At 68.9% G+C, this 80,897-nt stretch carries 71 protein-coding genes and 3 tRNA genes; 23 read left to right on the top strand and 51 right to left on the bottom strand.

Annotated features, from left to right (window positions below; translation table 11 throughout):
• Positions 1–68: 68 nt before the first annotated feature.
• The 11 genes from EJP67_RS32170 to trpE all read right to left on the bottom strand — a co-directional run bounded on the left by EJP67_RS32170 (position 69) and on the right by trpE (position 7,473).
• Positions 69–143 (bottom strand) — tRNA-Thr (locus EJP67_RS32170).
• 39 nt (positions 144–182) lie between these two features.
• Positions 183–256, bottom strand: a tRNA-Gly gene (locus EJP67_RS32165).
• A 64-nt stretch (positions 257–320) separates the two neighbouring features.
• Positions 321–406: transfer RNA gene (locus tag EJP67_RS32160), tRNA-Tyr, on the bottom strand.
• A 109-nt stretch (positions 407–515) separates the two neighbouring features.
• Positions 516–1,223: a uracil-DNA glycosylase gene (locus tag EJP67_RS32155; protein ID WP_126025767.1), complete on the bottom strand. Its 708-nt coding sequence runs from the start codon at positions 1,221–1,223 to the stop codon at positions 516–518.
• Positions 1,220–2,020: an indole-3-glycerol phosphate synthase TrpC gene (trpC, locus tag EJP67_RS32150; protein WP_126025766.1), complete on the bottom strand. Its 801-nt coding sequence runs from the start codon at positions 2,018–2,020 to the stop codon at positions 1,220–1,222. The genes EJP67_RS32155 and trpC overlap by 4 nt, the downstream gene beginning before the upstream one ends.
• Before the next feature lie 29 nt (positions 2,021–2,049).
• Positions 2,050–3,072: an anthranilate phosphoribosyltransferase gene (gene trpD, locus EJP67_RS32145; protein ID WP_126025765.1), complete on the bottom strand. Its 1,023-nt coding sequence runs from the start codon at positions 3,070–3,072 to the stop codon at positions 2,050–2,052.
• A 21-nt stretch (positions 3,073–3,093) separates the two neighbouring features.
• Entirely contained in the window at positions 3,094–3,759 is a 666-nt protein-coding gene (locus EJP67_RS32140; RefSeq protein WP_126025764.1) for a LysE family translocator, read from the bottom strand.
• Positions 3,760–3,775: 16 nt separating this feature from the next.
• Positions 3,776–4,840 carry a low-specificity L-threonine aldolase gene (gene ltaE, locus EJP67_RS32135; protein WP_126025763.1) on the bottom strand — a complete coding sequence of 355 codons (1,065 nt, stop codon included), beginning with the start codon at positions 4,838–4,840 and terminating at the stop codon, positions 3,776–3,778.
• Positions 4,841–4,848: 8 nt separating this feature from the next.
• Positions 4,849–5,433, bottom strand: coding sequence for an aminodeoxychorismate/anthranilate synthase component II (locus EJP67_RS32130; protein WP_093208994.1), 585 nt, complete (start codon positions 5,431–5,433; stop codon positions 4,849–4,851).
• A gap of 88 nt (positions 5,434–5,521) precedes the next feature.
• Positions 5,522–5,974: a GxxExxY protein gene (locus tag EJP67_RS32125; RefSeq protein ID WP_126025762.1), complete on the bottom strand. Its 453-nt coding sequence runs from the start codon at positions 5,972–5,974 to the stop codon at positions 5,522–5,524.
• A complete protein-coding gene (gene trpE, locus EJP67_RS32120; RefSeq protein WP_126025761.1) occupies positions 5,971–7,473 on the bottom strand; it encodes an anthranilate synthase component I in 1,503 nt (500 codons plus the stop codon). Before trpE ends, EJP67_RS32125 begins: the two co-directional genes overlap by 4 nt.
• Before the next feature lie 349 nt (positions 7,474–7,822).
• Here trpE and EJP67_RS32115 point away from each other — a divergent pair, with 349 nt between their 5' ends.
• Positions 7,823–8,425, top strand: a complete 603-nt coding sequence (locus tag EJP67_RS32115) for a chalcone isomerase family protein (RefSeq protein WP_126025760.1) — start codon at positions 7,823–7,825, stop codon at positions 8,423–8,425.
• Positions 8,426–8,434: 9 nt separating this feature from the next.
• Here the strand turns inward: EJP67_RS32115 and EJP67_RS32110 are convergent, their stop codons facing one another.
• The 3 genes from EJP67_RS32110 to EJP67_RS32100 form a co-directional block, all read right to left on the bottom strand.
• Complete coding sequence (locus EJP67_RS32110) at positions 8,435–9,088, bottom strand: HAD family hydrolase (protein ID WP_240650850.1); 654 nt, start codon at positions 9,086–9,088, stop codon at positions 8,435–8,437.
• A gap of 190 nt (positions 9,089–9,278) precedes the next feature.
• On the bottom strand, positions 9,279–10,799 hold the full coding sequence (locus EJP67_RS32105; protein ID WP_126025758.1) for a tripartite tricarboxylate transporter permease: 1,521 nt from the start codon (positions 10,797–10,799) through the stop codon (positions 9,279–9,281).
• Positions 10,800–10,813: 14 nt separating this feature from the next.
• Positions 10,814–11,302, bottom strand: a complete 489-nt coding sequence (locus EJP67_RS32100; protein WP_126025757.1) for a tripartite tricarboxylate transporter TctB family protein — start codon at positions 11,300–11,302, stop codon at positions 10,814–10,816.
• Between the two features lie 239 nt (positions 11,303–11,541).
• Here EJP67_RS32100 and EJP67_RS32095 point away from each other — a divergent pair, with 239 nt between their 5' ends.
• The 11 genes from EJP67_RS32095 (at position 11,542) to EJP67_RS32050 (ending at position 19,910) form a co-directional block, all read left to right on the top strand.
• Positions 11,542–11,958 carry a MarR family winged helix-turn-helix transcriptional regulator gene (locus tag EJP67_RS32095; RefSeq protein WP_126025756.1) on the top strand — a complete coding sequence of 139 codons (417 nt, stop codon included), beginning with the start codon at positions 11,542–11,544 and terminating at the stop codon, positions 11,956–11,958.
• Between the two features lie 172 nt (positions 11,959–12,130).
• A complete protein-coding gene (locus EJP67_RS32090) occupies positions 12,131–12,676 on the top strand; it encodes an Rrf2 family transcriptional regulator (RefSeq protein WP_126025755.1) in 546 nt (181 codons plus the stop codon).
• A gap of 28 nt (positions 12,677–12,704) precedes the next feature.
• Positions 12,705–13,049 (top strand): hypothetical protein, encoded by a 345-nt coding sequence (locus tag EJP67_RS32085; RefSeq protein WP_126025754.1) that lies wholly within the window; start codon positions 12,705–12,707, stop codon positions 13,047–13,049.
• 171 nt (positions 13,050–13,220) lie between these two features.
• Positions 13,221–13,376 carry a hypothetical protein gene (locus tag EJP67_RS33780; RefSeq protein WP_165909767.1) on the top strand — a complete coding sequence of 52 codons (156 nt, stop codon included), beginning with the start codon at positions 13,221–13,223 and terminating at the stop codon, positions 13,374–13,376.
• Positions 13,373–13,822: a hypothetical protein gene (locus EJP67_RS32080; RefSeq protein WP_126025753.1), complete on the top strand. Its 450-nt coding sequence runs from the start codon at positions 13,373–13,375 to the stop codon at positions 13,820–13,822. The genes EJP67_RS33780 and EJP67_RS32080 overlap by 4 nt, the downstream gene beginning before the upstream one ends.
• Positions 13,823–13,921: 99 nt before the next feature.
• Entirely contained in the window at positions 13,922–14,662 is a 741-nt protein-coding gene (locus EJP67_RS32075) for an SGNH/GDSL hydrolase family protein (RefSeq protein ID WP_165909766.1), read from the top strand.
• Positions 14,663–14,826: 164 nt separating this feature from the next.
• Positions 14,827–15,447, top strand: coding sequence for a histidine kinase (locus EJP67_RS32070; protein ID WP_126025751.1), 621 nt, complete (start codon positions 14,827–14,829; stop codon positions 15,445–15,447).
• Complete coding sequence (locus tag EJP67_RS32065; RefSeq protein ID WP_126025750.1) at positions 15,447–15,713, top strand: hypothetical protein; 267 nt, start codon at positions 15,447–15,449, stop codon at positions 15,711–15,713. Before EJP67_RS32070 ends, EJP67_RS32065 begins: the two co-directional genes overlap by 1 nt.
• A 60-nt stretch (positions 15,714–15,773) precedes the next feature.
• The gene (locus EJP67_RS32060; RefSeq protein WP_126025774.1) at positions 15,774–16,277 is read left to right on the top strand and encodes a sigma-70 family RNA polymerase sigma factor; all 504 of its coding nucleotides are present in this window, start codon (positions 15,774–15,776) and stop codon (positions 16,275–16,277) included.
• 160 nt (positions 16,278–16,437) lie between these two features.
• A complete protein-coding gene (locus EJP67_RS32055; protein WP_126025749.1) occupies positions 16,438–17,487 on the top strand; it encodes a FecR family protein in 1,050 nt (349 codons plus the stop codon).
• A 107-nt stretch (positions 17,488–17,594) separates the two neighbouring features.
• A complete protein-coding gene (locus tag EJP67_RS32050) occupies positions 17,595–19,910 on the top strand; it encodes a TonB-dependent siderophore receptor (RefSeq protein WP_126025748.1) in 2,316 nt (771 codons plus the stop codon).
• Positions 19,911–19,967: 57 nt separating this feature from the next.
• Here EJP67_RS32050 and EJP67_RS32045 read toward each other — a convergent pair whose 3' ends face one another.
• The gene (locus tag EJP67_RS32045; RefSeq protein WP_126025747.1) at positions 19,968–20,669 is read right to left on the bottom strand and encodes a response regulator transcription factor; all 702 of its coding nucleotides are present in this window, start codon (positions 20,667–20,669) and stop codon (positions 19,968–19,970) included.
• Positions 20,670–20,912: 243 nt separating this feature from the next.
• Here EJP67_RS32045 and EJP67_RS32040 point away from each other — a divergent pair, with 243 nt between their 5' ends.
• Together EJP67_RS32040 and EJP67_RS32035 are read left to right on the top strand one after the other, a co-directional pair.
• Positions 20,913–22,247 carry a DotU family type IV/VI secretion system protein gene (locus EJP67_RS32040; RefSeq protein ID WP_126025746.1) on the top strand — a complete coding sequence of 445 codons (1,335 nt, stop codon included), beginning with the start codon at positions 20,913–20,915 and terminating at the stop codon, positions 22,245–22,247.
• Positions 22,244–23,344 (top strand): type VI secretion system protein, encoded by a 1,101-nt coding sequence (locus EJP67_RS32035; RefSeq protein WP_126025745.1) that lies wholly within the window; start codon positions 22,244–22,246, stop codon positions 23,342–23,344. The genes EJP67_RS32040 and EJP67_RS32035 overlap by 4 nt, the downstream gene beginning before the upstream one ends.
• A 15-nt stretch (positions 23,345–23,359) precedes the next feature.
• Here EJP67_RS32035 and tssJ read toward each other — a convergent pair whose 3' ends face one another.
• A complete protein-coding gene (gene tssJ, locus EJP67_RS32030) occupies positions 23,360–23,872 on the bottom strand; it encodes a type VI secretion system lipoprotein TssJ (protein ID WP_126025744.1) in 513 nt (170 codons plus the stop codon).
• A gap of 71 nt (positions 23,873–23,943) precedes the next feature.
• Here tssJ and tssA point away from each other — a divergent pair, with 71 nt between their 5' ends.
• The 5 genes from tssA (at position 23,944) to EJP67_RS32005 (ending at position 28,395) form a co-directional block, all read left to right on the top strand.
• Positions 23,944–24,987: a type VI secretion system protein TssA gene (tssA, locus tag EJP67_RS32025; RefSeq protein ID WP_126025743.1), complete on the top strand. Its 1,044-nt coding sequence runs from the start codon at positions 23,944–23,946 to the stop codon at positions 24,985–24,987.
• A 54-nt stretch (positions 24,988–25,041) separates the two neighbouring features.
• Positions 25,042–25,557 carry a type VI secretion system contractile sheath small subunit gene (gene tssB / locus EJP67_RS32020; RefSeq protein ID WP_108142618.1) on the top strand — a complete coding sequence of 172 codons (516 nt, stop codon included), beginning with the start codon at positions 25,042–25,044 and terminating at the stop codon, positions 25,555–25,557.
• 37 nt (positions 25,558–25,594) lie between these two features.
• Complete coding sequence (gene tssC / locus EJP67_RS32015; protein WP_126025742.1) at positions 25,595–27,088, top strand: type VI secretion system contractile sheath large subunit; 1,494 nt, start codon at positions 25,595–25,597, stop codon at positions 27,086–27,088.
• 206 nt (positions 27,089–27,294) lie between these two features.
• Positions 27,295–27,774 (top strand): Hcp family type VI secretion system effector, encoded by a 480-nt coding sequence (locus EJP67_RS32010; RefSeq protein WP_126025741.1) that lies wholly within the window; start codon positions 27,295–27,297, stop codon positions 27,772–27,774.
• 81 nt (positions 27,775–27,855) lie between these two features.
• Positions 27,856–28,395 carry a peptidoglycan-binding domain-containing protein gene (locus EJP67_RS32005; protein WP_126025740.1) on the top strand — a complete coding sequence of 180 codons (540 nt, stop codon included), beginning with the start codon at positions 27,856–27,858 and terminating at the stop codon, positions 28,393–28,395.
• Positions 28,396–28,489: 94 nt separating this feature from the next.
• Here the strand turns inward: EJP67_RS32005 and EJP67_RS32000 are convergent, their stop codons facing one another.
• From EJP67_RS32000 to phnD, 32 genes are all read right to left on the bottom strand, one after another.
• Positions 28,490–29,284 carry a PP2C family protein-serine/threonine phosphatase gene (locus EJP67_RS32000; RefSeq protein WP_126025739.1) on the bottom strand — a complete coding sequence of 265 codons (795 nt, stop codon included), beginning with the start codon at positions 29,282–29,284 and terminating at the stop codon, positions 28,490–28,492.
• Positions 29,285–29,363: 79 nt separating this feature from the next.
• Complete coding sequence (gene tagH, locus EJP67_RS31995; protein ID WP_126025738.1) at positions 29,364–31,028, bottom strand: type VI secretion system-associated FHA domain protein TagH; 1,665 nt, start codon at positions 31,026–31,028, stop codon at positions 29,364–29,366.
• Between the two features lie 89 nt (positions 31,029–31,117).
• Positions 31,118–31,285, bottom strand: a complete 168-nt coding sequence (locus EJP67_RS33775) for a hypothetical protein (protein ID WP_165909765.1) — start codon at positions 31,283–31,285, stop codon at positions 31,118–31,120.
• A 6-nt stretch (positions 31,286–31,291) separates the two neighbouring features.
• Positions 31,292–32,587: a TIGR02270 family protein gene (locus tag EJP67_RS31990; protein WP_165909764.1), complete on the bottom strand. Its 1,296-nt coding sequence runs from the start codon at positions 32,585–32,587 to the stop codon at positions 31,292–31,294.
• A 10-nt stretch (positions 32,588–32,597) separates the two neighbouring features.
• Positions 32,598–33,485 (bottom strand): hypothetical protein, encoded by an 888-nt coding sequence (locus EJP67_RS31985; RefSeq protein WP_240650849.1) that lies wholly within the window; start codon positions 33,483–33,485, stop codon positions 32,598–32,600.
• A gap of 13 nt (positions 33,486–33,498) precedes the next feature.
• On the bottom strand, positions 33,499–34,647 hold the full coding sequence (locus tag EJP67_RS31980) for a PAAR-like domain-containing protein (RefSeq protein WP_126025736.1): 1,149 nt from the start codon (positions 34,645–34,647) through the stop codon (positions 33,499–33,501).
• Between the two features lie 10 nt (positions 34,648–34,657).
• Positions 34,658–35,710: a hypothetical protein gene (locus EJP67_RS31975; protein ID WP_126025735.1), complete on the bottom strand. Its 1,053-nt coding sequence runs from the start codon at positions 35,708–35,710 to the stop codon at positions 34,658–34,660.
• A complete protein-coding gene (locus EJP67_RS31970; RefSeq protein ID WP_126025734.1) occupies positions 35,707–36,834 on the bottom strand; it encodes a DUF2169 family type VI secretion system accessory protein in 1,128 nt (375 codons plus the stop codon). Before EJP67_RS31970 ends, EJP67_RS31975 begins: the two co-directional genes overlap by 4 nt.
• Before the next feature lie 15 nt (positions 36,835–36,849).
• A complete protein-coding gene (locus EJP67_RS31965) occupies positions 36,850–37,344 on the bottom strand; it encodes a DUF6484 domain-containing protein (protein WP_126025733.1) in 495 nt (164 codons plus the stop codon).
• A gap of 30 nt (positions 37,345–37,374) precedes the next feature.
• Complete coding sequence (locus EJP67_RS31960) at positions 37,375–39,753, bottom strand: type VI secretion system Vgr family protein (RefSeq protein WP_126025732.1); 2,379 nt, start codon at positions 39,751–39,753, stop codon at positions 37,375–37,377.
• Between the two features lie 69 nt (positions 39,754–39,822).
• Positions 39,823–40,218 carry a DUF4150 domain-containing protein gene (locus EJP67_RS31955; RefSeq protein WP_126025731.1) on the bottom strand — a complete coding sequence of 132 codons (396 nt, stop codon included), beginning with the start codon at positions 40,216–40,218 and terminating at the stop codon, positions 39,823–39,825.
• Positions 40,219–40,239: 21 nt separating this feature from the next.
• Entirely contained in the window at positions 40,240–40,884 is a 645-nt protein-coding gene (locus tag EJP67_RS31950; protein WP_126025730.1) for a DUF3540 domain-containing protein, read from the bottom strand.
• A gap of 28 nt (positions 40,885–40,912) precedes the next feature.
• A complete protein-coding gene (locus EJP67_RS31945; protein ID WP_126025729.1) occupies positions 40,913–41,971 on the bottom strand; it encodes a pentapeptide repeat-containing protein in 1,059 nt (352 codons plus the stop codon).
• Complete coding sequence (locus EJP67_RS31940; protein ID WP_126025728.1) at positions 41,968–44,559, bottom strand: DUF2169 family type VI secretion system accessory protein; 2,592 nt, start codon at positions 44,557–44,559, stop codon at positions 41,968–41,970. The genes EJP67_RS31945 and EJP67_RS31940 overlap by 4 nt, the downstream gene beginning before the upstream one ends.
• An 18-nt stretch (positions 44,560–44,577) precedes the next feature.
• Positions 44,578–47,613, bottom strand: coding sequence for a type VI secretion system Vgr family protein (locus tag EJP67_RS34175; protein ID WP_206169589.1), 3,036 nt, complete (start codon positions 47,611–47,613; stop codon positions 44,578–44,580).
• A gap of 151 nt (positions 47,614–47,764) precedes the next feature.
• Entirely contained in the window at positions 47,765–50,479 is a 2,715-nt protein-coding gene (gene tssH, locus EJP67_RS31930; RefSeq protein ID WP_126025727.1) for a type VI secretion system ATPase TssH, read from the bottom strand.
• Positions 50,476–51,594, bottom strand: coding sequence for a type VI secretion system baseplate subunit TssG (gene tssG / locus EJP67_RS31925; protein ID WP_240650848.1), 1,119 nt, complete (start codon positions 51,592–51,594; stop codon positions 50,476–50,478). The genes tssH and tssG overlap by 4 nt, the downstream gene beginning before the upstream one ends.
• The gene (gene tssF, locus EJP67_RS31920; protein ID WP_126025726.1) at positions 51,591–53,483 is read right to left on the bottom strand and encodes a type VI secretion system baseplate subunit TssF; all 1,893 of its coding nucleotides are present in this window, start codon (positions 53,481–53,483) and stop codon (positions 51,591–51,593) included. Before tssF ends, tssG begins: the two co-directional genes overlap by 4 nt.
• Before the next feature lie 7 nt (positions 53,484–53,490).
• Complete coding sequence (gene tssE / locus EJP67_RS31915) at positions 53,491–54,006, bottom strand: type VI secretion system baseplate subunit TssE (RefSeq protein WP_126025725.1); 516 nt, start codon at positions 54,004–54,006, stop codon at positions 53,491–53,493.
• Complete coding sequence (locus tag EJP67_RS31910; protein WP_126025724.1) at positions 53,999–54,814, bottom strand: type VI secretion system accessory protein TagJ; 816 nt, start codon at positions 54,812–54,814, stop codon at positions 53,999–54,001. The genes tssE and EJP67_RS31910 overlap by 8 nt, the downstream gene beginning before the upstream one ends.
• 37 nt (positions 54,815–54,851) lie before the next feature.
• Complete coding sequence (locus EJP67_RS31905) at positions 54,852–55,409, bottom strand: type VI secretion system tube protein Hcp (RefSeq protein WP_126025723.1); 558 nt, start codon at positions 55,407–55,409, stop codon at positions 54,852–54,854.
• A 60-nt stretch (positions 55,410–55,469) separates the two neighbouring features.
• Entirely contained in the window at positions 55,470–57,461 is a 1,992-nt protein-coding gene (locus tag EJP67_RS31900) for a caspase family protein (protein WP_240650847.1), read from the bottom strand.
• Between the two features lie 137 nt (positions 57,462–57,598).
• A complete protein-coding gene (locus tag EJP67_RS31895) occupies positions 57,599–58,777 on the bottom strand; it encodes a hypothetical protein (protein ID WP_126025721.1) in 1,179 nt (392 codons plus the stop codon).
• Positions 58,778–58,804: 27 nt separating this feature from the next.
• A complete protein-coding gene (locus EJP67_RS31890) occupies positions 58,805–59,554 on the bottom strand; it encodes a hypothetical protein (RefSeq protein ID WP_126025720.1) in 750 nt (249 codons plus the stop codon).
• A gap of 166 nt (positions 59,555–59,720) precedes the next feature.
• Complete coding sequence (gene mltA, locus EJP67_RS31885) at positions 59,721–61,349, bottom strand: murein transglycosylase A (protein WP_206169588.1); 1,629 nt, start codon at positions 61,347–61,349, stop codon at positions 59,721–59,723.
• Between the two features lie 54 nt (positions 61,350–61,403).
• Positions 61,404–63,335: a serine/threonine-protein kinase gene (locus tag EJP67_RS31880; RefSeq protein ID WP_126025719.1), complete on the bottom strand. Its 1,932-nt coding sequence runs from the start codon at positions 63,333–63,335 to the stop codon at positions 61,404–61,406.
• Between the two features lie 685 nt (positions 63,336–64,020).
• On the bottom strand, positions 64,021–64,665 hold the full coding sequence (gene tagF, locus EJP67_RS31870; RefSeq protein ID WP_126025718.1) for a type VI secretion system-associated protein TagF: 645 nt from the start codon (positions 64,663–64,665) through the stop codon (positions 64,021–64,023).
• Positions 64,662–68,264 carry a type VI secretion system membrane subunit TssM gene (tssM, locus tag EJP67_RS31865; RefSeq protein ID WP_126025717.1) on the bottom strand — a complete coding sequence of 1,201 codons (3,603 nt, stop codon included), beginning with the start codon at positions 68,262–68,264 and terminating at the stop codon, positions 64,662–64,664. The genes tagF and tssM overlap by 4 nt, the downstream gene beginning before the upstream one ends.
• Positions 68,261–69,616, bottom strand: a complete 1,356-nt coding sequence (locus tag EJP67_RS31860) for a DotU family type VI secretion system protein (protein ID WP_126025716.1) — start codon at positions 69,614–69,616, stop codon at positions 68,261–68,263. The genes tssM and EJP67_RS31860 overlap by 4 nt, the downstream gene beginning before the upstream one ends.
• Before the next feature lie 31 nt (positions 69,617–69,647).
• Positions 69,648–70,979: a type VI secretion system baseplate subunit TssK gene (gene tssK / locus EJP67_RS31855; protein WP_126025715.1), complete on the bottom strand. Its 1,332-nt coding sequence runs from the start codon at positions 70,977–70,979 to the stop codon at positions 69,648–69,650.
• Positions 70,980–71,142: 163 nt separating this feature from the next.
• Positions 71,143–72,198 (bottom strand): phosphate/phosphite/phosphonate ABC transporter substrate-binding protein, encoded by a 1,056-nt coding sequence (locus EJP67_RS31850; RefSeq protein ID WP_126025714.1) that lies wholly within the window; start codon positions 72,196–72,198, stop codon positions 71,143–71,145.
• Positions 72,195–73,232, bottom strand: a complete 1,038-nt coding sequence (gene phnD, locus EJP67_RS31845; RefSeq protein WP_126025770.1) for a phosphate/phosphite/phosphonate ABC transporter substrate-binding protein — start codon at positions 73,230–73,232, stop codon at positions 72,195–72,197. The genes EJP67_RS31850 and phnD overlap by 4 nt, the downstream gene beginning before the upstream one ends.
• A 161-nt stretch (positions 73,233–73,393) precedes the next feature.
• Between phnD and EJP67_RS31840 the strand changes: the two genes are divergently transcribed.
• The 3 genes from EJP67_RS31840 (at position 73,394) to EJP67_RS31830 (ending at position 78,525) form a co-directional block, all read left to right on the top strand.
• Positions 73,394–75,283 carry an ATP-binding response regulator gene (locus EJP67_RS31840; RefSeq protein WP_126025713.1) on the top strand — a complete coding sequence of 630 codons (1,890 nt, stop codon included), beginning with the start codon at positions 73,394–73,396 and terminating at the stop codon, positions 75,281–75,283.
• Positions 75,284–75,469: 186 nt separating this feature from the next.
• Positions 75,470–76,525, top strand: coding sequence for an ABC transporter substrate binding protein (locus EJP67_RS31835; RefSeq protein WP_240650846.1), 1,056 nt, complete (start codon positions 75,470–75,472; stop codon positions 76,523–76,525).
• A complete protein-coding gene (locus EJP67_RS31830) occupies positions 76,522–78,525 on the top strand; it encodes an ATP-binding response regulator (RefSeq protein WP_126025712.1) in 2,004 nt (667 codons plus the stop codon). The genes EJP67_RS31835 and EJP67_RS31830 overlap by 4 nt, the downstream gene beginning before the upstream one ends.
• Before the next feature lie 13 nt (positions 78,526–78,538).
• Here the strand turns inward: EJP67_RS31830 and EJP67_RS31825 are convergent, their stop codons facing one another.
• Positions 78,539–79,513 carry a GlxA family transcriptional regulator gene (locus tag EJP67_RS31825; protein ID WP_126025711.1) on the bottom strand — a complete coding sequence of 325 codons (975 nt, stop codon included), beginning with the start codon at positions 79,511–79,513 and terminating at the stop codon, positions 78,539–78,541.
• Positions 79,514–79,613: 100 nt separating this feature from the next.
• On the opposite strand from EJP67_RS31825, the gene EJP67_RS31820 reads away from it, so the two are divergent.
• Positions 79,614–80,252, top strand: coding sequence for a cysteine hydrolase family protein (locus tag EJP67_RS31820; RefSeq protein WP_126025710.1), 639 nt, complete (start codon positions 79,614–79,616; stop codon positions 80,250–80,252).
• 39 nt (positions 80,253–80,291) lie between these two features.
• On the opposite strand, the gene EJP67_RS31815 is transcribed toward EJP67_RS31820, so the two are convergent.
• Together EJP67_RS31815 and EJP67_RS31810 are read right to left on the bottom strand one after the other, a co-directional pair.
• The gene (locus EJP67_RS31815) at positions 80,292–80,507 is read right to left on the bottom strand and encodes a hypothetical protein (RefSeq protein ID WP_126025709.1); all 216 of its coding nucleotides are present in this window, start codon (positions 80,505–80,507) and stop codon (positions 80,292–80,294) included.
• Positions 80,508–80,518: 11 nt separating this feature from the next.
• The coding region (locus EJP67_RS31810; protein ID WP_240650845.1) for a T6SS immunity protein Tli4 family protein at positions 80,519–80,897 on the bottom strand (379 nt) is incomplete at its 5' end.

The following is an 80,897-nucleotide window of genomic DNA, read 5'->3' as shown; positions in this document are numbered from 1 at the left end:
GACTCCGAAAAAAACGTTTCCAACGTATGCAGATGGGTTGCAATGCAGCTTTTGCAACCCCCAAAAACTGGTGCCCTTTGCGGGAATCGGACCCGCGACCTCTCCCTTACCAAGGGAGTGCTCTACCACTGAGCCAAAAGGGCTTTATCTAACCATTCGCTTCCGGCGCCGAACCGGGTCTCTGGAGCGGGAGACGGGAATCGAACCCGCGTCATCAGCTTGGAAGGCTGGGGTTCTACCATTGAACTACTCCCGCATCAGGAGCACTCGAGGCACCCAAAGCGCGAAATCCAAACGCTCTTAGAAACCAAATTCATCGCTGGTGGAGAGGGCTGGATTCGAACCAGCGTACTCGTAAGAGGGCAGATTTACAGTCTGCTGCCATTAACCACTCGGCCACCTCTCCGGCGAACCTCGAAATATAGCACGGTTTTGTGACTACCCGGAAACCCATGCATCAACAAAGATGCAGGAAAACCGCTCGAGGCGTTAGCCCACGATTATCGCCTAAGTTTTCACCCCTCCGACCGCTGCGCCTCCCGCCAGGCGCGCGCTTCGCCGAAATGACCGCAGCCGATGAACGGCACGGGCGGCCGTTGAGCCGAAAGAGGCGACGGATGATTCGACATCAGCACCTTATGGCGCCTAACGTCAATCAACGCCCGCTTACTCTGAGCATGAGAGCCCCACAGCATAAAAACAACAGGTTTGGCGCCGTTTGAAACATGCTGAATGACGGCATCCGTCAGCACCTCCCAGCCACGCCCGGAATGGCTGGCTGGCTGGGCCTCCTCGACCGTCAGGCAGGTGTTCAGCAGCAGCACGCCATGGGTGGCCCACTTCACCAGGCTGCCGCCCGGATTCGGAAATGGCGGCGGCGCAGTCCCCAGGTCGCGCTGCAATTCCTTGAAGATGTTGCGCAGCGACGGCGGCAGCGCCACGCCGGGCGCCACGGAAAACGCAAGCCCCTCGGCCTGGCCGCGCCCGTGATACGGATCCTGCCCCAGGATCACCACGCGCACGTCTTCCGGCGGCGTGAGTTCCAGCGCCCTCAGCGGCTGCGGCGGAAAGATCACGGCGCCGGCGTCAAGCCGCTCGCGCAGGAAGTCTTGCAGCTTCTGCCCCACGGCACTGCCGAAGAACTCGTCGACCAGCGGCTGCCAGCCCGGGGCCACCGGCCAGTCGGCCGGATTGCTGCTCGACAGCTGATCGGGCCGGCTCATTTGAACAATGCAGCGAGGGCCTCGCCGGGTTCCTTGGCGCGCATGAAAGCCTCGCCGACCAGGAAGGCGTTGACGCCGGCCGCGCGCAAGGTGGCCACGTCCTCGCGCGTGCCGATGCCCGACTCAGTCACCGGCAGGCGATCGGCGGGCAGCTTCGGCAGCAGATCGATGGTCGCCTGTATCGACACCTCGAAGTTGCGCAGATTGCGGTTGTTGATCCCGATCAGCGCCGTCTTCAGCCCGAGCGCGCGGTCCAGCTCGGCCGCGTCGTGCACCTCCACCAACACCGCCATGCCCAGCCCGCGCGCGATGGCTTCGTAGTCCTTCATCTGCGCGTCGTCGAGGCAGGCGGCAATCAGCAGGATCGCGTCGGCGCCTATCGCGCGCGACTCGTACACCTGGTACGCATCGACGATGAAATCCTTGCGCAGCACCGGCAGCTCGCACGAGGCGCGCGCCTGCTTGAGATAGTCCACGCCGCCCTGGAAGAACTGCTTGTCGGTCAGCACCGAGAGGCAGGCCGCGCTGATCTCGCCATCGCCCTCGGCGTAGCTTTGCGCGATGTCGGCCGGAACGAAGTCCGCGCGCAGCACACCCTTGCTCGGGCTGGCCTTCTTGACTTCGGCGATCACCGCAGCCTGGCCTGCCGCGATCTTGGCTCGCAGCGCGCCTTCGAAGTCGCGCGTCAGCACGCGGCTCTCGGCGTCGAAGCGCACGGCTTCGAGCGGCGTGCGCTTCAGTGCCGCGGCTACTTCCTGGCGCTTGACGGCAACGATCTTGTCGAGGATGTCGGACATGACTTCTGGGTTTCCTGTTCTCTTGAAGCTCAGACGGTCGAGGAGGCCTTGACCAGCTCCGCCAGCTTGGCCTTCGCCGCGCCCGAGGCGATGGCGGCGCGCGAGCGCTCCACGCCCGCCTGCACCGAGTCGACCACGTTCGCCGCGTAAAGCGCCGCCCCTGCGTTAAGCAGCACGATGTCTAGCGCCGGGCCGGCCTGATTGTCGAGCACGGCCAGCAGCATCGCCTTCGACTGTTCAGGCGTTTCCACGCGCAGCGCGCGGTTGCTCGACATCTGGAAGCCGAAATCCTCGGGATGCAGCTCGTATTCGCGGATCTCGCCATCCTTCAGCTCGCCCACCATGGTCGCCGCGCCGAGCGAGATCTCGTCCATGCCGTCGCGCCCGTAGACCACCACCGCATGTTCGGCACCGAGCCGCTGCAGCGCACGCACCTGGATGCCCACGAGGTCGGGGTGGAACACGCCCATCAGGATGTTCGGAGCGCCGGCCGGGTTGGTCAGCGGCCCGAGGATATTGAAGATGGTCTTGATGCCCAGCTCCTTGCGAACCGGCGCGACGTTCTTCATCGCCGGATGATGGTTCGGCGCGAACATGAAGCCGATGCCGCACTCCTCGATGGAGCGCGCGATCTGCTCGGGCTTGAGGTTGATGTTCACCCCCAGCGACTCCAGCACGTCGGCGCTGCCCGACTTGCTCGACACGCTGCGCCCGCCGTGCTTGCTCACCTTGGCGCCCGCGGCGGCGGCCACGAACATCGAGCAGGTCGAGATGTTGAAGGTGTGCGAGCCGTCGCCGCCCGTGCCCACGATGTCCACGAGGTTCGTCGTGTCCTTCACCGGCACCTTGGTCGACACCTCGCGCATCACCTGCGCGGCGGCGGTGATCTCGCCGATGGTTTCCTTCTTCACGCGCAGGCCGGTGATCAGCGCCGCCATCATCACGGGCGAGCACTCGCCGCTCATGATGAGGCGCACGATGTGCAGCATCTCGTCGTGGAAGACCTCGCGGTGCTCGATGGTGCGCTGCAGCGCTTCCTGGGGGGTGATCATGGAAAGTCTCCTCGAAAAGAATCAGCGGCCGACGCGAACGGCGGCGGGCGCGTCGGTGAACGCGAGCTTGAGGCCGAAGCCGATGAACAGCACGCCGGCGGCGCGGTCGAGCCAGTGCATGCCCTTGCGCACAGCGCTGCGGCGCGCCATCCAGCCCGCCGCCAGCGCCCATCCCACGTTGACGGGAATGGCGTTGAGATTGAACAGCACGCCCAGCAGCACGAAGGCCAGCGCCGTGTTGCCGGTGCCCGGCGCAATGAACTGCGGCACGAAGGCCAGGAAGAACAGCGCGACCTTCGGGTTGAGCACGTTGGTCCAGAAGCCGCCCACGAAGATCGCCTTGAGGCTGCGCTCCCCGCTCACCGCCGCGGCGGCAGCGTCGAGATCGGCGGGCGGCGTGGCGCGCGACATCAGCATGCGCACGCCAAGGTACAGCAGGTAGGCCGCGCCGATGTACTTGAGCACGGTGAAGGCCCCGGCGGAAGTCGCCATCAGCGTGCCCACACCGATGGCGGCAGCGAAGATGTGCACGAAGCACCCTGTCGTGATGCCCAGCCCGGCCACGATGCCGGCGCGCGCGCCCGAACGCAGCGAATTCGTGACCACGTACAGCACGTCGGGCCCCGGCGTGAGGTTCAGCAGCCAGCCGGCGGCGATGAATGCGAGCAGATGCGGAAGATCGGGCATCGCGTTCTCGCCGTTTTCAGGATTTGGCGAAGAAGGCGCGGATCGCGGCAACGGCCCGGTCCACGCCGGCGGCGTCGACATCGAGGTGCGTCACGAAGCGCAGCCGGTAGAGGCCCGTCGCAAGAATGCCCTGCGAATTGAGGCTCGCCAGCAGCTCCGAAGAGCGCGCCTGCGCAGCACCGGTGAGATCGACGAACACGATGTTCGTGTGCGGCGCCTCCACCTTCAGCCCCTCGATGCCTTCGAGCCCCTGCGCCAGGCGCTGTGCCAGCGCGTGGTCGTCAGCAAGGCGGTCGACATGGTGGTCGAGCGCATGCGACGCCGCCGCGGCCAGCAGGCCGGCCTGCCGCATGCCGCCGCCAGCCATCTTTCGGATGCGGTGTGCGCGGGCGATGAACTCGCGCGAACCAACCAGCGCCGAGCCGATCGGCGCACCAAGCCCCTTGCTGAAGCACACCGACACGCTGTCGAAGCACTGCGCGATGCGGCGGGCTTCGGCGCGGATGTCGCCGCGCTTGTTCAGCGCGGCCTGCGCGGTCGCGGCGTTGAAGAGCCGCGCACCGTCCAGGTGTCGCTGCAGTCCCTTGCTCTTCGCGAGATCGGTCGCCGCCTGCACGTATTCGAATGGCAGCAGCTTGCCGCCCAGCGTGTTCTCCAGCGCTAGCAGCCGCGTGCGAGCGAAGTGCGCGTCGTCGGGCTTGATGGCCGCCTCGATCTGCGCGAGCGGCAGCGTGCCGTCAGGCGCGTGGTCGAGCGGTTGCGGCTGCACGCTGCCGAACACCGCCGCTCCGCCGCCTTCCCAGCGGTAGCAATGCGCCTGCTGGCCGACGATGTACTCGTCGCCGCGGCCGCAGTGCGACAGGATCGCGCACAGATTGCTCTGCGTGCCGGTGGGCACGAACAGCGCCGCCTCGAAACCCAGCATGGCCGCGATCTTTTCCTGCAGCGCGTTCACGCTCGGATCGGTACCGAAGACGTCGTCGCCCAAGGGCGCCGCCATCATGGCCTCGCGCATCGCGGGCGTGGGTTGGGTGACGGTGTCGCTGCGAAGGTCGACGAAGGAAGTGCGATCGGTGGTCATGGTGGTGGTCAATCCAGAAAGTTCTTGAGCATGGCGTGACCGTGCTCCGTCAAGATCGATTCCGGATGGAACTGCACGCCCTCGATGCGCACATCGTGCGCGAAGCCGGTGTGACGCACGCCCATGATCTCGCCGTCGTCGGTCCAGGCGGTGACAGCCAGCGCCTTCGGGCAGCTCTCGCGCTCGATGGAAAGCGAGTGGTAGCGGTTGACGACGAACCTCTGGGGCAGCCCCGCGAACACGCCTTCCTGCGTGGTCGTGATCTCGCTGGTCTTGCCGTGCATGAGCTGCTGCGCGCGCACGATCTTGCCGCCGAAGGCCGCGCCGATGGCCTGGTGCCCCAGGCACACCCCCAGGATGGGCAGCTTGCCCGCGAAGGCCTCGATGGCCGCCACCGACACGCCCGCCTCCGCCGGCGAGCAAGGCCCCGGCGACACCACCAGCCGCGTCACGCCCGAAGCGATCAGCTCGCCGATCTGCTCGACCGTGATCTCGTCGTTGCGATGCACCTGCACGTCCGCACCCAGTTCGCCGAAGTACTGGACGATGTTGTAGGTGAAGCTGTCGTAGTTGTCGATCATCAGGAGCTTCATTTTTCGAGGCCCTCCGAATCCGGACTTCCGAACGCAGAAGTCGCGAAGGTTTCGCAGAAATCGCAGAAGGAATTCAAAAAGAAGGTCTTCATAGCTTGTTCACCACCCGATGGATTCCCTTGACGACGGGGAAGGTATGGAAGTTGATCAGCAGGCCCAGCTTCATGCCGGAGACGCGCAGATACGACAGCAACTGCGCACGATGCGCCTCGCTGACGGCATCCATGGCCTTGAGTTCGAGCAGCACGCTGCCCTCGATCACGAAGTCTGCGCGGTATGCGATGCCCAGCGGGCGCCCCTTGTAGACCGCCTCGATCGGGACTTCGCGTTCGAACGCCAACTCGCGCTCATGCAGCTCGATCGCCATCGCAGCCGCATGGGCGCTTTCCAGAAGTCCCGTGCCAAGCACACGTTGAACTTCGACCGCCGCGCCGATGACATCGTGCGAACAGTCATTTTCAAAACCTGGCGGTTCCTTCTGCGACCTCTGCGAAACCTTCGCGCCCTCTGCGTTCGGCTGCCCGTATCCCACGCCACTCATTCCAACCCCTCCTCGACCAGTTCCGCCGCCCGCAGCAGCGCCCGAGCCTTGGCCTCGGTTTCCTTCCACTCCAGCTCGGGCACCGAGTCGGCCACCACGCCGGCCGCGGCCTGCACGTGCAGCATCTGGTCCTTCACGATGCCGGTGCGGATCGCGATGGCCACGTCCATGTCGCCTGCGTAGCTGATGTAGCCGCAAGCGCCGCCGTACAGGCCGCGCTTGGTGGGCTCCAGTTCGTCGATGAGCTCCATCGCATGCACCTTCGGCGCGCCGGTCAGCGTGCCGGCCGGGAAGGTGGCCTTGAGCACGTCGATGGCGGTCATGCCGTCCTTCAGCGTGCCTTCGACGTTGCTCACGATGTGCATCACGTGGCTGTAGCGCTCCACCGCGAAGGCTTCCGTCACTTTCACGCTGCCGGTCTTGGCGATGCGGCCGATGTCGTTACGCGCGAGGTCGATCAGCATCACGTGCTCGGCGCGCTCCTTAGGATCGTTGATGAGCTCCACCTCGGCCGCCTTGTCGAGCTCCAGCGACGCGCCGCGCGGGCGGGTGCCGGCCAGCGGGCGGATGGTGATCTTCTGCTCGCCCTCGCCGGTGTTCTCCTGGCGCACCAGGATCTCGGGCGACGCGCCCACCACGTGGAAGTCGCCGAGGTTGTAGTAGTACATGTAGGGCGACGGGTTCAGCGAACGCAGCGCGCGATACAGCGACAGCGGCGACTCCGTGTAGCGCTTGCTGATGCGCTGGCCCACCTGCACCTGCATGAAGTCGCCGGCGGCGATCATTTCCTTTGCGCGCTCCACGGCCGCGAGGTAGTCGGCCTTGGCGAAGCTGCGCTCGGGTGGATGCGGCTGCGTCGGCTTCACGATGGGCGCGCTCACCGAATACTTGAGCTTTTCCTTCAGCTCGCGCAGGCGGCGCTTGCCCACCGCATAGGCCTCGGGCTGCTTCGGATCGGCATAGACGATGAGGTACAGCTTGCCCGAGAGGTTGTCGATGACGGCCAGTTCCTCGCACTGCAGCAGCAGGATGTCGGGGCAGCCCAGCGCGTCGGGCGGGCAGGTCTTCTCGAGCTTGCGCTCGATGTGGCGCACGGTGTCGTAGCCGAAGTAGCCGGCAAGACCGCCGCAGAAGCGCGGCAGGCCCGGGCGCAGCGCGACCTTGAAGCGCTTCTGGTACTCGGCGACGAAATCGAGCGGATTGCCGCGGACGGTCTCGACCACCTGCCCGTCGGTCACCACCTCGGTGACGGCTTCGGCGCCGAAGCCGCTGGCGCGCAGCAGCGTGCGCGCCGGCAGCCCGATGAAGCTGTAGCGCCCGAAGCGCTCGCCGCCCACCACCGATTCGAGCAGGAAGCTGTGCTTGCCGCCGCCTTGCGAATGGGCCAGCTTGAGGTAGAGGGAAAGAGGAGTCTCGAGGTCGGCGAAGGCCTCGGCCATCAGCGGAATGCGGTTGTAGCCCTGGGCGCTGAGGCTCTTGAATTCAAGTTCAGTGATCACGGATTCGTTCTCCAGTTGCCTGCGGCGCTCCTTCGGCCGGCGGCAATGTCATTCACGGGTTGGCCCGGTGCCGGCGAGCGTGCCGGTCCCGAACCGCGGGCGCACGGCGTGCGCCGCGCAATCAAACAGTCAGCGAAGTATGGCGACGCCAGGGCCAGGCTCCCCGGCTGCCTTCACCTGTTTGAATGACGTGATGAACGAACATATGAGCTGCGGAGTTTAGCCCACGAAAACGCCCGAACGTGCAACCGGGCGCATCGGCGGTGGCTTTCAGGGTTCCCCCGAAGCCGAAAGAGTAGAACGAAAAGATACATTCGAACGACCGTTCGCAAATTCCAAGGAGACAGCGTTGACCGCCCTTCCGCTCACGACCGTGTTCCCTCGCCTCGCCCTGGCCGCCTGCCTCGCCGCCGCCAGCCTCGGTGTGCCGGCCGCACAGGTCGACGTAGGTGGCGTCAAGCTCGAAGACCAGATGGATCTGCGTGGCGCGCCCCTCGTGCTCAATGGCGCGGGCATCCGCTACAAGGCCATCTTCAAGGTCTACACGGCCGGCCTCTACGTGGGCAAGAAGGTGTCGACGCCCGAGGAAGCACTGGCCGCGCCCGGCCCCAAGCGCGTGGCCATCACGATGCTGCGCGACATCGACGCGAACGAACTCGGCAAGCTCTTCACCAAGGGCGTGGAAGACAACTCGCCCAAGAGCGAGATGGTCAACCTCATTCCGGGCCTGCTGCGCATGGGCCAGATGTTCGCCGACCAGAAGCAGTTGAAGACCGGCGACACCTTCACCATCGACTGGCTGCCCGGCACCGGCACGCTGATCACCGTGCGCGGCGCGCCCCAGCCCGATCCGATCAAGGAACAAGCCTTCTTCAACGCGCTGCTGCGCATCTGGCTGGGCCCGAACCCGGCCGACTGGAAGCTGAAGGACGCGCTGCTCGGCAAGCAGTAACTGGCGCTGCTACCGCGCGGCGGCCGGCGCCAACGCGGCCAGCGAATCGACGAAACCGTCGGCATCCACGCCGCGCACCGGCTCGCCGTGGTTGTAGCCGTAGGTCACCAGCACCACGGGACAACCCGCCGCACGCGCGGCGCGCGCGTCGTTGCTCGAATCACCGACCATCAGCGTGCGCGCGGGCGTCGTGCCCATCGCCTCGCAGGTCTTCAGCAGCGGCAGCGGATCGGGCTTCTTGCGCTCGAAGGCGTCGCCGCCGAACACAAGCTCGAAGAAGCCGTCGAGCCCCTTGTCGGCCAGCAGCGGCTTGGCGAACGAGGTCGGCTTGTTGGTGAGGCACGCCAGCCTCAGGCCTTGTGCGCGCAGCGCTTTCAGCCCTTCGATCACGCCGGGGTACACCGCCGAATGCCGCCCGTTGATGGCGAGGTAGTGATGCTGGTAACGCTCCCAGGCCCAGTCGAACAGCGCACGCGCCTTCGCGTCGGCCTCCGCTGCATCGGCGACGACCGGCCCCATCACGTGCACGAGCGCGGAATGGATCAGGTGCTCCGAGCCCTTGCCCACCATCTTCTCGATGGCGGAAGGCGCCACGTGCGGCAGCGAGAGATCGTCGAGCATGCGGTTGAGCGAAGCGGCGAAGTCGCCCAGCGTGTCGACCATGGTGCCGTCGAGGTCGACGATGGCGGCGTCGAAGCGGGTGCGGGAGAGGCTGATGGAGTTCAAGGACGCGCGAGCAGAGTTGCGAGGGATTCCCGGCACTCTATCCGAGCAGCACCCAAACCTCAGCGCCGCCGGAATCCAGACCGCAACGACTGCCCGCCTCCTGGCGTGGTCGAAGGCGGCCTCCGCCTCAGCCGCCCTCCTCGACGAAAGCCTCCTCGCGCTTGGAGCGTATGGACGGCAACAGCACGATCAGCAGCAGGATGAGCGCGGCGACCAGCAGGCCCGCCGAGATCGGCCGCGACACGAACACGCTCCAGTCGCCACGCGACAGCAGCAGTGCGCGGCGCAGGTTCTCCTCCATCATCGGCCCGAGGATCAGCCCCAGCAGCAATGGCGCCGGCTCGCAGCCCAGCTTGATGAAGGTGTAGCCCACCACGCCGAAGATCGCCACCAGCCAGATGTCGAAGACGTTGTTGTTGGTCGAGTAGACGCCGATGGCGCAGAACAGCACGATGGCCGGAAACAGCCACCGGTAGGGAATCGTCAGCAGCTTGATCCACAGCCCGATGAGCGGCAGGTTCAGGATCACCAGCATCAGGTTGCCGATCCACATCGAGGCGATCAGGCCCCAGAAGAGCTCCGGATTGCTGGTCATGACCTGCGGGCCGGGCTGGATGTTGTGGATGGTCATCGCACCGACCATCAACGCCATCACCGGATTGGGCGGAATGCCCAGCGTGAGCATCGGAATGAACGAAGTCTGCGCGCCCGCGTTGTTGGCGGCTTCAGGGCCCGCAACGCCGCGGATGTTGCCTTTGCCGAAGGTGACCTCGCCCGGCTTGAGCTTGATCTTCTTCTCCAGCGTATACGCGGCGAAGGCCGACAGCAGCGCACCGCCGCCTGGCAGGATGCCCAGGGAGGAGCCCAGCGCCGTGCCGCGCAGCACCGCGGGGAGCATGCGCCGGAAGTCTTCCTTCGTCGGCATCAGGCCCGAGACCTTCGCCGTGAACACCTCCCGCTCGTCCTCCGGCCTGGCCAGGTTGGCGATGATCTCGCCGTAGCCGAACACGCCCATCGCGATGGCGATGAACCCCAGGCCGTCCGTGAGTTCGGGGATGTCGAAGCTGTAGCGCGCAACGCCGGAGTTGACGTCGGTGCCCACGAGTCCGAGCAGCAAACCCACCATGATCATGCAGATCGCCTTGAGCAGCGAGCCCGAGGCCAGCACCACGGCGCCGATGAGGCCCAGGATCATCAGCGAGAAGTATTCGGCCGGGCCGAACTTGAAGGCGATCTCCGTCAGCGGAGGCGCGAACGCGGCCAGGATCAGAGTGCCCACGCAGCCTGCGAAGAACGACCCCAGGCCGGCCGCGGCAAGCGCCGGCCCTCCCCTGCCCTGCTTGGCCATCTGATGGCCGTCGATCACCGTGACCACGGAAGACGATTCGCCCGGCAGGTTCACCAGGATCGCGGTGGTCGAGCCGCCGTACTGCGAGCCGTAGTAGATGCCGGCCAGCATGATCAGCGCCGCCACCGGCGGCAGCGCATAGGTGGCGGGCAGCAGCATGGCGATGGTGGCCGTCGGGCCGATGCCGGGCAGCACGCCGATCAGCGTGCCCAGCAGGCAGCCGATGAATGCGTACAGGATGTTCTGCAGCGATACGGCCGTTGCGAAGCCGAGCGAGAGGTTGTTGATCAGGTCGGTCATGGTGCCTTCCCCCTTCAGCCGCTGATGAAGGTCGGCCAGACCTGAAACTGCAGCTTCAGCCCGACGATGAAGGTGAGGTAGCTGCCCACGGCCAGCACGGTCGCGAGGATCAGCGAAAGCTTCATCGAGAAGTTCGCCCCCGCCATGCAGGCGACGACGACGAGCGCGTAGATCGCGACGATCAGACCCATGGCCGGCAGCCCGATGTTGTGCAGGCCCGCCAGCAGGACTCCGAACAACAGGTTCGCGCCGATGATGAAGCCCAGCGGCTTCCATGCGATCTTTCCTACGGGATCTCCATCGGCGGTCTTCATGGTGAATGCGCTCGCGACCACCACCAGCCCCAGCACCGTCAGCAGCGTGCCGATGATCAGCGGGAAATAGCCGGGGCCCATGCGGGCCGCGCTGCCGACGTTGTAGTTGTTGGCCCCGATCGCGAAGGCCGCTCCGACGCAAGTGAACATGAGGCCGGAGAAGAAAGTCTTCTGGCTCTGGATCCGCATAGGCAATTTCTCTTTCCGATGAATGGATTTCGCCGCGCGCACCGCCGCAGGACAACGGCGCCGGACAAGGAGGATGCGTGCAACGGGCAGCGCGGAGGCGCGATGCCTCCTGGTCAGGTTGCAGACAGGTACCTCATGTTATGAGGTTTAATAGATCATGTTGTGAGTAATTACCCCATGCGTCTTCCGGGGGCGCTGCTACATTGGCCGCTTCGACACATGACACCAACAAGACGTCAATGGCCAGCCAACCGCGCAGCATCGAGAAGCACCAGCTCGAGGCGCTCTCCGACTTCAGATTCAGGCTGCGCAGCTTCCTGCGCTTCAGCGAGGACGCCGCGCGCGCCGAGGGCATCACCGTGCTGCAGTACCAGCTGATGCTCCACACCCAGGCCTTCCCGGGCCGGGAATGGGCGACGGTCAGCGAGATCGCCGAGCGCCTGCAGGCTCAGCTTCACGGCGTGGTCGCGCTCGTCTCGCGCTGCGAGGAAGCCGGCCTTGTCAAGCGAAAGCCCAGCACCACCGACCGGCGCCAGGTCGAGGTTCATCTGCTGGCAGCCGGGCGCAGGAAGCTGGAAAAGCTCGCGCTTCTGCACCAGGGGCAGATTGCCGATCTCACGGAGGTCGTTGCGCTTGTTGGAAAAGCCCGTAAATAGCCTCGGCATCCGTTTTCAGCGGAGTCCGAGTTCAGCTGTCGTGCGGCGATCGTGCCTCGCCGGGGTTTTCAAACTGTTTCAAAACCGTAGTTGCCATGCCTCGGAAACTTTTCGGGGCCTTTTGCACACCTATGACGCATTGTTTGAAAAACCCAACAACGAGGAACACTCCATGCGTCTCACGACGAAGGGCGGCTTCGCCTTGACGGCCATGATCGATGTCGCGATGCGCGAGCAGGATGGCCCGGTGCCACTGGCGTCGATCAGCAAGCGCCAGCACATTGCCCGCTCGTCGCTCGAACTCCTGTTCAGCAAGCTGCGCCAGCATGCGCTGATCAAGGCGACACGCGGACCGGGCGGCGGCTACACCTTGACGCGCAGGGCATCCGAAATCACGGTGGCGGACATCCTTGCCTCGGTCGACGGCCAGCCGCTGTCCGACGCCGAAGACTCGTCGAAGAAGGGCGAGGCCGGCAGCAAGGGCTGCTATTCCACCGAGGCGCTGTGGGCCTCCGCCAAGCATCACGTGATGGAGTTCCTGGGCTCGGTCACGCTGCAGAGCCTGGTCGAAGACCAGCTCGCCAAGGGTGTGCGCGTGGAGCACGAGCCGTCGCAGCCGAAGAGGAAGGAAGCCCCGCTGAGCCCCGCCACATTACCGCTGCGCGTGAACGCACCCAATTCGGTGTTCGCGTGGAACGGCGTCTTCGCCAAGCGCTGAAGAACACTGCAACAACGCTCTCCTGACGATGCCCCGCTGGCTGCTGTCGCTGCTGCTCGTGCTCGCACTGGGCTGCCAGAGCTTTGCCGCTCTGGCCCAGTCGCACGAGGCGGCGATGGCGCCGGCCGTCGCCGGGCTCCATCTGTCGTCGAGCCCCCATTGCGAGGCACCGGCCGAGCCGTTCACCACGCTGGAAGAGCGCTCGCCGGCCACCGAACTCGCGCCGGACCTCTCCGAAATCTGCGGACTGCGCAACGCCACGTTGCACCACGCCGCATGGCGTGACGCGCCACCGCCGCATCACTCTCACACGCCCGCATCCCGCGTGCCACGGGTTCCAGTGAAACCGCCGCGCATGCGCATCGCCGCCTAGGCGAGAGAGGGTGCGGGTCCGCCCGCATCTCTTTCCTTTTCCCCTTTCACGAATCCTCGCGATGCGCGACGTGCGGGCCACTGTGCCCGCGCGTCGCGTTCGTCGTCGTCCCGCGCGAGCGTGTCCGGCGCGGGCATCCAACCCCATTCACCCAATCGATTCCTGTCATTCATGAGCGAACTCTCACTGATCATCTTCGGCGCCTGCCTCGTGCTGCTTTACCTGGCTTGGCGCGAACGCCTCGTCTCGAACCACCGCGATGCCGGCCTGCTCGCCGGCGTGGCCGCCCTCGCGGGCGTGGCGGGCATCGTGTCGCTGGCGGTGTGACGGCGCCGCGAGCTGCCCGGCGGCGACGCTGGATCGCCGCCGGGCTCGCCGTCGCGGCAGTGGCAGGCGCCTGCACCGACGGCTATCCAACCAGGGACGCGCCCGCCGCCGGCGACATGAGCGCCGCGGAGCACGTCCACGCGCTCAACGACATGCTGCGCCACGAGGCGCGCAGCGTGGACGCGAGGCTGACGCTGGCGACGCCGTGCATCCTGCGGCTCGCGACCACCGCGCCCGGCGCGCACGAATCCACCGCCTCGCTGCGGCTGGAGACGCTGCACATCGCCTTTTCGGTGGACGAGCGCTACCGGGTGAGCCTGGCCCCGGCCGCCAACCTGCCGGCCGCACGCGACCACCGATTCGTGGTGGACGGCTGGCAGGACGCGGTCGCGTTCCGCTCGCACCTGCAGCAGCTGCAGATGGCCTGCGTGGCGTCTAAGGACTGAAGCGGGATTTCTTTGCGATGCGCATTGCGGGTTTGCGCATCTCGTTCGGCAACCGGATGAACGCCACTGAATTGCCAGTGGCGCCATCCGGAGATTGCCTTGGTTTTCCTTCCCGCTCACCGCCGCGCGGCCTGCGTCCGCCTGTCCGACATCGCATTCACGCTGCTCGCCATCCTGGCGATCGGCGCGCTGGTCCCCGCCTGCGGGGGCAACAGCCACAACCACAACACCGGCAACAACAAGGCCTCCGTGCGACAGCCGGCGCACGCGGCCTCTTCGACAGCCCAGCCGGGCCCGCAGGCCCCGCGCGACTGCACCGTCACCTTCGAGGGCGACTCGATCCTGCACGGCGGCTATGCCGCCAACAGGCGCTTCGACGAGCCGCCCGCCGCGATGCTCAGGCGCCTGCGCCCCGCCTACACGGTGATCGACAACAGCGAGCCGGGCGCCACCGCCACCCGGCGCGCGCCGGCGTTCTCCACGGCGCCGCTCACCACGCATTTCGTGGTGCTGCAGCACGGCATCAACGACGCGATGTCCGGCCAGCCCTACGAGCCCGCGCTGCGCCGCATGGTCGCGCACGTGCAGGCCGAGGGGCGCACCCCGGTCATCACCGGGCTCAGCCGGCAGCCGCTCACCGCGACGGGCAGGGACGAGGCCGACGCCATCGCCCGCAGGGTGGCCGGCGAGACGGGGGCGCTCTTCGCCGACTGGGGCGCCGTGTCCTTCAAGCCCGCCGAGATGGCCGACGTGCTGCATCCCGCGCCTGCCTACAGCGAGCGGCTGGTCGGGCGCATCGTGCTCATGCTGGACAAGGCCGCGCCCGAATGCCGGGCCTGACGCCCGGATTTTTCGGCGCGCCATTACGGGTTTTGCGGGCCTCGTCCGGCAAGGGAGTGCATTCACCCGAGACCGAAAAGAGGAGCCGCCTTTCCCATGCTTCAGAACCCCCGTCATCGCTTTCAGGCACCGCCGCCCTCGGCGTGCCCCCGGGAGAGCGTCCGATGAGCACCGGCAGCCTCGGCCTCGTGGTCGCCGCCTGCTTCGCCCTCGGCGCCGCCTGGCTCGCCGGCAAGACGTTCTCGACCCGCGCCACCGGCACGCCGATGCCCCAGCTCGCCGCCCGGCAGGAAGCCGCCGCCGCGCGCGAACGCATCGACCTGCGCCAGCCGCTGCGCGCGCTCGCCACAACGCCCACCACGCAGGGCGAAACCCTGGCGCAGCGCGGCATCGGGCTCGACCTCGCCGTGCCGGACGCTGCGCTCACGGTGGTAGCCATCGCCGGCGACCTGCCGCGGCTCGTGTCTCACATCGCGGACGCCGCGGCCGCGACCTTGCCGCGGGGCGCCACGCTGCATGTGCTGGCGCGCGCCGAAGGACACCAGGCGGTGGTGAGCCTGCGCGAAGCCGACATTTCCACCGGCACCGCGCCCCGCCTCTCGCAGGCCTTCGAGACCGGCATCGGCCGACCCACGTCGTCCCTGGCCCATGCCTGCCAGGCCATCGCCGCGCGCCACGGTGCGCGCATCTACACCGCACCCTCGCCGCTGGGCGACGGTTGCCTCACGCTGCGGTTTCCGCTGTACGGCGCCCGCGCCGCGCGTGCGCCGAAGGGGCTGCTGTGATGGCCACCCGCCGGCTCTTCGTCCGCGAGAGCCTGCGCTCGCGGGACGCCGGCGGCACCGCGCGCTCCCGGCTCTTCGACGGCTGCTGCCTCGGCGCGGCCGTGGCCGGCCTCGTGCTCTCGGCCGGCCTGGGCCGCTGCGGGCAGGGCCGCGCGGGCGCCACGGCCCTGTCCACGCTTGCGCCCATCATGCAGACCCGCAGCCACCGGCTCCCGACAGGCTGCCCTGCCGGGGCGAAACGCCGTTCGCCAGCGCCAACGCAGTGAGATAGATTCATGCCTGCCGCACTCGCCGCGTTCCCGAACGACTTTTCCTCGCCCTCCTCCATGCCGGACGACCGTCCTCCTTCGCGCAGCGTGGAAAGCCTCTACGGCGACCACCACGGCTGGCTGCTCGGCTGGCTGCGCCGCAAGCTGGGCCACCCGGGCGACGCCGCCGACCTGGCGCAGGACACCTTCGTGCGCGTGCTGGGCCGCCCGCGCGACATCGACGAGGTCCGCGAGCCCCGCGCCTGGCTCACCACCATCGCGCACGGGCTGGTGGTCGACCACGTGCGCCGCCGAACGCTGGAGCGCGCCTGCCTGGAGGCGATCGCCGCGCTGCCCGAGCCGCAGGCGCCCTCGCCCGAGGCGCAGATGCTGCTGGTCGAATCGCTGGTGCGCATCGACGCGATGCTCGACGGGCTGCCGTCCAAGGCGCGCAGCGCCTTTTTGCTCTCGCGGCTCGACGGCCTCGGCTATGCCGAGATCGCGCGGCGCCTCGATGTGAGCCTGAGCTCCGTAGAAAAATACATGGCCACCGCCATCCGTCACTGCCTGGCGCTGAAATGATGAAACTCCCCCAGGCTTCGCGCACTTCGTGTCGCTTCTCCCCCCGCCTCGCCGGGGGCAACACCGGCGGCCCGGCAAAGCCGGTTCCGCGGTGTTCCTGGCTTTGGCCGAGGCTATATCGTGCGACCGGGATCACGGGAAGTGCGCAGAGCCATCCAGAATGAAAGCCGCATTTCCTTCCACCCCGCTAACCGGCGACGGCACGGCCACGGCCGCCGAGCTGCTCGACCAGGCCATCGCCTGGGCCGTGCGGCTGGGCTCCGGCAGCGCCGACGAGAAGACTCATGACGAATGCGGCGCATGGCGCGCCGCGCATCCCTCGCACGAGCAGGCCTGGCAGCAGGTGCAGGCCGTGGAAGACACCTTCCGCCAGGTGCCGCGCATGGGCGAGGCCGGCGGCGCGCTGGCGCACGGCGCGCTGCAGGCGGCCACCCGCCTGCGGGCCCAGCAGGGCCGCCGCCGCGCGCTCGGGGTTCTGGGCGTGATGGGGCTGGCCGTCACGGGCGGCATGGCCGGCCTCTTCGTCTGGCGCGAGCAGCCATGGGAGAGCCGCACCGACTACGCCACCGCCGTGGGCGAACGCAAGCGCGTGACGCTGGCCGACGGCACCGAGCTGAACCTCAACACCGGCTCCGAGGTGCAGGTGATCTTCTCGCCGCGCCGCCGCCGCATCGTGCTGCGGCGCGGCGAGCTCTTCGTGCGCACCGGCGCGGACGGCGGCTCGCTGCTCGGCCACCGCGCATTCTGGGTCGAGACGCCGCACGCGCGCTTCGAGGCGCTGGGCACGCGCTTCGGTGTGCGCGAGCAGGACGACCAGACGCGGCTGTCGATGACCGAGGGCCGCGTGGCCATCCACACCACCGTCGACGCACCGCCGGTCGTCGCCCAGGCGGGAGACGGCTACATCGTGCGCGGCGGCGCGGCACAACCGCCCCAGCGCATCGTGGACCGCAGCTTCGAGCCCGACGCCTGGACCGACGGCGCGCTGGTGGCGCGGCAGATGAGGCTCGATGCCTTCATCGCCGAGCTGGCGCGCTACCACGCCACACCGCTGCTCTGCGACGCGGATGCGGCATCGCTGCGCGTGTCGGGCGTCTTCCAGCTCAGCGGTCCCGACCCCGTCGGCCGCGCGCTGGAGGCGCTGGTACGCACACTGCCGGTCCGGCTCGACCGCGGCACTGGAGGCACATTGACTGTCGCGCGACGTTGAGACGCCTTTCTCCGGACCGCCATCCCGGGTTCTGGCGGTTCCGGCAGACAAGGCCCACCCTGCTCTCCGCGCTGCTGCTGGGTATCGCGGCGGGATGGGCTGCGCCCATGAATTCCGCGCGCGCGCAGGCGCAGCCGGCGGATGTTCCGGCGCGCGCCAGCTTCGACATTCCGGCCGGCGCGCTGGAAGACGCGCTCAGCAGCTTCGCGCGGCAGGCCGGCATCACGCTCTCCTTCGATCCGGCGCTGGTGCGCGGAAAGAATGCCGCCGCCATACAGGGCCGCCGCACCGTGGCAGAGGGCCTGGCCGAGCTGCTCTCGCCGCACCGGCTCGAAGCCGTGCCCGGCACCAGCGGCGCCTATGCGGTGCGCCAGGCCACGGGCACGCCCGCAGCGGTCTCCGGGCCCAACGCCATCCTGCCCACGCTCACCGTCAACGCGCCGGGCGAGCGCGCCGACGGCCAGGTCGAAGGCTACGTGGCGCAGCGCAGCGCCACGGCCACGCGCACCGACACGCCGCTGCTGGAAACCCCGCGCGCCGTCACCGTGGTCACGCGCGCGCAGATGGACGACCAGGCCGTGCACACCGTCGAGCAGTCGCTGCGCTACTCGGCCGGCGTGCTTACCGAGGTCGCGGGCTACGACACGCGCTTCGCCTCGCTCACGGTGCGCGGCTTCGCGCCGGCCGAGTACCTCGACGGCTTCAAGCTCCCCACCAACAGCTTCGCCACGCGCTGGCTGGTGGAGCCGCAGGCGCTGGAGCGCGTCGAGCTGCTGAAGGGGCCGGGCGCGGTGTACGACCCGTCGGCGCCCGGGGGGGCCATCAACATGGTGTCCAAGCGGCCCTCGGCGGAGGCGGTGCGCGAGGTGAGCGTCTCGTTGGGCAACCGCAACCGCCGGCAGGGCAGCTTCGACATCGGCGGCGCGATGAACGCCGACGGCAGCCTGCTCTTCAGGCTCAACGGCGTGCTGCGCAACAGCGACGGCCAGACCGACTACTCCCGCGACGACCGCAGCTTCATCGCGCCCTCGCTCACGTGGATGCCCTCCGCGCGCACCAAGGTCACGCTGATGGCGGAGGCCACGCGCGACCGCACCACGCCCAAGAGCATCTGGCCGCAGAGCGCGCTCATCACACCCAACCCCTGGGGCAGCATTCCGCGCGAGCGCTACATCGGCGAGCCCGGCTACGACCGCTACGACCGCGACGCGTTCTCGCTCACCTACCTCTTCGAACACCAGCTCAGCGACAACTGGACGCTGCGGCAGAACGCGCGCCACGCCAGGCTCGACATCGACTACCGGCAGGTCTACGGCACCGGCTTCCAGAGCGACCTGCGCACGCTCGACCGCATGGTGATGCGGGTCGACGAGAGAAACCGCACCAGCACGCTCGACACCCAGGTCGAAGGCCGCTTCAGCACCGGCGCCGTCTCGCACACGCTGCTGATGGGCATGGAGTACCAGCGGCAGGCCAGCTCGCAGCAAGGCGGCATCGGCCCGGCGCCCTCCATCGACGCCTTCGCGCCGGTGTACGGCCAGCCTGTATCAGACCCACCGGTGAACGGACTGGGCGACAACAGCATCACGCAGCGCGGCTTCTACGTGCAGGACCAGATGCGCAAAGGGCCGTGGTCGCTGGGTCTCACGGTGCGGCAGGACCGCGCGCGCAGCAGCGTCAACCGGCTGGTGAGCTCGTCCTTCGGCATCGACACCAACACCAAGACCACCTACAACGCGGGCCTGCTGTACCTCGCGCCGAACGGGCTGGCGCCCTACTTCAGCTACGCGACCTCGTTCACGCCGCTGCCGGGCGCCATCCCCAACGGCACCCTGCTCAAACCCGAGCTGGGCCGCCAGTTCGAGGCGGGCCTGAAGTACCGGCCGCCCGGCATCGACGCGCTCTTCACCGTGTCGGTCTTCGACCTGCGCAAGAGCAACTCGCCCGTCTTCGACCCGTTCGTCATCGGCCCGGTCTCGCAGATCGGCGAGGTGCGCACGCGCGGCCCCGAGTTCGAGGCGCGCGCCGCGCTCACGAAGCAGCTCAAGCTGGTGGCCAGCTACACGCTGCTCGACGCCAAGGTCACGCAAAGCCTGAACCCGGCGGAGATCGGCAAGCAACCGCTGAACACGGCGCGCCAGACCGCCTCGCTGTGGCTGGACTACCGCTTCGGAGGCCCCGCGCTGAAAGGCTGGAGCGTGGGCGGCGGCATACGCCACGTCGGCAAGGTGCCGGCCAGCACCGACAACAGCAGCTACAACCCGCCCTACACGCTGGTGGACGCGGCGCTGCGCTACGAGCAGGGCCCCTACAGCTTCGCGCTGAACGCCACCAACCTCACCGACAGGAGCTACGTCGCGGGCAACGGCCAGTACTTCGGCCAGCGGCGCGCGGTGCAGGCGAAGTTCAGCTACCGCTGGTAGCAACGGCGCCCGGCAAAGGAAAAAGAAGAAAAGACGGGGAACGCAGCGCCGGGCCGCTCAGGCCTGCTGCGCCTCGGTCAGCGCCTGGGCGGCCACCACCGCCTCGGTGCGGTTGCGCACGTTGAGCGCGCGGAAGATCGCCGCCAGGTGGATCTTCACCGTGCCCTCGCTGATGCCAAGGCTGCGCCCGATCAGCTTGTTGGGCTTGCCCTGCGACAGCAGCTGCAGCACCTCGACCTGCCGCTCGGTGAGCACGCTGCGCAGGTGCTCCAGCGTCTGGGTGCCGCCACCACCGCCACCACCGGTGCCGCGCACGATCGCCTCGGTGCCCGCCGGCTGCGCCATGCCGGCCACGATGCCGGGGGGCACTGCCGTCAGCATCATCGGCGGCACGTACACGCCGCCGGCCAGCACCAGCCGCACGGCCGAGAGCATCACGTCGGGAGAGTAGGCCTTGGGTATGAATCCGAGCACGCCGCGCTCGAGCGCGCTGCGCATGATGGCCGGGTCTTCGTAGCCCGACAGCACGATCACCGGCACGGCCGGATGGCGCTGGCGGATCTCGTCGATGTGGGCCTGGCCGTCGGCGCCGGGCATGTTGAGGTCGATCAGGGCCAGGTCGAGGTCGTCGGTGGCTCCGGCAAGCAATTCGTCGACGCTCATCGCCAGGACGAATTCGATGCCGGGCTCCAGCTCCGACAGCTTGGCTTTGACCGCCTCGATGACGAGCCGGTGGTCGTCGGCGATCAGTATTTTCATGATGTCTTTTCCCCGTATCCCAGCGTGCGAAGCACGGCAGACGCTGAAGATACCGGCGAAAGCCCCGCGCAGCAAGGCCGGCGGCCCCACCAACGGCATAGACCCCAAGCGGTATGGCGCCCCTTGCAAGCCCTTTGAAAGAATGGCCGCCTACTCGAAGGAACCGGGGACATGGGCATGTGCCATCGCTGCAGACGCCGGTGCAAGGCATCCTTCGCAACGCATGAATGAGCGGGCCCGCCCATGGCCCGCCTTCTCGACTGTTTCTCCAGCTTCATCTCATCCGGCCTCGCGCTGGATGCGTCCATCGCGTCCGGCGCGCCACTGCTGCCGCACGATGCGGCGCAGCAACGGGCCCGCCAGCTGCTCGACGCGGCACGCGCCGCCGCCGAGGCCGCCGGCACGCCCGCCGCGCAGATCGAGTCGGCCTCCTTCGCCATGGTGGCCTGGATCGACGAGATCCTCGCGCGGCACCCGGACGCGGCCGGCGCGACAGGCACGGCCGCTCCCCTGCAGGTGCAGCTATTCAACTCCAACAACGCCCACAGCGAGTTCTTCCACCACCTCTCGGCCCTGGGCCCCGACGACGACGCGGTGCGCGAGGTGTACTGGCACGCGCTGGCGCTCGGCTTCAGGGGACAGTACTACTTCGAGGACGGCGACCAGGGCGAACTCGGCAAGCTGAAGGACCTGCACGGCCGCCAGCTGCTGCTGCGCCCGCTGTCCATGGGCAGCCTGCTGCAGGACCACATCGCGCCGCAACCCTACGAGGCGCCCGACCCGCGCGGCCCCAACGACACGCGCCGGCGCGACCGCACCCTGCTGCTCGGCGCCGCCGCCCTGGCCTTGGCGCTGCCGCTGCTGTACATGCCGTGGCTGTGGTCCGGCGGCCCGCCCGCGGCCGCCACCGGCCTGGCCCAGCGCGTCGAGCAGCACCTGCAGGCTTTCGCCTGCGCCGACCTCACGGCCAGCGTCGACCACGAGGGCCGCACGCGGGTCACCGGCTTCGTCTCGCAGCCCGGAGACCTGCCGCGCGTCGAGCACGAAGTGAGCGCCCTGCCCGGCGTGAAGTCGCCGCGCTTCGACATCGGACTGCGCGTGTGGCCGCATTGCGAGGTGTTCGCCATCCTCAAGCCCTACCAGGCACGCAACACCGAGAAGGCCTACGGCCTCGACGTGAGCGCGCCCACGGCCCGCGACGGCCGCCTGCGCGAGGGCGACAACGTGCGCGTGCAGGTGACCGCGCCGCGCCACGACAGCTACATCTGGGTCGACTACTACACGGCCGACGGCTCCGTCATGCATCTCAACGCCGGGCAGCAGCCCACGCGGCTGCACGCGGGCGAGGTCCTGGAGATAGGCCGCGACATCCCTTCCAGCTGGCTGGTGAGTCCGCCCTTCGGCAGCGTGCTGATCACAGTGCTTTCGTCGCCCACTCCCCTCACCGAAACCGCCGACCGGCCGCCCTTCGAACTCGCCTCCGCCTACCTGCTGAGGTTGCGCGAGTCGCTCGCGGCCAGCAAGAACAGCGACCGGCTGATCGCCGACTTCGTCTTCCTGGAGACCGTCTCGCGATGACCGGCCTGCTGCTGTCGCCCGCCCACCGCTTCTGGCTGCTGCTGGCGCTGTGCCTGCTGGGCTTCGGCCTGCTGTACGCGGTGGTGCGCGATGCCGGCCGGGGCGCGCGCCGGCGCGGGCTGCGCAAGCGCCTCGCCGCGCTGGCCGAACCGGCGGCCGATGCCGGCGGAACCGCACTGGCCGTCGACACGCTGAAGGAAAGCATGACGCGGGCGCAGCAGGCCATGCGCCGCGCGCCATGGGCCAGGCCCTCGGCGCCGGTGCCGTGGTTCCTCTTCTTCGGCGATGCATCGGCCAACCTCGCGGGGCTGCTCGCGACCGCGCACGCCGAACGCACGGACGCCGCATCCGGTGCCGCCTGGTGGCACTGGTGGCTGACCCATCGGCTGGTGGCTATCGAGCTCGATGCGGGCGCGGTCGGCGACAAGGCGGGCACGCCGCAGTCGCGCAGCCTGTGGCTTCACTCACTGCTTGCGCTGGCCGAGCGGCGCGACCGCCTGCCGCTCAACGGCCTCGTGGTGGCCGTGGCCGCCGGCGACCTTCTGGATGCCGACGCCACGGAGCTGAAGTCGCTCGCCGCGCGAACGCGCCGCCTGCTCGGCGAAGCCAGCGACGGCCTGCGGCTGCAGATGCCCACCTACCTCGTCGTGACCGGCCTCGAACGGCTGCCGGGCTATGCGACCCTGCGCGGAGCGCTGCCGCCCGAAGTGCTTGCGCAGGCACTGGGGCACAGGCTGACCGATCCTTCAGCCTTCATCGAGACTCCGGCTGGCGAGCGGCTGGACACCGTGTTCGAGCCCATCGCGCAGCAGCTGCACGCGCTGCGCATGTCGCTGCTGCGCGAGCAGCCCGGCCCCACCGGCCGGCTCGCCATTCATGAGTTCGTGGAAGCGGTGCGCGCCCTGCAGCCGGGGCTGCGCCAGTTCGCGCAGGTGCTGTTCGAGAACCACGGCCGCGGGCCGCGCGCGCCGCGCTGGCGCGGCTTCTATCTCACAGCATCCGCGTCGGACGCGGCCAGCGGCGCCTTCGTGCACGACCTGTTCGAGCACTTCCTTCCCGTCGACCAGCCTTTGGTGCGGCCGGGAAGGCCGTCATGACCGGTAGCGCACGGGCTACCTGGCGTCCACGCGCATCGTACGCGCGCCGAAGGTCACATCGAGCGACTGCGCCTTGCCGGTGACCACCGGGCGCACCTCGCGCCATCGTGCGCGGTCGAGGTCGCGGTAGGCCGCCATCACGCCCATGGACTTCGCATCGGGCGGCAGGTTGAAGTCGAGCTTCTTCGTCTCGCCGGGCCGCAGCAGCACCTCTTCGCGCTGCACGAGCTCGGCGCCGAGCGTGGCCTGGTCCTTCTCGAAGAGCGAGAAGAAGTCGGCGCCTTCGAAGGGGCCGGGCGACTTCAATGCATACACGCGCACCGTGAGCGGAGATGCGCGGCCGCGCGCATCGGGGTTGGCGTCGGCGCCCGCGGTGAGCGTGACGGCCACCGTGGTGACCACGGGCTTCGCGGCGCATCCCGCAAGCAGAAGACCGGCTCCAGCAAGGCCAAGAACGGCGATGTGGCGCCGCGTTGCCGCGGCAAGGAAGCCCTCATAGGACGAATGGTGTGTACCCAGCGTGCGCATGCTATTCCCTTCGTTGCATTGACCGGTCAAGACGCATCTTTGATTATCACCAGCGAACTCCGATAGGCAACATGCTGAACAACGAACTCGCTGCAACACTGCTCGCGCCCATCGGCGATGCATCGCCGTGCGGCGACGATCTCGAGTACGACGCGGACTTCATGGCGCTGGTCGCGGACGCGCAGGGCAAGCCCGAGCAGCAGTTCGGCGACACGGTGATCCCCGCGGTCGAGCCCGAGTGGCGCGAGGTGGGCGAGAAGGCCGGGAACATCCTGCGGCGCAGCAAGGACGTGCGCGCCGCCGTGCTGCTGCTGCGCGCCTCCACCCGCCTGCAGGGCGTGGAAGGCTTCGCCTCCGGCCTGCGGCTGCTCAACGGATTGCTCGACACCTTCTGGGACGGCATACATCCAAAGCTGGATGCCGACGACGACAACGACCCGACGATGCGCCTGAACGCGCTCGCGCCGCTGACCGACGAGACCATGGGCCTGCGCGACCTCTACGAGGCGCAGGTCGGCGTCGCGCGCGGCGTGGGGCCGATCCGCGTGCGCGACATCGCCATCGCGCACAACGCGCTCACCGCCGTGGGCGGCGAAGCCACCTACTCGATGGCGCAGGTGCAGGGCGGGCTGGAGGCCATCCAGTCCGAGCGGCCCGATGCCATCCAGGCAGCGCTGGGCGTGCCCGCGCTGGTGGAGCAGCTGAAGAAGCTCATCGCCGAGCGCACAGGCCGCGCCGATGCATTCGACCTCGACCCGCTGCGCTCCATCGCGCGCGTGCTGCAGAAGGCCTGCGCCTCCGCCAGCGGCTCGCCGGCAGATGCCGCCGCCGCGCAGGACTCCGGCGGCGCCGCGGCGGATGCACAAGCCAACGGTGCCGCGGCCTCGCGCCCCGCCGCCGCGCGCGGCGAGATACAGAACCGGCAGGACGCCGTGCAGATGCTCGACCGCGTGATCCGCTACCTGGAGCAGGCCGAGCCGGGCAACCCCGCGCCGCTGCTGATCGAGCGCGCCAAGAAGCTCATCGGAGTGAGCTTCCTCGAGATCATGGCCAACCTCGCGCCGAACGCGATGGACACCATTGAAACGGTCACGGGCCGCCGTCCTTCCGAGTAAGCCCCGACCACCACCCCGCATCCGTCCCCATTCACACCCGCAAGGAGCATCTCCATGGCCAAGAGCAGTCAGAAATTCATCGCCCGCAACCGGGCGCCCCGGGTCCAGATCGAGTACGACGTGGAGCTCTACGGGGCGGAGAAGAAGGTGCAGCTGCCCTTCGTCATGGGCGTGCTGGCGGACCTCTCCGGCAAGCCGGCCGACCCGCTCGCGCCGGTGGCAGACCGCAAGTTCCTGGAGATCGACGTCGACAACTTCGACTCGCGCATGAAGGCCATGAAGCCGCGCGCGGCCTTCGCGGTGGAGAACTCGCTCACCGGCGAGGGCGACCTGAAGGTGGAGCTCACCTTCGAGAACATGGAAGACTTTTCGCCCGCCGCGGTGGCGCGCAAGGTCGGCGCGCTCAACAAGCTGCTGGAGGCGCGCACGCAGCTTTCGAACCTCGTCACCTACATGGACGGCAAGGGCGGCGCGGAAGAGCTGCTGGCCAAGGTGCTGGAAGACCCGGCCCTGCTGCAGACGCTGGCCGCGAGCAAGAAACCCGAGGACGGCAGCGCCCCCGCCGCCTGAGTCGACAACCATCAGAGCACACGAGGAGTAGATCACCATGGCCGAAGCACTCGAACAGAGCGCGCTGAAAGATGTCGCGTACGCTGGCAGCGACTTTTCGTCGCTGCTGCAGAAGGAATTCAAGCCGCGCAGCGACGAAGCCAAGAGCGCCGTCGAAGCCGCCGTGCTCACGCTGGCACAGCAGGCGCTGGCCAACAGCACCATCATCGGCAAGGACGTGACCAAGTCGATCCAGGCCATGATCGCCGCGATCGACGCCAAGCTGACCGACCAGGTCAACAAGATCATCCATCACCCCGACTACCAGAAGCTCGAGAGTGCGTGGCGCGGCCTGCACTACATGGTGAACAACACCGAGACCGACGAGAACCTCAAGATCCGCGTGATGGACATCTCCAAGCAGGAACTGGCCAAGAACCTCAAGAAGTTCAAGGGCGCGGCCTGGGACCAGAGCCCGATGTTCAAGAAGATCTACGAGCAGGAATACGGCCAGTTCGGCGGCGAGCCCTTCGGCGCGCTGGTGGGCGACTACCACTTCGACCAGAGCCCGCCCGACGTGGAGCTGCTCGGCGAGATGGCGAAGATCGCCGCCTCGGCGCACGCGCCCTTCATCACCGGCGCCAGCCCCAACCTTATGCAGATGGAGTCGTGGCAGGAACTCGCGAACCCGCGCGACCTGACCAAGATCTTCTCCACCCCCGAGTACGCCGGATGGCGCAGCCTGCGCGAGTCGGACGACTCCAAGTACATCGGCCTGTGCATGCCGCGCTTCCTGGCGCGCACGCCGTACGGCGCCAACACCAACCCGGTGGAGGAATTCGACTTCGAGGAAGACACCGCCGGCGCCGACCACAACAAGTACGCCTGGGCCAACGCGGCCTACGCGATGGCGACCAACATCAACCGCTCGTACAAGCTCTACGGCTGGGGCTCGCGCATCCGCGGCATCGAGTCGGGCGGCGCGGTGGAGAACCTGCCGCTGCACACCTTCCCGAGCGACGACGGCGGCGTGGACCAGAAGTGTCCCACCGAGATCGCCATCAGCGACCGCCGCGAGGCCGAGCTCTCGAAGGCGGGGCTGCTGTCGATGATCCACCGCAAGAATTCCGACTTCGCGGCCTTCATCGGCGCCCAGTCGCTGAACAAGCCGGCCGAGTACGACGACCCCGACGCCACCGCCAACGCCAACCTGGCGGCGCGCCTGCCCTACCTCTTCGCCTGCAACCGCTTCGCGCACTACCTGAAGTGCATCGTGCGGGACAAGATCGGCAGCTTCAAGGAGCGCGAGGACATGCAGCGCTGGCTCAACAAGTGGATCATGAACTACGTGGACGGCGACCCCGCCAACTCCTCGGAGATCACCAAGGCCCAGAAGCCGCTGGCCGCCGCCGAGGTGGTCGTGGAGGAAGTGGAAGGCAACCCGGGCTACTACACCTCCAAGTTCTTCCTGCGCCCGCACTACCAGCTGGAGGGCCTCACCGTCTCGCTGCGCCTGGTGTCGAAGCTTCCCTCGGCCAAGGGCGGCGCCTGAGGCACCGGAAGGAAGAAGAGGAAGAAGAGAAAGAAGAAAAGAAAGCTCGGAACGGGCCGGTTTTTTCTTGAAATTCCCGATCCCGTTTCGTTCTATCCACAGCTGCCGGGGGCCGGCCCCGCCGACAAGCCTCCGGCAGCACAAGCATCCGTCTCGATCATCAACAGCAACTGCCCGAACGCAATCGGGTTCCAAGGAGTAGGAACATGTCTTCTGACTTTCACATCAAGCTCGACGGCGTCAAGGGCGAGTCTTCCCACAAGGACCACAAGGACGAGATCGAGATCTCGTCGTGGACCTGGAACGTGAGCAATTCCTCGGGCGCAGGCTCCGGCGGCGGCTCGGGCAAGGGCAAGGCCACGCCCGGCGAGTTCCACTTCACGCACGTCTACGACAAGGCCTCCCCGGTGCTGGCCAAGAACTGCGTGAGCGGCAAGCACTTCAAGGACATGGTCCTGACCTGCCGCAAATCGGGCGAAGGCCAGCAGGAGTACCTGAAGGTCACGCTCAAGGAAGTGTTCATCTCCATGGTCGGCCCCGGCGGCGCCCAGGGCGGCGACGTGCAGGAGCAGGTGTCGTGCTCGTTCAAGGATATCGAGTTCGCCTACAAGGCCCAGGACGACAAGGGCGCGGCCGGCGGCGAAGTCAAGTTCGGCTGGAACGTCGCGACCACCGAGACCCGCTGACGGACGACGGACCCGCCGGGCACGGCATCGGGCGCGCCAGTGCCCGGTGCGGTTCCCACGCGTCCTCACCGGAGCAATGCAATGGCATTCAGCACCCCACTCATCGGCAAAAGCGGCGCTCTGCTCACCGCCTACAACATCGACTGGTCGGTAGGCCGGATCGGCTCCAACACGCGTGAAGACGTGATGCTGGTGCAGGCGCTGTTCAAGATCTTCTACTACGAGCTGCTGGGCTTCAACCACGACCTGGACCCGCCCCCGGGCCAGACCGAAGTGATCGTCGTGGACGGCTACTACGGGCCGGTCACGCAGAAGCACATCACGCACTTCCAGACGCAGGCGATCGCGCTGGGACAGAAGGTACTGCCCGACGGCATCTTCGATCCGTTCCGCGAGCCCGGCGCCTCCAGCACGCTGAGCAAGACGCGCTATGCGCTCGACCTGCTCAACAACGGCTGCGCCAACTGCTGCAAGGAACAGGGCATCGACAACTACACCAACCTGCCCAATCGCAGCGACATGCCGGCGCAGCTGCGCAACGCGCTGAAGAAGGTGAAGAAGACGGCGAGCAAGTACACCTACGTCGCGCCCCAAACCGTGCCGAGCACGGGCGGCGCCTGAACGGACAGCCGACCCGGCTGGAACGACAAGGGCCCGGAGCGATCGCTTCGGGCCCTTCTTCTTTGCCTCTTTCCTTGCCTCGAGACGGAAATCCTCAGCAATCCGTGGATGCAACGTTCTCCGGCATCAGCCGCGTCACGTCGTCGCCATCGTCCTCGATCACCCACAGCGTGAGCGCCGTGTAGTTGTCGTGGCCCGGCTTGGCATTGGCCTTGACCTGCGCGTCGATCAGCTCGGTCCACTGGCTGGGCGTGCGCGAGGCGTGCAGCGTGTCGATCAGGCATTCGTCGCCCAAGGGCTCCCATACGCCGTCGCTGCACAGCAGAAGCACGTCGCCGGGCAGCAGGCGCATGCGCTCCGACACCGCTATGTCGGGCGCCTCCTCGATCGAGCCCAGCGCCGACAGCAGCATGTTGCGCTGCGGATGCAGCCGCGCGCCCTCCTCGTCGAGCATGCCGCCGGCCACCATCTGCTGCACCAGGCTGTGGTCGGTGGTGCGCGCCACGATGGCACCGCCACGGAACAGGTAGGCGCGGCTGTCGCCGCTGTGCACCCAGGCGAGCGCCTGGCTTTCGAGGTCGATGGCCGCGAACACGATGGTCGAGCGCATGCCCGCGAGCTTGCCGCCTTCCGCCTGGCGCGCCACCACGTCGCGGTTGGCCTGTTCCACCAGGCCGCGCAGCGTGGCTTCGTCCAGCCCCGGCGCGGCCGAGAAGCCGCCGAGCATGCTGGCGCGCGCGGTGGCCGCCGCCACGTCGCCGCCGCCATGGCCGCCCGCACCGTCGGCCACCAGGCAGGCAACGTAGCGCTCATCGTGCCAATGGCCGTGCACGTCCTCGTTGTAGGTGCGGCCTCCTTGCCGGGAGAGCGTGACGATTTCGATTTCCAAGCGGGGTGCCTCGCGATGGCTGGTGTTGTTGTGGTGGCTTCGACCGGGGTCGTCGTTCTTCCTGTTCCGGCTCTTGTACCTACTGACCGTCGGACTTCAGGCGCGCCATCTGCTCCTCGTAGGCCTCGAGGAAGGCCTTGCCGAAGAGGCTGTGGAAGTCGTCCTCCGCCTCGCTCGCGATGCCGCCGTAGAGCGACACGAACTGGTCCCACAGCTTGGCCTTGCGGTTGGCGCTGAAGAGCGCGTCGAGCGCCGTCTTCGCACTGATCTTCTTCTCCAGCTCCGCAGGCTCGAAGCGCGCGATGACATGGGCCAGCGCGGCGCGCATGCCCACCATCACGCCGAACTGGTGGGCGCGCAGGTCGTTGAAGGCATCGCGCATCGCGGCCTCGGGCGGCATGAAGCCGCGCACGCCGGGGCCCAGCAGGTGCGCCAGCGCCACCTCGACCGTGGGCGAGAACTTCAGCGGGTTGTTGGCCTGCGCCGCGATCATCGTGACCTCGGCGCGCACCTCGCGCTTGAACTCCTGGCGCGTGAGCAGCAGCTGCAGCGTGCCCTCGGTGGCGCTGCGCAGCATCGAGCCGATGCGCTCCATCAGGCCCGGCGTGAGCATCTCGGGCGGCTGGTGCGTGCTCGCGAGGCCGCGCAGGAAGGCGGCGAGCAATTCGTCGTCGCTGGCCATGCGCTCCGGTGCGGGTGCGGCGGGGCGTGGAACCGGCGCCGGCGCCGGAGGCCTCAGCGGTTCCAGCGGCCTGCCCGAGCCTTCCGGCCCGCTGATGCGGATCGGCTGGCCGGTCATGTCGTCGAACTGTGCCGGCGGCGGTGCAGGCACGGGCACCGGTGCGGGCGGCTTTGGCGGCTCGACGGCCTTGGGCGGAGTGAAGCCGAACTGGTCGATCGGCAGATGGTCCGGCCGCGGCACGGGCGTGGCCGGCGCCGCCTGCTGCAGGGCCGCCAGCGGATCGGCGTTCGATGCGGTGTTCGGCTGCAGCAGCGGATCGGCCAGCGGCGACAGCGCGAGCGGATCGCCGCCGATGCCGCCGCCACCGCCCACACCGCCGAAAAGCTCGTCGATGTTCGCCGCCTTGCCATGCGCGGGCGGCGCACCGAGGTCGGAGAAATCATCGAGCGCCCCGAGGCCGGCCGCCGGCGTCGACGACGGCGTGGGCCCGAGCAGATTCGCGAAAGGATCGACCTGCGCGGCCTGCACGTTGCGCGAGCCGCTTTCCATCGGGTCGGGAAAGAGCAGCGAATCGGGCAGCGCGGCCGCGGGAGCCGCCACTGCGGGCACAGCCGGTGCCGGCGCAGGAGCGAGGCCCGCGAGCAGGTCGGCGAAGGGATCGTCGCTCGACGACGCGGCAGCGGCAGGCGCGCCCGCGGGCGCCCCGATCACCGTGTTGGGAATGGCCAGCGAAGGCGGCGGCGCGGCGGCGGCCGTCGCGCGCACCGTGAGCTCGAAGCTCCCGACCACCAGCCGCGCGCCATCGGTCAGCGCCGCCTCCTTGCCCGAGCCCAGCGACACGCCGTTGCACTGCATCGGGTTGCTGCCCCGGTCGATGACGAAGTACTGCCCGTCGCGGCACAGCACCTGCGCATGCACGCGCGAGACCGTGCGGTCGGGATCGTCGAGCACCAGCGTGTTGGTATCGGCCCGGCCGATGGTGCCGCCATTGGGACCGAAGTCCGCAGAGATGGACTGCCCCGCCGGAGCGCCTTGCCGGGTGATGACAGCGATATGGATCATGAATCGGCCCCCGAAGGCTCTGTGCCTGAATGCACCCGAACAAACTCGCAAGGAGTATTCATTCCGTGGGACATGTTGGCAATCTCGCCTTAAGAGGTATGCCATTGCAGCCAGGCTGCTACGGCGGTGAAGACCAGGGCGACGAGGAGCCAGGTGCGGGTGGCGGGATCGGAGTGCCCGGCGTTGCGCGTCCAGCGCAGGGCTGCCGCGACAGCGAACACGAAGGCCAGGAGCGCGAGGATGTACGGGGTACGCATGAACGCTCAGGCCTCGGGTCCGGCAAGCCAGCGCTGCTGGCGCCACGCAGGAGCTCCGGTCGGAAACAGCGCCGTGCCGGGCCGAAGCAGGCACAGGTATTCCGAGGCCGCCCCGCGTTGCCGCTGGCAACCCCGGGCGCGCACCTGGACGGCGTGGTCCCACGACGGTGGCGCTCCCATGAAGTGGCGAACGCCCTCCGGAAAGCCCGGCGCGCGAACGGCCCACGCGTCGGCGACCTTGCCCGCGTCGGGCCAGGGCAGGCCGTCGTCTTCGTCCATCGCAACGTCGTCGTCCGCCGGATCGTCCATCGGACCGGTCTCGGCGCCATCGGGTGGCTTGCGCTCCAGATCGTGCGCCGCGAGATCGAGGCCGGTGATCAGCGTGAAGGCTTCGCCGGCCAGGCGCGACAGGGAAGCATCGTCCATCCTGTCGATCAGCCAAGGCACCCAGCGCGGATCGCCGTTCGTGCCAAGGCCGCGGATCAGTTCTCGCGCATCCGCCTGCGACTCGAACAGAGACTTCAGGATCGGCACCGCCTGCTCGGGCGAGGCGAGCTTGAGCAGCAGCCCGATGGCTTGCGCCCGGTGCGGCCTGCCTGCGCCCGTCTCCTCGTGCAGTACCCGTATCGCTGCATGCCGGTCGCCGAGCAGCACCGCCGAACGCGCAGCCTGAAAACGGCAAGCGGCGTCCTCATCGGCCAAGGCGCGCACGCAAGCGCCCTGCAGGTCCAGCCTGCCGCACTCCCCTGCGATGCGAAGCGCGTGCTCGCGCAACAAGCTGTCCGGATCGCCCAGCGCCGCCACCAGCGGCGCGCCCGGATCGACGCGATGCGCACCGCAGGCCAGGATGCCCACCATGCGATGGAATGCCGATGGAGAAGCCAGCAGCCCGCCGGTGATGCCGCGCAACGAAGGCGCTGAAACCCATTCGAAGGCGGCCAGCACGCCGGGGCGGCACTCCGGCAAGGCATGCGCGAGCGCCAGCACCTTGTCGAGGCAAGGGCCGTCGTGCGTGTCGAGCGCCAGCGCGGTGGTTGCGAAGAGTTCGCCCGGGCCGGGCATGGCCAGCGCCGTCGCGCACAGATGTGCGCCGTACGCACCCGCCACGGCAAGACCGTCCAGATGTGCCGCCAGCCGGTCGTCCAGGCGGCGCAGATGATGCAGCCTGACATGAGGCGCATCGACCATCCGCGCCCGCACATGGAAGAGCACCGCGCTTTCCTCCGCATGCTGCGCGACGACGGCCGGCACGGGCCTGTTCAGGGCCATGCCTTCCGTGTTGTTCGCCGCGACGATGCTCATGGCCTCGCCCTCACTCCCAGCGGCGCCAGGCGGCGCCATCGAACGAGCAGATGTTCTGCTGCCCGACCGACCACAGCACACCCTCCGCATCGGTGAGCTTGTAGCAGCTGTCGGGAGCGTCGCGGCCGAAGTCGACCGGCACGAGCGCATCGCCCTGCAGCTCGTACAGTGCGCTCATGCTCGCCACGTACAGACGGCCCATGAACCAGCGCAGGTCCCAGAAGTCGTCCATGAGCCCCTCGGTCTCGAGCACCTCCCAGTCCTGCCCGCGGCCTCGCAGCAGCGTGCCTGCCTGGCCGCAGGCGTAGACATTCCCCTCGCCGGCGCAGCACACGCCGCTGAGCACCACGTTGACCGGACTCGGCCCCTGGGTCCAGGCGCCGGCTTGCCAATGCCACAACTCGCCTTCCCAGCCCACGGCATAGATGTCGTCCGCGCCGAAGCCGTCGATGGCTTCGAAGCCGGCGACCTCGTCGTCGCCCTGCGCAGCCGGCGCGTGCATGGCGGTCCACTTTCCTTCTCCTGCGCGCCTGAACACCTCGCGGTTCATGCCGCAGGCATAGGCGTATCCGTCTATGGCGGCACAGGCGCGCAGGTCGAAGGCGTCGCGGATCTTCTCGCTGCCCTCCTGTCCACCCACGTAGGTGAATACCTGGCCGTCGCCGGAGACGGCGACGAGCTTCTCGGCGGGTTTGCGCACAACGCAGATGCCGGCCGCACGCCATGCCAGATCCTTGACATTGGCGATCTCACCTTCGTCCACGCTGCCCAATCGAGTGTGGGCGATGCCTTTCTTCTGGAGCTTCTTGTCCTGAAGCGCAAGATAGACGAGGTCCTTGAAGCGCGCTGCGCCTCGCGATATCAGGTTGTCCTTCGACAGTCCCAGCCGTTGTGCCATGTACGCTCTCCTTTCAGCGGGATCTCTTGTTGCCCAGCGCCTTGAGCGGATCCAGAGCCGCCTCGCTCGCGACGTCGGACCCCGAAGGCGAATGCTTCACCTCGGCGTCCTTCAGGTCCTTCGAGCACATGTCCTTGTGCCCCTCGGTGAGCTGCGCCTTCAGGCACTTGTTGCTGCAGTTGGACGACTTGAACACCTTCTGCGCGCTCTTCACGCAGAGGTTCATCTCCTTGGCGAAGGACTGCGTCGTTCCCGCGCCCACCTTCTTGCCCATGAACTTGTGGGCCGCATGGCGCAGCCCGTGGCTGCCCTCGGTGTTGCTCGGCCCCTCCGCACACATGCAGGGCGCGGCGCTCATCTTGTAGTTCTTCCAGCCGGGCAGCTTCTTGCCCTTGGAGACCGCCGCCGTGTAGAAGGAGCTCTTGGGTATCACGTGATCGGGCGTCTGGCTCGGGCAGCAGCCCTTCACGCCGTCCTTCTGCGCGTTGTAGGGCACGAGCCTGCACTTGCGCGCGCGCAGGCACTTGTCGGCCGCCTCCTTGCCCTTGATGGCGTCGAGCGACATCTTGTTCCAGTCCGCCCCGCGCCCCCGCTGCTTCTTGATGCCGATGTTCATACCGGCGGCGGCGCACACGTTCTTCGTGCCCTGCTTCTTGAAATCCTTGCAGGCGGCCTTCTCGCGCTTGACTTCCTTGTCGCACGCCGCCTTGGCCGCGCCGGGCGCCATCGATTCCAGATGCGGCCACGGAATCGACTCGTTGCCCGGATACGAGCTGTGGTTGTGCGTGGTGATGTCGAGGTGGCGCACCACGTTCTCGCCCTCCACCAGCACGTCCATCGACCAGCGCGAGAAATAGATCTTTCCCATGTTGGTGCTCGTGACCAGACCCTTCTTGGGCGCGCAGCCGGCTTCGTCGCCGCTGCTTCGCTTGAAGTAGCTCTTGTTCTTGAGCATCACCTGCTGGCCCGAGATCTCGACGCTGGTCGAGCCGTCGGTCGTATCCGACGAGAAGCCCGTGTTCGGATACGGAAGCGGCACGCCCGGCGGCGTGGCCGGCGTCTGCGGCGGAGTGAAGCAGACGTCCGGAAAGGCGCACATGGTCTTTCCGCTCGCGGCCTTGCACGAGATCTCCAGGGCGTTGGCGAAGACCTTGTTGCTCATCGCGCGCTCCTCAGGCCGCGGCCTCTTCGAAGCGCATCACGGCGCAGGCCCGCTGCCCCGCATCGTTCGCCATGTGCACCAGCACGGCCGGCCCCGGCGCATACCCGCGGCGGCCCGCCGCATCCGCCACGGCCAGCGCGGCGACTCCGGCCACGGCCCCCGCCTCGCCGATGCATTCGGCCGGATGCCAGATGTCGAAGCTCTCCTTGCGCTGGCGCAGCGTACGCGCAAGCGCGAGCGTCGCCTCCTTGAAGTAGTACTGCTCGCCCGACAGGTCGGTGACGCGGTAGTCGATGTCGTGCATGCCGCAGCCGGCCTGCGCCAGCCCCGCCTCGATGGCTGCGCTCAGGCCGTCGCCGCGCAACGGCTCCTCGGTGTCGATGTGCGCTTTCTCGATGCCGAAGCCGATGCCCGCGCACACCAGCCCTCCCTCGCCGCCCGGGCCGCCCGGGCCGCCGGGGACGCCCACGAGCAGCGCCCCCGCACCCTCGCCGGGAATGAAGCCGTTCGAGTTCCCCGCCGTCAGCACGCGATTGCCGCGTTCGTATGCGCCGAGCGTCGGCCACTCGAGCAGACTGTCGACGGCGGCCACGAGCACCAGCGGCACGCCGCCGCCGATCAATCGCTGCGCCTGCGCGAGCGCCACCACCACGCTCACGCGGCCATGCGCGACCACGAGCGAATCCGCCGAGAAGCGGGCCCCGAGCAGATCCTGCAGCTCTTCGAAGAGCAGATCGTCGAGCCCCTGCAGGCGCCCCGGCCTTTCGTGTTCGGCCACGCACAGCAGCAGGGGGATCTCGTCCCATCGCTCGCGCGCCACGCCGGCCAGGCATTCCTGCACCGCCAGCGCGGCCATGCGGACCAGCTTGGCTCGTCCGCGCCATGGCTTCTCCAGCGGCACGGCGTGCGCCATGATCCGCTCGCCCTCAGAATCGATGAAGCGCGTCTCGCTCGGGTTGGTGACCTTGGCGCGGATCGCCGCGCAGGATGCCGCCGCGTTCAGCCCCACGCTGGTGACCAGACCCGTGCGCCGGATGCAGATGGCTGAGGTCGGCATGCTCATGCGACCTCGTCCATCTCTTCGTCGTCCGGCACCATCGGCACCATGATCACGGGAATGGGGAAAGGCGTGGCATCGCGCTGCTGCCACCATTCGCGCCCTTTCTTGCCGACCATGACCTGCGCGACCTCGAAGACGTCCTTTTTCAATGGCCGCGTCATGCGCCAGGTGAGGCTGAAGCGCCCCTCGTCGGGTTCGATGACCACCGTGTCGAGCGTGGCCGTGTGGTCCTCGCGCTCGCCATCGCGAGTGAATACGTGCACCGGCGCCACCAGGTGGGGAATGGTGAAGCGCGTCAGTCCACCGGGCGTCAGGTTGGCCATCAGCACCTCGACGGGGCCGTTGCGGAAGTGGTCGAGCGGCACCTGCTGGTCGAGCGGTGCCGCCTGGAAATACTGCTCGTCGAAATCGGGCGGCAGGAAGGGAAAGTGCTTCTGGCGCCACGCGTCGTCGTAGGTGCCGGCAAAGCGATGGCGCGGATCCCACCCGCGCCCCACGGGTCCGAGGGCCATGGGCCGGTAGTTACCGTCGGGCGCGCGCACGGCGTGATCGATTTCTTCCGTGGCCGGCAGCGGCCAGCCCTCGACCCATTCCACCCGCATGTGCCTGTGGAAACCGCGCCCGACCGGGTTGGCCATGAAGGCGGCGTGCTGGGCAGGGTCCTCATGCAGGAGGTCGACGCCGCCGAAGGCCACGTCGTACGAGATCGGCTGCCGCACGAACACGCCAGGCGGTGTCGAGCCGACGCCGGCCATTGCGCATTCCCACTGGCGCGGCCCGACCACCGCGAAGGTCTTGCTCCAGCTGCCGACCCGCAATCCCACCTCGACGCGCGACGCGGGCCGGCCGCCCGGCGCGTACGCGCTACCCAGCAAGAGAATGTCGCAGCGCCGCTTGCGCGGCGCGAAGTCCACTTCGTAGACCGGCGCCGAGAGCCCCGGTGCGCCGGTGAAGGTATCTGCCATTACCAGCGGCAGCTGCGCCTCGTGCAGCACGATGCCGTCCGGCGCGTCGGGCGGCGGAATGCGGAAGGTTCCCTTGGCGACCACCACGAGCAGTTCCCGTCCGCTCGGCTCGACGCCCAGGTTGAACCCCGCGACCATGCGGGTGGCATTGAGGAGTTCCACGTACCCTCTTCCCGCTCAGTTCAGCTGCACCGAGCCACCCTTGACGCGGTTCACGCCCGTCGAGCGGCTCGACACATAGCTACCCTGGATCAGCACCTTGCCGGCCCGCGTGAGCGTGATGCTGGCCTTGCCGCAGCGCAGCACCAGCTCGTCCCTGGCGCTCACCAGCATGCGCTCGCCATCCGCATCGACTTCCACTTGCGCCGGCGCATCCGGCAGCGGCCATCCGTGCGCGCCACGCAGCACGCCGATCACGATCGGGCGCGCCGGATCGGCGTTCTCGAACATCAGCACCACCTGCCGGCCGATATGGGCGCCGTGCAGGTCCACCACGCTGCGCGCACGCACCGCGGTCGTGCCGGGACGCCCCCCGAGCACGACGAGCAGCGTCTGTCCCTCGTCCGCGATGGCGACCAGCTCCGCGGTCGTCACGGAATTCCAGAGCGCGATGGCCGCCGGCTCCTCCATTTCCGTCCTGAGTTCTTGCTCGATCGAGTCCCTGCCGCTCATGGTTCTCTCCTTGAATTTCTTCGCCCGCGCTCAGTTCTGAAGGATCTTCGAACCCTTCATGAGAATGTTCCCGCCGGCCTTCTGGTTGATCTTCCCGGAGGCATCGATCGTGATGTCCTTCCCCTTGATCACGATGGTTCCGTCCTTCTTCATCGTGATGCTTGCGCTGCCCGTGGTGATGGAGATGGAATCGCCCGCGTCGATCACCAGGTTCTTTCCGACGGACAGCGAGTCGTCCTTGCCCACGCTGGTAGTCCGTCCCGAACTCACGCTTCGCGATTCGTCCGCGCCCACGTTGGTCGACAGGTTCGCGCCCACATCCACCGACCGATTGGCCCCGATGCTGCTCGACTGATTCGCCCCCACGCTGATCGTCTGGCTCGCCCCCACCGTCACCGCCTGCATCGCCCCTACCGTGATCTCCTGCGCTGCCCCCACGGTGATGGTCTCGTTGATGCCCACCGTGTGCGTGCGCTGCAGCGCCACCGTGGCGCTCTCGCTCGCGCCCACCGTGATGGTGCGGTTCTGGCCGATGGAGATCGTCTCGTTCAGGTCCACCGTCTCGGTGCGGTTCTGGTGGATGGTGATGGTCTCGTTCTTGTCCACCGTCTCGGTGCGCTGGCCGTGCACGGTGATGGTCTCGTTGTTGTCGACCGTCTCGGTGCGGTCGTGCTTCACGTGCGTGGTCTCGTCGTGGTCGATGGTCTTGGCGCGGTCGTGGCCCACCCAGTGCGTCTCGTCGTTCTCGACCTCGATGTCCTGGTTCTTCTCGGCGTGCAGGTACACCTGCTCCGATCCCTTCTTGTCCTCGAAGCGGAATTCGTTGCAGTTGGCCGCGCTGCCCTTGGGCGTGGAGCGCGTGCGAAAACCGCTCTGGGTGTGAGTTCCGAAGGGAATGGGCTGGTCGTCGTTGTAGACGCGGCCCACGATCAGCGGCCGGTCGGGGTCGCCGTTGAGGAAGTCGACGATCACCTCCTGGCCGATGCGCGGGCAGAAGTAGCCGCCCCATCCCTTGCCCGCCCAGGGCTGCGACACGCGCACCCAGCAGGTCGACTTCTCGTTGCTCTTGTCGTAGCGGTCCCAGTGGAAGTGCACCTTCACGCGGCCGAAGTCGTCGGCATGGATCTCCTCGCCGGAGGGGCCTACTACGATGGCCGATTGCGGGCCCGGCATGACCACGCGCGGCGTGAGGCGCGGCGGGTGGAAAGGCATGTCGACCGGAAACACCGTCAACAGGAAAGCGCTTGCGCCCGGGCGGCTCGCATCGAGCGACGGCATCCGGGCGGCGACCGCCTCGAAGGCCGGCAAGGTGTCGGCCAGCACGGCGTCGTCCGCGAGAGCTTCTCTCAGAAGCCGTGTCGGCGGGGCCGGTGGCTCCTCGATGTCCGCGCCTTCGTAGCCCGGGTGGCTCGCGACGAAGGTGCAGGCGGCGATCACGTAGTCGCTGTCGCGCGTGCCGTCAGGGTCGTTCTCGAACTTGAAGCTGCGGCCTGCCGCCACGTCGGGCCAGGGCGTGAGCGCCCAGTGGCGCTGGCGGCGCGCGCCGATCTCCTCGCCGCGCAGCTTGCCCTTGTCGTCGGCATCGCCACCGTTGAAGTACCCACCCGCGAACTCGAAGGCCTCGAACTCGGCCAGCTCGTGCTTGTCGGGCGTGCCGCCGGCGGCCTCCAGCTTCTTCTTGATCGCCTTGAAGTCGCTGTCGGTCGATGCGTACTTGCCGGTGTCGAACTGCCGCTCGCTGACCCAGCGCGAGATCTCGTTGAAGCGCGCTTCGGCGGCGTCGCTCGACACGTAGCGCAGGGTGTCCGCGGCCGGCAGCTTGTCGTGCGCCATGTCGCTCGCGTCCGACAGATGCATGGTGCCGGGCGCATCGTGCGCGTCGAACCAGTAATAGATACCTTCGTCTTCCAACAGGCGCGATAGGAACTGATAGTCGCTTTCCTGGTGCTGCACGCAGTAGCGGCGCGGCTTGTGGGTGCCGACCACGTTGTCGGTGCGGGTCTTCTTGAAGCGCTTGATCGGGCTGTCCTCGAACACCGCATCGAGCACGTCGAGCACGGGCTTTTCCTGATGGATGCGCGAATTGCTGCGCTTGGTGAGCAGCCAGAACCACGAGCGCAGGGTGAAGCGGTATTCGAAGTAGCGCCCCGCATGGCCCGCGCGCACGAAGCGCACCGCGTGGCCCTGGCAATGGCGTTCATGGCTGCCCCCATCTGCGTCCTCGAAGCCGATGACGACGTCGAAGGCGCGCCCCAGGATGTCCTTCGCATCGATGGCCTTGTTCTCCGACAGCACCGTGAGTTCGTATGTCGACGGGCGCGCCAGTGCCTCGTGCCCCACGATGCGCCAGAACATGAGCTCGTCCTTCACGGGCGAGTCGCTCTCGATGCGGAACTCCTGGTCTGCCATGAATGGCTACTCCCCTTGTTCTGTACGAGCGGCGCTCTTTCCGCGCCACCTAGGCATCTGCGATGCGCTCTACGGCGCCAGCAGCAACACCAGCGGCTGGCTCGGCACGGTGCGCACGCCCGGGCAATTGGTGCTGTTCTGCAGCGACACGCTGGTCAGCCGCGACGCAGGCATGCCCATCATCAGGACGGTGAAGGCCCCCGTGAGGTGCCGACTCGGCCCCATCACCGTTCCCGAGGCCACGCCCAGCAGCACGCCGGAGTTGTCGCCGTTGGTCATCGGAATGGTGGTGCCGAGGTTGTGGGCCGGGCCGCCCATGATGAGGATCGTGGGGCAGTTCGGAATCGCCATGGGGCCCATGGCGATGTTCGGGTACGGCACCGGAATGGGCGACGGCGCGGCGGGCGTGATGCAGACATCGGGAAAGCCCATGTCCGTGCCCATCAGCTGGCAGTTGGCGAACATTTTTTCGTCTCCCCCGTCGCCTCAGCCGAAATGGATCTGCGCGCCGCGCGCCTTCACCAGCTCGCGGCCGTTGACCAGCGTGTGTTCGCCTTCGATCCGCATCAGCTGCTTCGCCTCGCACTCGACGTGCGTGGCCGCCACGCGGTCGATGCCATCGGTGGTGCGCAGGTAGTGCCTGCTGAAGTGCTGCACCCGGTCCATCACCGAGGAGAGCACCGAGCCCACGAGCTTGAGGCTGGTGCCGACCACGCTGAGCTGGCGGCCGACGACGTCGGCGGTGTCGGTGGCAAGGCGCGTGCGCTGGGTGGCGACGTCGAGTTCTTCGGCAGCCAGTTCGATGCGTCCACCCTCGGCAGCGATGCGCATGCCGGTGCCGCCCTCGCAGCTCACGACGTTGGCCGTGCCTTCCTCGCGCTGCAGCACGGCCATGATCCAGACTTCATCGGGTGCGATGCGCAGGCAGGCCACGCTGTCGCCGGCCGCCGGCTCCAGCAGGCAGCTCGCGGCGCGGCGTGCGCGCAGCTTGAGGTCACCGCTGGCAACGACCTGCCGGCCCCTTGCATCGATGCCGAGAATGCCCACGCACCACTCGCCCGGGATGGGCTTAGCGGCCTGGCTCTTCCTGGTGGTGCGCGCTTTCGCGAGCGTTGTCGTTTCGTTGTTCATGGTGATGGTTCCCTCCGTATTCGTCATGTCAGGCGACCAGCGGCTGCCAGCGCTCGGCTTCCGCCAGCTCGGGGTCGGTCTCGAGCGCGCGCGCACGGTCGCTCATCTGGGCGTTTTCGGTGACGGCGGCATGCAGCACGGTGCGCACCATGGTGGCGCGGCGCAGGTCGGCCGTGGTGAGGTCAGCGTGGCGGAAGTCGGCGTAGGTCAGCTCGGCGCCGGTGAAGTTGGCGCCTTGTACTTTCGCGCCCGCGAAATGGGTCTGGTACAGGTCGCAGCCTGCGAAGCTGGCCTGCGGCAGGACGGCGCCAGTGAAAAGCGCCTGACGCAGCCTTGCGCCAGAGAAGTCTGCAGCCTTGCCGCTGGCCGCGCAGAAGATTGCCGACGGCGCGACGGCCTTCACGAACTTCGCGCCATCGAGCGTCGCGCCCTGGAAGTTGCACTGCTGCAGCGTGACGCCGCTGAAGTCGGCGCCGCTCAGGTCGGCGGACGAGAACTGGCAGCCGTTCAGTTCCAGCCCGGCGAACGACATGCTCCTGAGCGAGGTCTTGAAGAACACGTTGCGCAGCATGCGCGCGCCGGCCCACGTCAGGTGCGAGAGGTCGCATTCGTTGACGGTGGTGTATTGCCAGCTGGTGTCGTCGGCGCAGACGTCGAGCAGCACCGACTGGGTGATGACGGCGGCGTCGAGCTGTGCGCCGCGCAGGTTCGCATGGTCGAGACGGCACTTGTTGACCGATGCCATGGACATCGCGGCATTCGCCAGCTGAGCGTGCATCAGGTCGCACTCGGTGAAGACGGCGCCGTGCAGGTTGGCCTCGCGCAGGTCTGCATGATCGAGCTGGCAGCGATTGAACACCGCCTTGCGCAAGTTCGCGCTCGAGGCGATCAGGCCGCGCATGTCGCACTGGTCGAACACGGTCTCGCGCAGGTCGGCCTTGCGGAAATCGGCCTCGGCCATGCGCACCTGGGAGAACACGCCGCCACCGAGCGCCACTCCGGCGAAACGCCCCTTGGCAAGGTCCGTGCCGCTCAGGGTTTCGCCCATGCGCACGGCCAGCGTCAGCAGCTTTGGGGTGACGGTCATTGCGCGGCCTGCTGTTCCGGGGTGAGACGGGGCCAGGTGCGAGCGCGCTTCAGCAGCGCCCCGTCGAACAGGGTGTCGCCATCGAGCCTCACGCGGCTGAGATCGGCGCCGAAGAGATTGCTGCGCCGCAGGTCGGCGCCACGCAGGTCCGACTTCTGCAACACCGCGTCGCTGAAGTTCACGCCCGACAGCAGCGCACCAGTGCAGTTGGTCAGCCGCATCAGCGCTCCCTTGGCGCTGGACAGCCTCAGGTCGGCACCATCGATGCGCGCCTCGCAGAGATTGGCGCCATCGAGCACGGCGCGCACCATCTTCACGCCGCGCAGATCGCCAGCGCCGAAGTTGAACCCACGCAGATCGGCACCACTGAGGTCCGCGTCCTTCATGCGCGAGTTCTGCACCGCCACGGCTCCTGCGCAGCGCGCGACCCTGAGGTCGGCGGCATCGAGATTGCTGGTGACGAAGGTCGCGCTCTCGAGCGTGGCCCCATGCAGGTCGACGCCCGCCAGGTTGCATTCCATGAAGGTCGTGGCCGAAAGATCCGCCTGCGGCAGCCGCATACCCCGCAGATCGCGCTTGTGGAAAGTCTGTCCCGCAAGCCTGGCACCCTGCCAGTCGGCGGCGCCCCAGGTGGCATCGAGCAGATTGGCACCGGTGAACACGGCGCGGCGCATCTGCGTGTTCGCGAAGGCACACCCCATGAGCACCGCGCCCGAGAAATCGGCATCGTCGAACACTGCGCCGGCCAGCGTCGCCTTGCCGAGGTTGGCCTTGGAGAACCTGGTGCCGATAGCGATCGCCGCGTCGAGCCTGGCATGCGCCAGCACCGCTTCGGTGAAATTGGCCCCGGAGAGATTCGCGTTGCGGAAGTCCACGGCCTCGAGCCAGGCGCCTTCGAAATTCGCCTCCCGCAGGTCCAGCCCCGAGAGATCCGCCCCGGTGAAGTCGATGCCCGCGAACATCCGGATGCCGGCCGGCACCGCCCGCGCCATTTCGGCTCGCAGTGCCGCGGCTTCCGCGGCCGGCATGGGATCGACCCGCGGCTGCATGTGCGCCGTTTCCAGGTAGCCCTGCCGATGCGTCTTCTCGAGTTCGTAGAGCTTGGGCAGCACCGGCGCGAGATCGATCGGACGGGTGCCCGAGGCCACCAGCGCACGCATCTCTGCCAGGTGCTTCTCGGCCCGGTACACCGGGGGGCCGCGATGCTGGAGTTTTGCGATGTCCATCTTGCCCGGCGGCAGCGCCATCGCCTTCTCGAGGACGCTTACCGCATCCTCGACGGCGGCCCACTGCTGGGCCTCCGCGAGCTTCATCTGCTTTTCAAGATAAGGCGGCAAGGCATCGCCCGTGGGCACCTTTTCTCGCGCAGGCATGCGGATGCCGAGCGCGTCGGGGTCGAGACCCGCCTGCTCGGCCTTGCCACGCGCGATCGCGACGTCCGCCTTCGCCCGGCGGTACTGGCCCTCGGCCTGCAGGTTGTCGGTCGCGAACGACGCCTTCGCGGCTTCGACGCTCGGGTCGGCCGTGCTCACGCCTTCGGGCAGCAGATCGTTGTCGAACAGCGCATAGATCGAACCTGTCTTCGGATCGGCGCGCCTGGCGGCGGCATCGAGGTAGTACTGGTCGGTGCCGGCCTGGCCCAGGCGCTCGACGGCGCCCATGAGGCTCAGTACGTCGGCACCATCGTCCGTCCCCACCTCGGCCAGCCCCTGGAAGACCGCGATACAGCGCTCCGCATGCGGAAAGAACCACACGGTGGTCAAGCGCAGCGGAACCTCCCGGATCTTCGGCTCGGCGTCCGGCATGCGATAGCCCGCGAACACGCGCACCCTCATGCCGGGCAGGCGGCCTTCGATCAGCGGCTTGGCGGGATGCATGTTCTCGAACGAGAAGGCTTCGTCGCCGGCGAGCGCGCCACCCATCCACTGGTCTGGCTGGGCGAGATTGAAGTAGCGCCAGTCGGTATCGGGCGCGAAGCCCGGCGCGTGCTGCTTGAGGTAGTCGGCGTCATAGGTGCCGCGGTATTGCGCGCGCTGCGGATGCATCAGGTCGAGCGCGCCGAAGCCGGCGGGCACGATGGCCTGGTCGGGGCGCAGCAGCCGGTCACCAGGTAGTTCGATGTTGGGCAGCCAGGTCACACCGTCCTTCGAGTCTCGCCCGCGGCCTTCGGGGTTGCCCGCGAAATCGGCGCCGCCGTATGCGGCGGTCCAGCCGAGCGGCATCGATTCAAAGGGTTGCGGCGCGCTGGGCCGATTGCCGTCCCAGTAGCGGTCGCCGAATACGAGCAGGGTCTTCTCGCGGTCGCCGAAGCGCGCCCGCACGGCACAGGCCGAAGGCCGGTCCTTCGGCGGAAACGCCTTGCCGTGCACGAGGAATTCGGGGGTGAGCTTGGCGACGCCCTCGTCAATCAGGGGCTGCGCCATCTCCTGCGAGAGGAAACTCCACATCGACTGCTCGGCCCACAGGCAGCCGCGCTCGCCCTGCTCGAACGGCAGGTACAGGTACGCGCTGATGCTGAGTCCGAAGCGCTTGCGGAACTCGATGGGCCTGGTCGACAGGCCGAGCGCCTGGGGTTTGAGGACTTGCATGCCGGACTCGCGTCGTTGTCAGGAGCCGCCTGCGCCGCCCGCCCCACCGCCGCCACCCGATGACCCGCCGGAACTTCCTCCGGCGCCGTCGCCGCCTCCAGCACCGCCCCCGCTGCTGCCGCCCGCGCCGCTGTCGCCACCTGTGCCTCCACTGCTGCCACCACTCCCGCCACCGGTGCTCCCCGTACCCGAAGAGCCACCCGCCGGCCCGCTACCGGGCGGCGGCGGCTGCCATGCCTGCGTCGGCTCGATCTCGCCGGGCGGCGGCGGCGGCGCGGCGTTCGTGCCGTCTGCGTTTTTCGACTGATCGCCGGCCAGCGCACCGGTCCCGGTCGAGTCGCTGCCGACGAAAACTTCCAGGAACACCTCGAGTCCCGTTCCGAGCACAGGCACCGCGCCCATGATCCCCTGGTTGTGCCGCATGCGAGTGATGGTCGCCAGGTTGGACAGGCGCCCGGCGAGACCGGGCAGGCCGGCCGCCGCCGCTTCCTTGGACGCGGTCGTCAGCTGCTCCTCGGCCGCCGCGTACTGGTCCAGCGTGGCGAGCACGTCCTTGATCGCACTGCCCGCGCCGGCGACCGCCCCCAACGCAGCGGCGGCCGCGGCACCTGCACCCGCACTGCCGCCCGCACCGGGGGTGAAGCACTGCAGAGTTGATTGCCGCACGTTGCTGGTCCTCTGCTCGATCGCCACGGCTGCCACGGTATCGATCGCGATCCCCGCGGTGTTGTCGATCTTGATGCCCACGAAGTTCGACATGCTCAGCGCAAGAGCGTTGTCGATGCTCAGTCCCATGAACGTGGCGCGCGCGATGCCCAGGTTCGCTTCGCTGTTGGTGCCGATGTACCCGCTCGAGTTCGGCCCAAGCACCGTGGTGTTGCTGCCGATGGAGGTCGCGTCGATGTTGCCCACCGCCATCATCTCGATGCCGGTGTTGCTCATCAGCTTGATCTTGTTGGCCATCAGGTGCAGCGGCCCGGTGGGCACCGTGATGTACTTCGAGCTCGCACCGGTCACCATCCAGTCGATGTGCGCGGCCTCGAAGCTCATCTTCGCGGCCTTGTAGGTCAGGTTTCCGCTGACGGTGATGGTCTGGTTGCCGGTCACGCTGCGGGTTTCGCCGGCACGGGAGATGTCGCTGCGCGCGCCGACGACTTCGTGGGTGCTGGTGCCCTTCACCTTGAGCGAATCGTTGCTGTCGACGAAGGTATCGCGGTTGCCCACCACCTGGTTGTTCTGCTTCCCCTTGACCGTGTTCTTCTGGTCCACCACCACCATGTTGGTGTCGTTGCGCGTCACCGTGCTCTTGCGGTCGCGGTCGACGTGGTTGGTCTGGTCGCGCTTGACGGTGACGCTCTGGTCGCGGTCGATGGTGGTGGAGTCGTCGCGCTCCACGCTGCGGCTCATGTCGAGTTCGGCGTGGATGTTGATCTTTTCCTCGCCCTTCTTGTCCTCGAACATGATCTCGTTGTAGTTCGAAGAGCCGCCGCCGGGCGTGGAGCGGGTCTTGAAGCCGCTCTGCGTCGGCGACTTGTAGGGAATGGGCTGCTCGTCGTTGTAGACGCGCCCCATGATGATGGGCCGGTCGGGGTCGCCGTTGAGGAAGTCGACGATCACCTCCTGGCCGATGCGCGGAATGAAGTAGCCGCCCCAGCCCTTGCCGCCCCAGGGCTGCGACACGCGGATCCAGCAGGTCGACTTCTCGTTGCTCTCGTCGTAGCGGTCCCAGTGGAAGTGCACCTTCACGCGGCCGTGGTCGTCCACGTGCAGCTCGTCGCCCTTGGGGCCGACGACGATGGCGGTCTGCGGGCCCGGCATGGTCACGCGTGGCGTGAGGCGGGGCGTGCGGAACAGGCGCTCGACCGGCATCACGGTGAGCAGGAAGATGCTGCTGCCGGTCTGCGCGGCCGAGAGCGCGGGCGTGGCCGCGATGATCTCTTCGAGCACCGGCAGCGTGTCGGCGTTCACCGCGTCGTCGCGCAGCACGTCGGTCAGCGCGGCATGCACGGGCTGCGCCGGGGTGTTGCCGCTGACGCCCTCGTAGCCGCGATGGCTGGCGACGAAGGTGCAGGCCGCGATCACGTAGTCGCCGTTGCGCGTGCCGTCGGGGTCGCCTTCGTACTTGAAGCCGCGCCCGGCCGTGACGTCGGGCCACGGCGTCACGGCCCAGTGGCGGTCGCGGCGCGCGTTGAGTTCGTCGCCGCGCAGCTTGGCGCGGGTCTCGGCGTCGTCGCCGCTGAAGTAGCCGCCCGGGAACTCGAAGAGCTCCAGGCTCGCGAGCTCGTGGTCGTCCGACGCATCGATGTCGGCGCCCAGTTTCTTCTTGATGGCCTTGAAGTCGCTGTCGCGCGAGGCGTGCTTGCCGGTGTCGAACTGGCGTCCGCTCACCCAGCGCGAGATCTCGTTGAAGCGCGGTTCGGCGGCGTTGACGGCCATGTGGCGCAGGGTGTCGGCCGCCGGCAGCTTCTCGTGCGCCATGTCGCTGGCGTCCGAAAGATGCATGGTGCCGGGCGCGTCGTGCGCGTCGAACCAGTAGTAGATGCCCTCGTCCTCCAGCAGGCGCGATAGAAAGCTGTAGTCGCTTTCCTGGTGCTGCACGCAGTAGCGGCGCGGGTTGTGCGTGCCGACCACGTTGTCGGCCTTGGTCTTCTTGAAGCGCTTGATGGGGCTGTCCTCGAACACCGCGTCGAGCACTTCGAGCACCTTTTTCTCCTGCAGGATGCGGGAGTTGGCGCGCTTGGTGAGCAGCCAGAACCACGAGCGCAGGGTGATGCGGTATTCGTAGTGCCGCCCCATGTGGCCCGCGCGCACGAAGCGCACCGCATGGCCCTGGCAATGGCGCTCGTGCGTTGCGCCATCGGCGTCCTTGAACCCGATCACCACGTCGAAGGCATGCCCGAGGATGTCCTTGGCGTCGATGGCCTTGTTCGTCGAGATCACCGTGAGCTCATAGGCCGACGGGCGCGCCAGCGCCTCGTGCCCCACGATGCGCCAGAACATCAGGTCGTCCTTGGCGGGTGAATCGCTCTCGATGCGGAACTCGTTGTCGGCCATTTCTTGGTCTCTTGCGTCAATGCGGCGTCAGTCGTCGCGGCCAGTTCGCGAAACGCCGCGGAACCGGCTTTGCCGGGCCGCAGGCGTTGCCCCCTGCAAGGGGGTTGGCGAAGCGACACGAAGTGCGCGAAGACTGGGGGTGTGTGTCATGTCAGTCGAAGGCGTAGGTGAAGTCCGCGTCCTTCACGTCGAGCGCGACCCGGCGGATCTCGCCGCCCGAGGCCAGCCGCTGCAGGTACTCGACCGAGATCGTCGGCAGCACGGTGTTGGTGAGGATCGCGTCGATCACGCGCCCGCCCGACTCCGGGTCCTGGCAGCGCGCGACCACCTGGTCGACCACCGCGTCGCTGTACTCGAAAGGCACGCCGTGGTTGGTTTCCACGCGCTTCTTGATGCGGCCCAGCTGCAGCCGCACGATCTTCTTCATCATCTCGGGCGACAGCGGGTAGTAGGGAATGGTGACGATGCGGCCCAGCAGCGCGGGCGGGAACACCTTCATCAGCGGCGCCTTCAGCGCATCGGCCAGCGCGTTGGGGTCGGGCAACAGCTCGGGGTCGCGGCACATGCTCATCACCAGCTCGCTGCCGGCATTGGTGGTCAGCAGGATGATGGTGTTCTTGAAGTCGATCATCCGGCCCTCGCCGTCTTCCATCCAGCCCTTGTCGAAGACCTGGAAGAAGATCTCGTGCACGTCGGGGTGGGCCTTCTCCACCTCGTCGAGCAGCACCACGCTGTACGGGCGGCGACGCACCGCCTCGGTCAGGATGCCGCCCTCGCCGTAGCCCACGTAGCCCGGAGGCGCGCCCTTGAGCGTGGAGACGGTGTGCGCCTCCTGGAACTCGCTCATGTTGATGGTGATGATGTTCTGCTCGCCGCCGTACAGCGCCTCGGCCAGCGCGAGCGCGGTCTCGGTCTTGCCCACGCCGGAGGTGCCGCACAGCATGAACACGCCGATGGGCTTCTGCGGGTTGTCCAGCCGCGCGCGCGAGGTCTGGATGCGCCGCGCGATCATCTCCAGGCCGTGCTTCTGTCCGATCACGCGCTGGTTGAGCGTGTCGGCGAGCTTGAGCACCGCCTCCACCTCGTTCTTGACCATGCGGCCGACGGGAATGCCGGTCCAGTCGGCGACCACCGAGGCCACGGCCTGCTCGTCGACCGAAGGCAGGATCAGCGGCGACTCGCCCTGCACCGCGTGGATCTTCGCCTGCAGCTCGTGCAGTTCAGCCAGCAGCGCGGCGCGGTCGGGTGCGGCTTCAGCGGCGGCGGCAGGTGCGGCCGCATCGGCATTGGCGGCAGCGGGCGTGTCCACCGGCTTGTTCCCCGCGCGCAGCTTGCTGCGCAGCTCCAGCAGCCGGTCGACCAGCCCTTTCTCTTCCTGCCAGCGGGCGTTGAGCGCATCGAGCTGCACCTTCGACTCGGCCAGCAGCGCGGCCACCTGCGCGGCGCGCTTGGTCACGTCGATGCCGATGGCCTCTTCGCGCCCGATGATCTCCTGCTCCACCGTCAGCCCCTCGATGCGGCGCATGCAGTCTTCCACCTCGGGCGGCGTCGCGTGCTGCGACACGGCCACGCGCGCGCAGGCGGTGTCCAGCAGGCTCACGGCCTTGTCGGGCAGCTGGCGCGCGGGAATGTAGCGGTGGCTCAGCTTCACCGCCGCCTCGATGGCCTCGTCGAGCAGCTGCACGCGATGGTGCTTCTCGAGCACGCTGGCCACGCCGCGCAACATCAGGATGGCCTTGGTCTCGTCGGGCTCTGGCACCTGGACGACCTGGAAGCGGCGGGTGAGTGCCGGGTCCTTCTCGATGTATTTCTTGTACTCGGCCCAGGTGGTGGCGCCGATGGTGCGCAGGTTGCCGCGCGCGAGCGCCGGCTTGAGCAGGTTGGCCGCGTCGCCGGTGCCGGCCGCGCCGCCCGCCCCCACCAGCGTGTGGATCTCGTCGATGAAAAGGATGATGGGCGTGGGCGAGCTCTGCACCTCGTCGATCACCTGGCGCAGGCGCTGCTCGAACTCGCCCTTCATGCTCGCGCCGGCCTGCAGCAGGCCGATGTCCAGCGTGAGCAGCTTCACGTCCTTCAGCTGCGGCGGCACGTCGCCGCGCGCCAGGCGCTGCGCGAAGCCTTCCACCACGGCCGTCTTGCCGACGCCGGCCTCGCCGGTGAGCAGCGGGTTGTTCTGGCGGCGGCGCATGAGGATGTCGACGATCTGGCGGATCTCCTCGTCGCGGCCCGTCACCGGGTCCATCTCGCCCTTCTTCGCCTTCTCGGTGAGGTCGACCGCGAACTTCTTGAGAGCGTCGCCCTTGCCCATGGCGGCCGGCGCCATCGCGCCGGAGTCCTCGCCGGGCGCGCCTTGCCCCAAGCCGGTGCCGTCCTGCGCGCGCATCTGCGCCTCGGGCGAGGCATCGCAGATCTTCGCGAAGTTGTCGGCCAGGTCCTCGACCTTCACTTTCTCGAACTGCTTCGACAGGCCGAACAGCGGGTTGCGCAGGCTCTGCGTCTTCAGCATGCCCACCAGCAGGTAGCCGGTACGCACCTGCGCCTCGCCGAACTGCAGCGTGGCGTAGGTCCATGCGCGCTCGATGGCGTTCTCGATGTGCGGCGAGAAGTCGCTGATGGCGGTGGCGCCGCGCGGCAGGCGGTCGAGCGCGGCGGTCATGTCCTTGGCGATGACCGACACGTCGAGACCGTAGTGCTGGATCACGCGGTGCAGGTCGGAGTCCTGCGCCTGCAGCAGCTGCGCGAACCAGTGCTCCAGCTCCACGTACGGATTGCCCCGCATCTTGCAGAACACGGTGGCGCCTTCGATGGCCTTGTAGGCCAGCGAGTTGAGCTTGCCGAAAAGGGCGGTGCGGCTGATTTCACTCATGAGGGACTCCGTATCTCTTCTGAACGAATGAAGGTGGGCTTGTTGAAAGACTGGCTGCCGATGCGCACGTCGGCCGCGTCGCGCGAGCGCGGGCGCTGGCCGAGCCACGACACCCAGCCGAGGCGGGGCGCGCTGCCCTTCGCGTCGCCAAGTCGCGTGAGCGGCACCTGCGCCTTCTCGAGCACGAGTTCTGCGTCCCACTCGAGCTCGTCGCCGAGCAGCTGCTGCATCCAGCGCTGCAGCACGGGGCGCGCATCGCCGATGGGCAGGAACATGCGGTACTGCTCGAGCGTGAGCGGGCCCAGATGCAGGCGCACGCGGTGCTGGCGGTCCCACGCACGGGTGCCGAGCATGGCGCCCATCCCCATGGAGCGCGAGCTCTCGCCCTGCCCCAGCCGCGTAAGTTCGCCGGCGGGCAGGCTCATCCAGTGGCCGACCCAGCGCTCCAGCTTCACCGGCACGCCGAAGTAGCAGCACAGCACCGACTCCACGCTCTCCACGTTGTGCACGCGTCGCGCGAGCCAGCCCGAGAAGTGCAGCCGCGCGTCGTCATGGATCTCGTCGCGCTCCACGCGGCCCGGCGCGCCGATGCCCACCAGCGCGCCGATCTGCAGGCGGAAGCGGTCCTCGCCCGGCCGGTCCAGCGCCACGGCCGGACGCGACTGCGCCCACGCGCGGTAGAAGTGCAGCGAGAAGCGGTGCGAGAAGCTGTCGAGAAAGGCCAGCCAGGTCGGGTCGCCATGGTTCAGGCTGCGCTCGCGGATGAAGTCGCTCAGGTGCACCGGCAGCGGCCCGTTGGGGCCGATGTAGCCGAAGAACTGCTGGCGCAGGCGCGGCGGCGAATGCACGGTGGCGGGCTCGAAGCGGCTGAAGCTCGCGGGCGCGAACGAGAGCGAAGGCTCCTGCCCCACGCGCACCGGCTCGGCACCGGGCAGCAGCGCGCGGCCCCAGCGCGGCGTGGTCTTCGCGACCGACTCCAGCCGGCGCATCACCGCGAAGTAGTCGAAGGCCCAGGGCTGGGCCGACCAGCCGCGCAGCGCGGCATCGACGCGGGCCTGCACGGTGCCCGCGCCCTGCCCGGGCGCGCGGGCAGCGCTGGCCAGGTTGCCGGTCACAGGATCTGCCGCGTCCCGCACAGCGGCCTCCAGCGCATGGTCTCGCCCTTGCCCGCGATGCGCAGCACGGTCTCGACGAAATGGTTCACCTCCACGTGGCGCGACAGAAAGCGCGCCAGCACGGCACCGAAGAGAAAGCTGCTGTGGCCGTGGAAGGCGTCCTTGTCGACTTCCAGCGTCACCTCCAGCCCGCGGCCGAAGGCGATCGGCCCCTTCAGCGGCAGGCGGCGCGCCACCGGCTTGCACTTCACCGAAAGCAGCCCGCGCACCTGGCCCTGGCGCATCTCGTCCGCATGCACCGCGTAGAGCATCAGCGTCTCGCGCAGCGCGGCCGCGCCCTGCTCCGGCGTGCTGTCGGACAGCGACAGGTAGTTGAGCGCGAGATGGTCGACCACGCGCCAGCCCAGCCCCTGGCTCACCACCGGCGACACCGGCCGCGAGGGACCGCGCACCATGCGCACGCGCTGCACGGGGAATGAATCGACGCAGTCGAAGTCGTTCTCGCGGCCCAGCGGCATCAAGAGGGGCAGGTCGCGGTTGGTGCACAGCGCGGTCACCGCCAGCTGCCGCAGCGTGGCCGCGTACGGCGCCTGCTGCGGATCGACGATCTGCATGTAGACCTCGGAGCCGATGTGGCTGCTGCGGTTGCCCTCCGTGCGCTGGCGCACCGACAGCATGCGCGGCTCGCGCGTGGTCGTGAAGTAGGCCGGATGGCTCAGGCGGCTGCCGTGGAAGGCCGAGTAGAAGGGCCGGAACGGCTGCTCGGCCGCCGCCGCATCGGCGCCCGGCGTGCCGTGGCCGATGACCTCGGTGACGGTGTGCACCTCGAAGTCCTGCGGCCGCGTGCGGTCGGGCACCAGGTGGAACTGGCTCACGCCCTCGTTCAGCGGCACGCGGTCGAGCCGCTTGCTGAAGAGGTTCACCGCGGGCACGCAGTGCAGCAGCACGTTGTCGGCGCTCACGAGCTTTTCGAGAGCCGCGTCGCCGCGCGAGAACAGCAGCACGATCTCGACCTCGCCCACCGGCATCTGGGCCAGCAGCGCCTTCAGCCCGCCGATGCGCACGAACTGGAAGCGCTGGGGAAAGGCGAAGTACTCCTGCAGCAGCCTGAAGCCCGAGAAGCCGGTGGCCGTGACGGGCAGCAGCGCCTCGTCGTCCTCGAAGCCGACCGCGCCGATGGCGCTCGGCGGCAGGCTGCGCGGCGTGCCCTGCAGGCCGCCGCCCGGCCCCAGCGGCCGCACCAGCACACCGATGGGCTGGCCCAGCGCGCATTCGTGCAGCTGCCAGGCCACGTCTTCCGCGCCGCCGAAGTGCAGCACGAGATCGTCGAGCGCGATCTGGCTGAAGTCCAGCCCGGCCGTGGCGCGCAGCACGATGCGCAGGCCGCCGCGGATCGCGCGCGACTGCGGATGCGTGTTGAGCGGCAGGTCGGGCGCGTAGGTGAAGTACTGCGCGCGCTGCACCTCGATGGGCCAGATGCGCAATGCGCTGGCTGTGCGGAACTCGCAGTGCGTGTTCTGCCCCACCGCCTGCCGCGCGCGCAGGCCGCTGCCGCGCGGCAGGCTCGGGCCGGTGGCGAGGTTGGCGTCGTCGGGATCCGGCGCGAACGAGACCACCACCATCGCCGGCGTCGGCGCGAGGAAGTGCGGATACACGATATCGAGCAGGTGCCCGGTGAAGCGCGGGTATTCGGCGTCGAGCTTCAGGCCCACGCGCGCCGAGAGGAATGCGGTGGCCTCGATGAGCCGCTCCACGTACGGATCGGCGACCTCCTGGCCTTCGATGCCGAGCCGATGCGCAATCTTTGGAAATGCGCGTGCGAACTCTGAAGAGCTTTCGCGGAAGTAGCGCAGTTCCTGTTCGTACAGACTCAGCAGCCTGGGGTCCATGGCGGACTCATCTCGGGTTTTGCGCCATGTCCACTATCTCGATGCGACCTTCTTCCAGGTCTACGCGGCTTCGCATCAGGAACTCCAGCGGCACGGGCTGCGCCCACAGCATGCCGCGGATCTGCAGGCCGATGCTGTTGTGCGAGTCAAGTGCCGGGCCCTCCATGATGAGTTCGACTTCGAGTGTTCGGGACAGGATGCGTGGCTCGAACTGCAGGATTGCGTTCTTCAAAGCCTGTTCCATGCTGACACGCTGCACCGACGAGGTGAACTGGCCAGACAGCATAGGCAATCCGTAGTTGATGACCGAACGCGCCGCGTTGGGGTACTGCCTGTCGTCCATCGAGAGGCCGTAGCCGGTGGCGTTGAAGAGCCAGCCCAGGTCGCGCAGCACGGCCTGGCGCAGCGCCTGCTTGGTCAGCGTGCGCTTGTCGTCGCTCTCGCGCTTCTCGTCGGGCGCGTTGTCGACGAGGCGGTCGAGCAGCGAGGGCTGCAGCCGCTCCTGCGCGGTGAGCTCAGCCATCGACGGCACCTTCGGCCGGCGTGAAGAGGATCTCGCGCACGTCCATCAGCGCGTACTCATTGCCGTCGCTGCTGCTGAGCACGCGCTGGCCGAAGCCCGCCCAGACCTCCGGGCGCAGCTCGCGCCACTCGGTCTTGCGTGCGAGGCGCAGCTCGCCGTCTTCCTGCTTCTCGGTGCCTTCGTAGCGCGTGGGAATGAGCGCGAGCGTCTCGCCGCCGTTCTCGAACTGCAGGTGCGCGGGCATCCATACGCAGTCGCGCAGGTCCTCGGGCGGCTCGATCTTGATGTGCGCGAGGCGCGCGTACGGAATCCAGTAGTACTTGCCGTTGACGAAGGCCTCGAGCACAGGGCCCAGCCGCATGTCGGCGTCGGAGAGCCATTCGAAGGGCTTGCCGTCGACGGTGCCGCCGATGGCGGGCGCGCCGTCGAAGGCGCGCTGGCGCAGGTCTTCCGCCAGCTCGCTCTCGCCGCGGCCCTGGCGCAGCAGCGACTCGATGAGCAGCGCCAGCCATTCGTCGGGCTGGCCGAAGATCATCGGCGTGCGCGTGCCGGCGAACACTTCGGCGCGCAGGCCCTCGCAGCGCACGGCCTCGCCGTAGACCTGCTTCATGGGCACGGCCAGCGCGTCGAGCTCGGCGGCCACGGTGAGCTGGTTGAGCGCGCGCTCCCACTGCCCCAGCACGCACAGCAGCTGCGCCATGAACACGCGGTGCTTGCTGTCGGAAGGCTTGGCGCGCACGTCGTCGCTCAGGGCCTTGAGGGCTGCAGCGGGGTCGGCGGCCTTGAGGAATTCGGCGGCGGTGGTCATGGTGTGCGGCTCCTTGTGGCTGGACTGAGTGCGCGGCTCATGCGCGGGTGAACTGGCATTCGCGCACCGCGCCGCGCAGGCCGGTGGTCTTCTGCGGCGCCGAGCGCACCTTCACCGTGCGGTAGCTGATGGAGATCAGCTCCGAGGGCACGCCCCAGTGGCCGCCCGAGCTCAGCACCAGCCGGCAGATGCGCGCGTTCTCCAGCACCAGCTCGAAGGTCGACTGCGCATCGGGCGAGCGCTCGTCGCCGCCGGACTTGAAGGCGCTGATCATCACCTTCAGGTCTTTCTCCTGCGCACGCAGCAGGCTGGCGATGGTGGCGGTGGCGGCGTCGCTGCGGCGCGCGACGATCAGGTTGTTGGGCACCACCTGGTTCTGGCTGGAAGACTCGGGCACCTGCACCGACCAGTAGTAGCCGCCGATGTTCAGGCGCGCCTTGCCGTCGTCGAAGCTGCGCTCCAGCTCGCCTTCGACCGGCGCGCCCTTGTTCTCGATCAGCATGACCAGGTCGGTCTCGGACGAGCCGGTGCCGATCAGTTCGTAGAACTGGCGGGCGTCTTCAGGGCTCCAGGAGCCGTCGTCTAGGAATGCCATTTCTCACCTCCGGAAATCGATGGAACAGGAACAAAAAAAGAAAAAGAGGAACTGGAACCGTCATGGCCTGGCCCCCGCGTCCGCCGTGCCGCTCCTGCGCAGCAGGGCCGTGAACACCTGGCGCTCGGCGCTCTCGGCCGGCGGCTGCCCGCCGCGCACGCGCACTTCGGACACATCGGCCTGCGCATAGGCCACGCCGAAGAGGCGCGGCGCGCTGTAGGGCGTGGCGGGCACGGCCATGACCAGCAGGCGCGCGTCGCCCGCCGCATCGAGCCAGGGCAGGTCGAAGCGCTTCACCGAGGGCTGCTCGGGCGTGCCCCGCTTGAAGCGGTTGGTTTCGCCGGACTCGTCGGGATAGACCGGCTGCAGATTGCCTCGAGCATCGATGCCCGCGATGACGAGGTCGAGCGAACGGCCGCTGGTGTTGCGCACGTTCAAGCGCACCCGCTCGCCGGCGCGCGTCGCGGGCAGCCCGCTGGCGGCCTGGGAAACGGGCACGCTGCGCAGCATGCGCTCGCCGCTCCACACCTCCAGCGCAGCGTCGAAGCCGTCGAGCTGGCCGTCCTTGCCGTAGCCCTGCAGTTGAGAGAGCCACTTCAGCTGCGCCAATGCCTGCAGGCGGCGGCGCAGCGCGGCGGTGTCGGGCAGCACCACGGTGGAGACGTTCGCGCCGAAGAGCGGCGCGAGCAGTTCGAGGCGCTGGCCCGAGGCGCCGAGGTCGGTCCAGCGCACGTCGGCCGTGGCCGTGTCGTCCGCCGCGCGGATCGCGGCCGGGTAGTCGAGGCTCAGGCCAATTGGCAGCGGCTTGTCGGCGCGCACGCGCAACGCGGTGGCGGCCGGCTCGGCCATCGGCGTGACGCTCCAGAAGGCGCTGCCCGGAACGTCCTTCAGCGCTGCCGGCACGGCCAGCCATGCGTTGCCGAGCTTGATCTGCGACACGGCGGCCGGCGCGCCGCGCACGGTGCCGTCGTCCAGCGTGGCGAGCACGCGCAGCTCCTGCTGCTGCGCGAGTCCGTCGAGCAGGCCCGCCTTGATGGCCAGGCTGTCGCCACTGCGCTGCGCGCGCCACACGGGGCGCGTGGATGCGGGAGCGCCGCTGTTGGCGAACAGCGGCGCATCGAGGTTGCCTTCGGCCACCGGGGACGGCAGCTCGCGTGTCGGAAAGCGCTGGGCAAGTTCGTCGATGACGGGCGGGTACAGCGCGAGCACGCCATCGAACAATTCCCGCCAGGTTGCGGGTTTTCGCGAAAGGGCTTCGACCATCGCCCATGTCAGCAGGCCCTGCGGCCTCGCGTTTCGCGCCTTGCGCGGCAGCCGCAGCTCGGGCGTGATCTGGTGGCTTTCCGATGCGAAGAAGGCGACGTAGCGGGCACGCGGAACGGCTTCGGCCGGCGCGGGTGGCGCCGGCTGCCGGGCGGGCGGCGCGCCGCCCGTGAGCTGCGTGGCGCGCAGTCCGCGCCAGCGCACCTCGTCGTCGGGCGGGCCTTCGGCGGTGGCGGGTGCGTCCGCCGTGCCGCGCGTCATGGAGTTGGCGGAGCAGGTGTCGAACACCGAGGCCACGAACACGTTCTTCGCGAGGAAGGACTGGATCCACGCATCGAAATCCACGTCGCGCAGATCGCCCGCGAGCGCGTTGTCGCTGCCCAGCGTGCCGCGCACGTCGCGCGCGAGGAAGTTCTCCGAGAGCCCGTCGGGCTCCTGGTAGCGCTTGACGATGTCGCGCAGCCGCGTGCCGTGGCCGGAGAAGTACAGCAGCACGAAGTCGCCGCTCCTCGACTGCGCGAGCAGCTTCGCCAGCGCCTCGTGGATGGCCTGCGACTCGGGCAGTGCCGCGCCGCTCACGCCGTCGGCGAGCACGGCGATGTCGGGCGCGGCAAAGCCCTGCCTGAGCAGCGCGTCGCGCATCAGCATCACGTCGTTGCGCGGCGCCTGCAGCCACAGCGCCTGCGGCTGGTTGACGAGTTCGGATACGCCGACAAGCAGCGCGCGCTGCGTGGCGAAAGCAAGGCTGCCGCAAGCGAGCAGCCACAGAATGAGCAACGCCTGGAGCAAGCGCAGTTGCCTTGCTCCTTCCCCCTTTGGGGGAAGGTCGGGATGGGGGCAGGCAGAGCGCCCGATGAATGCGCCGCGTGCCCCCACCCCTGCCCTCCCCCAGAGGGGGAGGGAGGAAGACAGACGGGCTTGGCGTGTCATGGCCGCCGCTCGCTGGCCGGCCCGGCCGATTCCACCAGCGGCGAGGCCGCGAGCACTGCCAGCGCCTCGACGGGCTCCGGCACACGCAAGTGCCATGCGCCATCGCCGCCCGGCCCGCCCACCACGTCGGCCGAGACCGACTGCAGCAGCCTGTCGGCCTCGTCCATGCGCACGCCGGGCTTCCAGCGCACGACGAGGTCTGCGCGCGTGGGCGCCGGTGCGGTGGGCACGGCGCGGAAGCGCACTTCGTCGTCCTCGGGCGCGCCGCGGCCGCCGATGAGCCCGACGTTCTGGACCACCACGACCAGCGCCAGCACGGCAAAGGCCGGGCGCGCCCAGCCTTCGGCGCCGAACCAGCGGCGGATGCTGCCCCACCAGCCGCCCTCGGGGCCGGGCTGCGGCCGCGCGCGCGATGGAGATGAAGAAGAAGGGGCAGAAGGGGCAGCCTCGTCGCTCTGCGGCCGCGTCAGCGCGGCGCCGAGTTCCAGGCCCACGTCGCGGTACAGATCCTGGTAGTCGGTGCGCGGGTCTTCCGGCCCGAGTGGCGTGCCCGACAGCACCGAGAAGACGCCGCCGCCCACGCCGCGCAGCGCGATGCGCCCGGGCTGCGGCGCGATGGCCAACGCGGTGCGCGCGGCCCACTCGTCATGCACTGCGCGGATGGCCGCGAGCCGCGTGGCGGAAACTTCGCCCAGCACGCGCGCGCAGAGCTGCGGGCTGGGTTCGAGCGTGAGCACGTTCCACGTCTGGACGACACCGAACATCGGCTCGAAGGGCTCGTCCTCGGGCTCGAGCAGCACGTCGAATGCACCGGCCCAGTCGGCCTCGCCGACGGCCATCCACCCCAGCCACAGGTCGTCGTGGATGCAGCGGTCGAGCAGCACGCCGAGCAGCCGCCCGCTGTAGATCAGGCTGACGAGGCGGCCCGGCGCCCAGCGGGCCGGGAAGGCTCGCTGGGCGACAGCCTCGCGGCGCCGGGCCAATTCGGTGAGAGGCATCAACAGGTCGGACGCGGCAACGACGGGCGTGGCCGGCGTTCCTGGCGGTGATCCGGGCATGGCCACGGTGGCCGTGCCGGGCTCGCCTTCGGGCCCGGTGTCCGGCATCGCGGCCGCGCCGGTCGTTTCCAGCGCGTGGCGTATCACGCTGAGCGGGGGCCAGAGGTCGTGGGTCATGGCGTCTGTTCCTGAATGGCTATGTCTTCAGGCGTAAGACGCTTCAGCACCGAGGATTTTGAAAACCTGCAGGATCGCCGCCATGTTGTCGGGCTCGATGGCGATGCCCAGCGTCTGCTGGAGCCAGCCGCCGAGCCGGGTCCTGGCGTAGTCCGCCGTGAGGCCTTCGCGCTTGTGCACCAGGCCCAGCCGGCCCGCGCGGTAGTGGTAGGAAGCGATGGCATGGCGCGAGGCGATGCCCGAGAGCCCGCCTTCGGCCTCCTTGCCGAAGCCCTCGCACAGCAGAAGGCGCTCGGGCTCGGGCAGCCCCGCGATGAACTCGCGCGCGGCCTGCTGCACCGCCTGCATGCTCAGGCCGTGCTCGGCCAGGCAGCCTTCGAGGTCCTCGTCGGCGCCGATCTCGTCTTCCAGTTGCGCCTCGGTGATCTGGTCGCCGATGGAGAGCTTGCGGCGGAAGGAACTGGCGCGCGTGCAGTCGATGAGATAGCGGCGGAAATACGCGCACAGCGCGAAGGCGGTGGACGGTGCGCTGTGGCCCGCGCGTTCGTCGGCCTCGTCGGGGTCGGCGTCGAGCCGCAGCACCTTCACGTAGATGAACTGCGCCACCAGCTCCTGCCGGCCCTCGCCCAGCACCTGCAGCTCGGGCGGATTGCAGGCCACCAGCGCGTCGCCGACGATGCGGTACATGGCGCCCATCTCGCCCGGGGACAGCGTCTGGCGCCGTCGCCAAAGGCGAACGAGTTCACTGCTTTCCGCGGACGACAGCGTCTCGATCATCGGCTCACCCCCAGGCTGCGCGCACTTCGTGTCGCTTCGCCCACCCCCTTGCAGGGGGCAACACCGGCGGCCCGGCAAAGCCGGTTCCGCGGTGTTCCCCGAACGGACCTCGCTTCGCCGGCCAGCGGGATGGCCATTGGCCCGGGGGCTTGCATCCTTCGATCCTTCAGTCGTCGACGCAGCTGCCTTCAGAGGGAACCAGGCATTGCGGCAGGTTCGCGCCCACCGGCCCACCGCGCGTGCGGATGGCCGAGGACGTGGCCGCCTGCGCCACGGCGAGGCCGCGCGGCAGCAAGATCCAGAGCTGGCCGCGCTCCTTCATGCGGCGCGCGTTGGTCGCGGCCTGCTGGCCGTTGCCGAAGAAGTAGTCGGCCCGCACCGCGCCACGGATGGCGCCGCCGGTGTCCTGCGCAATGGTCAGGCGCTGCATCGGCGCGCCGCTGCCGGGCGTGCGCGTGGAAACGAACACCGGGTAGCCCAGCGGCGTGCTGCGCGGATCGACCGCAATGGAGCGCCCCGCCGACAGCGGCACGCCGAAGGCGCCCACCGGTCCGCCCACCGGCGATGGCGACTCCTTGAAGAACACGTAGCTCGGGTCCTTGATGCCCGAGCCCGTCACCGCGCCACCCGCCGGCCGCCGACCCGGCACCACCACCGGGCCGCTGGCCACCGGTCGTGCCAGCGTGAAGCCACGCGTGCGGATGGTGCCGTTGGCCACGGCCCCGGTGTCGCTGTCGTCATCGTCGCCGTCGTCCAGCTGCAGTTCGATGGAAGAGCCGCGCACCTTCACAGGGCTGCGCGGCTTGCCGTTGGCGGCCTGCGCCAGCGTCGGACGGAAGGGCTGGCCGTTCTGCTCGGCGTAGGCCACGCGCACGATGTCGCCGTTGGCCATGCGGATGCGGCCCGAGCCCTGGATCTGCATCTCGTACAGCGCGGTGGCGCTGCTCACGAACGCAAGCACCTTGGCGTTGGGCGCACCCTTGGTCTCGATCTCTTCGCGCGTGTAGTACGGCAGCAGCTGCTTGCCCTCGATGCGCAGGCGCACCTTGCGGTCGAGCGTGTCGCGCGAGATGCCCGAAAGGTCCAGCGCATAGAGGCCCGGCGCGCCCATGTCGCGCGTGCTCAGGCCCGTTTGCACCACCACGTTGCGGCCTTCCACGCGGGCCGCCACCGTGCCGTTGCCCGGCGGCAGCTTGCGCGCGTCGGCAAAGAGCATGTCTTCTGGCTGGCCGTACACCGGATAGATGAAGGGCGCGCCGTACTGGCGCGCGCCCGCGATCTCGGGTTCGAAGTAGCCGGTGACCACGCCGTCGGGCCGTCGGTCGTCGTCGCGGATCTGGTAGGCCGAAAACTCGCCCTCGAAGAAGCCCCGGATCGCGTTGTTGTTCTTGCTGTCGACCTTCAGCGCGCGGTCGCACACCGACTTCCATTCGGCGCCGCGACCATTGAGCACCTTGCAGCTGCCGAGAAAGGCAGGCCAGCTCTCCGAGAAATCGTCGCGCGACCAGCCCGGCACCGAGTCGAAGCTCACCGATGTGTAGGTGGCCAGCTGCGTCGAGAAAGTGCGGGCCTGGCCGGCCACGCTGGCGCCGGTGGGCGCCGGGCGCGAGGTAGCGGTGCTGCTCGCGCTGGTGTCGGCCGTGGCTGCGCCGGTGTCCGTGGCGGCCGGCGGCGGCGTGGTGCAGCCTGCCAGCAAGGCGATGGCGGCGCCGGTTGCGAGAGCGCTCCAGCCGGTCTCCGGCCCTCTGCGTGCCTGGAGTTGCTGCTTCTGCTGCGGTTGCGATGCGGTCATCATGAAAGCCTCCTTGTCCTGAGAGTCACGGCCCGTAGGCCGACGCTCTGCAGACGATTACTTCTCGACGATTTTGAAATTGCCGACGCCGTAGACGTCGTTGCACGGGGTGTTGGGCGCGCACACCGGCTTGCCCAGGAGAGGCGACGGACCGGTGCCGCGCGTGGCCTCCAGCGCGGCCAGCACGGGCAGCGGGAACACCGGGAATACGCCGTCGTTCTGCACGCCGGCGGCGCTGAAGTCGCGCTCGTGCTCGCTCACCAGCACCGCGAACTGGTCGGTGCCGGCCGGCCCGCCCGCGTCCATCGGCCACGAGGCGCGCGGCAGCGAGAGCGTGCCGCCCGCGGTGATCTTGTTGTACTTGTCCAGCAGGTTCGGGAAGAGCAGGAACATCTCGCCGCCGCTGGACAGCAGGAACACGTACACGAACCCCTCCCGCTTGCTGCGGACCTCGAAGGCGAGCCGGTCCTTGCCGATGGCGACCTCGGCTTTCTTCGGCGTGGCCGTCACGTCGAAGCCGGGCGTCGCGCCGGTGGCGAGCGACTGCAGCGACTCGGCCGGCGTGCGCGGCGCCGGAGGAGGAGGCGGTGGTGGTGGAGGTGGGGGCGGTGGGGCCTCGGCGACCTTGGTGTCGGGCGGCGGAGCCGGCGTGGTGCTGACGACCTGCTTGTCGTCTGCACCGCCGCGCCCCTGGAACCACCACCAGCCACCACCGGCTGCTGCCGCGAGCACGGCGATGGAAGCGAGGGCGACGGCGGTCTTGTTGCTGCCGCCACTTCCTCCCCCCTTGTTGCCCGTCGGAGCGGGCGCGGGCGCAGGCGCCTTCGCACCGCCGCCTGCCTTGCCTGCGATGACCGTGGCGGCGTCCGCATTCGTGCCCATCGACGTGCGCGCGCCGGACGACGATGGCGGCTGCGTGCGCGGCACCGGCGCGATGCTGTGCCCCACCTCCAGGTCGAGCGCCGAGCGCAGCTCCGCCATCGACTGCGGCCGCTGCTCGGGCCGCACGCCCAGCCCCGCGTCGATCGCCTCCAGCAGCCGCGGGCTGTAGCGCTTGCGCAGGATCTCGTTGCCCGCGAGCGGCACATAGCTGTCGGACAGCAGCCGCGCCACCGAAGGCGGCGGCGCGCGGCCGCACACCGCCACGTGCATCACCGCCGCGAGCGCGTACACGTCGGTCCACGCGCCCTGCGACATGTCGGGCATCTCGGCGTACTGCTCGATCGGCGCGTAGCCGGGCTTCAGGATGACCGTGATCGCCTGCGTCTTGTCGGTGATCACGCGGCGCGCGGCGCCGAAGTCCAGCACCACCGGGCGGCCCGAGCCTTCGAGCAGGATGATGTTGTCGGGGGCGATGTCGCGGTGATAGCAGTTGGCGTTGTGCATCACAGCCAGCGCCTGCGTGACGCCGTCCATGATGCGGATCAGCCAGGACTCGTCCACGCCGGCGGGGATCGACACCAGGGCCTCACGCAGCGTCTCGCCCCTGTAGAAGGGCATGACCATGTAGGTGGTGCCCTTTTCCTGCCAGAAGCGGTAGACCTTGAGTAACGACGGGTGGTCGAACTGGGCGAGCAGGCGGGCTTCGTTGATGAAGCTGCGCATGCCGAGGTCGAAGGTTTCGCGGTGCTTCTCCGACAGCGGGATGACCGTGCCGTCCTGCTGCCTCGCCGAGAGCGATGTCGGCAGGTACTCCTTGATCGCCACCACGCGCTCCAGCGTGTGGTCCCAGGCTTCGTAGACGACTCCGAAGCCGCCCTGGCCTATGACTCTTGTGATCTCGAATTCTGCGAGGCGGCTGCCTACGGGGAGGAGGCCGGCTTCCGTTGCGCCGGTGGCGGGGCTTGTTACCGGGTTTGTGCCGGACATGCTCGTGGGGGCACCTGCCGTGATTACCGTGGCGGAGGTGTCGCCTGTCGTCGTGGGCTGCGACGGCGGAGTTGACTTGGGGACTACGCGGGTGCGGTCGTCTTCGTTGGAGTCGGTCATTGACTGGCTCCTCTTTGAGTTGTGCTTGGGGTTTGTTTCCCGGGGCCGGGTCTCGGCCCGGCGGCCGACCTACTTTTCTTTGCTTCGCCAAAGAAAAGTAGGCAAAAGAAAGGCGACCCCACTGTCTGCGACCCCTTCGCTGCGCTACGGGGCAACCTGCGGTGCTCGCGTTTCGCGGGGTCTCGCCCAAACTCGCTTCGCTCAGACAAGGGCGAGCCCTGATCCGCGAAACGCTGCGCTCCTCGGCGCAGCCAGAGGGGATTGGGGACACGCGGGCCATCGCTGCGCTCGGCCGCGGGTGCCCAGCAGGCGCTTTGCGCCTGCTGGGCTTGGAATGGCGCATTGGGTTCGGCGAGGCCACTGGAACTCAATGCCTGGCCGAGCGAAGCGAAGGCCAGTCCAGGCTGTTCAAAAGCCGAGCGAAGCGATGGCGCGGATCGCTCCCTTCTGGCTGCGCCGAGGAGCGCAGGCGCAGGAGGGATCAGGGCCGCAGCTGTTTGAGCGAAGCGAGTTCTGCGGACCCCCTCCTGCGCCGAGCACCGCAGGTTGCCCGCAGCGAAGCGGAGGGACGCAGACAGCAGGGTCGCCTTTTCTTTGCCTACTTTCTTTTGGCGAAGCAAAAGAAAGTAGGTCGCCCGCCGGGGCGAGACCCGGCTCCGGAAGCAAAAACGAGAAGGGAATGTCATCACCCCTCCTCCGCAAACCCAAGAAACAGCGCATCAAACTGCTCATCCCGAGGCAACCCGGTACTCAACATCCGAATCCCCGCCTCTGTAGAAGGATCACTCAACCAAAGCGAAGTCCCTGCCAGCGGCAGATCAAGCGACTCGACAGCAATAACCCGCTCATCGGACAAAGAAGCCTCTTCGACAAAAAGCCTCTGCAGCACAGCATCGAACCGCACCGCATCCAGATCCCCATCCAGCCCCTCCAACGCAGCCTGCGTCGCATGAGCCCACCACCGCAACGCAACAGCCAGCGCCTCGCCTCGCAGGGTCCCGGGCGAATCCGCCTCCAGCTCCACCGCGATGGCAAACGGAAAGTACCGCCCCACCCCATCCACGGAAGGCATCAGCACCCCGATCCAGGCTCGGTCGCCAGCCACCTGCCGTCCCAGCGCAAAGCACCAGATAGGCGCCTCCAGATACCGCTCGGTCCAATCGGCCCGGTCCCGCAGCCGCGACATGCCCCGCTGCAGCCACTGGTCCCACACCGCACGGAACGGCTCAGGCAGCCGCCGATGCGCGAAGTCCCCCATGCCCGGCAATTTCCCGAACCACCCGGGCAGCACGGCGGTGGCGGCAAGAAGCGGGGAAGGCTCGATGCTCACAGCCCCTCCGGACATGAGAACTCGCGCAGCTCGCGCAAGCGAATGGGATGCTGCACGCTGTTGGTCGTCACCTCGAAGCGCGTCTTGCGCGCCCCGATCTGGAAGGTGATGAAGAACTTCTCGGGCGCATCCCCCGCTTCGAGCTGCCCGTCGTCGAGCGCGCGGAACAGGGCCCACGGCCCGTCCACGGCTGCGCCGGAGCTGCCGGTGGTCGATGGCGGGCTGACCTGGATGCGCACCTGGTTGCTGCCCTTCGGGCCCGGCCACTGCACGGCCATGGGCACGACGGGGCCGTGCGCGTATTTCACGAGCTGGCCGTCGACGTCGAGGATGAACTGGGTGATGCCCGCGTCCATTTCCACCGGCTTGAAGTCCAGCCGCATCGACGGGGCCCTGCCGCCGCCGCGGAAGAAGATTTCCTTGATGCGCGCGGCGCGCTCGAACTGCGCGATCGCCTGGGTGGTGATGGCGCCGCGCTCGGCCACGGGCTTGTAGCGCCACGGGCGGGTGCTGGTGTCGACGATGGCGGCCAGGCGCTTCTGGAAGAAGTCGTCCATCAGGCCGCCGGGGCCGAACATCTGGCCGAAGTCCTCGGGCAGCACGTCGCGCTTGCTGCTCTGCACGAAGGGGTAGCGGCCGGCGATGGCGCGCGCGCAGAACTCGGTGACGGGGCGCAGGTCCTGGCTCAGGTTGCCGCGTTCGGCCACCTGGGCCTGCGCGGCGCCGGCCTGGCTCAGGTTCTCGACCATGGAGCGCACGGGCTCCGGCAGGCGGCCGGCGTCGGACTTGAGCTTGCCGGCCACGTCGCCGGGCGGCGGCGAGGTGCGGCCCTTCACGGCCGTGTCGACGGCGTTGAGGTACACGTACACCTCGTTGAAGAGCTTCAGCGCGTCGTCGATGGGCGCGGGCTGGTTGGGGCCGCCCGCGGTGACGAGGCGGCGCAGCGCCTCGAAGCGGTCGTCCACGATGCTCTCGATGCGCTTGCCCGGCGCCACCTGCCGGCCGGGGTCGCCGCCGAACAGGTCTTCCAGGCCCTTGCGGGTGTTGCGCACGGTCTCGGTGGCCTTGCTGACGACGTCCTTGTTGGCGTCGGCGGCGGGGATGAGCGTGGTCTGCTTGACGACGGCGCGCAGGAAGTTGGCGAGCGGCGAATCGACGCCCGAGAGGATGCGCGCGGTCTCGATGTTCTTCTCCAGGCCGTTCACTCGGATCAGGCGCACGTCGGCGAGCAGCGCTTCCCACTGCTTGACGTATTCCTCCAGGTAGAGGCGGCGCACGCGGTCGGTCAGCGCGCCGAGCGCGGCAGCGTCGCGCAGGCGGTTGGCGGCATTGCGGTCCTGTCCGAGCACCCACGGGTCTTCGTTGGCGAGCAGGCCGGTGAGCACCACCACCTCGTTCTGGAATCGCTTGTGGTAGCCGTCGTAGGTGAACATGCCCGGCACGCCCTCGGACAGCGGCTTGCCGCTGATGCGCTCGAACACCAGCGGGCCCGAGGGGCCCGTAGCCGTGGCCACGCTGAAGGCCGGGATGTCCTTGCTGGCGCGCTGGCGCTTCAGGCGGCTGAACACGCGCTGCTCCAGCGGATAACTCGCGAGCACCGCGCGCACGCTGCGCACCAGGTTCTCGTCCATCTTCAGCGGCGAGCGTGGCGGACCCTGGGCGATGAGCACGTCGAGCTGGTCTTCGAGCTGCTTGCGCTGGTCTTCCGGAATGCCGCGGTCGAGGTTGCGCGACCAGTCGAGGGTGATCCAGGCCTTCAGCGCCTCGGCGTCGAAGTGCTCGGGCTGGTAGAGCATCAGGTAGCTCTTGAGCGCCTCGTAGGTGAATTCGAGGTTGTCCTTCTGCGCGGTGCGCAGCTGGTCCTCGATGCGCTTGGCGATCTGCGGCAGGAACGCGTCGTTCAGCGCGCGCTGGTGCGTGAGCATGGCGGCCGCGTCGAGCTTGTCGCCCTGGTAGAGGCCCAGCGTCATCGACAGCGGCTCGTCGCCCTGGCGGTTGTCGGGCGTCTTCCAGATGTCGCGCAGGCTCTGCAGCACGGGCGCCACCTCGACCAGGTTCTGCACGCGCGCGGGCAGCGCCGCGAGGTTCTGCCGGGCGGGCTCCACGCGGGCCTCTACCGACTTCAGGTAGTTCATGTTCTGCAGCGTGCTGTAGCCCCAGGCCGCGAGCAGGCCGACGGTGACGAGCGTCATGGCCGTCACGCCGATCACGCGCAGCGTGTGGCGGCGGCGCTCCAGCTTCACGTCGGCGCCGGCCAGGCGCTGCTCGGGGAACACCACCTCGCGCAGCAGCGAGGTGAGGAAGTAACTGCGCCCGCTGGACTTCTGCGGCGCGAGCATGGCGCGCTCGATGCCGAAGCTGCGCGCCAGGCTGCCCATCACGCGGTCGATGGGGCTGCCCTCCTGCGTGCCGCTGGTGAAGTACACGCCGCGCACCCACGGCGGCTGCGCGAAGCGCGAGCCGGTGAACACCTGCTCCAGCAGGTCCGACAGCAGCGGGCCGATGGAGCCGAACTGCGCCGGAAAGCCGAAGATCGCCGCGCGGCGGTTGCCGTCGGTCTCGCGCTGCATGCGCGCGATGAGGCCGTCGTTCACACGATTGTGCAGCAGCGCGAACTCGCGGTTGAAGGCGGCCGAAAGCCCCTTCTCCTCCACCTGCAGGTTCTCGTCGGCCGGCAGCGTGAAGCCGAAGACCTGCGCGCGCTGCTCCTTGCCGAGGTCGTCGAAGTAGTCGGTGAAGCCGTAGAGCAGGTCGCTCTTGGTGACGAGCACGTACACCGGCAGCCGCGTGGTGAGCTTGCCGTCGAGCTCCAGCAGGCGCGCGCGGATCGATGCGGCAAGCTGGGTACGCGCCTCGGGGCCCTGGCTCAGCAGGTCGGCCACGCTGACGGTGAGGAACACGCCGTTCAGCGGCCTGCGCGGGCGCACCTTCTTCAGCAGCCCCAGGAAGCCTTCCCACGCGCTCTTGTCTTCCGACTGGTGGCTGTCCTGCGTGGTGTAGCGCCCGGCGGTGTCGATGAGCACCGCCTCGTCGGTGAACCACCAGTCGCAGTTGCGCGTGCCGCCCACGCCGCGGATCGCACCGGGGCCGAACTTCTCGGCCAGCGGGAAGCTCAGGCCAGAGTTGACCAGCGCGGTGGTCTTGCCCGCGCCCGGCGCGCCGATGAAGACGTACCAGGGCAGGTCGTAGAGATAGCTGCCGCCCGAGATGGAAAGCCAGTCGCGCCAGCCCGGCTTCTTGCCCGCGGCGTGCATGCGCATCTGCTTGAGCGTGGCGACGGCTTCGCTGAAGCGGGTGTCGAGGATCTTCTGCTCGCCGTTGACCGGCGCGTCGGCCTTGGCGGCGGGCGCCTTCATCAAGCCGTCGGTCAGGTGCTGGCTCGCACGGCGGGCGCGCCAGCGGCGGTACAGCGCGCGCAGCACCACGACGAGCACGATGACGCCGATGACGATGGCGCGCGTGGTCTCGCTTTCGAGCGGCGCGAGCGAGCCGATCTTCACCAGCGGGCCGATCCACCAGATCAGCAGCGCGACGACGATCAGCGCCAGCAGCGTGAGCAGCAGCGGGCTGAAAAGGAAGCCGAAGATTTTCTTGATCATTTCGTCGCTCCCGTGGCTGGAGCAGGAGCGGCGGCCGGCGCGGGCGTGACGCCTTCGGGCCCGGTCAGCAGCACCACTTCCACGCGGCGGTTGCGCGCGCGGTTGGCCGGCGTGTCGTTGGGCGCCACCGGTTCGGCGTCGGCCTTGCCGTCGGCGCGCATGCGCGCGGGGTCGACCAGCGTGGAGAGTGCGCCCTTCACGGCGTCGGCGCGCGCGGCCGACAGGTGCCAGTTCGACGGATAGCGCAGCGAGCGGATCGGCTGGTTGTCGGAATGGCCGGTGATCAGCACCTCGCCCTTCACCTCGGCCAGCGCCTGGCCGATGCGGCGCAGCACCGGCAGCGACTGCGGCATCGGCTCGGCGCTGCCGGAGCCGAAGAAGGAGTCGCCGCGCAGGCGCACCACGCTGCGGTCGGCCTCGTCGGTCACGGTGACGAGGCCCTGCTTCACCTCGGGCTCCAGGAAGCGCGCGAGGCGCGGCGTCTTCGCAGGCAGCGCGGGCGGCGCGATCTGGATGTTGGGCGCGCGCAGGCTGGACACTGCGGCGTACGTGGTGTCGGAGCGGTAGTTCAGCGTGAGCCGCAGCCCGAACCACGCGAGCGCCAGCAGCAGCGCGAAGCCGGCCGCGAACACCCACAGCGGCAGCGACTCGCGCAGCCGCACCGTGCCCGCGCCCTGCCCGCGCCAGTGCGGCGAGAGCTCGGCTTCCACCGGTGGACGGTCCTTGGCGATCAGGTCGGCCAGGCGCTGGCGCACAGAGTCGAGCTGCGCGCGGCCGTTGTCGATCACGCGGTAGCGGCCCTCGAAGCCGAGCGCGAGCACGCTGTAGATCAGCTCCAGCAGCTGGCGGTGCGTGGGCACGTCCTGCGCGAGCTTGGCGAGAAGCTGGAAGACTTTTTCGCCGCCCCATGTCTCGTTGTGGAACTGCACCAGCAGGCTCTGCTTGTTCCAGCCGGCCTGCACGCCCCAGGGCGTGTTGGCCACGGCCTCGTCGAGCGCGGTGCACAGCACGTAGCGCGCGGCGAGCACGGATTCATTGCCCACGCCCGCGCGGCGCGCGCTGGCATCGAACTGGTTCACCGCATCGGCGGTCGACGCACGCAGCGCCGGCACGTTGGGCGGCTGCGCGAGATTGCGCAGCTTTCCGATCAGCACCAGCAGCTTGCCGGCGGCCGACACCAGCGGGTTGAGCAAGCCGAGTTCGCCGACGTCGGCGGCCGGCGTCGGATCGGCCCCGCCGAAGAAAGGCGCCGCAGCGGGCGCGGCAGGTGTGCCGGCCGGCGTGCGCGGCTTGGGCTTGATGACCGTGCGCTCCGACTCGAAGGCGGCAAAAGGATCGGGAGGTGTGCTCATGATGGCTCCACGCTGACGGTGCCACTGGGGGTCATGCTCGTATCGCCCAGAACTGGAGATCGAGCCCCGGGAAGTCCCCCGCGATGTGCATCGCGATGCCGCCCGACTGCTCGAGCTGCCGCCACAGGTCGCTGTTGCGCGTCTCCAGCTCGAAGTAGCTGGCGCCCGTGTGGAAGGGAATCTGCCTCGGCGCCACCGGCATCGGCGTGAGCGTGACGCCCGGCAGCGCGAGGTTGACGAGATCGCGGATGCGCTCGACCGGGCCGATCTTGACCTGCGTGGGAAAACGCGCGCGCAGCGCCTCGCTGGGCATGCTGGCGCTCACCGCGAGCACGAAGGTGGCCTTGCGCTGCAGCTCCACGTCGGTGACCACCGCCACGCGCACGCCATGCTTGCGGTCGTGCAGGTCGATGCGGATGGCCGACTGCTCGAACACCATCGACAGGCTGCGGCGCAGGTCGTCCATGAGCGGACGGAAGCTCATGGCGAGGTCGTCGTGGATGTAGGGGCCGAAGCGCGACACGCGGCGCGAGTCGCGAAAGCTCGCGAGGTCGCCCGCCAGCCCCAGCGCATGCTCGAAGAAGTGCTGCGGGTGCAGCATCGCGCTCTTCGCGAGGTGCGCGAAGATGGCCTCGTTGCGATTGACGGCCTGCAGCAGCATGAAGTCGGCGATCTCGGCCACGCCGCCGGTGCCGCCCTGCGTGAGCCGGCCAGCCAGCGCCTCGCCGCGCTGGCGCAGCAGGCCCAGCAGTTCGTCGAGCCAGGCGCGGATGACGGCATGGCCGGCCACGTCGAGCAGCGGCGGCAGCATGGCGCGGTCGAGCTGCACCTGGTTGTCGACGCGGCGCTCCGCCACGCGGGCCACGCCGATGGTGGTCCAGGCATCGGTGGCCTCGCTGGCGCGCATCAGGCGCGTGTGGAGCTGGCCCAGCTGCAGCATCGCGGTGCGCTCGCCGGCGGTGTTGGAGTCGGGCACTTCCGACTCGAGCACGCGGTGGCGCACCAGCTCTTCATATTCTTCCGCGTCGGCCTCGCGCGCCCCCGCGCGGCGCAGCGGCAGCGCGAGCACCACGGCCTCGTCGCGCATGGCGGCGGGAATGTCGATGGGCTCGGGCAGCGGGTCGACCGCCGGCATGTCGAAGACGGTGCCGTCGCCGAACACGCCGACCGCGCGCACCAGCGCCAGCTTGCCCAGCGTGAGCGCGGCGGGGTCGATCTCCAGTTCGGCGAAGCCCCATGCGTAGGGCGTCGTGGAACGCAGCAGCACGTGCCGCGCGTGATCGGCATGACGCTCGCTCTGCTGCAGGTGCTGAGGCTGCAACAGCATCCCCTCGCTCCAGACCACTTTTGTTCGCCAACTCATCCGCACTCCGTCAACGGCAAGGGTTGCCTGAAAGAAACACGAAGTTTCCGGCTCGGGGGGCTGGTGGCAAATCCGCCTTAAGGCCTAGCTAATGGCCTAGGCGGGGGTTCTGGAGCTACGGCGAAGGGAGTAGAGATTCGCCCGGCGCGCGGGGCCTGTCCGCTCAGCGCGCGGCGGAACGCAGCGTCTCGACCTGCTCGGCGTAGGTCTTCTCGATGCGCTGCAGCCGCTGCTCGCGCGCGGCCTCGTTGACCCACGACGCGGCCATGGCGTGCTGCCTGCCGAGCTGGCGCTCCAGCAGCGCCTGTGGCAGCAGCGCGCTGTCGTCGGCCGCGACATAGCCGTAGGCCGCGCGCAGGCTCTTGAGCACTTCGCGCTCGGCGTCGCCGCGCGCGCCCTTGGCCTTGCCGTAGCCGGTCAGGAAGTTCTGCAGCCGCGCCTGGAACTCTGGCGGGAAGTCGCGCCGCACCACCATCTGCGCGCCGGGTGGCGGCTGCGACTCCCACACCACCTGCAGCCGCTCGGCCTCGATGGGGAACTGCTGGCGGAAGCGCTCGAAGTCGGTGGTGTTGTTGGTGGCCACGTCGGCATCGCCATTCGCCACGGCCAGCGCGGTGGCCTGGTGGGTACCGACGAACTCGCTGCGAAAGCGCGTCTCCATCTCGATGTTGTTCGGCAGGAAGAGCTGGCTCTGCGGCACGATGAAGCCGGTGACGGAGCGGCTGTCGCCGCGCGCGAGCCGCCACTTCTCGGGCTGCGCGAGCAGGCCCTCGAGCGTATTGAGCGGACCGGCCTTGCGCACCAGCAGTACCGCGCGGTGTTCGGGCATGCCGGGGTGCCGCGCGATCTGCGCCACCACCTTCATGCGCCGCTGCATCACGGCGTCGAGCGCCATCTTGCCGGAGAGAAAAGCCATGTCGATCTCGTCGCGGCCGATGGCGCGGTCGAGCTCTTCATAGGTCGGCACCGAATACATGCTGACCGGCATGCCGAGCGAACGGCCCATGTCGTTCATGAGCGGCGTCCACAGCGCACGCGACTCGACGGTGCCGCCCAGCGGCAGCACGCCGAAGCGGATCATCCGGATGGCCGGCGCAGAGGCGCCCTTCTCGGCAGGCGAAACGGCGGCCGCGGGCGCCTGCTGGGCCACGGCAGGCAGGACTATGAAGAAAGCCAGCAGCACAGCGGCCGCTCGCCTGAACCCGGCTCCCACGCTCATGGCGACACGTCCTTGAGCACGCTGACCTGGTCGGCGTAGCTGCTCTCGATGCGCTGCAGCCGGGCTTCGCGCGCGGCGTCGTTCACCCATTGCGCGGTCATGGCGTTCTGCTTCGCCAGCTGGTAGGCCAGCCTGGCGGCCGGCTGCAGCGAGCTGTTGTCGGCGGCCACGAAGCCGGCCAGGTCGTGCAGCGACTTCAGCACCACGCGCTCGGCGTCGCCGCGCGGGCCCTTGGCACGGCCGTAGGCGACCAGGAAGGCCTGCACGCGCTTGCGCAGCTCGGGCGTGTATTCGCGCCGCACCACGATCTGCGCGTGCGGGATCAGCTCGGACTCCCACAGCACCTGCAGCCGCTCGGTCTCGGCCGGAAAGCGCGTCTTGAAGCGCTCGAAGTCGGCCGTGTTGTTGGTGGCCACGTCGGCCTCGTTATTGGCCACGGCCAGCGCGGTGGCCTGGTGGGTGCCGACGATCTCGCTGCGAAAGCGCGTCTCCATCGCGATGTGGTTCGGCAGGAAGAGCTGCAGCTGCGGCACGATGAAGCCCGACACCGACTGCTTCTCGCCGCGCGCGAGCCGCCAGCGATCGGGCTGGTCGAGCAGGTTCTTCAGCGAATTGAAGGGCGGCGCCTTGCGCGACAGCAGCAGTGCCCGGTAGCCGGGCAGGCCGTCGTGGCGCACCACCTGCGCCACCACCTTCATGCGGCGCTGGGTGACGGCGTCGAGCGCCATCTTTCCCGAGAGGAAGGCCATGTCGACCTCGTCGCGCTGGATGGCCTGCTCCAGCGCCTCGTACGAGTTGACCGACAGCACGCTCACCGGCCGGTTGATGGCGCGGCTGAGCTCGGCCAGCAGGGGGTCCCAGTCGCTGCGCGACTCGAAGGCGCCCCCCAGCGGCAGGATGCCGAAGCGCACCGGGCCGTCCAGCGGATGGCCCTGCGCCGGCGCCGCCAGGGGCAGCACCGCCAGCAGCGCCAACGCGGCCGCGCGGAGCCAGGCGGCTGGAAACTCGGCGAATCGGCGCATGGAAGCCAGCATTTCTGGAGCGAAAGACATAGGGCCGGCGCGCATCGGCGGGTCTAACATGGCAGCGCGGACGTCATTAAATATCAATTACAAGCATTTTTTGTGATGTTTTACCTAGCTTTCCCGCTCCGGACGGCCCCAATAAGCTCGGCCCCCATGCGTCCGATGCGCCCATGAACTGGAATTTCCGCGTCATCCGAGGCCTGGCCCGCCTGACCTTCGCCCAGCAGCTGATCCTGCTGGCGATGGTGCCGGCGGCCCTGGCCACGCTGGCGGCGATCGCCGTGCTGACGCGCCAGCACCTGGGCAACCTCACCGAGCTGATGCGGGCCAACGCGCAGACCGTGGCACTGCAGGTGGCCACCGTGGCGCAGGCGCCGCTGGCGCGCATGGACCGCCGCGCGCTGGCGCGCACCGCCCAGTCGGGCACCTACCAGCCCAACGTGCAGCAGGTGCAGATCTGGACGGAGGACGGCGAGATCGTCGCCAACTCCGAGACCATCGACCGCGCCCGCGCCGAGGGCCTGCAGGTGGTGGTGCCCATCGTGAGCGACGACGGCCGCCACAACGGCAAGGTGATGGTCGAGATGAGCCTGGCGGCCGTGCAGAGCGCGCGGCGCTCGGTGTGGTTCAACGTGGGGCTGGTGCTGGCGATCAGCCTCTTCGGGGTGGGCCTGGCGGGCTGGTGGGCGGCGCGGCGCATCAGCGAGCCCATCCGCGCGCTGGGCAAGGCGGTCGACCGGCTGGGCGCGGGCGAGGACGCGAGCGTGGCCATCGAGGGCACGGCGGAGGTGCGACACCTGCAGCAGGGCTTCAACGAGGCCGCGCGCGCGCTCGCCGAGAGCCACCGCCTGCTGCAAAGCCGCATCAACGAGGCCACGGCCGAGCTGGCGCGCAAGAACCAGCTGCTCGAAGTGGCCAGCCAGGCCAAGACCCGGCTGCTGGCAGCCGCGAGCCACGACCTGCGCCAGCCGCTGCACGCGCTCACGCTCTTCTCCGACGGGCTGGCCAACGGCGAGAGCGACCCGGTGAAGCTGCAGCGCATCGGCCACATCCGCGAGTGCGTGGATTCGCTGGACCGCCTCTTCTCCGAGCTGCTGAACCTGTCGCAGCTCGACGCGGGCGTGCTGCAGCCGCAGTGGATCGACTTTCCGCTCGACCGGCTGTTCGAGGAGATCAGCCGCAACTTCCGCCCGGTGGCCGAGCAGCAGGGCCTGCGGCTGGTGGTGCGCAAGACCGACGTGTGGGTGCGCTGCGACTACGTGATGCTCTCGCGCATCCTGAACAACCTGGTGTCGAACTCGCTGCGCCACACCATCGAGGGCGGCGTGCTCATCGGCGCCCGGCGGCGCGGCCGGGGCGTGCGCATCGACGTGGTCGACACCGGCGTGGGCATCGCCGCGCACCACCAGGCGCGGGTGTTCGAGGAGTTCTACCAGGTCGAGCCCGCGAGCCGGCAGGCATCGCGCGGCACGCGCGGCATGGGGCTGGGCCTGGCCACGGTGCAGCGGCTGGCCGAGCTGCTCAACACGCGCGTGGAACTGAGCTCGAAGCTGCACAAGGGCACCTGCGTGCGGGTGCTGGTGCGCTCGGCGCCTGCCGCGCTGCCGGCGCCCGCGGCGTCGCCCGCCGTCGCCGCCATCGAGGAGGAGGAAAGCCTGGCCGGCGTGCGCATCATGGTGATCGACGACGAGCGCACCATCCTCGAGGGCCTGACGGTGGTGCTCTCCAACTGGGGCGCCGAGGTGCTGCCCGCGCAGACCCGCGCCGAGGCGCTGACCATGGCCGACGGCTGGGCGCAGCCGCCCGACGTGGTCATCAGCGACCTGCTGCTGCAGGGCGGCGACAACGGCCTGGACGTGATCGCCGCGCTGGAGCGCCATCCGCGCGGCATCGGCGCCGGCACCGCGCGCCTGCTGGTGACCGGAGAGACCAAGCCCGACCGCCTGCGCGAGGTGGCGAGCGCCGGCATCACGGTGCTCTACAAGCCGGTGTCGCCGCGCGTGCTGCGCCAGGCGATACAGGCGCAGCGTGCGGCGGCGGCGCAGGCGGTGGGGGCATAGGGCCTGCGGTAAGTGCCTGGGTACTCCATCGGGCATAGGCCGTGCGGCCATCGCCGCGTGGAATTCGTCACGCGGGCAGGCCACCGTCGACGCTGACATAAGCCCTCCGCCTTATCGCGCGAAGAGGGGGTCGTCCTTACATTGGATCATCGCTCCTCGCTGCGGAAGCAGTCCATGTTTGTTGCCGTGATCTCCGTTCTCCCGCCCTCCTCGAGAAGGCTGTGGCGCGCCGCCCGCAGCGCGCTGGTGGCGGCGCTCGCGTGGGCCGCGGCTGGCGGCAGTGTCGCGGCCGCCAGCCTCACGGTACTGATGGGCGACGACATGGCTGCGTCTTCGGAGTTCGTGCAGCAGCTGCGCGCGGACCAGGAGCCGGGCGGCAGGTTCGAGCTGGTGCGCGTCTCGCCCGGCGCACCCGGCGCGGCGCAACCCGAGGCGGCCGCGGCTCCCGACACCGAACGCGCCGCCAACGCGGGTGTGCGCACGCGCGGCCTGCGCCCCAGCGCCGCCGACACGCCGCTCACCATGGCCGTGGGCCCCGCCGCCGCGCGCGCCGCGGTCGAGCGCCCGGGCCAGGAGCCGCTGGTGCTGGCGATGCTCAGCCGCCTCGAATATGAAACCCTGAAGGCCTCCAGCCCGGCGCTGCGGCGCGGCGACCGCCGCGTGGGCGTGCTGCTGCGCGACCCGGCCATGGCCGACCAGCTCGCGCTGGTCAACGCGGTGCTGCCGCAGAAGCACCGCGTTGGCGTGGTCGCCACGCCCGAGTCGGAGCCGCTGGTGCGCGAGCTTCAGCGCGCAGCTCAAGGCGCGAATCCGGCGTGGGACCTGCGCGTGGAATACGCGCCCGACGCGCGGTCGATCGCCTCGGCCCTGCGCCAGGTGGTGCCGCAGAGCGACGCGCTGATGGTGCTGCCCGACCTGATCGGCGACAACCAGGCCGCCACGCTCTCGGTGCTGCGCGCCGCCGCGACCGCCGGCCTGCCGGTGTTCGGCGCCAGCGAGGGGCTGGTGCGCTCGGGCGGCCTGGCGGCGGCGGTCTCCACGCCCTCGCAGCTCGCCCAGCAGGCGCGGCAGCTCGGCCAGAAGGTCGCGAGCGCCGGCACGGGCAGCGGCAACAGCAACGCACCGCTGGTGGAAGCTGCGACGCCCGCCACCGTGCGCGTCAACGCGACCGTGGCACGCGGACTCGGCCTGCGCCTGCCGGAGGAACGGGAACTGACCGACCGGCTCGCGGCCCCGCGATGAGCAGCGTTCCGCCCTCCCACGACCCGGCTGGGCCCTCGGGGACGGAGGGCGCGGGCACGCCATCGCAGTCCCCGCCATCGCCATCCCCGCCGCCCGCATCCTTCCAGTCGCCCCACACGCTGGTCGTGCGCGGCAACCTGCAGCGCGACCTGTTTCGCCTTGGCGTGGTGCCGTGCGCGGCGGTGGCGCTGGCGCTCACCGGCTGGTTCACGCACAACCGGCTGCAGACCCTCGAAGCCGCCTTCGACGCCGAGGGCCAGGCCGTGGCGCGGCAGGTCGCGGCCATGTCCGACCTGAGCCTCTACGCGGGCGACGTGCCGGCGCTGCAGAACGTGGCCAATGCCGCGCTGCGCGGCGGTCAGGTCACTCGTGTGGAAATCAGCAACAGCGCGGGCATCTACGTGACGGCCGGGCCGAAGACTGCGTCGCTCGCGCAGCTGCGCATGTTCACCTCGCCGGTCACACTGCGCGAGGCCTCGCGCGCCAGCGCCTTCGCGCCGGCCGGCTCCACCGCGGCGGGCGACACGCCCATCGGCCTGGTGCAGACCTTCCGCGACACCACCGCCTACACGCGCGAGCGCAGCCGCTCGCTCATCGCCGGCATCGGCATCGCGCTGGTGGCGCTGATGGCGGCATGGGCCTCGGTACGCCACATGGCGCGCACGGTGGCGCGGCCGCTGCGGCGCGTGTCGCGCACGGTCGCGGCGCTGGAGGCCGGGCATTTCGAGGTGCGCTGCGACGTGGTGGAAGGCGGCACGCGCGGCACGCACGAGCTCGCGGTGCTCGCGCACGACATCGACCGCCTGGCCGAGCGCCTGCAGCGCAACCGCCAGATCAGCGAAGAGCGCGTGCGCGAGGCCACCGCCGTCGCGCTGCAGCGCATGGCCGAGGCGGAGCAGGCAGCTCTTTCGCGCGCGCGCTTCCTCGCGGCCGCGAGCCACGACCTGCGCCAGCCGCTGCATGCCATGGGCCTCTTCATCGACGGACTGCTGCCCGGCGCCACGCCCGCGCAGCGCCCGGCCGTGCTGCGGCTGCAGGAAAGCACCGAGTTCATGGGCGTGCTGCTCGACGACCTGCTCGAAATCTCGCGGCTCGACGCGCAGGTGCTCACGCCGGCGATCGCGAAGGTGCCGCTCGCGGAACTCTTCGACCAGCTCGACGCGCAGCACGCCGCGGCCGCCGTCGAGGCCCGCGTGCGGCTGCGCTGGAGCGACCGCGGGCTGGCCGTGCGCAGCGACGCGGCGATGCTGCGGCGCATCGTCGGCAATCTCGTCACCAACGCGCTGCGCCACGCGCCCGAGGGCGGCACGGCGCTGGTGGCGGCGCGGCGCAGCGCGGGCGGCGTGCGCATCGAGGTGCGCGACAACGGCGTGGGCATCGCGCCCATCCACCAGGGCCGCATCTTCGAGGAGTTTTACCAGGTGGCCAACACCGAGCGCGACCGGCGCCGCGGCTTCGGGCTGGGGCTGGCGATCTGCGCGCGCATCGCCGCGCTGCTGGGCACGCGCATCACGGTGCGCTCGGCGCTGCAGGCGGGCAGCACATTCGCCTTCACGCTGCCGGCCGCGCGGCTGGCCGACGTGGCGCCACCGCAGCCGGCGCCGATGGCGCCCGCGCCGCTGGTGGGCCTGCGCTGCCTGGTGGTGGACGACGACCCCGCCATCCTCGACGGCAGCCGCGCGCTGCTGGAGCAATGGGGCTGCCAGGTGGAGTGCGTGAGCACCGGCGCCGAGGCCATCGCGCGGCTGGGCACCGGCGACATCCACTACGACGCGGTGCTGTGCGACCTGCAGCTCGCGGGCGAAGGCGACGGCGTGGACGTGATCGACGCCGCCAGGCGGCTGCAGCCCGAGGCGCTGGCGGTGCTGGTCTCGGGCGCCACCGGGCCCGAGGTGCTGCAGAGGCTGCGCCACGGCGGCGTGATGCTGCTGACCAAGCCGGTCGCGCCGGCCAAGCTGCGCGCGCTGCTCACCACGCGGCGACAGGTGCCGGCGCACTGAGCGCAGGCGCCGGTCAGTCGATACCGGCCCGCGAGAACTGCTGCCGGTACGCCGTCGGCGACACCTTGAAGGCCGAGAGGAAATGCTTGCGCAGCGACACCGCCGAGCCGAAGCCGGCGCCGGTGGCCACGCGCTCCACCGGATGGTCGGTGGTTTCGAGCAGGCGCTGCGCGAGCGCCAGGCGCTGGTTCTGCATCCACTGGCCGACGGTGGTGCCGGTGGATTCGCGGAAGCGCCGCGTGAAGTTGCGCCGGCTCATGAGCGCGCGCCGCGCGAGGTCGTCGAGCTCGTGCGGCCTGTCGAGGTGCCGGCCCAGCCATTCGAGCAGCGGCGCGAGCCGGTCGCGCTCGGCGGTGGCGGGCACCGGCTGCTCGATGTACTGCGCCTGCCCGCCCTGCCGGTGCGGCGCCACCACCATGCGCCGCGCGGCGCGGTTGGCGGTCTCGGCGCCGTAGCGCACGCGCAGCAGGTGCAGGCAGCAGTCGATGCCGGCCGCGGTGCCGGCGGAGGTGAGCACGTTGCCGTCTTCCACGTAGAGCACCTCGGGCTGCAGCTTCACCTTCGGGTACTGCCTGGCGAAGGCGGGCGCCAGCTTCCAGTGCGTGGTGGCCGGGCGGCCGTCGAGCAGGCCGGCCTCGGCCAGCACGAAGGCGCCCAGGCACAGGCCCATCACGGTGGCGCCGCGCCGGTGCGCGGCCTGCAGCGCGCGAACGAGCTCGGGCGGCGCCGCGCTGCAGTCGTCGCGCCATGAGGGCACCACCACGATGCGCGCGCGGCGTATCGCCTCCAGCCCGTGCGGCACCACCAGCGAGAAGCCCGCGTTGGTGCGCAGCTCGCCGGGCTCGGGCGCGCACACCTGCACGCGGAAGCGCGGCGCACCGGCCTCGGTGCGGTCCTCGCCGAAGACCATGCAGGGCACGGACAAGTGGAAGGGACTGATGCCGTCGAAGGCGACGACCGCGACGGTTTCGGTGGCAGCGGTGCTCATGGCCCGATCTTATCGATGAATGGCTTTCGGGCCACTTTCGGGGAATGGGGCCCACGGGAAGAATCCAGTCATCCGAACCACACAAGAGAAGGAGCCCATCATGAGCAGCAACACAACCAGGCCGCGCCGCGCCCTCGTCGTGATCGACGTGCAGAACGAATACTTCGAAGGCGGAGGCCTGCCGATCGAGTACCCGCCCATCCTGGACACGCTGCCGAACGTGACGAAGGCCATGGACGCCGCGCGCGCCGCCGGCACGCCGGTGGTGGTGGTGCGCCACCATGCGCCCAAGGGCGCGCCGGTGTTCCAGGCCGACGCGCACAACGGCCAGCTGCACCCCGAGATCGCGAAGCGGCCGCACGACCACCTGGTCACCAAGAGCTTTCCGAGCGTGTTCACCGGCACCGACTTCGCCGACTGGCTCGCGCGCAACGAGATCGACACGCTGAGCGTGGCCGGCTACATGACGCAGAACTGCGACGCCTCCACCGTGTACGAGGCCATGCACCGCGGCCTGGCCGTGGAGTTCCTCGCGGACGCCAGCGGTGCTCTGCCCTACGAGAACGCGGCGGGCAAGGTCACGGCGCAGGAGATCCACCGCGTCTTCAGCGTGGTGTTCCACAGCAACTTCGCGGCCGTGACCTCCACCGATGCATGGATCACGGCAATGCGCGAAGGCCAGGTCATCCCGAAGGACAACGTCGTGATGTCCAACCGCCGCGCACGAGGCGTCGCCTAAATGGCGCGAGCCTCGCGGGGTCGGCGCGCCCCGAGGCACTCACCGTGAGAAGCCGACCTCGAGAAGATCGTCGGATGGCTTCTCGAAGCGCCGGGCATCGTCGATGGGCTTCCACAGCACATTGGTCGATGGCCCGGCGGAGTCGCCTTCGACCTGAAGCCGCGCCATCAGAGGCACCGGCGAAGCCGCCATCGCCACGACGCCCGTTGCCAGTTGCATCGCCTTGCGTCGCGTCGGGTTGTGTTCCGCTGTCATCGTGGATTCCCTCATTGGATCGCCACGGCTTCGGCCGGTGCACCCGGCACCGCAACGCGGAACTTCAGGCCGTCCAGCAGCCTGTCCCACAGCGCGATGGCTTCCTCGTCACTGAGCGAGGAAGCCGGCGCCGCGCCGATGCGATCTGCCATGACCTTGGTGTGCATAGTCACGTCGAGGTTGCCGGGACGCGCGACGCTGCCGCCGTTCTCGCCGATGAACATCCATTCGAAGTCGTGCGTGCCGTCGGCACGGCGCACCAGCGACTCCTCGCCATTCCAGCCGTGGACATTCTTCCTGCCCTCGCGCAAGGTGGTGAGCTTGGGGTACCTGCTGCCGGCCTCGCGCTTGCGGTCGGCGATGAGCTTGAGCAGGCCATCGCTGTTGCCG

This window comes from Variovorax guangxiensis (genome assembly GCF_003952165.1).
GTDB lineage: Bacteria > Pseudomonadota > Gammaproteobacteria > Burkholderiales > Burkholderiaceae_C > Variovorax > Variovorax guangxiensis.
Note: the sequence above shows the minus strand (reverse complement) of the source record. Positions and strands in the feature narration are given on the sequence as shown.

What these genes read in the sequence shown, in the direction of transcription:
- tssC (WP_126025742.1), top strand. Translation starts at nt 25,595, where the DNA reads ATGGCCGAAGCACTCGAACAGAGCGCGCTGAAAGATGTCGCGTACGCT.
- EJP67_RS31910 (WP_126025724.1), bottom strand. Translation starts at nt 54,814, where the DNA reads ATGACCACCGCCGCCGAATTCCTCAAGGCCGCCGACCCCGCTGCAGCC.
- tssE (WP_126025725.1), bottom strand. Translation starts at nt 54,006, where the DNA reads ATGGCTGAGCTCACCGCGCAGGAGCGGCTGCAGCCCTCGCTGCTCGAC.
- EJP67_RS32090 (WP_126025755.1), top strand. Translation starts at nt 12,131, where the DNA reads ATGCGTCTCACGACGAAGGGCGGCTTCGCCTTGACGGCCATGATCGAT.
- EJP67_RS31895 (WP_126025721.1), bottom strand. Translation starts at nt 58,777, where the DNA reads ATGACCCACGACCTCTGGCCCCCGCTCAGCGTGATACGCCACGCGCTG.
- EJP67_RS32100 (WP_126025757.1), bottom strand. Translation starts at nt 11,302, where the DNA reads ATGCGGATCCAGAGCCAGAAGACTTTCTTCTCCGGCCTCATGTTCACT.
- EJP67_RS31945 (WP_126025729.1), bottom strand. Translation starts at nt 41,971, where the DNA reads ATGACCGTCACCCCAAAGCTGCTGACGCTGGCCGTGCGCATGGGCGAA.
- EJP67_RS31830 (WP_126025712.1), top strand. Translation starts at nt 76,522, where the DNA reads ATGAGCAGCGTTCCGCCCTCCCACGACCCGGCTGGGCCCTCGGGGACG.
- EJP67_RS32085 (WP_126025754.1), top strand. Translation starts at nt 12,705, where the DNA reads ATGCCCCGCTGGCTGCTGTCGCTGCTGCTCGTGCTCGCACTGGGCTGC.
- EJP67_RS31950 (WP_126025730.1), bottom strand. Translation starts at nt 40,884, where the DNA reads ATGAACAACGAAACGACAACGCTCGCGAAAGCGCGCACCACCAGGAAG.
- EJP67_RS31960 (WP_126025732.1), bottom strand. Translation starts at nt 39,753, where the DNA reads ATGGCAGACCAGGAGTTCCGCATCGAGAGCGACTCGCCCGTGAAGGAC.
- EJP67_RS32095 (WP_126025756.1), top strand. Translation starts at nt 11,542, where the DNA reads ATGGCCAGCCAACCGCGCAGCATCGAGAAGCACCAGCTCGAGGCGCTC.
- EJP67_RS31985 (WP_240650849.1), bottom strand. Translation starts at nt 33,485, where the DNA reads ATGGCACAACGGCTGGGACTGTCGAAGGACAACCTGATATCGCGAGGC.
- tssF (WP_126025726.1), bottom strand. Translation starts at nt 53,483, where the DNA reads ATGGACCCCAGGCTGCTGAGTCTGTACGAACAGGAACTGCGCTACTTC.
- tssK (WP_126025715.1), bottom strand. Translation starts at nt 70,979, where the DNA reads ATGAGTTGGCGAACAAAAGTGGTCTGGAGCGAGGGGATGCTGTTGCAG.
- tagH (WP_126025738.1), bottom strand. Translation starts at nt 31,028, where the DNA reads ATGATCCATATCGCTGTCATCACCCGGCAAGGCGCTCCGGCGGGGCAG.
- EJP67_RS32155 (WP_126025767.1), bottom strand. Translation starts at nt 1,223, where the DNA reads ATGAGCCGGCCCGATCAGCTGTCGAGCAGCAATCCGGCCGACTGGCCG.
- trpC (WP_126025766.1), bottom strand. Translation starts at nt 2,020, where the DNA reads ATGTCCGACATCCTCGACAAGATCGTTGCCGTCAAGCGCCAGGAAGTA.
- EJP67_RS31955 (WP_126025731.1), bottom strand. Translation starts at nt 40,218, where the DNA reads ATGTTCGCCAACTGCCAGCTGATGGGCACGGACATGGGCTTTCCCGAT.
- EJP67_RS32105 (WP_126025758.1), bottom strand. Translation starts at nt 10,799, where the DNA reads ATGACCGACCTGATCAACAACCTCTCGCTCGGCTTCGCAACGGCCGTA.
- ltaE (WP_126025763.1), bottom strand. Translation starts at nt 4,840, where the DNA reads ATGACCACCGATCGCACTTCCTTCGTCGACCTTCGCAGCGACACCGTC.
- EJP67_RS31975 (WP_126025735.1), bottom strand. Translation starts at nt 35,710, where the DNA reads ATGAGCATGCCGACCTCAGCCATCTGCATCCGGCGCACGGGTCTGGTC.
- EJP67_RS32110 (WP_240650850.1), bottom strand. Translation starts at nt 9,088, where the DNA reads ATGGTCGACACGCTGGGCGACTTCGCCGCTTCGCTCAACCGCATGCTC.
- EJP67_RS33780 (WP_165909767.1), top strand. Translation starts at nt 13,221, where the DNA reads ATGAGCGAACTCTCACTGATCATCTTCGGCGCCTGCCTCGTGCTGCTT.
- EJP67_RS31850 (WP_126025714.1), bottom strand. Translation starts at nt 72,198, where the DNA reads ATGAGCGTGGGAGCCGGGTTCAGGCGAGCGGCCGCTGTGCTGCTGGCT.
- EJP67_RS31980 (WP_126025736.1), bottom strand. Translation starts at nt 34,647, where the DNA reads ATGAGCAACAAGGTCTTCGCCAACGCCCTGGAGATCTCGTGCAAGGCC.
- EJP67_RS31880 (WP_126025719.1), bottom strand. Translation starts at nt 63,335, where the DNA reads ATGACCGACTCCAACGAAGACGACCGCACCCGCGTAGTCCCCAAGTCA.
- EJP67_RS32125 (WP_126025762.1), bottom strand. Translation starts at nt 5,974, where the DNA reads ATGAGTGGCGTGGGATACGGGCAGCCGAACGCAGAGGGCGCGAAGGTT.
- EJP67_RS32005 (WP_126025740.1), top strand. Translation starts at nt 27,856, where the DNA reads ATGGCATTCAGCACCCCACTCATCGGCAAAAGCGGCGCTCTGCTCACC.
- phnD (WP_126025770.1), bottom strand. Translation starts at nt 73,232, where the DNA reads ATGCTGGCTTCCATGCGCCGATTCGCCGAGTTTCCAGCCGCCTGGCTC.
- trpD (WP_126025765.1), bottom strand. Translation starts at nt 3,072, where the DNA reads ATGATCACCCCCCAGGAAGCGCTGCAGCGCACCATCGAGCACCGCGAG.
- EJP67_RS32040 (WP_126025746.1), top strand. Translation starts at nt 20,913, where the DNA reads ATGGCCCGCCTTCTCGACTGTTTCTCCAGCTTCATCTCATCCGGCCTC.
- tssA (WP_126025743.1), top strand. Translation starts at nt 23,944, where the DNA reads ATGCTGAACAACGAACTCGCTGCAACACTGCTCGCGCCCATCGGCGAT.
- EJP67_RS31965 (WP_126025733.1), bottom strand. Translation starts at nt 37,344, where the DNA reads ATGAGCGGCAGGGACTCGATCGAGCAAGAACTCAGGACGGAAATGGAG.
- EJP67_RS32010 (WP_126025741.1), top strand. Translation starts at nt 27,295, where the DNA reads ATGTCTTCTGACTTTCACATCAAGCTCGACGGCGTCAAGGGCGAGTCT.
- EJP67_RS31840 (WP_126025713.1), top strand. Translation starts at nt 73,394, where the DNA reads ATGAACTGGAATTTCCGCGTCATCCGAGGCCTGGCCCGCCTGACCTTC.
- mltA (WP_206169588.1), bottom strand. Translation starts at nt 61,349, where the DNA reads ATGATGACCGCATCGCAACCGCAGCAGAAGCAGCAACTCCAGGCACGC.
- tssH (WP_126025727.1), bottom strand. Translation starts at nt 50,479, where the DNA reads ATGAGTGAAATCAGCCGCACCGCCCTTTTCGGCAAGCTCAACTCGCTG.
- EJP67_RS31825 (WP_126025711.1), bottom strand. Translation starts at nt 79,513, where the DNA reads ATGAGCACCGCTGCCACCGAAACCGTCGCGGTCGTCGCCTTCGACGGC.
- EJP67_RS32055 (WP_126025749.1), top strand. Translation starts at nt 16,438, where the DNA reads ATGAAAGCCGCATTTCCTTCCACCCCGCTAACCGGCGACGGCACGGCC.
- tssB (WP_108142618.1), top strand. Translation starts at nt 25,042, where the DNA reads ATGGCCAAGAGCAGTCAGAAATTCATCGCCCGCAACCGGGCGCCCCGG.
- EJP67_RS34175 (WP_206169589.1), bottom strand. Translation starts at nt 47,613, where the DNA reads ATGGCCGACAACGAGTTCCGCATCGAGAGCGATTCACCCGCCAAGGAC.
- EJP67_RS31820 (WP_126025710.1), top strand. Translation starts at nt 79,614, where the DNA reads ATGAGCAGCAACACAACCAGGCCGCGCCGCGCCCTCGTCGTGATCGAC.
- EJP67_RS31940 (WP_126025728.1), bottom strand. Translation starts at nt 44,559, where the DNA reads ATGCAAGTCCTCAAACCCCAGGCGCTCGGCCTGTCGACCAGGCCCATC.
- EJP67_RS32050 (WP_126025748.1), top strand. Translation starts at nt 17,595, where the DNA reads ATGAATTCCGCGCGCGCGCAGGCGCAGCCGGCGGATGTTCCGGCGCGC.
- EJP67_RS31890 (WP_126025720.1), bottom strand. Translation starts at nt 59,554, where the DNA reads ATGATCGAGACGCTGTCGTCCGCGGAAAGCAGTGAACTCGTTCGCCTT.
- EJP67_RS32045 (WP_126025747.1), bottom strand. Translation starts at nt 20,669, where the DNA reads ATGAAAATACTGATCGCCGACGACCACCGGCTCGTCATCGAGGCGGTC.
- EJP67_RS32130 (WP_093208994.1), bottom strand. Translation starts at nt 5,433, where the DNA reads ATGAAGCTCCTGATGATCGACAACTACGACAGCTTCACCTACAACATC.
- EJP67_RS31990 (WP_165909764.1), bottom strand. Translation starts at nt 32,587, where the DNA reads ATGAGCATCGTCGCGGCGAACAACACGGAAGGCATGGCCCTGAACAGG.
- EJP67_RS32140 (WP_126025764.1), bottom strand. Translation starts at nt 3,759, where the DNA reads ATGCCCGATCTTCCGCATCTGCTCGCATTCATCGCCGCCGGCTGGCTG.
- EJP67_RS31905 (WP_126025723.1), bottom strand. Translation starts at nt 55,409, where the DNA reads ATGGCATTCCTAGACGACGGCTCCTGGAGCCCTGAAGACGCCCGCCAG.
- EJP67_RS31815 (WP_126025709.1), bottom strand. Translation starts at nt 80,507, where the DNA reads ATGACAGCGGAACACAACCCGACGCGACGCAAGGCGATGCAACTGGCA.
- EJP67_RS32060 (WP_126025774.1), top strand. Translation starts at nt 15,774, where the DNA reads ATGCCGGACGACCGTCCTCCTTCGCGCAGCGTGGAAAGCCTCTACGGC.
- EJP67_RS31860 (WP_126025716.1), bottom strand. Translation starts at nt 69,616, where the DNA reads ATGAGCACACCTCCCGATCCTTTTGCCGCCTTCGAGTCGGAGCGCACG.
- EJP67_RS32035 (WP_126025745.1), top strand. Translation starts at nt 22,244, where the DNA reads ATGACCGGCCTGCTGCTGTCGCCCGCCCACCGCTTCTGGCTGCTGCTG.
- tssJ (WP_126025744.1), bottom strand. Translation starts at nt 23,872, where the DNA reads ATGCGCACGCTGGGTACACACCATTCGTCCTATGAGGGCTTCCTTGCC.
- EJP67_RS32070 (WP_126025751.1), top strand. Translation starts at nt 14,827, where the DNA reads ATGAGCACCGGCAGCCTCGGCCTCGTGGTCGCCGCCTGCTTCGCCCTC.
- EJP67_RS32065 (WP_126025750.1), top strand. Translation starts at nt 15,447, where the DNA reads ATGGCCACCCGCCGGCTCTTCGTCCGCGAGAGCCTGCGCTCGCGGGAC.
- EJP67_RS33775 (WP_165909765.1), bottom strand. Translation starts at nt 31,285, where the DNA reads ATGCGTACCCCGTACATCCTCGCGCTCCTGGCCTTCGTGTTCGCTGTC.
- tssM (WP_126025717.1), bottom strand. Translation starts at nt 68,264, where the DNA reads ATGATCAAGAAAATCTTCGGCTTCCTTTTCAGCCCGCTGCTGCTCACG.